105 protein-coding genes, 1 tRNA gene and 1 riboswitch (1 of these 107 cut by a window edge) are annotated in these 112,324 nt (G+C 63.5%); of the genes, 70 read left to right on the forward strand and 36 right to left on the reverse strand.

Annotation, left to right across the window (positions count from 1 at the left end):
• Positions 1–205: 205 nt before the first annotated feature.
• Positions 206–820, forward strand: coding sequence for a hypothetical protein (locus tag ACVNHC_RS03970; RefSeq protein WP_457166494.1), 615 nt, complete (start codon positions 206–208; stop codon positions 818–820).
• A 150-nt stretch (positions 821–970) separates the two neighbouring features.
• Here the strand turns inward: ACVNHC_RS03970 and ACVNHC_RS03975 are convergent, their stop codons facing one another.
• Positions 971–1,333, reverse strand: a complete 363-nt coding sequence (locus ACVNHC_RS03975) for a hypothetical protein (RefSeq protein WP_123194327.1) — start codon at positions 1,331–1,333, stop codon at positions 971–973.
• Positions 1,334–1,543: 210 nt separating this feature from the next.
• Positions 1,544–1,831 carry a hypothetical protein gene (locus tag ACVNHC_RS03980; RefSeq protein ID WP_152967457.1) on the reverse strand — a complete coding sequence of 96 codons (288 nt, stop codon included), beginning with the start codon at positions 1,829–1,831 and terminating at the stop codon, positions 1,544–1,546.
• Positions 1,832–2,019: 188 nt separating this feature from the next.
• On the opposite strand from ACVNHC_RS03980, the gene coaD reads away from it, so the two are divergent.
• The 6 genes from coaD (at position 2,020) to tgt (ending at position 6,369) form a co-directional block, all read left to right on the forward strand.
• Complete coding sequence (gene coaD, locus ACVNHC_RS03985) at positions 2,020–2,526, forward strand: pantetheine-phosphate adenylyltransferase (protein ID WP_186393408.1); 507 nt, start codon at positions 2,020–2,022, stop codon at positions 2,524–2,526.
• Positions 2,527–2,626: 100 nt separating this feature from the next.
• Positions 2,627–3,109, forward strand: a complete 483-nt coding sequence (locus ACVNHC_RS03990; RefSeq protein ID WP_050471842.1) for a peptidylprolyl isomerase — start codon at positions 2,627–2,629, stop codon at positions 3,107–3,109.
• Positions 3,110–3,204: 95 nt separating this feature from the next.
• On the forward strand, positions 3,205–3,639 hold the full coding sequence (locus tag ACVNHC_RS03995; protein WP_457166904.1) for a peptidylprolyl isomerase: 435 nt from the start codon (positions 3,205–3,207) through the stop codon (positions 3,637–3,639).
• A 1-nt stretch (position 3,640) separates the two neighbouring features.
• A complete protein-coding gene (locus tag ACVNHC_RS04000; RefSeq protein WP_197717615.1) occupies positions 3,641–4,051 on the forward strand; it encodes a VOC family protein in 411 nt (136 codons plus the stop codon).
• A 51-nt stretch (positions 4,052–4,102) separates the two neighbouring features.
• Entirely contained in the window at positions 4,103–5,221 is a 1,119-nt protein-coding gene (gene queA, locus ACVNHC_RS04005) for a tRNA preQ1(34) S-adenosylmethionine ribosyltransferase-isomerase QueA (protein ID WP_457166495.1), read from the forward strand.
• Positions 5,218–6,369 carry a tRNA guanosine(34) transglycosylase Tgt gene (gene tgt, locus ACVNHC_RS04010; RefSeq protein WP_457166496.1) on the forward strand — a complete coding sequence of 384 codons (1,152 nt, stop codon included), beginning with the start codon at positions 5,218–5,220 and terminating at the stop codon, positions 6,367–6,369. The genes queA and tgt overlap by 4 nt, the downstream gene beginning before the upstream one ends.
• A gap of 231 nt (positions 6,370–6,600) precedes the next feature.
• Here the strand turns inward: tgt and ACVNHC_RS04015 are convergent, their stop codons facing one another.
• Both ACVNHC_RS04015 and galU read right to left on the reverse strand, forming a co-directional pair.
• Positions 6,601–7,074, reverse strand: a complete 474-nt coding sequence (locus ACVNHC_RS04015) for a DUF4864 domain-containing protein (RefSeq protein ID WP_457166497.1) — start codon at positions 7,072–7,074, stop codon at positions 6,601–6,603.
• Between the two features lie 564 nt (positions 7,075–7,638).
• Positions 7,639–8,532: a UTP--glucose-1-phosphate uridylyltransferase GalU gene (gene galU, locus ACVNHC_RS04020; protein ID WP_050471457.1), complete on the reverse strand. Its 894-nt coding sequence runs from the start codon at positions 8,530–8,532 to the stop codon at positions 7,639–7,641.
• 221 nt (positions 8,533–8,753) lie between these two features.
• Between galU and kdsA the strand changes: the two genes are divergently transcribed.
• Positions 8,754–9,596 (forward strand): 3-deoxy-8-phosphooctulonate synthase, encoded by an 843-nt coding sequence (kdsA, locus tag ACVNHC_RS04025; protein ID WP_050471458.1) that lies wholly within the window; start codon positions 8,754–8,756, stop codon positions 9,594–9,596.
• Between the two features lie 120 nt (positions 9,597–9,716).
• On the forward strand, positions 9,717–10,991 hold the full coding sequence (gene eno, locus ACVNHC_RS04030; RefSeq protein WP_334249725.1) for a phosphopyruvate hydratase: 1,275 nt from the start codon (positions 9,717–9,719) through the stop codon (positions 10,989–10,991).
• A gap of 186 nt (positions 10,992–11,177) precedes the next feature.
• On the opposite strand, the gene rnd is transcribed toward eno, so the two are convergent.
• Complete coding sequence (gene rnd, locus ACVNHC_RS04035; protein ID WP_055455474.1) at positions 11,178–12,353, reverse strand: ribonuclease D; 1,176 nt, start codon at positions 12,351–12,353, stop codon at positions 11,178–11,180.
• A 129-nt stretch (positions 12,354–12,482) separates the two neighbouring features.
• Here rnd and ACVNHC_RS04040 point away from each other — a divergent pair, with 129 nt between their 5' ends.
• Positions 12,483–13,100 (forward strand): nucleotide-binding protein, encoded by a 618-nt coding sequence (locus ACVNHC_RS04040; RefSeq protein WP_457166498.1) that lies wholly within the window; start codon positions 12,483–12,485, stop codon positions 13,098–13,100.
• Positions 13,101–13,400: 300 nt separating this feature from the next.
• Here ACVNHC_RS04040 and ACVNHC_RS04045 read toward each other — a convergent pair whose 3' ends face one another.
• Positions 13,401–14,639: an MFS transporter gene (locus ACVNHC_RS04045; RefSeq protein ID WP_457166499.1), complete on the reverse strand. Its 1,239-nt coding sequence runs from the start codon at positions 14,637–14,639 to the stop codon at positions 13,401–13,403.
• Between the two features lie 372 nt (positions 14,640–15,011).
• Between ACVNHC_RS04045 and aspS the strand changes: the two genes are divergently transcribed.
• Both aspS and ACVNHC_RS04055 read left to right on the forward strand, forming a co-directional pair.
• The gene (aspS, locus tag ACVNHC_RS04050) at positions 15,012–16,793 is read left to right on the forward strand and encodes an aspartate--tRNA ligase (RefSeq protein ID WP_457166905.1); all 1,782 of its coding nucleotides are present in this window, start codon (positions 15,012–15,014) and stop codon (positions 16,791–16,793) included.
• A gap of 98 nt (positions 16,794–16,891) precedes the next feature.
• Positions 16,892–18,664, forward strand: coding sequence for an ABC transporter ATP-binding protein (locus tag ACVNHC_RS04055; RefSeq protein WP_457166500.1), 1,773 nt, complete (start codon positions 16,892–16,894; stop codon positions 18,662–18,664).
• A gap of 46 nt (positions 18,665–18,710) precedes the next feature.
• Here the strand turns inward: ACVNHC_RS04055 and ACVNHC_RS04060 are convergent, their stop codons facing one another.
• Positions 18,711–19,568 carry a hypothetical protein gene (locus tag ACVNHC_RS04060; RefSeq protein ID WP_457166501.1) on the reverse strand — a complete coding sequence of 286 codons (858 nt, stop codon included), beginning with the start codon at positions 19,566–19,568 and terminating at the stop codon, positions 18,711–18,713.
• A 158-nt stretch (positions 19,569–19,726) separates the two neighbouring features.
• Here ACVNHC_RS04060 and ACVNHC_RS04065 point away from each other — a divergent pair, with 158 nt between their 5' ends.
• Complete coding sequence (locus ACVNHC_RS04065; protein WP_457166502.1) at positions 19,727–20,113, forward strand: Ig-like domain-containing protein; 387 nt, start codon at positions 19,727–19,729, stop codon at positions 20,111–20,113.
• 169 nt (positions 20,114–20,282) lie between these two features.
• On the opposite strand, the gene ACVNHC_RS04070 is transcribed toward ACVNHC_RS04065, so the two are convergent.
• Positions 20,283–22,445, reverse strand: coding sequence for a hypothetical protein (locus ACVNHC_RS04070; RefSeq protein WP_457166503.1), 2,163 nt, complete (start codon positions 22,443–22,445; stop codon positions 20,283–20,285).
• Between the two features lie 139 nt (positions 22,446–22,584).
• A complete protein-coding gene (locus ACVNHC_RS04075; RefSeq protein WP_457166504.1) occupies positions 22,585–23,745 on the reverse strand; it encodes a hypothetical protein in 1,161 nt (386 codons plus the stop codon).
• A 271-nt stretch (positions 23,746–24,016) separates the two neighbouring features.
• Positions 24,017–24,236, forward strand: a riboswitch (cobalamin riboswitch).
• A 48-nt stretch (positions 24,237–24,284) separates the two neighbouring features.
• Here ACVNHC_RS04075 and ACVNHC_RS04080 point away from each other — a divergent pair.
• Entirely contained in the window at positions 24,285–24,965 is a 681-nt protein-coding gene (locus ACVNHC_RS04080; protein ID WP_122520120.1) for an energy-coupling factor ABC transporter permease, read from the forward strand.
• Positions 24,966–25,021: 56 nt separating this feature from the next.
• Here the strand turns inward: ACVNHC_RS04080 and ACVNHC_RS04085 are convergent, their stop codons facing one another.
• Genes ACVNHC_RS04085 through ACVNHC_RS04095 form a run of 3 tightly spaced genes read right to left on the reverse strand, consistent with a single transcriptional unit; the run spans position 25,022 to position 26,377 of the window.
• Complete coding sequence (locus ACVNHC_RS04085) at positions 25,022–25,363, reverse strand: NHLP leader peptide family natural product precursor (RefSeq protein ID WP_457166505.1); 342 nt, start codon at positions 25,361–25,363, stop codon at positions 25,022–25,024.
• A gap of 14 nt (positions 25,364–25,377) precedes the next feature.
• The gene (locus ACVNHC_RS04090) at positions 25,378–25,710 is read right to left on the reverse strand and encodes an NHLP leader peptide family natural product precursor (RefSeq protein ID WP_457166506.1); all 333 of its coding nucleotides are present in this window, start codon (positions 25,708–25,710) and stop codon (positions 25,378–25,380) included.
• 34 nt (positions 25,711–25,744) lie between these two features.
• On the reverse strand, positions 25,745–26,377 hold the full coding sequence (locus tag ACVNHC_RS04095) for an NHLP leader peptide family RiPP precursor (protein WP_457166507.1): 633 nt from the start codon (positions 26,375–26,377) through the stop codon (positions 25,745–25,747).
• Positions 26,378–26,463: 86 nt separating this feature from the next.
• Here ACVNHC_RS04095 and ACVNHC_RS04100 point away from each other — a divergent pair, with 86 nt between their 5' ends.
• On the forward strand, positions 26,464–27,888 hold the full coding sequence (locus ACVNHC_RS04100; protein ID WP_457166508.1) for an amidase: 1,425 nt from the start codon (positions 26,464–26,466) through the stop codon (positions 27,886–27,888).
• Positions 27,889–27,897: 9 nt separating this feature from the next.
• On the opposite strand, the gene purN is transcribed toward ACVNHC_RS04100, so the two are convergent.
• Both purN and purM read right to left on the reverse strand, forming a co-directional pair.
• Positions 27,898–28,560, reverse strand: a complete 663-nt coding sequence (gene purN / locus ACVNHC_RS04105; RefSeq protein WP_457166509.1) for a phosphoribosylglycinamide formyltransferase — start codon at positions 28,558–28,560, stop codon at positions 27,898–27,900.
• A complete protein-coding gene (gene purM, locus ACVNHC_RS04110; protein ID WP_457166510.1) occupies positions 28,557–29,645 on the reverse strand; it encodes a phosphoribosylformylglycinamidine cyclo-ligase in 1,089 nt (362 codons plus the stop codon). The genes purN and purM overlap by 4 nt, the downstream gene beginning before the upstream one ends.
• Before the next feature lie 231 nt (positions 29,646–29,876).
• Here purM and ACVNHC_RS04115 point away from each other — a divergent pair, with 231 nt between their 5' ends.
• From ACVNHC_RS04115 to ACVNHC_RS04130, 4 genes are all read left to right on the forward strand, one after another.
• Positions 29,877–30,968 carry an AI-2E family transporter gene (locus ACVNHC_RS04115; protein WP_050471472.1) on the forward strand — a complete coding sequence of 364 codons (1,092 nt, stop codon included), beginning with the start codon at positions 29,877–29,879 and terminating at the stop codon, positions 30,966–30,968.
• A gap of 20 nt (positions 30,969–30,988) precedes the next feature.
• The gene (locus ACVNHC_RS04120; protein ID WP_457166511.1) at positions 30,989–31,669 is read left to right on the forward strand and encodes a hypothetical protein; all 681 of its coding nucleotides are present in this window, start codon (positions 30,989–30,991) and stop codon (positions 31,667–31,669) included.
• A 133-nt stretch (positions 31,670–31,802) separates the two neighbouring features.
• Entirely contained in the window at positions 31,803–33,935 is a 2,133-nt protein-coding gene (locus ACVNHC_RS04125; RefSeq protein WP_050471849.1) for an RNA degradosome polyphosphate kinase, read from the forward strand.
• Positions 33,928–35,457 (forward strand): Ppx/GppA phosphatase family protein, encoded by a 1,530-nt coding sequence (locus tag ACVNHC_RS04130; RefSeq protein WP_050471474.1) that lies wholly within the window; start codon positions 33,928–33,930, stop codon positions 35,455–35,457. Before ACVNHC_RS04125 ends, ACVNHC_RS04130 begins: the two co-directional genes overlap by 8 nt.
• Before the next feature lie 34 nt (positions 35,458–35,491).
• Here the strand turns inward: ACVNHC_RS04130 and ACVNHC_RS04135 are convergent, their stop codons facing one another.
• The 4 genes from ACVNHC_RS04135 to ACVNHC_RS04150 all read right to left on the reverse strand — a co-directional run bounded on the left by ACVNHC_RS04135 (position 35,492) and on the right by ACVNHC_RS04150 (position 40,967).
• A complete protein-coding gene (locus ACVNHC_RS04135) occupies positions 35,492–36,166 on the reverse strand; it encodes a DsbA family oxidoreductase (RefSeq protein WP_457166512.1) in 675 nt (224 codons plus the stop codon).
• A gap of 93 nt (positions 36,167–36,259) precedes the next feature.
• Positions 36,260–37,432: a PleD family two-component system response regulator gene (locus tag ACVNHC_RS04140; RefSeq protein ID WP_058899796.1), complete on the reverse strand. Its 1,173-nt coding sequence runs from the start codon at positions 37,430–37,432 to the stop codon at positions 36,260–36,262.
• 3 nt (positions 37,433–37,435) lie between these two features.
• A complete protein-coding gene (locus tag ACVNHC_RS04145; RefSeq protein WP_457166513.1) occupies positions 37,436–39,067 on the reverse strand; it encodes an AMP-binding protein in 1,632 nt (543 codons plus the stop codon).
• Positions 39,068–39,089: 22 nt separating this feature from the next.
• Positions 39,090–40,967 (reverse strand): extracellular solute-binding protein, encoded by a 1,878-nt coding sequence (locus tag ACVNHC_RS04150; RefSeq protein WP_457166514.1) that lies wholly within the window; start codon positions 40,965–40,967, stop codon positions 39,090–39,092.
• 311 nt (positions 40,968–41,278) lie between these two features.
• Between ACVNHC_RS04150 and ACVNHC_RS04155 the strand changes: the two genes are divergently transcribed.
• The gene (locus tag ACVNHC_RS04155) at positions 41,279–41,902 is read left to right on the forward strand and encodes an invasion associated locus B family protein (protein ID WP_050471479.1); all 624 of its coding nucleotides are present in this window, start codon (positions 41,279–41,281) and stop codon (positions 41,900–41,902) included.
• Positions 41,903–42,009: 107 nt separating this feature from the next.
• Here the strand turns inward: ACVNHC_RS04155 and hspQ are convergent, their stop codons facing one another.
• The 3 genes from hspQ to ACVNHC_RS04170 all read right to left on the reverse strand — a co-directional run bounded on the left by hspQ (position 42,010) and on the right by ACVNHC_RS04170 (position 44,458).
• Positions 42,010–42,333, reverse strand: a complete 324-nt coding sequence (gene hspQ, locus ACVNHC_RS04160) for a heat shock protein HspQ (protein WP_050471480.1) — start codon at positions 42,331–42,333, stop codon at positions 42,010–42,012.
• Positions 42,334–42,436: 103 nt separating this feature from the next.
• Positions 42,437–43,483, reverse strand: a complete 1,047-nt coding sequence (locus ACVNHC_RS04165; protein WP_058899793.1) for an HpcH/HpaI aldolase/citrate lyase family protein — start codon at positions 43,481–43,483, stop codon at positions 42,437–42,439.
• A gap of 90 nt (positions 43,484–43,573) precedes the next feature.
• Positions 43,574–44,458 (reverse strand): lysophospholipid acyltransferase family protein, encoded by an 885-nt coding sequence (locus tag ACVNHC_RS04170; protein ID WP_457166515.1) that lies wholly within the window; start codon positions 44,456–44,458, stop codon positions 43,574–43,576.
• Between the two features lie 241 nt (positions 44,459–44,699).
• Here ACVNHC_RS04170 and ACVNHC_RS04175 point away from each other — a divergent pair, with 241 nt between their 5' ends.
• Complete coding sequence (locus ACVNHC_RS04175; protein ID WP_050471483.1) at positions 44,700–45,644, forward strand: AEC family transporter; 945 nt, start codon at positions 44,700–44,702, stop codon at positions 45,642–45,644.
• Between the two features lie 478 nt (positions 45,645–46,122).
• On the opposite strand, the gene ACVNHC_RS04180 is transcribed toward ACVNHC_RS04175, so the two are convergent.
• Positions 46,123–47,994: an ABC-F family ATP-binding cassette domain-containing protein gene (locus ACVNHC_RS04180; RefSeq protein ID WP_050471484.1), complete on the reverse strand. Its 1,872-nt coding sequence runs from the start codon at positions 47,992–47,994 to the stop codon at positions 46,123–46,125.
• A 249-nt stretch (positions 47,995–48,243) separates the two neighbouring features.
• Here ACVNHC_RS04180 and ndk point away from each other — a divergent pair, with 249 nt between their 5' ends.
• From ndk to ACVNHC_RS04195, 3 genes are all read left to right on the forward strand, one after another.
• A complete protein-coding gene (ndk, locus tag ACVNHC_RS04185) occupies positions 48,244–48,666 on the forward strand; it encodes a nucleoside-diphosphate kinase (protein ID WP_050471485.1) in 423 nt (140 codons plus the stop codon).
• A gap of 203 nt (positions 48,667–48,869) precedes the next feature.
• The gene (locus ACVNHC_RS04190) at positions 48,870–51,191 is read left to right on the forward strand and encodes a hypothetical protein (protein ID WP_457166516.1); all 2,322 of its coding nucleotides are present in this window, start codon (positions 48,870–48,872) and stop codon (positions 51,189–51,191) included.
• Between the two features lie 237 nt (positions 51,192–51,428).
• Positions 51,429–51,977, forward strand: coding sequence for a GNAT family N-acetyltransferase (locus ACVNHC_RS04195; protein WP_457166517.1), 549 nt, complete (start codon positions 51,429–51,431; stop codon positions 51,975–51,977).
• Here ACVNHC_RS04195 and ACVNHC_RS04200 read toward each other — a convergent pair.
• Complete coding sequence (locus tag ACVNHC_RS04200; RefSeq protein WP_457166518.1) at positions 51,958–52,836, reverse strand: LysR family transcriptional regulator; 879 nt, start codon at positions 52,834–52,836, stop codon at positions 51,958–51,960. The two genes, ACVNHC_RS04195 and ACVNHC_RS04200, sit on opposite strands and share 20 nt — an antisense overlap.
• A gap of 175 nt (positions 52,837–53,011) precedes the next feature.
• Here ACVNHC_RS04200 and ACVNHC_RS04205 point away from each other — a divergent pair, with 175 nt between their 5' ends.
• The 4 genes from ACVNHC_RS04205 to ACVNHC_RS04220 all read left to right on the forward strand — a co-directional run bounded on the left by ACVNHC_RS04205 (position 53,012) and on the right by ACVNHC_RS04220 (position 56,310).
• Positions 53,012–54,535 (forward strand): MFS transporter, encoded by a 1,524-nt coding sequence (locus ACVNHC_RS04205; protein WP_457166519.1) that lies wholly within the window; start codon positions 53,012–53,014, stop codon positions 54,533–54,535.
• Positions 54,536–54,674: 139 nt separating this feature from the next.
• Entirely contained in the window at positions 54,675–54,908 is a 234-nt protein-coding gene (locus ACVNHC_RS04210) for a type II toxin-antitoxin system HicB family antitoxin (RefSeq protein ID WP_162936271.1), read from the forward strand.
• Positions 54,848–55,006 carry a toxin-antitoxin system HicB family antitoxin gene (locus tag ACVNHC_RS04215; protein ID WP_094461754.1) on the forward strand — a complete coding sequence of 53 codons (159 nt, stop codon included), beginning with the start codon at positions 54,848–54,850 and terminating at the stop codon, positions 55,004–55,006. Before ACVNHC_RS04210 ends, ACVNHC_RS04215 begins: the two co-directional genes overlap by 61 nt.
• A gap of 167 nt (positions 55,007–55,173) precedes the next feature.
• Complete coding sequence (locus tag ACVNHC_RS04220) at positions 55,174–56,310, forward strand: hypothetical protein (RefSeq protein WP_457166520.1); 1,137 nt, start codon at positions 55,174–55,176, stop codon at positions 56,308–56,310.
• A gap of 245 nt (positions 56,311–56,555) precedes the next feature.
• On the opposite strand, the gene ACVNHC_RS04225 is transcribed toward ACVNHC_RS04220, so the two are convergent.
• Positions 56,556–57,710 carry an ROK family transcriptional regulator gene (locus ACVNHC_RS04225; protein ID WP_457166906.1) on the reverse strand — a complete coding sequence of 385 codons (1,155 nt, stop codon included), beginning with the start codon at positions 57,708–57,710 and terminating at the stop codon, positions 56,556–56,558.
• A 118-nt stretch (positions 57,711–57,828) separates the two neighbouring features.
• Between ACVNHC_RS04225 and ACVNHC_RS04230 the strand changes: the two genes are divergently transcribed.
• The 6 genes from ACVNHC_RS04230 to ACVNHC_RS04255 all read left to right on the forward strand — a co-directional run bounded on the left by ACVNHC_RS04230 (position 57,829) and on the right by ACVNHC_RS04255 (position 63,252).
• Positions 57,829–59,136 (forward strand): extracellular solute-binding protein, encoded by a 1,308-nt coding sequence (locus ACVNHC_RS04230; protein ID WP_457166521.1) that lies wholly within the window; start codon positions 57,829–57,831, stop codon positions 59,134–59,136.
• Positions 59,137–59,200: 64 nt separating this feature from the next.
• Positions 59,201–60,082: a carbohydrate ABC transporter permease gene (locus ACVNHC_RS04235; RefSeq protein WP_457166522.1), complete on the forward strand. Its 882-nt coding sequence runs from the start codon at positions 59,201–59,203 to the stop codon at positions 60,080–60,082.
• A 1-nt stretch (position 60,083) separates the two neighbouring features.
• Positions 60,084–60,971, forward strand: coding sequence for a carbohydrate ABC transporter permease (locus tag ACVNHC_RS04240; protein WP_457166523.1), 888 nt, complete (start codon positions 60,084–60,086; stop codon positions 60,969–60,971).
• 1 nt (position 60,972) lies between these two features.
• Complete coding sequence (locus tag ACVNHC_RS04245; RefSeq protein ID WP_457166524.1) at positions 60,973–62,022, forward strand: ABC transporter ATP-binding protein; 1,050 nt, start codon at positions 60,973–60,975, stop codon at positions 62,020–62,022.
• Between the two features lie 16 nt (positions 62,023–62,038).
• Positions 62,039–62,878 (forward strand): glycerophosphodiester phosphodiesterase family protein, encoded by an 840-nt coding sequence (locus ACVNHC_RS04250; protein ID WP_457166525.1) that lies wholly within the window; start codon positions 62,039–62,041, stop codon positions 62,876–62,878.
• A complete protein-coding gene (locus tag ACVNHC_RS04255; protein ID WP_457166526.1) occupies positions 62,875–63,252 on the forward strand; it encodes an inositol monophosphatase family protein in 378 nt (125 codons plus the stop codon). Before ACVNHC_RS04250 ends, ACVNHC_RS04255 begins: the two co-directional genes overlap by 4 nt.
• A gap of 257 nt (positions 63,253–63,509) precedes the next feature.
• On the opposite strand, the gene ACVNHC_RS04260 is transcribed toward ACVNHC_RS04255, so the two are convergent.
• A tRNA-Ser gene (locus ACVNHC_RS04260) sits at positions 63,510–63,599 on the reverse strand.
• Positions 63,600–64,890: 1,291 nt separating this feature from the next.
• Between ACVNHC_RS04260 and ACVNHC_RS04265 the strand changes: the two genes are divergently transcribed.
• The 7 genes from ACVNHC_RS04265 (at position 64,891) to ACVNHC_RS04295 (ending at position 72,708) form a co-directional block, all read left to right on the forward strand.
• Positions 64,891–66,243: a septal ring lytic transglycosylase RlpA family protein gene (locus ACVNHC_RS04265; RefSeq protein WP_374628206.1), complete on the forward strand. Its 1,353-nt coding sequence runs from the start codon at positions 64,891–64,893 to the stop codon at positions 66,241–66,243.
• Positions 66,244–66,313: 70 nt separating this feature from the next.
• Positions 66,314–67,525: a D-alanyl-D-alanine carboxypeptidase family protein gene (locus ACVNHC_RS04270; RefSeq protein ID WP_374628207.1), complete on the forward strand. Its 1,212-nt coding sequence runs from the start codon at positions 66,314–66,316 to the stop codon at positions 67,523–67,525.
• A gap of 38 nt (positions 67,526–67,563) precedes the next feature.
• Positions 67,564–68,241 carry a dTMP kinase gene (tmk, locus tag ACVNHC_RS04275; RefSeq protein WP_247648167.1) on the forward strand — a complete coding sequence of 226 codons (678 nt, stop codon included), beginning with the start codon at positions 67,564–67,566 and terminating at the stop codon, positions 68,239–68,241.
• On the forward strand, positions 68,231–69,301 hold the full coding sequence (locus tag ACVNHC_RS04280; protein ID WP_094461747.1) for a DNA polymerase III subunit delta': 1,071 nt from the start codon (positions 68,231–68,233) through the stop codon (positions 69,299–69,301). The genes tmk and ACVNHC_RS04280 overlap by 11 nt, the downstream gene beginning before the upstream one ends.
• Positions 69,302–69,399: 98 nt before the next feature.
• Positions 69,400–70,956, forward strand: coding sequence for a methionine--tRNA ligase (metG, locus tag ACVNHC_RS04285; protein ID WP_457166527.1), 1,557 nt, complete (start codon positions 69,400–69,402; stop codon positions 70,954–70,956).
• 133 nt (positions 70,957–71,089) lie between these two features.
• Positions 71,090–71,878 (forward strand): TatD family hydrolase, encoded by a 789-nt coding sequence (locus ACVNHC_RS04290; RefSeq protein WP_457166528.1) that lies wholly within the window; start codon positions 71,090–71,092, stop codon positions 71,876–71,878.
• Positions 71,875–72,708: an MBL fold metallo-hydrolase gene (locus tag ACVNHC_RS04295; protein WP_058899782.1), complete on the forward strand. Its 834-nt coding sequence runs from the start codon at positions 71,875–71,877 to the stop codon at positions 72,706–72,708. The genes ACVNHC_RS04290 and ACVNHC_RS04295 overlap by 4 nt, the downstream gene beginning before the upstream one ends.
• A 17-nt stretch (positions 72,709–72,725) precedes the next feature.
• Here the strand turns inward: ACVNHC_RS04295 and ACVNHC_RS04300 are convergent, their stop codons facing one another.
• The gene (locus tag ACVNHC_RS04300; RefSeq protein WP_058899781.1) at positions 72,726–73,373 is read right to left on the reverse strand and encodes a TetR/AcrR family transcriptional regulator; all 648 of its coding nucleotides are present in this window, start codon (positions 73,371–73,373) and stop codon (positions 72,726–72,728) included.
• A 203-nt stretch (positions 73,374–73,576) separates the two neighbouring features.
• On the opposite strand from ACVNHC_RS04300, the gene ACVNHC_RS04305 reads away from it, so the two are divergent.
• The 3 genes from ACVNHC_RS04305 (at position 73,577) to ACVNHC_RS04315 (ending at position 77,228) form a co-directional block, all read left to right on the forward strand.
• On the forward strand, positions 73,577–74,881 hold the full coding sequence (locus ACVNHC_RS04305) for an HlyD family secretion protein (protein ID WP_457166529.1): 1,305 nt from the start codon (positions 73,577–73,579) through the stop codon (positions 74,879–74,881).
• Positions 74,882–74,914: 33 nt separating this feature from the next.
• A complete protein-coding gene (locus ACVNHC_RS04310; protein WP_050471505.1) occupies positions 74,915–76,483 on the forward strand; it encodes a DHA2 family efflux MFS transporter permease subunit in 1,569 nt (522 codons plus the stop codon).
• Between the two features lie 91 nt (positions 76,484–76,574).
• Positions 76,575–77,228, forward strand: coding sequence for a regulatory protein RecX (locus ACVNHC_RS04315; protein WP_457166530.1), 654 nt, complete (start codon positions 76,575–76,577; stop codon positions 77,226–77,228).
• Between the two features lie 25 nt (positions 77,229–77,253).
• Here ACVNHC_RS04315 and ACVNHC_RS04320 read toward each other — a convergent pair whose 3' ends face one another.
• On the reverse strand, positions 77,254–77,763 hold the full coding sequence (locus ACVNHC_RS04320; RefSeq protein ID WP_457166531.1) for a GNAT family N-acetyltransferase: 510 nt from the start codon (positions 77,761–77,763) through the stop codon (positions 77,254–77,256).
• 253 nt (positions 77,764–78,016) lie between these two features.
• On the opposite strand from ACVNHC_RS04320, the gene ACVNHC_RS04325 reads away from it, so the two are divergent.
• The 13 genes from ACVNHC_RS04325 to ACVNHC_RS04385 all read left to right on the forward strand — a co-directional run bounded on the left by ACVNHC_RS04325 (position 78,017) and on the right by ACVNHC_RS04385 (position 88,100).
• Positions 78,017–78,595: a cysteine hydrolase family protein gene (locus ACVNHC_RS04325; protein WP_457166532.1), complete on the forward strand. Its 579-nt coding sequence runs from the start codon at positions 78,017–78,019 to the stop codon at positions 78,593–78,595.
• A 30-nt stretch (positions 78,596–78,625) separates the two neighbouring features.
• Positions 78,626–79,291, forward strand: a complete 666-nt coding sequence (locus ACVNHC_RS04330; RefSeq protein ID WP_457166533.1) for an NUDIX hydrolase — start codon at positions 78,626–78,628, stop codon at positions 79,289–79,291.
• 75 nt (positions 79,292–79,366) lie between these two features.
• A complete protein-coding gene (locus tag ACVNHC_RS04335; RefSeq protein ID WP_457166534.1) occupies positions 79,367–80,671 on the forward strand; it encodes a flavin-dependent oxidoreductase in 1,305 nt (434 codons plus the stop codon).
• Between the two features lie 21 nt (positions 80,672–80,692).
• The gene (locus ACVNHC_RS04340) at positions 80,693–81,211 is read left to right on the forward strand and encodes a DUF3237 domain-containing protein (protein ID WP_457166535.1); all 519 of its coding nucleotides are present in this window, start codon (positions 80,693–80,695) and stop codon (positions 81,209–81,211) included.
• Positions 81,212–81,419: 208 nt separating this feature from the next.
• Positions 81,420–81,746 (forward strand): hypothetical protein, encoded by a 327-nt coding sequence (locus ACVNHC_RS04345; RefSeq protein ID WP_457166536.1) that lies wholly within the window; start codon positions 81,420–81,422, stop codon positions 81,744–81,746.
• Between the two features lie 172 nt (positions 81,747–81,918).
• A complete protein-coding gene (locus ACVNHC_RS04350; RefSeq protein WP_457166537.1) occupies positions 81,919–82,242 on the forward strand; it encodes a hypothetical protein in 324 nt (107 codons plus the stop codon).
• A gap of 381 nt (positions 82,243–82,623) precedes the next feature.
• On the forward strand, positions 82,624–84,144 hold the full coding sequence (locus ACVNHC_RS04355; protein ID WP_457166538.1) for an amidase: 1,521 nt from the start codon (positions 82,624–82,626) through the stop codon (positions 84,142–84,144).
• Between the two features lie 7 nt (positions 84,145–84,151).
• Positions 84,152–84,910, forward strand: coding sequence for a TetR/AcrR family transcriptional regulator (locus ACVNHC_RS04360; RefSeq protein WP_457166539.1), 759 nt, complete (start codon positions 84,152–84,154; stop codon positions 84,908–84,910).
• A gap of 3 nt (positions 84,911–84,913) precedes the next feature.
• Positions 84,914–85,258: a RidA family protein gene (locus tag ACVNHC_RS04365; RefSeq protein ID WP_050471512.1), complete on the forward strand. Its 345-nt coding sequence runs from the start codon at positions 84,914–84,916 to the stop codon at positions 85,256–85,258.
• Between the two features lie 115 nt (positions 85,259–85,373).
• Positions 85,374–86,624 carry an NAD(P)/FAD-dependent oxidoreductase gene (locus ACVNHC_RS04370; protein WP_457166540.1) on the forward strand — a complete coding sequence of 417 codons (1,251 nt, stop codon included), beginning with the start codon at positions 85,374–85,376 and terminating at the stop codon, positions 86,622–86,624.
• Positions 86,625–86,644: 20 nt separating this feature from the next.
• Positions 86,645–87,241, forward strand: a complete 597-nt coding sequence (locus ACVNHC_RS04375) for a YitT family protein (RefSeq protein ID WP_457166541.1) — start codon at positions 86,645–86,647, stop codon at positions 87,239–87,241.
• A 56-nt stretch (positions 87,242–87,297) separates the two neighbouring features.
• A complete protein-coding gene (locus ACVNHC_RS04380; protein ID WP_094461733.1) occupies positions 87,298–87,576 on the forward strand; it encodes a type II toxin-antitoxin system TacA family antitoxin in 279 nt (92 codons plus the stop codon).
• Positions 87,573–88,100, forward strand: coding sequence for a GNAT family N-acetyltransferase (locus ACVNHC_RS04385; RefSeq protein WP_094461732.1), 528 nt, complete (start codon positions 87,573–87,575; stop codon positions 88,098–88,100). The genes ACVNHC_RS04380 and ACVNHC_RS04385 overlap by 4 nt, the downstream gene beginning before the upstream one ends.
• A 53-nt stretch (positions 88,101–88,153) precedes the next feature.
• Here ACVNHC_RS04385 and arfB read toward each other — a convergent pair whose 3' ends face one another.
• Complete coding sequence (gene arfB, locus ACVNHC_RS04390) at positions 88,154–88,606, reverse strand: alternative ribosome rescue aminoacyl-tRNA hydrolase ArfB (protein WP_457166542.1); 453 nt, start codon at positions 88,604–88,606, stop codon at positions 88,154–88,156.
• Positions 88,607–88,837: 231 nt separating this feature from the next.
• On the opposite strand from arfB, the gene ACVNHC_RS04395 reads away from it, so the two are divergent.
• A complete protein-coding gene (locus ACVNHC_RS04395) occupies positions 88,838–89,095 on the forward strand; it encodes a hypothetical protein (RefSeq protein ID WP_050471517.1) in 258 nt (85 codons plus the stop codon).
• Between the two features lie 133 nt (positions 89,096–89,228).
• Here ACVNHC_RS04395 and ACVNHC_RS04400 read toward each other — a convergent pair whose 3' ends face one another.
• Together ACVNHC_RS04400 and ACVNHC_RS04405 are read right to left on the reverse strand one after the other, a co-directional pair.
• Positions 89,229–89,951 carry a TetR family transcriptional regulator C-terminal domain-containing protein gene (locus ACVNHC_RS04400; protein WP_457166543.1) on the reverse strand — a complete coding sequence of 241 codons (723 nt, stop codon included), beginning with the start codon at positions 89,949–89,951 and terminating at the stop codon, positions 89,229–89,231.
• Positions 89,948–90,616 (reverse strand): TetR family transcriptional regulator C-terminal domain-containing protein, encoded by a 669-nt coding sequence (locus ACVNHC_RS04405; RefSeq protein WP_457166544.1) that lies wholly within the window; start codon positions 90,614–90,616, stop codon positions 89,948–89,950. The genes ACVNHC_RS04400 and ACVNHC_RS04405 overlap by 4 nt, the downstream gene beginning before the upstream one ends.
• A 419-nt stretch (positions 90,617–91,035) precedes the next feature.
• On the opposite strand from ACVNHC_RS04405, the gene ACVNHC_RS04410 reads away from it, so the two are divergent.
• The 10 genes from ACVNHC_RS04410 (at position 91,036) to mazG (ending at position 102,196) form a co-directional block, all read left to right on the forward strand.
• Positions 91,036–92,370: an aminotransferase class III-fold pyridoxal phosphate-dependent enzyme gene (locus tag ACVNHC_RS04410; protein WP_457166545.1), complete on the forward strand. Its 1,335-nt coding sequence runs from the start codon at positions 91,036–91,038 to the stop codon at positions 92,368–92,370.
• Positions 92,371–92,502: 132 nt separating this feature from the next.
• On the forward strand, positions 92,503–93,999 hold the full coding sequence (locus ACVNHC_RS04415; protein WP_123194272.1) for a CoA-acylating methylmalonate-semialdehyde dehydrogenase: 1,497 nt from the start codon (positions 92,503–92,505) through the stop codon (positions 93,997–93,999).
• 54 nt (positions 94,000–94,053) lie between these two features.
• The gene (locus ACVNHC_RS04420) at positions 94,054–95,304 is read left to right on the forward strand and encodes a Zn-dependent hydrolase (protein WP_457166546.1); all 1,251 of its coding nucleotides are present in this window, start codon (positions 94,054–94,056) and stop codon (positions 95,302–95,304) included.
• A 114-nt stretch (positions 95,305–95,418) separates the two neighbouring features.
• On the forward strand, positions 95,419–95,889 hold the full coding sequence (locus tag ACVNHC_RS04425) for a GNAT family N-acetyltransferase (RefSeq protein WP_457166547.1): 471 nt from the start codon (positions 95,419–95,421) through the stop codon (positions 95,887–95,889).
• 67 nt (positions 95,890–95,956) lie between these two features.
• Positions 95,957–97,414: a dihydropyrimidinase gene (gene hydA / locus ACVNHC_RS04430; protein ID WP_457166548.1), complete on the forward strand. Its 1,458-nt coding sequence runs from the start codon at positions 95,957–95,959 to the stop codon at positions 97,412–97,414.
• A 522-nt stretch (positions 97,415–97,936) separates the two neighbouring features.
• The gene (locus ACVNHC_RS04435; protein WP_162544602.1) at positions 97,937–98,314 is read left to right on the forward strand and encodes a DUF559 domain-containing protein; all 378 of its coding nucleotides are present in this window, start codon (positions 97,937–97,939) and stop codon (positions 98,312–98,314) included.
• 113 nt (positions 98,315–98,427) lie between these two features.
• Positions 98,428–99,240, forward strand: a complete 813-nt coding sequence (locus ACVNHC_RS04440) for an ABC transporter ATP-binding protein (protein WP_432643849.1) — start codon at positions 98,428–98,430, stop codon at positions 99,238–99,240.
• On the forward strand, positions 99,230–100,132 hold the full coding sequence (locus ACVNHC_RS04445) for an ABC transporter permease (protein WP_457166907.1): 903 nt from the start codon (positions 99,230–99,232) through the stop codon (positions 100,130–100,132). The genes ACVNHC_RS04440 and ACVNHC_RS04445 overlap by 11 nt, the downstream gene beginning before the upstream one ends.
• Positions 100,129–101,271 carry an ABC transporter permease gene (locus tag ACVNHC_RS04450; RefSeq protein WP_457166549.1) on the forward strand — a complete coding sequence of 381 codons (1,143 nt, stop codon included), beginning with the start codon at positions 100,129–100,131 and terminating at the stop codon, positions 101,269–101,271. The genes ACVNHC_RS04445 and ACVNHC_RS04450 overlap by 4 nt, the downstream gene beginning before the upstream one ends.
• Before the next feature lie 85 nt (positions 101,272–101,356).
• Complete coding sequence (mazG, locus tag ACVNHC_RS04455; protein ID WP_374628231.1) at positions 101,357–102,196, forward strand: nucleoside triphosphate pyrophosphohydrolase; 840 nt, start codon at positions 101,357–101,359, stop codon at positions 102,194–102,196.
• A 334-nt stretch (positions 102,197–102,530) separates the two neighbouring features.
• On the opposite strand, the gene hflX is transcribed toward mazG, so the two are convergent.
• The 6 genes from hflX to ACVNHC_RS04485 form a co-directional block, all read right to left on the reverse strand.
• Positions 102,531–103,988 (reverse strand): GTPase HflX, encoded by a 1,458-nt coding sequence (gene hflX / locus ACVNHC_RS04460; protein ID WP_082205792.1) that lies wholly within the window; start codon positions 103,986–103,988, stop codon positions 102,531–102,533.
• Positions 103,989–104,246 (reverse strand): RNA chaperone Hfq, encoded by a 258-nt coding sequence (hfq, locus tag ACVNHC_RS04465; RefSeq protein WP_019966324.1) that lies wholly within the window; start codon positions 104,244–104,246, stop codon positions 103,989–103,991.
• A gap of 175 nt (positions 104,247–104,421) precedes the next feature.
• Positions 104,422–105,288: a D-amino-acid transaminase gene (locus ACVNHC_RS04470; RefSeq protein ID WP_457166550.1), complete on the reverse strand. Its 867-nt coding sequence runs from the start codon at positions 105,286–105,288 to the stop codon at positions 104,422–104,424.
• 93 nt (positions 105,289–105,381) lie between these two features.
• A complete protein-coding gene (gene trkA / locus ACVNHC_RS04475; protein ID WP_050471531.1) occupies positions 105,382–106,758 on the reverse strand; it encodes a Trk system potassium transporter TrkA in 1,377 nt (458 codons plus the stop codon).
• Positions 106,759–106,800: 42 nt separating this feature from the next.
• The gene (gene ntrX, locus ACVNHC_RS04480) at positions 106,801–108,168 is read right to left on the reverse strand and encodes a nitrogen assimilation response regulator NtrX (RefSeq protein ID WP_050471532.1); all 1,368 of its coding nucleotides are present in this window, start codon (positions 108,166–108,168) and stop codon (positions 106,801–106,803) included.
• Complete coding sequence (locus ACVNHC_RS04485; protein ID WP_457166551.1) at positions 108,158–110,440, reverse strand: ATP-binding protein; 2,283 nt, start codon at positions 110,438–110,440, stop codon at positions 108,158–108,160. The genes ntrX and ACVNHC_RS04485 overlap by 11 nt, the downstream gene beginning before the upstream one ends.
• 247 nt (positions 110,441–110,687) lie before the next feature.
• Here ACVNHC_RS04485 and ACVNHC_RS04490 point away from each other — a divergent pair, with 247 nt between their 5' ends.
• Positions 110,688–111,671, forward strand: a complete 984-nt coding sequence (locus ACVNHC_RS04490; protein WP_050471534.1) for an HlyD family secretion protein — start codon at positions 110,688–110,690, stop codon at positions 111,669–111,671.
• Between the two features lie 7 nt (positions 111,672–111,678).
• On the forward strand, positions 111,679–112,324 hold the 5' end (the start) of the coding sequence (gene rbbA, locus ACVNHC_RS04495; protein WP_457166552.1) for a ribosome-associated ATPase/putative transporter RbbA. Its footprint extends 2,120 nt past the window's final position; only the first 646 of its 2,766 coding nucleotides appear in the window; its start codon is at positions 111,679–111,681; its stop codon lies beyond the right edge, outside the window.

Here is a 112,324-nt window from a genome sequence, read left to right on the forward strand (position 1 = left end):
CGGAAGCCTGCTCCGGCGCCTGAACTTAACCATCTGACAAAAATAGCCTTTCCTAGCTATCTATGTCAGCCCCAAAATTTTTTCCTGTGTCAAGAGTTGCTTGTTCTGGCGACCTGAGTCGGAAGGAGAGAAGAGTGGACGTCATCGATTTGCGTGGGTAGATGATGGGCGAGACCACGCCATAGGCCGTGAAATAGGTTACCTCTTGGCAAAGAATTTACTGCCTCGCTTGGATGCTAGCGATTTTCCGGAAGATATCATTAGATTGCTGAAATCTCCAGAAAAGCTGCCACACATAACATCTTTAGCCGCAACCGCATTTCAGGTGGTGCGCCTTTGGCCTGATCATCAGCCCATGGCTTTCAGGCAGATGCGCTATGCAATAGCCAGCCGAGAGCCATTAAGCGTGTATCCCGCTTTTGTTGCGTTGAGGCAGTTCATCGAAAACGCAACGGTAGCCACAAAATTCCCTAGTGAGATCAAAGAGCTTTTGCTTCATGCCTGTGAACAGCGGACCCAGCCGGGGTTGAGCTTCACTCTAAATCTGCTCGGCGACATGTTCGAACGTGGCCAACTGAATGGCGATGATATTGATCGCCTATCAAGCGCATTGCGACATGTACTCAATGAGTATCGCTACGACCAAAAAAATCTGGAAGTTCCTGCAATGGCCGATCTGCCGCGAGTGCGGAGAGAAGTACATCGACTTTCGGAAATGCTATCGAATTATTGTTCGGACTTAAAGGACCTCAAATCAGAGCTTGAAAAAGACCCACTTCCGGAAGTCCGTAACCTGAAATTGATGTACGATGCCGAGTAGTCCATGAACTTGTTTTGATAGTGCGCACAGCCCTCCTTGAGCTAATGCACGCCCCCCATCCCCAAACAAAAAAAGGCGGATGAGGCTGCTGCTCTCATCCGCCTTCAGTCGCGGGGGGAAGTTTGGGGGTAGGGAGGAGGTCAGGGGGGATCAGCCTTCAACCGGCATGCGGACGAGGACCGAGACACCGCCGCCGGGGCGCTGTTCCACCGTGGTGGTGGTGGAGATGGTGCGCACCGTGCGCTCGCCGTTGAGGGTGGCAAGGCAGGCGGCGGACCAGTTGCCCCAGCTCTGGCCGTCACAGGCGGAGGGAAGACTTGCTTCGATCCGGTTGCCCTTGGTGGCCTGAACGGTCTGGGTGGTTTCGAACTGGGCGAAGGCCAGCGCCACGGAGGCAAAGACGCCGAGGATGGCCAGCGCAAAAAGTCCGGCAACTCCGGCGAAGCTCAACTTGGCAATGTTGAAGCTGGCGGTATCGGAAACATGCGGTGTAAAGCTGTGCTGCGTCGTCATCTGGCTCTCTCCTGCCATCTGGTCAGGTTGTGAGAGCATAACACCTCAAAAACGGCTTTGGTTCCGTGATGGGTATCACAAGATGACACGAAATGAGCGGCTGGCCGCCACGATCATGCCAAAACTTACCTTTGGTCATGCCTGATGCGGCGGCCTGCTGTCTGGATCAGAGGACCAGAATAAGGGGGCCAGAATTCAGAGAGCCAGAATTCAGAGCGCAGGGCCGCCATTGCGCGGCTTGTCGTCGCGGGCGCGGTAGGAACAGGCCGGCTCTTCCTTCAGGAACCTCAGTTCGGCGCAGCCATGGGGATCCTTCACGGCCGGCTTGCCGGGTGTCAGCGCATGAGGGGGCAGAGGGGCTGCGATCGTGTCGATACGGGCAATGCCCGCGCCCATGAGGAGGACAAGTCCGGCCAGCGCCGCCAGCCAGAAAGCAACAGGAGTTGAGACGCGCGAAGAGAGCCCGTCTCTCAGGGAGGAGAGGAATGTGGTGTTCATGATGAGCCGGATATGGGCCTGTTGCCGGTCATTGTCCAGCCAAGCTGGCTAAACAAATTGTCAACGTTATGTGAACATGTTGAAACTGTGTTCAGTGATTACCGCTCCGGTTTCGCGGCCTTGAGCGGGACTGGCGCAGCTGTGCCGGAGCGCTTGCCCGGCCGCCGCAAGGGCGCTATCACTTTGCCATGACACGTACCGCCCTTTACGCCGGATCCTTCGATCCCATCACCAACGGCCATCTCGATGTGCTTGCCCAGGCGCTCAGCCTTGCGGACAAGGTGATCGTTGCCATTGGTGTCCACCCCGGCAAGACGCCGATGTTCTCCTTCGAGGAACGGGCGGATCTGATCCGCGCCTGTGTGGCAGACAGGCTCGGGGCAGGGGCCGGGGAGCGGGTGTCCGTGCTGTCCTTCAGCGGTCTGGTGGTGGAAACGGCGAAGGCCGAGGGCGCCTCCCTGCTCATTCGCGGCCTGCGTGACGGCACGGATTTCGACTACGAGATGCAGATGGCGGGCATGAACGGCACCATGGTGCCCGATGTTCATACCGTTTTTCTTCCCGCCTCACCGGGGGTGCGTCACATCACTGCCACGCTTGTGCGTCAGATCGCGCGCATGGGCGGTGATATCACTCCCTTTGTCCCGGCACCGGTCGCAGGCCCGCTTGCGGCCCGGGCTGCGGAAAAGGGCTGATCCGTCAGCCGTTCCAGCTTTTTTGTTGTATCAGGAGCATCGCGTGAAACGCCTTTTTGCTTGCCTTGCGGTCATCATGTCGCTCGTCCTCGCCCCCGCGATGCCGCAGGCGCAGACCCTCGACCCTCAGAACACCCTCTATCTGGACCTGAAGGATGGCCGCGTCGTCATCCGTCTGCGTCCGGACCTTGCGCCCAATCATGTGGAGCGAATCAAGAAGCTGACCCGCGCAGGCTTTTATGACGGCCACGTCTTCCACCGCGTCATCGACGGCTTCATGGCCCAGACGGGTGACCCCACCGGCACCGGCATGGGCGGTTCCGAGGAGCCGGATCTGGCGGCCGAGTTTTCCCGCACACCGTTCAAGCGCGGCACGCTCGGCATGGCCCGCGCCGCCTCGCCCAACAGTGCCAATTCGCAGTTCTTCATCATGTTCGCTGATGGCGACTGGCTGAACGGCCAGTATACGGTCTGGGGCGAAGTGGTCGAAGGCATGGAATTCGTCGACAAGATTGCCAAGGGCGAGCCGCCCGCCAACCCGGACAAGATCATCAAGATGACGGTTGCTGCCGACGCGGGTTGACCGCGGCGCTGCGCAGGCTAAAACCCGTTCATACACAAGCATCCGAACTGGAGATCCAAGTGGCAGACTACAAGGACAGCGAAAACACGCTCCTGATGGAAACGACCAAGGGAGCCGTGGTCATTGAAATGCGTCCGGACCTTGCGCCGAACCACGTGGCCCGCATCAAGGAACTGGTCCGCGAGGGCTTTTACAACGGCATCGTCTTCCACCGCGTGATCGAGGGCTTCATGGCCCAGACCGGCTGCCCGCACGGCACCGGCACCGGCGGCTCGGGCCAGAAGCTGAAGGCTGAGTTCTCCAAGGAGAAGCACAAGCGCGGCACCTGCTCCATGGCCCGCGCCATGGACCCGAACTCCGGCGACAGCCAGTTCTTCATCTGCTTCACCGACGCGCCCTGGCTCGACGGCCAGTACACCGTCTGGGGCGAGGTGATCTCCGGCATGGAAAACGTCGACCAGATCAAGCGCGGCGAGCCGGTCCGTGACCCGGACAGCATCGTGTCGCTGAAGGTTGCGGCGGACGCCTGACATGATCAGCGCACCGGCCTCTTCTTATCCGGTGCTGAGAGTTGCGAGGGCAGCAAGCAATCTTGCTGCCCTTGAGCATTTCTATTGCGATGCTGCCGGGCTTGCCGTGCTGACGCGGTTTGCCGGCAACGCGGGGTACAGCGGTTTCATTGCCGGAGCCGCGCATGCGCCCTGGCATCTCGCCCTGTTCATGCGCGAGGGGCTGACGGTGCCGCGTTGCACGGACAAGGAAAGCCTGCTGGTGCTCTACCTGCCGGACAAAGGCTTGTGGACCGCCAGCGTTGACCGGATGCAGGCAAGCGGTTATCAGCCTGTGCCGCCGGAAAATCCCTATTGGGCCGAAGCAGGCATGACATTCGAGGATCCGGACGGGCACCGGCTGGTGTTCCAGAACCGTGGCTGGGACCTCTGACTGTCACGCAGCCCCCGGCGGGATGCCGTTTGATCCCAGGACCCCGCACCCATGCGCGTTGACGATTTCGACTTCGACCTGCCGCCCGAGCGTATCGCCCTGAGGCCCGCCCGGCCGCGTGACATGGCGCGCATGCTTCTGGTGCGCCCGCAGGGCGGGCCTGTGCTGGAGGACCGGGGCGTTCTAGATCTGCCCGCGCTGCTGCAGCCCGGTGACGCGCTTGTCTTCAACAACACCAAGGTGATCCCGGCGCAGCTGGAAGGCACGCGCCAGCGCGGTGAGGCCATCGCCACCATCGGCGCCACGCTGCATCTGCGCGCCGGTGCCGACCGCTGGTGGGCCTTCGTCCGCCCGGCCAAGAAGCTGGTTCCGGGCGACCGGGTGCGCTTTGGCTCGCAAAGCGAAGGCATGGCCTGCATGGCAGGTGTGCTGGACGCGACCGTGGCGGAGAAGAAGGACACGGGCGAGGTGCTCTTCGTCTTCGATCTTTCGGGCCCCGATCTTGACGCGGCCATTCACGCCACCGGCCACATTCCGCTGCCGCCCTATATCGCGGCCAAGCGCGGCGAGGATGCGCAGGACCGGGAAGACTATCAGACCATCTATGCGGAAAAGGAAGGCGCCGTGGCCGCGCCGACCGCCGGCCTGCATTTCACGCCGCGCCTGTTCGAGATGCTGGATGCACGCGGCATCGAGCGCCACACGGTGACGCTGCATGTGGGCGCAGGCACCTTTCTGCCCGTGAAGGCCGATGACACGGACGCGCATGAGATGCACGCCGAGTGGGGCGAGATTTCCGGTGAAACCGCTGCGGCGCTGAAGGCGGTGCGGGCGCGGGGCAACAAGGTGGTTGCCGTCGGCACCACCTCGCTGCGCATTCTGGAGAGCGCCGCGCAAAGACCCGGCGGCCTTGCCGCCTTCCGGGGCGAGACCCGCATCTTCATCACGCCGGGCTACCGCTTCCGCGCCATTGATGCGCTGATGACCAATTTCCACCTGCCGCGCTCGACGCTGTTCATGCTGGTGTCCGCCCTCAGCGGCCTTGATACCATGCGCGCGGCCTATGCCCATGCGATTGCCGATGACTACCGGTTCTACAGCTATGGCGACAGCTCGCTGCTGTTTCCCGCTGCCGGAAGCATCGCCGCCCAGGATGAGATCGACCGATGACCGGTGACACCCAGCGCTTCTCCTTCCGCCTGCTTGCAACCGATGGCATGGCCCGGCGGGGAGAGATCACCACGCCGCATGGCCTCGTGCGCACGCCTGCCTTCATGCCCGTCGGCACGCAGGCGACCGTCAAGGCCATGTATACCGATCAGGTGCGCGCGCTTGGCGCCGATGTGGTGCTGGGCAACACCTATCACCTGATGCTGCGCCCCGGTGCCGAGCGTGTGGCCCGCCTTGGCGGTCTGCATCACTTCATGAAGTGGCCGCACACCATCCTGACCGACTCGGGCGGCTTCCAGGTCATGTCGCTGGCGCAGCTGCGCAAGCTGGACGAAACGGGCGTGAAGTTCCAGAGCCATATCGACGGCCAGCGTTATCACCTGACACCGGAACGCTCTGTCGAGATCCAGGGGCTGCTCGGGTCCGACATTCAGATGCAGCTGGACGAATGCATCGGCCTGCCGGCGCCTGAAAAGGAAGTGCAGCGAGCGATGGAGTTGTCGCTCCGCTGGGCCGAACGCTCGCGGGCCAAATTCGAGGCCATGGGCGGCGTTGAAAAGGGGCAGGGGCTCTACGGCATCGTGCAGGGCGGCGACGTGCCGCATCTGCGTATCCGCTCTGCGGAAAGCCTCGCTGCCATGCCCTTCGAGGGCTATTCGGTCGGCGGCCTTGCGGTAGGCGAGCCGCAGGAGGTGATGCTGCGCATGCTGGAAGTCACCACGCCGGTGATGCCGGTGGACAAGCCGCGCTACCTGATGGGCGTCGGCACGCCGGACGACATTCTGGAAAGCGTTGCGCGGGGCATCGACCAGTTCGACTGCGTGATGCCGACCCGCGCCGGCCGCCATGGCCTTGCCTTCACCCGACGCGGCAAGATCAACCTGAAGAATGCGCGCCACGCCGATGATCCGCGCCCGCTGGACGAGGAAAGCGACTGCCCGGCGGCGCGCGACTATTCACGCGCCTATCTGCATCATCTGGTGAAGGCGGGCGAGGGGCTGGCTGCCATGCTGCTGACGTGGAACAACCTTGCCTATTACCAGCAGCTCATGCAGGGCATGCGCGACGCCATCGAGGCTGGCCGCTTCGAGGATCACCGCCTCAGCGTCAAGGAAGGCTGGGCCAGGGGCGACCTGCCGCCGCTGTGATGGGTCCCGGACCGCACATCCCGCGCCGCCCCGGCCTTGTGCCGGGGCCTGTTAGGGTGGCACCACGTTCGCCCCATCGGACGTCAGGCCTGCGGCCCGCAGGTTCGACATGGAATGTCACTGCGTCCCTGACAGGTCCCGGCTCAGAGGCCGGGACGGCGCGTGAGGAGGGGATGCGGGCCGTGGTGTTTGCCCCATGCGCCGCAGGCCAGTTGACTTCCAGAGAAAACCTCAGGCCTGAAAGCCCTTGTCCTTGCGCAGGATGCAGCCGGAGATGCCCCAGGTGCCGTCTTCCCGCTGTGCGAAGGAATAAAGCGCCAGCCAGTCGTCACCATCGGGACCGGTGACGAAGACCTCCTGCACGGGGCCGCTTTTCGTCTGGCGCAGCTTGCCGAAGCTGACGCTCTTCGGCCGGTAGACCGGCATGTAGACCTCCTTCACCATGTTGATGAAGATGTCCGGCGTCATGAACTGCTGCTGCAATCCGGGCGTGGCAAATGAAAAGGCCCCCGCAGCGTCATTGCGCCGGAAGGCCTGCATCTGCTGCTGGATAAGCTGGCGAAACTCCTGGCCCGAGGCCTCTTCGGCCTGGACCGCCTGAGGCCCGAGCCTCAGCGCTGCCGGGTCCGGGGACAGCACAAGGCCCAGATTGCCGCATAGAACCCACATCACCCCCCACATCACCCTTCTGGCCACCTTGTTCATGGCGCGTCTCCTCGCGTGTGGAACATGAGAAGATTACGCCAGAAAACGGCAAAGAGATCTGCCTGTTTCGTCACGTTTTCGGGAGGAGAGCGGGGGTGGGACAGAGAAAAACGGCGGCGGGAAACTGTTTGCCGGGGAAGGGCCGTTGTTCCGGGCTCTGCGGTAAGCTCCACTCAGGCCAATTTGAGCTGCGGAAACAATTCTCACCGCTCTGCAAGCGAGTGGTCCCCGGATCTCCGCTTCGCTGCGTCCGGGGCGACGCTGAATGGGTGGGATATCTGTGCATCACTCTGCAGCATGCGGCATAGACCGAGAGTACTGCCCTGCCAGCAAACACTGGGAGTCACCCCGGCCAAGCGCAGCGCGAGCCGGGGACCACTCGTTTGCAGAGGGCTGCTGTTGTCTGCAGCCGCGCGGCAGTTTTTGCAGCAGAGCGTCAATCTCACAGCTTTCAGAGCGCATGTTTTCCGAAAAATATGCCCCCTAAAGCCTGAAAAGCAACGCGCTCACGCAAAAGGGGCGGATTGCTCCGCCCCTTGAATTGCTCTGCTTCCGGATAGCTGTTTATTCGGCGGCCTTGGCGCGGGTCAGGTCGGACATGATCGTCATCAGCTCGCCGGAAATGTCGGACTGTTCGAGGCCGAAGGCGATGTTGGCGGCGATGAAGCCGATCTTCGAGCCGCAGTCATAGGAGCGGCCCTCGAACTGAAGCGATGTGAAGGTCTGGTTCTCCATCAGCTTGATCATGCTGTCGGTCAGCTGGATCTCGCCGCCTGCGCCCTTCTCCTGTTCGGAGAGCAGCTTGAAGATTTCCGGCTGCAGGATGTAGCGGCCGGTGATCATCAGGTTGGACGGAGAGGTGCCCGGAGCCGGCTTTTCCACCATGCCTTCGATCGGCATGGCGCGGCCGCGCGGACCGCCGCTGGCCAGCTTGACGATGCCGTACTGGTGGGTCTGGTCTTCCGGCACTTCTTCAACGGCGATGACGTTGCCGCCGCGCTCGTTGTAGACGTCGACCATCTGGGCGAGGCAGCTCTTCTGCGACTTGACGATCACGTCCGGCAGCAGGATGGCGAAGGGCTCGTCGCCGATGATGTCACGGGCGCACCAGATGGCATGGCCCAGACCCAGCGGCTCCTGCTGGCGGGTGAAGCTGGTGCTGCCCGCATCCGGGCGGATCTTGTCGAGAAGTTCCAGCGCAGCGGCCTTGTTGCGGCGGCGCAGGGTGTCTTCCAGCTCGTAATTGATGTCGAAATGATCTTCGATGACGTGCTTGTTGCGGCCCGTCACGAAAACAATGTGCTCGATACCGGCGGCACGGGCTTCGTCCACCACGTGCTGGATGATCGGGCGGTCAACAATCGTGAGCATCTCTTTCGGAACGGCCTTGGTCGCGGGAAGAAAACGCGTACCGAGACCTGCCACCGGCAATACGGCCTTGCGGATCGGTCTGCTCATGGAAAATACTCCTGAAACACGTGGACTGTTTGTCCGGTCAATATGCTGTAGGTTGCTCACGCTGGCGCCGAAACATGGCAGGATTGCAGGCAACACCTCCTGAATATCAAATTTTTCGCAAATGCGAAACGGGGTTGCTTGGGGTTCTGCGGAGTTGCGGCAGGGGCAAAAGGCCTGTATGCAGACCCCGTTGGCCCCTACGCCCAAAGGATGATCTGCGCATGGTGACTCCGAACAAGGAAGTCGTTGTTGGCAACGTCACATTCTCCAATGACGCGCCTTTCTCCCTCATTGCCGGTCCCTGTCAGATGGAAAGCCGCGCCCACGCGCTGGAGATGGCAGCCGCAGTGAAGGAAATCGCCGGAAATCTCGGCATACCCGTTGTTTTCAAGAGCTCTTTCGACAAGGCAAACCGCACCTCGCTGACGGGCAAGCGCGGCATCGGCCTCAAGGAGGCTCTGCCGGTTTTCGCCGAAGTGCGCGAGACCTTCGGCATGCCGGTGATCACCGACATCCACAACGAGGCCCAGTGTGCGCCGGTTGCGGAAGTTGTTGATATCCTTCAGATCCCCGCCTTCCTCTGCCGCCAGACGGACCTTCTCGTCGCCGCTGCCCGCACGGGGCGGACGGTGAATGTGAAGAAGGGCCAGTTCCTGGCGCCCTGGGACATGGCCAATGTGCTGGCCAAGATCGTCGAGAGCGGCAATCCGAATGTGCTGCTCACCGAGCGCGGCGCGTCCTTCGGCTATAATACGCTTGTCACGGACATGCGCTCTCTTCCCATCATGGCGCGCACCGGTGCGCCGGTGGTGTTCGATGCCACCCACTCGGTTCAGCAGCCGGGCGGGCAGGGCGCTTCCACAGGCGGTGACCGCACCATGGTGCCGGTTCTCGCCCGTGCGGCTGCCGCTGCAGGCATCGCAGGGCTCTTCATCGAGACCCATGACGACCCGGACAATGCTCCGTCCGATGGTCCGAACATGGTGCCGCTGAAGGACCTGGGCGCGCTGCTTGCTCAGGTGCGCGACATTGACCGCGTGGTGAAGGCTGCCGCGCAGTCCTGACCTTTTGCCCTTGCCGTGGCCGCTGCCGGCTGCCGGGGGATGTGAATGCGCCGGACAATTGTCCGGTCCCTACCTTGCCCGTGCCGGAGGGCCGGCCGGGCTGATCTCGAGGAGATACGAATGACCGCCATTGTCGATATCACGGCGCGCGAAATTCTGGACAGCCGCGGCAATCCGACCGTTGAAGTGGACGTGCTGCTGGAAGACGGCGCCTTTGGCCGCGCCGGCGTGCCCTCCGGTGCTTCGACCGGTGCGCATGAGGCTGTCGAGCTGCGCGACGGCGGCTCCCGTTACCTGGGCAAGGGCGTGCTGAAGGCCGTCGATGCCGTCAACGGCGAGATCTTCGACACCATCGGTGGCCTCGACGCCGAAGACCAGATCCACATCGATCAGACCATGATCGAGCTGGACGGCACCCCGAACAAGGCCCGCCTTGGCGCCAACGCCATCCTCGGCGTGTCGCTGGCCGTTGCCAAGGCTGCTGCCCAGTCCTCCGGCCTGCCGCTCTACCGCTATGTCGGCGGCGCCTCCGCCCGCCTGCTGCCGGTGCCGATGATGAACATCATCAACGGCGGCGCCCATGCGGACAACCCGATCGACTTCCAGGAATTCATGATCATGCCGGTGGGCGCGGAGAACTTCTCCGAGGCGCTGCGCATGGGTGCGGAAGTGTTCCACACGCTGAAGAAGGCTCTGAAGGACGCCGGTCACAACACCAACGTGGGTGACGAAGGCGGCTTTGCGCCGAACCTCGAATCGACCGACGCTGCCATCGGCTTCGTCATGAAGGCCATCGAGAAGGCCGGTTACAAGCCGGGTGAGGACATCTACCTCGCGCTCGACGCCGCTTCCACCGAGTTCTACAAGGACGGCAAGTACGTTCTGGCCGGTGAAGGCAAGACGCTGGACTCGGACCAGATGGCCGCTTACCTCGCCGACCTCAGCGCCCGTTATCCGATCATCTCCATCGAAGACGGCATGGCCGAAGACGACTGGGCCGGCTGGAAGGCCGTGACCGAGCTGTGCGGCAACCGCGTGCAGCTGGTGGGCGACGACCTGTTCGTGACCAACACCAGCCGCCTGCGCCAGGGCATTGCCAGCGCCACCGCCAACTCGATCCTCGTCAAGGTGAACCAGATCGGCTCCCTGACCGAGACGCTGGACGCCGTGGAAACCGCCCACAAGGCCGGTTACACCGCCGTCATGTCGCACCGTTCGGGCGAGACCGAGGACGCAACCATTGCCGACCTCGCCGTTGCCACCAACTGCGGCCAGATCAAGACCGGCTCGCTGGCCCGTTCCGACCGGCTTGCCAAGTACAACCAGCTGCTGCGCATCGAGCAGGAACTGGGCTCCCAGGCCCGTTTCGCCGGCCGCTCCATCCTGAAAGCTTGATTGGCCTGAAGGCCTGATTGGCCTGACGGTTTGATCAGTCTGAAGGACAGCTGAGTTTGAAGCCCCCGGAACCGGAAGGTTCCGGGGGTTTTTGTTGCGGCGCCGGGTGGCGCGTTGGAGGAACAAAAAAAGCCCCCGGAACCTCGCGGCGCCGGGGGCTTTTCAATCTTTAGACTGCCTGCCGGATTACTCCGCAGCGGCCTTGGACTTGGCGGGCTGCTCCAGCGCCACGACCTGGCGGCCGTCGAAGGCGAGGGCGATTTCGCCGCGCTTGAGCTTCAGGGCCATCTCGCCGAACATTTCGCGGCGCCAGCCTTCCAGCGCAGGCACGCTGGCCTGATCATCGGCGGCGATCTGCTCCAGATCTTCGACCGTCGCGATCACCTTGGCGGCAACGCCCTGCTGTTCGCTGACGAGCTTCAGCAGCACCTTCAGAAGGTCCACCGCGGCGGCAGAGCCATCGGGCGCCTGACGGCCCTTGGGCAGCTTCGGCAGCTTCTCCTTGGGCAGGCTCATGGCGGCGTTGACGGCCTTGAGGATGTCCTCGGCCTGTTTGGAGCGTTCGAAGCCGCGCGGGATGGTGCGCAGGCGGCTGAGGGCGTCCGCATTGACCGGCTGCTGGGCGGCAATCTCGTAGATGGCATCATCCTTGAGCACGCGGGAGCGCGGCACGTCGCGGGACTGGGCCTCGCGCTCGCGCCAGGCGGCCACTTCCATCAGCACGGCGAGTTCGATGGGCTTGCGCACGCGCATCTTCAGGCGCTGCCAGGCGTCTTCCGGTTCGGTCCGGTAGGTGCCCTCCGACAGCAGCACCTGCATTTCGTCGCCCACCCAGCTGATGCGGTTCTGTTCGGCAAGGTTGGCCTTGAGGAACAGATAGACGTCGCGCAGGTAGGTGACGTCCGCCAGCGCATATTCCAGCTGCTTCTGCGTCAGGGGCCTGCGGGCCCAGTCGGTGAAGCGGGACGACTTGTCGATGCGCGCACCGGTGATGCGTTGCACCAGCTGGTCATAGGAGACCGAGTCGCCAAAGCCGCAGACCATTGCCGCGACCTGAGTGTCGAAAAGGGGCGTCGGGATCAGGCCGCCGAGATGATAGACGATCTCGATATCCTGCCGGGCGGCATGGAACACCTTGATGACGGACTGATCGCGCATCAGCTCGAAGAAGGGCGCAAGGTCAAGCCCGGTGGCCAGTGCGTCGACGATGAAGGCGTCATCCGGGCCAGCCAGCTGGATAACGCAGAGCTTCGGCCAGAATGTCGTCTCGCGCAGGAATTCCGTGTCCACAGTCACGTAATCATGGGCGGCAAGGCGCTTGCAGGCGTCGGCGAGGTCAGATGTGGTCGTGATCAGATTCATGGTAACTCTGGTCTATACCGCAGACTTGCCATCTTGTCGCCATGAAACCGTCAGCCTCTTGTAATGTGCGCCGGCGAGGTTGCATGAGGGAAACACCTGCGCAAAGCTCAGGTTCCGGAGGACAGCTTCATGCGCAGGATTCTCATCGTCAACAGCAAGGGCGGCTGTGGCAAGACCACGTTTGCCACCACGCTTGCGGCTGCCTTCGCCGTGCGGGGCGAGCGGGTGTTTCTCGCTGATGCCGACCGGCAGCGCTCGTCGCTGGGCTGGCTCAAGCGCCGGCCGCAAGGCCTGCCGGTGATCCATGGGCTCGACTGGAGCAAGGGAGAGCATGACATGCCGTCCTTCAGCCAGGGGGTCATCTTCATCGATGGCCCCGGCGGCCTGCGCGGTGAGCGGGCAAAGGATCTTGTGGGGGAGGCCGATGACATTGTCGTGCCGCTGATGCCGTCGGCCTTCGACTGGGACGCGACGGCAGCGTTCCTGAAACGGCTCGCGGAAATGAAACGCATCCGCAAGGGCAAGGCGGAAATTCTCGTCGTGGCCAACCGGGTCCGGCGCAGCCGGGCTGATCAGCTTCTGCTGCAGCAGCAGGCGCAGGAGGCAGGCTATCCGCTGCTGACCGAAATTGCCGACCGGGTGATCTATGCCCGCCATGCTGCCAGCGGAACCAGCGTCTTCGATCCGCCGGCAGCTCCCGCCGATGTTCTGGCGCAATGGCATCCGCTCATTCAGGCGCTGGATTGAAACGGGGTTTGTGCCGTTTCCGGCGCTGACGTCTTTATGGCTTCCAGGCTCCATCACGCCGCAGTATGAGCCGGAGATGTGTTGAGCCTTGCCACTCAATCCCGGCGTCGCCCCGGACGAAGCGAAGCGCAGATCCGGGGACCACTCATTCGCAGAGGGATGAGACTGTTTCGAAGAGTAAAGGCATGCGAGGGTTCATTTCCCAGCCTGACGGCTTCGGACGATGGCCTCTCTCTGCAAGCGAGTAGTCCCCGGCGCGCGCTGCGCTTGGCCGGGGCGACGCCGTGAGGATACACTCCCTCACGGCTTTTCCTTTGCGCCTCCCGATCCCGCCAGCTTGGCGAAGAAGGCGGAGGTGCGCAGGAGGGAGCGGAAGCGGCTGCGGCGGCCTTCGGCCGGAACGCCTTCGCGCTGCATCATCCGCATCACCGTGTAGACCATGAACAGCCCCTGCACGGCGGCGGTGTACCAGAAGAGGGAATGCGGCCCGTAACGGCCCATCAGCATCGAGGCAAAGAGCGGTCCGGCAATGGCCCCGACCGACCAGAAAAACAGGGTTCCGGCCGAAACAAGCGCATGCTGGCCGGGGGCTGCGTGGTCGTTGGCATGGGCCGAGCACAGGGAATAGAGCGGCATGGCGAAGGCACCGAAGGCGAAGATGCCCAGATAATTGAGCCAGACACTTTCGCCCGCCACCTGCGCCAGGAAAATGCCGGAGACGAAGGAGCCGAAAGTGGCGATGAGGATGATCAGCCGCCGGTCCAGTTTGTCCGAATAATGCCCCAGCGGATATTGCAGCACCACACCGGCAAAGATGCCCGCGCTCATGAAGGTGGCGATCGAGGTGACCGTCATGCCGATGCCGTCCGCATAGACGGGGCCAAGCGAGCGGAAGCTGGCGTTGGTGAAGCCCACAACGATACAGCCGATGGTCGCCAGGGGCGAGACACGCCACAGCACCCGCACATCGAAGCGCACATGTTCGGGCACCGCCGGGCTGGTGCGATCGGTGAGGGAGATCGGCACCAGCGAAAGTGTCAGCGTCATGGCGATGATGACGAACAGCTCGAAACCGCTGACCCCGACCGCCGGGATGATGTACTGGCCCAAGGTTACCGCGCCGAGATCGACAAAGCGGTAGATGGAAAGCGTGCGGGCGCGGTTGGCATTGGTGACGCGCGCATTGAGCCAGCTTTCCACGACGGCAAACAGTCCGGCGATGCAAAGCCCCTGAACGAGGCGCATCAGGAACCAGGGCAGGGGCGCGATATAGAGCAGCATCAGCATGGAGGCGGCGGCGGCGATCGCTGCCAGGGCGCAGAAGGCGCGGATGTGGCCGATGGCCCGGATGATCCGCGTGATATAGATGCAGCCGATGGCGAAGCCGATGTTGTAGCCCGTGCCGATGACGCCGATGGTCTGCGGCGAAAAGCCTTCCTCCAGCGCGCGCAGCGAGATGAAGGTTCCCTGCAGCCCGTTGCCGCCGATGAGAATGCCGGCGGTGGCAAGCAGGGGAATGAGCGGGCGGATCGTTGACATCGGTTTCTCTGGAAGGCGCGTTGCGATTGCGGGCCGGCGCTTTGCTGCTGCGCTCTTGGACCTCTGGTCAGTTCTGGGTGCGGCGGTGCCTGGCCCCGACTCAAAGGCCGCAGGCCGCCTGCAATTCCCTTGTATCCCGTTGTACTCTGCGTTTGCCGGTGAAAACAGTTCACGAGGTGAATGGACACTTCACGGAAAGTGATCGGTTGGCGCGCACGGCTCTGGCGCGGTATGCCCCGGAAGGGCTGGAACGGGGGAGGAAACCCGCCTGCGTCTTGACTTTGGCGGCACAACGTGGCTTGTCGCTCGCACGATTGCGTGCCCTTTTGCGGGGCGCGCTCCTTGTTCATTGCCGAGATTGTCGAGGACTGCATGCACCGCTACCGGAGCCACACTTGCGGCCAATTGCGCGCGAGCCACGTTGGGGAAACCGTTCGCCTGTCGGGCTGGGTTCACCGCGTGCGCGATCATGGCGGGCTTCTTTTCATCGACCTGCGTGACCATTACGGCATCACCCAGTGCGTGGTTGACCCGGACAGCGCCGCCTTCAAGCTGGCTGAAACCGTCCGCTCCGAATGGTGCATCCGCATCGACGGCGAGGTGAAGGCCCGCACGGCAGAGACGGTGAACACTGGCCTGCCGACCGGCGAGATCGAGCTGTTCATCCGCGACATGGAAGTGCTGGGCGCTGCCAAGGAACTGCCGCTGCCGGTGTTCGGCGAGCAGGAGTATCCGGAAGACGTCCGCCTGACCTACCGCTTCCTCGACCTGCGCCGCGACACGCTGCACAAGAACATCGTCAAGCGCACCCAGATCATCGCCGCCATGCGCCGCGAGATGACCAAGGGCGGCTTTACCGAATATTCGACGCCGATCCTCACCGCCTCCTCGCCGGAGGGGGCGCGTGACTTCCTGGTGCCGAGCCGCATTCATCCGGGCACCTTCTACGCGCTGCCCCAGGCGCCGCAGCAGTACAAGCAGCTTCTGATGATGGCGGGTTTCGACCGCTATTTCCAGATCGCTCCCTGCTTCCGCGACGAGGACCCGCGCGCCGACCGTCTGCCGGGCGAGTTCTACCAGCTCGACCTGGAGATGAGCTTCGTCACGCAGGAAGACGTGTGGACCACCATGGAACCGGTGATCCGCGGCATCTTCGAGGAATTTGCCGAAGGCAAGCCGGTGACGCAGACCTTCCGCCGCATCGCCTATGACGATTCGATCCGCATGTTCGGCTCCGACAAGCCGGATCTGCGCAACCCGATCGTCATGCAGGAGGTGTCCGACCACTTCCGCGGTTCGGGCTTCAAGATCTTCGCCCGCATGCTGGAAGACGAGCGCAACCAGGTCTGGGCCATTCCGGCCAAGACCGGCGGCAGCCGCGCCTTCTGTGACCGGATGAACTCCTGGGCGCAGGGGCAGGGCCAGCCGGGCCTCGGCTACATTTTCTGGCGCAAGGAAGGCGATGTGCTGGAAGGCGCAGGCCCCATTGCCAAGAACATCGGCGAGGAGCGCACCGAAGCGATCCGCCAGCAGCTCGGCCTTGAAGATGGCGATGCCGCCTTCTTCGTCGCCGGTGATCCGGCGAAGTTCTACAAGTTTGCCGGCGAAGCACGCACCCGCGCAGGCGAGGATCTGAACCTCGTCGACCGTGACCGGTTCGAGCTGTGCTGGATTGTCGACTTCCCGTTCTATGAGTGGAACGAGGACGAGAAGAAGCTCGATTTCGCCCACAATCCCTTCTCGATGCCGCAGGGCGGCATGGAGGCGCTGGAGAACCAGGACCCGCTGACCATCAAGGCCTATCAGTATGACATGGTCTGCAATGGCTTCGAGATTGCGTCCGGTTCGATCCGTAACCAGTCGCCGGAGCTGATGGTCAAGGCCTTCGAGAAGGTGGGCCTCAGCGCCTCGGACGTGGAAGAGCGCTTCGGCGGCCTCTACCGCGCCTTCCAGTATGGCGCACCGCCGCATGGCGGCATGGCCGCTGGCGTGGACCGCATCATCATGCTGCTGGTCGGGGCAAAGAACCTGCGCGAAGTGTCGCTGTTCCCGATGAACCAGCAGGCGCAGGATCTTCTGATGGGCGCGCCGACGCCGCCCAGCAACGAACAGCTGCGGGAGCTGCATCTGCGGCTTAACCTCCCGGCCAAGTGATCTGATGCTGCGCCCGCCGAAAAGCGGGCGCAGCCGTATTATCCGGCGGTGATCTTTGCGCTCAGAGCGCGGACCGCTGCAGACCAGAGGCGTGAAACGTGAGCGTCAAGACCTGGTTTCAGGACCCGGACGGCACCTATGAGGTGATCCGGCGTCTCGTTTCCGAAAATGCCCGCGCCCATGTGCCGGGCTATCTCCTGTCCTTCCTGTTCATGGGCCTCGTGGCCGGTTCGACCGCTGCCAGCGCCTGGATCATGCGCGACGTGATCAACGAGGTCTTCGTCAACCGTGACCAGTCCATGGTCCGGCTGATTGCCTTTACGGTGATGGCCATCTTCGCGGTGAAGGGGATCTCGACCTACGGCCAGCAGGTGACGATGAGCCGGATCGGCAATGCCATTGTCGCCGATTGCCAGCGCCGCCTGTTCCGCACCATCACCCGGCAGGACATGGCCTTCTTCGACCGCACGCCGTTGGGTGATCTGGCGACGCGGCTTTCGCACAATGCACAGGCCGCCCGCAGCGTGCTGGACATGGTGGTGCTGTCGCTCGGACGAGATCTGTTGAGCGTTGTCGGGCTCGTCGCCGTCATGGTCATTCAGGACCCCGGCCTCAGCGCCATCGCGCTGCTGATCATGCCGCCCGCCGTCTTCGGTGTGTCGCTGCTGGTCCGGCGGGTGCGCAAGCACGCCAAATCCCAGTTCGTGTCCACCACCAAGATCGTTTCCGCCGTGCAGGAAACCGCGATCGGCGTGCGCGTGGTCAAGGCCTTCCGTGTGGAGGACCGGATGCGCGCCGAGATGGACAAGGCCATCACCGATGTGGAGCGCCGGGCCAACCGCATTGCGGCGCTGACGGCCCGCACCTCGCCCTTGATGGAATCTCTCGGCGGCTTTGCCATTGCGCTGGTCATTCTCTATGGCGGCTTCAGCGTCATCGAGCAGGGCAAGGATCCGGGAGGGTTTTTCTCCTTCATCACCGCGCTGCTGCTCGCCTATGAACCGGTGAAACGCCTCGCCCGCCTGCATGTGAACCTCAGCTCCAATCTGGTCGGCGTGCGCCTCATGTTCGAGATGCTGGACCGCCCGCCCGCCTTCGAGGATGCGCCGGATGCCGTTGAGCTGAAGACCGGCAAGGGCGAGGTCCGGTTTGAGGGCGTGCATTTCACCTATGGCGACAAGCCGGTTCTGACCGGGCTCGACCTGGTGGCGCAGGCTGGCAAGGTAACGGCGCTGGTCGGCTCTTCGGGGGCCGGCAAGTCCACCACCTTCTCGCTGCTGGAGCGGTTCTACGACATCCGCACGGGCCGCATTCTGATCGACGGTCAGGACATCCGGCAGGTCACGCTCGCCTCCCTGCGCGACCAGATCGCGCTGGTGACGCAGGATACCTTCCTCTTCGACCTCTCCATCCGCGACAACATCGCCCTTGGCCGTCCCGGCGCCGGGGATGCGGATATCATCCGCGCGGCGGTGGATGCCAATGCGCATGAGTTCATCGAGGCAATGGAGCAGGGCTATGACACCTTCGTGGGCGAGGGCGGCGGACGGCTGTCCGGCGGCCAGCGCCAGCGCATCGCCATCGCCCGTGCCATGCTGCGCGACGCGCCGATCCTGCTGCTGGACGAGGCGACCTCGGCGCTGGATGCGGAATCGGAAGCCAAGGTGCAGGGTGCGCTGAAGCGCCTGATGCAGGGCCGCACCACGCTCGTCATCGCCCACCGGCTTTCCACCGTGCGCGATGCGGATTGCATTGCCGTGTTCGACCGGGGCCGCGTGGTGGAAACCGGCACGCACGAAGCGCTTCTGGCCCATGATGGCGTCTACCGGCGGCTTTACGATCTGCAGTTCCGCGACACGGCGAAGGGGTGATGCGTGATGGCAGGCAGCTGACGCCCTTTCGGGCCTGGCCAAACGGTCAAAGCGGTGCGTCCGTGACAGTGACCCGCATCACGTCGCCCAGCACCAGGAACTCCTCCACGCCGGTCCGGCGCGCCGTGAAGACGACGGCGCGTGCAGGTGTCTCGCCCTTGCAGAAATTGCTGTTGCGTCTGACGATCCCGCCGTCCGAGAAATCGCCGATGCGGCTGACGGGCAAGCGGGTCAGCACATACTCCCAGTCTGGTGGCAGCTTGCCACAGTCGCCGCGCTCGCCGTGAATGACGATGCTTTCGCCCACGGCCATGGACACATGCGGGCGCAGCACGATGAGAGGGTAAACCGGGCCGGAGTGAAACCAGAGCCATGGTTCCGCCCTGTAGAGCTCCGAGGCGCCGATTCCGCACAGGAACATCAGAAGACCAAAAGCGGCTCCACGCAGTTTTGCTGGCCGTAGAGAAATATCCGCCACCAGGGCCGGCGGTACCAGGCCCGGAGGCGGGGCCGGCTGCAACGGCCCAACCTCGAACGCCTCCTGGTCCTTCTCAAGCTCGTCTTCCGGGCCGTTGCCGGTGCTGCCGCCAGTTTTGTCCTCAAGCTCCCGCGCCTTGGCATAGAGAGCGTTCCACCGGGCGCGCAGGGCGGGGCTGCGCTGCACATTCATCAACTCGGAAAGAATCATGAAATTCCGCTGCCGGGGAATATGCCGGCCGGCGCGCCAGTTGCGCAGGTTCCTGACGGCCGTTTCGAAGTGCGTATCTTCTCTTTTGCCAAGGCGGCGGCAAAGCTCGCTACCCAGACGGGCATTGTCATAATCACCGGACTGGTTGCACAGCTCATCCAGCAAGAGGTGCCATCTGTCGATTTCAGGCCCGTTGTCAGCTTCCCCTTCGCCCATTCCTGCCCTCCAAGAAATAGCTCAAGTGTTTGAATTCAAAATCTAAACATCCGGAAATTTTCCGCTTTTACCGTTGCTATCAGGTTTTTCAATTGACTTGGGTGGGGCTAGAATAAACCAATGGTTCCTGTCAGTCATACTGAAAAGGAAATCATCTGATGAGCCCCGTTATCAGACTTTCAATCGCAGCATTCGCCCTTGTGGCAGTTACCGCTTCTGCTCACGCAGAATGTAGTGGTTCAAACGGCCGCGGGTGGGGAACGGGAAATGGCAAGGGAAGCTTCGAAATGACTTCCGCCGACAAGGTTTGTAAAATCAGCTTTCCCGGATTTATTGATGAGGCGAAGAAAACACGCGAACCTGCCACGGATGTAACCATCACCCGGCAGCCGAAAAACGGGAAGGTGTCGGTGGTGAAGGGGCAGGGGTTGATCTATACGCCTGCGCACAACTTCAAGGGTGAAGATCAGTTCTGCACCAAGAACACGACGCCCAAGGTGAAGGGCAAGAGCCTCTCCGGCTGTATCACCGTCATGGTGAAGTAAGGAGAACTGACCCTGTCAACGTGATGGCGGCGTGAGCTGATCCGGAGCTGCCGGATTGGCAATATGCGACCGGAAAACAGAAACGCCGGGCAGAGGGATCTGCCCGGCGTTCTTGTTTGCTGTGTCAGCTGTGCTGTTCCCGGTGCGTGAGGCGCGCCGGGAACGGGGGTTACTTGGCCGTGGCGCTTGCGCCCAGCAGATCCGGAAGGGTCTGCGGAGCGGTGGCGCCTGCACCCAGAAGCTGCGTGACCGGGACCGGTGCTTTCGGCGCCATTTCGATCACGATGTTCTTCGGGTCGGCGGCAAAGGTGCGGGCAGCCTCCAGCAGTTCCTCGCCGAAGCGGGTGCCGGTGAGCGGACCCATGTCCTGCGCCATCGCGTCGACGAGGCCGGCGGCGAGCTCTTCCTGGGTGAGGCCCGCCTCGTCCGCCTGAACGCCGATGAAGGCCGACAGGACAGCGAGATTTTCAGCTTCGATACGGCCAGACTTAATGCTGGCGGTTGCCAGGGCCAGCTGCGCCAGTTCCGGGTTCTCGAAGATGTCCTTCGGGATACCGCCGATGGTGAAGGTCATGTGGATCCTGCCGCCGTCCTTCATCTCAAGGCTCAGGTCCTTGAGCGTCAGGTCACCTGTTGCTTCATCCCAGTTCATTTCGAAGTTCTGGTCGATGACCACTTCGGTGATGTTGAGGCGCGCGGCCAGGTCCTGGAACTGCGGGTCGGGCACAATCGCCGCCGGGAAGCGCAGGCCCTTGATGACAAGGCCAGCCTCGGTCGGGATGCGGTTGATGTGGCCCTTCTCGGTCTGGCGGTAGGTGTCCAGAGCGATCTCCTGATCGCCGATGGCGGCCGCCTTGACCGAAACGCCCAGAACCTCGGCCAGACCGATGATCGGGCGGGCATCGAGAATGTCCTGCACGGAGGGCTCCATGCCGCTCATGCTGGCAATGGAGATCCGCACGAGGGAGTCCATCAGCGGGAAGTCGATCTCGCCCACCGCGATGCGGCCAAGATTGATCTCGACCTTTTCCTGCGGCTTCGTCACATCGACCTTGAGGCCGTCGAAGGCAACAATGCCGAGGCCGTTGCTGCTGATGTCCTTCATCTCGAACTTGTCGAGACCGCCGCTCACGTCCGGAGCGGTGAAGCTGACACCATTGACGGCCATGCCGTCGGCCTTGAAGAACTGCAGCGAGGCGAGGGCGGCCTTGCCGGCCTCGTCGCTGTCAACGGCATCTTCATCCAGCACCAGCTGGTCAAGATAAGGCCAAAGGGGCAGGGTTACCGCCTTGGTGATGCTCATGGGATCCGCGGTGAGGCTGTCGATCTTGACGTCGACGCTGGCGACGTTGACGGTCATCTCTTCAACGGTCTGGCTGCCCATGATGGTCAAGCGGCTCGGGTCGGAGCCCTGGCCGATCAGGGTCAGCAGCGGCATGAAGTCGATGTCCTTCACCACCTGCTTGCCGATCGTCATGGTCATCTGGGCCATCTGGCCGCCGGGTTCCAGGGGCATGAAGTCCTGGGTCTGGACCGTCTTGCCGACCGAATACTCGTCGATCCGGAAATCCTTGTACCCGGTCATCGCATAGTCTTCGTAGACGGTCTTCTGGTTCATGCCGTCCGGGCCGGTCATCTCCAGTGTCATCGTCTCGATGTGATAGCGGTCACCCTTGCCGTCCAGCAGCGTGCGGGCAATGTCGAAGTAACGGGTCACCGGGCGCTGCGGATCTTCCGGCACATCGGGGATGCGGCTCCAGGCCATGCCTTCGGCCACATAGCCGGTCTGGCTGAGGATGATCCTCACCGGTTCGGCAGGCTTTGCCTCCGGTGCGGCGGCCTCGGGAGCCTCGGCGCTTTCGCCAGCTTCGCCTTCGGCCGGTGCATCCGCAGTCTCGTCTTCCGGGTCCGGGATCTCCAGCGTGGTCTGCCGGTGTGAGGACGTGTCGAAGAACTTGCCGGGGATTTCAACGTCTGCCTGGGCTGTTCCCGGCACGGAAATCCTGGCGGCCTCGTAGCCCTTGTCCGTCTCGGTCATGCCCTCGAAGGAAACGGCGTCAATGCCCAGCTTCACGTCCACCTTGTCCTCGCCGCCGGGCAGCGGAATGGCGAACTCGATCTTGATGCCATGGATGGTGACGTCATTCCCGGTTGCACCGTCTTCGGCGCGTTCATAGCTGGCAACGGAAGCCCCCATGCTGGTGAAATCCGCCATCCAGCGGTCCACCAGCACGCTGGCCTGGTTGGCAAAAGCGTGCGAGGGCAGCGACATGACCAGCACCACCGTGGCGGTGCGGGCGCTGAAGCGGGTGAAGATCGGGTTCGGCAACAAGGCTTGGCCTCCTTTTGTGAAAATGCAAAGCGCGGCAGTTCAGTCAAACCGCCGCGCTGGCTGGTTCTGAATTCAGGCGTCCGGTCTATGGTTCCGTTGATGGGGAACCATCGCCGGATGCGGGACCGTCAAACGGCGCTTATTTCTTGTTGGCCGTTACGTCGATCCCGAGGATCTGCGGCAGGCCCTGCGGCGCCATGACGGCCGTTCCGAAGATCTGCGCGATGGAGACCGGTGCAGACGGCTTTGCATCAGCCTGCAGCGACACCGGGTTGTCCAGGAACTCGGCAGCGGCGGTTGCCACCTTGGCCTGGAACTCCGGGTTCTGGAGTAGGGCAAGCATCATCGGCAGGCCGGTCTTGAGCTGGCTTACGACTGCGGCGCGGTCCGAACCGGCGGTCTTGGCCTGCTGGTCCAGCAGACGGTCGACGATGGAGCCGTTGTCGAAGCGCAGGCGCATGGAGTTGACCGTCAGCCCCTGGAGAATGGCCATGGCTTCTTCGCTGTTGTCCTTGGCGGCAGACAGCTTTTCGGCCACTTCCTTGGTGAAACCGCCGATCTGGACAGCGAGGGAAACACCGCCAATGTCAGCGGCGGTGATGTCCAGCTTCTGCAGATCCAGAACCCCGGTCACCGGATCCCACTTGAAGTCGGTCGACAGATCAGCGCTGACGGTCTCGTAACCCAGATCTGTCAGCTGCTTTTCCGAGGAGGCATCCATTTCCGATACGGCCATGGTCAGGCCGGAAAGGGTCAGTTCGCCCGAGGTCGGCAGGTTGCCTTCGCGGCTGTTGATGGCGGCATAGGCCGATTCCAGGCGCGCCTTGGTGATGTCGCCTTCCGTAATCTCGATGCCTTCGGCCTCGATGCTCTTGTAATCGGCCACATCCTCGAAGGACTTGGAGCCGTCGGCCGGGGGCAGGACCACCTCGCTGGCAACGAAAGAGGCCACAGAAACGGCCGTGCCCGTCTTGTCTTCCAGATAGGCTTCCTCGAAGGCGAGGCCGTCCAGGGTCATGGTGCCGTCAGCCTGCACCACACCGTTGGTCAGCGTGATGATGCCGATGGAGCCCGAGCCGTCATCCGGCGTCTTGCCTTCGAGGGCGACGTCTTCAATGGTGACCTCGCTGCCATCCTCAGAGACGCCGCTGACCGACAGAACCTTCACTTCCCCGGCTTCAAGACGGGTCAGGAAGGCGTCGGCAATGTCATTGCCGGTCGCTTCGAAGGCCAGTGCGCCGTGGGCCAGCACCAGGGTCATGACAGAAGCGCTGACACCGCGCATCAGAAAGGATCGCATTTGAAGCTCCAGATTGAGAACTGAAATCTAAACCGCCGGAACCATGTCCCAACCTTGCCATCCGGGTCCGTGACTTGCGTCACACACAGGTCTTTGGCCGGAACATGACCGTCCGTAAGGCAGGTTAAACTACTCCGGCATAACGGCTTTGTGAAATGATCTGTCAAAGGGGGCGATTTCACGGCGCTTTGCCGCGGCAGGCTCATACTTTTTGCCGGTGTGTGGAGGCCTTGCGCGCCTGCACAAATGCTTTGGCATTGTTTCCGCGTGAGCTAGAGTGCCGCTGATGGGTTGCACAGACGAGGTCTGCTGCGGCAAAAATCAGGGAACGGGGTGAAGGGCTTGCACATGAGGCAAGGCCTGATTCCCCGGCTGCCCCCGCAACTGTAAACGGCGAGCGACGCCCCGATGCCACTGGCCCCAAAAGGCTGGGAAGGCAGGCGAAGCAGTGAACCGTGAGCCAGGATACCTGTCCATCACATGACCGGGCGCAAAGCCCCACCCAGTCCCATGCGCGGCGGGCGCAGAAAGGAACGAGCATGCATATCGAAGAAGGCGTCGTTGAAGGCGCGAAGATCATCCTGAGTTATGGCACGGCGGCAGCGGCTTTCGGGCTTGCGGCAAAACTCGCCGTTGACGACCTGCGGACCAATGGCGGCGCCATTCCGCTTCTCCTGCGCAGCATCATGACGACTGCGCTTGTGTTCTGCTTCTTCGAGGTGCTGCCGCATCACCCCGTGGGCGTGTCGGAGGTGCATCTGATTCTCGGCTCGACCCTGCTGCTGCTGTTCGGGGCAGGGGCGGCGGCCATCGGCCTTGCGGCCGGGTTGCTGATCCAGGGACTGTTCTTTGCGCCCTTCGATCTGCCGCAATACGGCATGAATGTCACCACGCTGCTGGTGCCGCTCTTTGGCATCAGCCTGCTGGCGAAGCGAATCATTGCGCCGTCAACGCCTTATGTGGACCTGAAATATTCGCAGGCGCTGGCGCTTTCCACCGCCTATCAGGGCGGCATCGTCGCCTGGGTGGCCTTCTGGGCCATCTATGGCCATGGCTTCTCAGCGGAGAACCTGGCGGATGTGGCCAGCTTCGGTGCGGCCTACATGACCGTGATCATTCTGGAGCCGCTGGTGGATCTTGGCGTGCTGGCCGGTGCAAAAGCCTTGAAGCAGCTGAGCCGCAGCCCGCTGTTCAACGCAAGGCTTCATGTGGCGGGCTGAACCTTTGGCATGAGAAAGAGGCCGGGGGACTCCCGGCCTCCATGCACATGATCTGATCAAAAAGGATCGATGCCGATGCGGCCCAGCTTGTCCTGGGTCCAGCCGTCGCCCTTGCAGCCCTTGTAGGCGCCGCCGGAGGCGTAATCGAGCAGCTCGTCCGGCAGTTCATCAGCTTCGATGCGGCGCGGCAGAACCAGCACGATCTCTCCGGCGGCCTCTTCCAGAACGCGGATCGCAAGGCTGGGCACCGGATCCGTGCCGAGCAGATCCACGAGCGCTGCGTGCGGATCGCTCAGAAGCGCAGCGCGGAAGGCCGTGTCAGACTGTGCCTTACTGCGCAGTTCGGCTTCCAGCAGGGCGCGGGCTTTCTCGAACGGATAGGCGATGATCTCGCTCATGGTCGTCTCCTTGATTACCAGAGGCCGCGGCCCTCGATCGGTTTGAAGAACCCGATATCCCGCAGGCATTTGTCGAGGCTGCCGCCCGAGGCATAATCGAGCAGTTCATCCGGCAGCTCGTCTTCGGCGATGGAGCGCGGCAGCACGAGAAGCACCTCACCGGCCTGTTCCTCGACGACGCTGATCTTCATCGACGGGATCGGATCATTGCCGAACATCTCGCGGATGGCGGCATGCGGATTGCTCTTCAGCAGCTCGCGGAAGGCTGTGTCGGAAGTTGCCCTGGCAACGAGCGCAGCCTCGATGTGGGCACGGGCGCCGGCAACGGCATCTGTCATGGACGTCATGAATTTGGCCTCTGTTGTTAAATTGGCGTTCTGTTCATTTCTTGCAAAGCGCAGCGAAAATAGGATCTCCCTTGACTATGTAATCGGCATCTGGAGGCGAAAAGGGGCTCATGAAACCTCCACCAGAGGCATAATCAAGCAGCTCGTCCGGCAGCTCGTCCTGAGCGATCTTGCGGGGCAGAACGAGGGTGACCTCGCCGGCCTGTTCCTCGATGACGCGGATCTTGAGCGAGGGGATCGGGTCCACGCCAAGCAGCTGCTTCAGGGCAGCGCGCGGATCGCTCAGCAGCAGGGTGCGGAAGGCGGCATCTTCGCCGGCCTTCGCCAGCAGCGCTTCCTCGACATGCTGGCGGACGCGAGCCATCGGGTCTGTTGAACTGATCATGTGAATGGCCTTTTCCGTTTTGCTTGCTGCTTGTGGCGGCCAGCGCCGCCGCAAAATCCAAGCATTGACCTTTGAAATATCGTATTGTTCTGCCGTTGATCTGCGGGCTTCGCAGAGACGCCGGGAGGTGAAAAGCAACTCCGGAAAATCGAGCCGCGCATTACTCGGTGCGTGCCCGCTTTCTGATGTTTCTTTTCTATTGCATGGCTCACGGCTGATGGTGATTGGACCTGAAAAATTCCAAATCCTGCCACAGTTCGCTTGCCGGGATTTTTGCCGCAATCATGGCCTCGACAAGTGCCGCCGGAATGGAGGACGATTGCAACGCCCGCGAAGCCGCGCAAAGGATCAGGAGTCGCCGAACCATCATGCAGACCGGCATTACAACGCTTTCCGCCGTCCAGCTGTCCGCTGCCATCCATCAACGGCAGATTTCCTGTGTCTCCGTGATGGAGGCCTATCTGGAGCGGATCGGGCGGATCAATCCGCTGATCAACGCGCTCATCTATCTGCGCCCTGCAAGGGAATTGCTGGAAGAGGCGCGCCTGTGCGACCGGGAACTGGCGGATGGGCATTCGCGCGGCTGGATGCACGGGATGCCGCAGGCGGTGAAGGATCTGGCGGAGATGAAGGGGTTGCCGTGCTCATGGGGCTCGCCCCTGTTCCCCGGCTATGTGTCCCCGGCTGATTCCATTCACGTGGCGCGGGTGCGGGCGGCAGGGGCCATCTTCATCGGCAAGTCCAATACGCCCGAATTCGGGCTCGGCTCCCACACCCGCAATCCGGTCCATGGGGCAACCCGCAATCCGCATGATCCGGCGCGCAGTGCCGGGGGCTCCAGCGGCGGCGCGGCCGCGGCCCTGACGGCAAGGCTGCTGCCGGTGGCCGATGGCTCGGACATGATGGGCTCGCTGCGCAATCCGGCCGGGTTCAACAATGTCTACGGCTTCCGCCCCAGCTTCGGCCGGGTGCCGAACGGCAAGAGCCCGGATCTGTTCTTCAGCCAGCTTGGAGTCAACGGCCCCATGGGGCGCACGGTGGCCGACATGGCGCGGCTGCTGGAAACGCAGGCCGGATATGATCCGGTTGACCCGCTGTCGCTTGCCGATGAAGACCTTGCCTTGCGCGGAGCTGCCAATCTCACGGGCCGAAAGGTGGCCTGGCTGGGGGATCTGGGCGGCTATCTGCCGTTTGAGCCGGGCGTGCTGGAGGTCTGCCGCAAGGCGCTGGATGTGCTGTCCGCGATGGGTTGCGAGGTGGTGGAAGTGACGCCGCCGTTCGACTTTGCAAAGCTGTGGGAGTGCTGGCTCACCTTGCGCAGCTTCTCCGTCGCCAATGGCCTGCGCGGGTTCTACGACAAGCCGGAGGCTCGGGCGAAACTGAATGCGCAGATGCATTACGAGTTCGAGCTGGCCCTGGGCAAGAGCGCGGAAGACATTCACACCGCTTCCGTGGTGCGCACCAGCTGGCATGCCGCGATGCGGCGCATGTTCGAGACCTACGACTTCCTGATCCTGCCGTCGGCGCAGGTGTTTCCCTTCGATGTCAATCTGCCCTGGCCCAGTGAGATCGGAGGGCGGACGATGGACACCTATCACCGCTGGATGGAAGTGGTCATCGGCCCGACGCTGGCAGGCCTTCCCGTGGCTGCCGTTCCCGCCGGTTTTGGGACAGGCGGACTGCCGGCCGGTGTGCAGCTCATCGGCCCGCCAAGGGCGGACCGGCAGACGCTGGAATTTGCGCTGGCCTATGAGGAAGCGGCGGGGATCGGGACAGGCGGGCTGGAGTTGTGAGAACTACAATTACCAGCGCGGCGCGGTAAGGCGGCCTTCGGCATCCTCAGCCGCAGCGCGGCAGATGGCCTTGCCATCTTCCAGCTGCACCTGACCGGAGGCAACCAGCGCCAGCGCCTGCGGATAGATCTGGTGCTCGACACTCAGCACCCTTGCGCCCAGCGCCTCGGGCGTGTCGCCGGACAGCACAGGCACGGCGCCCTGCGCAATGATCGCGCCTTCGTCCATGCCGGGCGAGACGAAATGCACGGTCGCGCCATGCAGGCGCACGCCCGCTTCCAGAGCGCGCTCATGGGTGTGCAGGCCCTTGAAGGAGGGCAGCAGGGCAGGGTGGATGTTGATCATCCGCCCGTTCCAGCGTTCCACGAACCAGGGCGTCATCAGCCGCATGAAGCCCGCAAGCACCACCAGTTCGATGCCCTCCGCCACAAGCATGGCGTCCAGCTCACGCTCGAAGGATTCCCGGTCGCGGCCAAAGGTCTTGTGATCGAGAACCTTGGCCGGAATGCCAAAGCTTTCCGCCCGGGCAATGCCGCCCGCATCCGGCCGGTTCGAGACAACAAGGACGATCTCTGCCGGATAGGCAGGGTCCTTCGCAGCCTCGATCAGCGACAGCATGTTGCTGCCCCGGCCCGAAATCAAAACGGCGGTGCGCTTGCGGCTGACGGTCATGCGAAAATGCTGAGGTGATTGTCGAAGATGACTTCGCTTTCGCCTTCGGCACCGGCTTCCATGCGGCCGATCACGGCAACGGTCTCGCCTTCGGCTTCAAGGGCTGCCTTGACGGCTTCCACGCTGTCAGCGGAAACGGCCACGACCATGCCCGCGCCGCAATTGAAGGTGCGCAGCATTTCCTTTTCGGCAACGTTGCCGGTGTTGGCAAGCCAGCCGAAGACCGGGGGAACGGAAACGGCGGACAGATCGATACGCGCATTGATGCCTTTCGGCAGCACGCGCGGCAGGTTTTCGGGCAGGCCGCCGCCGGTGATATGCGCCAGCGCCTTGATGCCGGAGGTGGCCTTGAGGGCGGCCAGCAGTGGCTTCACATAGATGCGCGTCGGCGTCATCAGGGCTTCGCCCAGCTTACGGCCTTCCGCGAAGGGGGCGGCATCCTCATAGGTAAGGCCCGAAATTTCGACGATCTTGCGTACCAGCGAATAGCCGTTGGAATGGACGCCGGAGGAGGCGAGGGCAAGCAGAACGTCGCCTTCCTGCACATCAGGGCGAGGCAGCAGGCCATCGCGCTCGACAGCGCCAACCGCGAAGCCGGCAAGGTCATAATCGCCCTTGCCATACATGCCCGGCATTTCCGCCGTTTCACCGCCGATCAGCGCGCAACCGGCGATCTTGCAGCCCTCGGCAATGCCGCCGACGACGGCGGTTGCCGTGTCCACATCCAGCGCCCCGGTGGCGTAATAGTCGAGAAAGAACAGCGGCTCGGCGCCCTGGACGACCAGATCGTTGACGCACATGGCAACAAGATCGATGCCCACGGTGTCATGGCAGCCGGTGTCGATGGCGACCTTCAGCTTGGTGCCGACGCCGTCATTGGCGGCAACCAGCAGCGGATCGGAGAAGCCTGCAGCCTTCAGGTCGAAGATGCCGCCGAAGCCGCCGATGGCGCTGTCCGCGCCGGAACGGGCGGTGGCCTTGACCAGCGGCGCGATGCGCTTGACCAGAGCGTTGCCTGCGTCAATATCAACGCCTGACTGGGAATAGGTGAGGCCGTTCTTCCCCTGGCTGTCCTGCGCGCTCATGGGTCAAGTCTCCGTGCCGGTTGCGGTTTGCCAGCGCAATGCCCGATTTTCGGCCGCCTTGCAACGGCTGAGAAGGTGCACATCACGAAAAACCGCCGATTGCGCCCGCATGAGCCGTGGACGGCGGCGGCCAAGGGAGCAGGCGGGCAGCTTCCGGCTTGACCTTGCGGCCCGAAACTGCCCCTATCGCGCTCATATGCCCTGTGTTGCGGTGCATAACGGAGTTGCTTCATGACGTTACGCCGGCAGGTCCAGTTCTGGCTTCTGTCTCTCGCGGCCTTCATCCTGTTCATGATGGTCTTCAGCGCGGTTCTGCTGCCCTTCGTGGCCGGCATGGCATTGGCCTATCTGCTGGATCCGGTGGCAGACTGGTTCGAGCGCCGGGGCTTCAGCCGGCTTGCCGCCACGCTGATGATTTTGCTGCTGTTCGTCATTCTTCTCATTGTGGTTCTGGTGCTGCTCGTGCCGGTTCTGGGCAACCAGATGCTGGGATTTGTCGACCGGCTTCCCTCGCTGGTCCGCTCGCTGCAGGACCTCCTGACCGAGCAACTGGGCGACCGCCTCACCAAGTTCAGCGGCCTGAAGGTCGAGGACATGCAGTCGTCCCTTGGCGACATCATGGGCAAGGCCGCAACATGGATCGGCGGCGTGCTGAAATCGGTCTGGAGCGGCGGACAGGCGCTGATGTCGATCCTGTCGCTCTTCGTGGTGACGCCTGTGGTTGCCTTCTACATGCTGCTCGACTGGGACAACATGATCGAGCGCATCGACAGCTGGCTGCCGCGCCAGCATGCGGAAACCATCCGCGAACTGGCGCGCGAGATGGACAATGCCGTCGCCGGCTTCGTGCGCGGGCAGGTGTCCGTCTGCCTGCTGCTGGGCCTCTTCTATGCCGTGTCGCTGGTGATGCTGGGGCTGAATTTCGGCCTGCTGATCGGCATTGGTGCGGGGCTTGTCAGTTTCATTCCCTTTGTCGGCGCGGCGCTCGGGTTCATCGCCTCCATGTCGGTCGCGTTGGTGCAGTTCTGGCCCGACTGGCACTGGATTGCAGCGGTGGCAGCCGTGTTTGCCGTGGGGCAGTTTCTGGAAGGCAACATCCTGCAGCCGAAGCTTGTGGGCAGCAGCGTCGGCCTGCATCCGGTCTGGCTGATGTTTGCCCTGTTTGCCTTTGGATATCTCTTTGGATTTGTTGGTATGCTTGTGGCTGTTCCGGCGGCTGCCATGGTGGGCGTGCTTGCGCGTTTCGCGCTGAGGCAGTACCTAGCCAGTGCCCTGTACAAGGGCACGGGCGTTCCGGAACAGTCCGGAGCTTCTGACGAGTAGAGTTCAAAGCCCAAGAGACCATGGCTGACACACCGCGCCAGCTGCCCCTGATCCTGCCGCATGAGCAGGCCCTGAGCCGGGATGACTTCCTGGAAGGCGAGGCCAATCATGCCGCGCTGGAGATGATCGAGTCCTGGCCTGACTGGCCGGCCCCCGTCACCGTGCTGGCGGGGCCCGTGGGCAGCGGCAAGACGCATCTGGTGGAAATCTGGCGGGCGCTATCGGGGGCGGTGGTGATCCAGGCCCGTGACCTCACCTCTGAAAAGATGGCGGATCTGGTGGCGGCCGGGGCTGTTGCCGTCGAAGATGCCCATCGGGGCTTTGACGAGACGGCGCTGTTCCACCTCATCAATGCGGCGCGGCAGGCGGGAGCAAGCCTTCTCATCACCAGCCGCACGTGGCCGTCGAGCTGGCCGCTGACGCTGCCGGATCTGGTCTCGCGCCTCAGGGCTGCGACACCTGTGGAAATTCTGGAGCCGGATGACGGGCTTTTGCGCTGTGTCCTTGTGAAGCTCTTTGCCGACCGGCAGGTTGCCATTGACCAAGGGGTGGTGGACTATCTTGTCGTGCGCATGGAACGCTCGCTGGGCGTCGCGGGCCGTCTGGTGGCCGCGCTGGACGCAGAAGCACTGGCCGCCGGCAGCCGCATCACCCGCAGCCTTGCGGGCAAGGTGCTGGAGCGGCAGTCCGGCAAGGCCTGACGTCATTTGAAACGGGAGCAGCATTTTGGTTGACAGGGAAGAGACACCGGCAGCACCGCAAGCGGAGGGCGCCCAGCCTGTACCTCAGGCCAGGACAGCGCCGAATGGTGTTGATCCTGCGGCGGTGGAGCAGATGATGCAGTCGCCGGCCCGGTTCATGAACCGGGAACTCTCCTGGCTGCAGTTCAATCACCGGGTGCTTGAGGAATCCATCAACAAGGATCACCCGCTGCTGGAGCGCCTGCGCTTCCTGTCGATCTCGGCGAACAATCTCGATGAGTTTTTCATGGTGCGCGTCGCAGGCCTCAGGGGGCAGCTGCGCGCCGATGTGAGCCTGCGCTCCGACGATGGCCTGACACCGGCCGAACAGCTGGAGAAGATCGGCGCGGCCTGCCAGCGCCTGCAGAGCGAGCAGCAGCGCCTGTGGCGGCAGATCCGTTCGGAGCTGGTCGGCGCCGGCATCCGCATTCTGCTGGCGACAGACCTCACTGAGGCGGAACGCGACTGGCTGGAAGGCCATTTCCTTGCGCATATCTTCCCGGTGCTGACGCCGCTGGCGATCGATCCGGCGCATCCGTTCCCCTTCATTCCCAATCTCGGCTTCTCGCTGGTGTTCGAGCTGGTGCCGGTGAAGGGTGGACGCGGCATGACGGCGCTGATCCGCCTGCCGGCCCATATCGACCGCTTCGTCCGCCTGCCGGATCTGGGGCAGGGCGAGGGTGAGGTCCGTTACATCACCATCGAGAAGGTGATCGGGCTCTTCATTGGCCGCCTGTTCCCCGGCTACGAGATTCGCGGCAAGGGCACCTTCCGTGTCATCCGTGACAGCGATCTTGAAATTGAGGAAGAGGCGGAGGATCTGGTCCGCCTGTTCGAATCCGCCCTCAAGCGCCGCCGCCGCGGCTCGGTGATCCGGCTGGAGATCGATGCCAATGCCCCGGCCTCGCTCAGGGCCTTCGTCGCCAATGCGCTTGGCGTGACGGATAACGAGATTTTCCTGGTGGATGGCCTGCTGGCGCTGGACAACCTGTCCCAGCTGGTCGCCATGGACCGGGACGACCTGAAGTTCACGCCCTATACGCCACGCTTCCCCGAGCGCATCCGCGAGCATGGCGGTGATTGCCTTGCCTCCATCGTGCAGAAGGACATCATCGTTCACCACCCATACGAATCCTTCGATGTGGTGGTGCAGTATCTGCGCCAGGCGGCGCAGGACCCGGATGTGGTGGCCATCAAGCAGACGCTCTATCGCACCTCGAAGGACTCGCCCATCGTCAAGGCTCTGGCGGAAGCTGCCGAGGCCGGAAAGTCGGTCACGGCGCTGGTGGAGCTGAAGGCACGGTTCGACGAGGAAGCCAACATCCGCTGGGCCCGCGATCTGGAGCGGGCGGGCGTGCAGGTGGTGTTCGGCTTCATCGAGCTGAAGACCCACGCCAAGCTTTCCATGGTGGTCCGCCGCGAGAATGGCGAGCTGAAGACCTATGTGCACATCGGCACGGGCAACTATCACCCGATCACGGCACGCATCTACACGGACCTGTCCTATTTCACCGACGATCCGGAAATCGGTCAGGATGCGGCGCGCGTCTTCAACTACATCACCGGCTATGCGGAACCCGCCGAACTGAAGCGGCTCGCCGTTTCGCCCGTGACCATGCGCAAGCGCATCATGGAGCTGACGGAAGCCGAGATCGAACATGCGCGGGCAGGGCGGCCGGCGCAGATCTGGATGAAGATGAACTCGCTGGTGGATGCCGGCATCATCGATGCGCTCTACCGGGCAAGTCAGGCAGGCGTGCAGATCGATCTGGTGGTGCGCGGCATCTGCTGCCTCAGGCCCGGCATTCCGGGCCTTTCGGAGAATATCCGGGCCAAGTCCATCGTCGGGCGGTTCCTGGAGCACAGCCGCATCTTCTGCTTCGGCAATGGCCATGGCCTGCCTTCGCCGCAGGCGCATGTCTACATCGGTTCGGCCGACATGATGCCCCGCAACATCGACCGGCGCGTGGAGATCCTTGCGCCCATGCTGACGCCGACGGTGCATGAACAGGTGCTGGACCAGATCATGGTCGCCAACCTGCGTGACAATCAGCAGAGCTGGCGCATTCTGGCCGATGGCACCCACGAGCGCATCATTCCGGGACCGGGCGAGGAACCTTTCAACGCCCACCGGTATTTCATGACAAACCCTTCACTCTCGGGCCGTGGCAAATCGCTCAATGCTGACAGACCTAAACCCTTCATGGAGCGGCCAAAGCGTGGCTGATTCAAGCGAAAAGCATCCTCCGGCCCGCGGCCGTTTCAATGGCAGCGGGCCGGTCGCAGTGATCGACATCGGATCGAATTCGGTCCGCCTTGTCGTCTATGAACGGGAAGCGCGCTCCCCGACGATCCTGTTCAACGAAAAGGTGCTGGCAGGCCTTGGCCGCGGCATTGCCACCACCGGGGAACTTGCCGAAGAATCGACCGCTTCGGCCCTGGCGGCGCTGAGCCGGTTCCGGTTCCTGTGCAGCCACCTGGACGTAAAGGCGGTCTATGTGCTGGCAACGGCAGCCGCTCGTGATGCCAGCAATGGCGCGGCTTTCGTTGCCGAAGTGGAACGTGTGACCGGCCAGACGGTGCGCATTCTCAATGGCGCTGAAGAAGCCTATTACTCGGCTCTGGGCATCATGGCCGGCTTCTGGAAGCCGCATGGCGTCGTCGGCGATCTGGGCGGCGGCAGCCTCGAGCTGGTCAGCATCGGCGCCCGCGGCCCGGGCGAGGGGGAAACCTTCCCGCTGGGCGGATTGCGCCTGCAGGAAGCCTCGGGCGGGCGTATTCCGCGCGCCCAGAAGATCGTGGATGATGCGCTGGCGAAAGCCAACTGGCCTGCCCGCGCGGCGCGCCATACGTTCTATGCGGTCGGCGGAACCTGGCGCTCGCTGGCCCGGCTGCATCTCTTCCAGGCGGGCTATCCGCTGCATGTGATGCACAATTATGCCATTCCGGCCGAAGAGGCGATCGAGTTCTGCCGGGTGGTCTCCACCCGGGATGTGAACACGCTGGACTTCATCGACGTCATCTCCCGCCAGCGCCGCGCCCTCCTGCCCTTTGGCGCCATCGTCATGGAACGGGTGCTCAGGGCGATGAAGGCCGACCGGGTGGTCATGTCGGCCACCGGTGTGCGCGAGGGGCTGCTCTATGAGCATTTGCCGCCTGCCATCCGCCGTCAGGATCCGCTGCTGGAATCGGCCCGTGAGCTGGCGCATCTGCGCGCCCGTTCGCCGCAATATGCGGAGGAACTGATCACATGGACCGATCAGCTCATGCCGGTGATCGGGGTGGATGAAACCGAGGAAGAGCTGCGCCTGCGCCATGCGGCCTGTCTTCTGTCCGATATCGGCTGGCGCGCGCACCCCGATTATCGCGGCGAGCAGAGCCTCAACATCATTTCCAACGCAGCCTTTGCCGGTATCGACCATGCGGGCCGCGCCTATCTGGCGATGACGGTGTTCTTCCGCCATCAGGGGCTGATTGACGACGCCCTGTCGCCGCGTCTGCGCGAGCTGGCCCCGACCCGGCTGAAGGAGCGGGCGCGCATTCTGGGTGCAGCGCTGCGTGTGGCATCGCTGATCTCCGCCTCCATGCCCGGCACGCTGCTGAAGACCCTGATCCAGCGCGACGAGGACAGCCTGACGCTGACCTTGCCCGGCGAACTGGCGATGCTGGATGGCGAGCGCCTGCGCAAGCGTATGGTGCAATTCGCCAAGCTGGTGGGCGCCAAGGGTGAAGTTCTGCCGCTGCCGTGAGTGACTGAACTGACTGCGGCAGGATCGCTCGCAGTCAGTTGACGGTGACGGGCTCGTCGGCCGTGCGTGTCGCATCGGCGTGCAGGAGGGCCGCAGAGATGGTTTCCGGGCTTTCCGCTCCGGCAATCGCAAAGCGGCCGTCGATGATGAAGAAGGGCACGCCGGTAACGCCCATGCCGCCGGCCTGCTCGATCTGGCTGCGCAGCTTGGCAAGGTCGCTGTCCGTTTCCAGAAGCTGGGCAACAAGATCGGATTCCATGCCCGCTTCTGCCGAGATATCGACCAGCGTCGAGGCCTTGGACAGATCGCGTCCTTCGATGAAATAGGCCCGGAACAGCCGCTCCACCACGTCATCCTGCAGCCCGTCCGCCCGGGACCAGAGGATCAGGCGGTGGCTGTCGAGCGTGTTGGGGGACACGCGGATCCTGTCGAAGGCGAAGGCAATGCCTTCTTCCGTCCCTGCCGCGCTCACCTTCTGGTAGATGGCGGCTGCCTTGGCCGGGCCTCCGAATTTCTCGTTCAGATAGGTTTCCCGGTCCTTGCCTTCACGCGGAAGCGACGGATCGAGCTGGAAGGGATGCCAGCGCACTTCGATGTTGAGGTCCGGCACTTGCCGGATGGCTTTTTCGAGCCTGCGCTTGCCAATGTAGCACCAGGGGCACATGACATCTGAGATGACATCGACGGTAAGGGGCGGTTGTTCCGCCATGGCTGCCTCCTGGCTGCGGGCTCATGTAGGGTCAGGCTAGACAGACTTGTTGAGCCACGCAAGGGCAACCAGAACGGATATCCGCTGCACTGCTTACAAAAGGGTTGAGCCGAGAATGGCGTTGATGCGCCGCTTCAGGCTCGGTCCGGCCTGATCATGTTTCAGCACCGCCACAGGTCCCCGGCCCGCCACATAGCAGATGAGGTCCTCCTCCCGGCTGGTGGCATCGGCAATGGAGAGGATCGTGCCGGACAGATCGCCTGCGAGCTGGGTGACGGGGATATTGGCCGCGTCTGCTTCCGGGGACAGCCGCACCTCATCCAGCATCAGCCCGCGCAAGGCCGCCTGATCGGCGCTACGATGCAGATAAGCCTGATAGAGGGGCATGGGCAGGCCTTCCTCGCCCGCCTGCCGCAGCAGCCAGACACGGCTTTCCGCGAGCAGGCGGTCGGCGAGCCGGCGGCGCTTGCCCATGCGGATGGCGCTGGCAATCCTGGCTGACAGCATGGCCCGCGTCAGGTCACCATGCAGCACATCATTGGCGCCCATCTCGAACAGGGCCGCCACTTCCTGCCGGTCTTCGGCAAAGGCCAGCACGGGGATCTGGGAGAAGCGGGCATCGCGGCGGATGCGCTCGACCAGATCGAGGCTGTCGTCGATTCCGGCCTCGATGATCACCGCGTCGAACGCGCGCTGGGAGAGGTAGTTTTCCGCCATGTCGGCGGACAAGGCACCGATCAGATCCACATTTCTTGCGCGGGCGTCGAAGAGCTCGATGAAACGGCGGCCAAGGCCCGCGACCAGAAGGCTGGAGCCGCCCTGCTGATGCGGCGCAGAGCCATAGCTCGGCACGCGGCCAAAAACGAGCCGGCGGATGCGCGCCTCGTCACTGCGCAGGATGGCACGCTGGCGCGCACAGATCATGCGGAACAGGCTTGCTTCGGGGATATCCGCGTCAACAAGGCCATGGGAGCGGCGCAGCGGCAGGCCGACAGCACTTCCGGCGCCGCACAGGAGCAGGGCAGGAACCTCCACCGGCAGCTTGCTCTCGGCCCTCGCAAGCCGGGCGAGCGGCGCAAGCGTCTGGTCCAGCCGCACCACAACAGCTGCCGGCAGCTCTGTCAGCTCGTCATCGCTTGCCGTCAGAAGGTCGAGCTCACGCGGCCAGCCGGGAGCGCCAGCGCCAAACACCGGCTCCGGACCAATGCGCCAGACGGGCCCCTGCCAGACGAGGGCACTGTCGCCATCTCCGTCAAAGGCCGCCATTGATCATGCCACCTGCCGGTCCTGGCGCTGAAGCCGTGCCGCCAGCCGGTGCCGGTCGACGGTGCCATCCTCCTGCCTGGGGAGCGCCTGCAGCATCAGCACACGTGTGGGCACCTTGGCGAGGTCAACCCGTTCGGTGTCGAGCCAGGCAAAGAAGGCACGGGCATCGGGCGAGCAGCCGGGGCGCATGACAAGGGCCGCATGGAGCTTTGCGCCCAGGATCGGATCATCCACCAAAAAAGCGGCAGCCTCCGTCACCTCGTCATAGGCGGCGTAGATCTGATCGATCCCTTCCAGCGCGCCGGCGCCGGGGGCCAGTTCGCCCGGAATGCCGAAACCGGCAAGTCCGCCTTCAACGGGGATCACGGAAACGCCTGTCCGGAGAAAACCGGCCGCGTCAGTCAGTGGACCCGGCCCGGCCTTGCGGCCGGCCTTCCAGCCGGCATCGGCAACCATCGGGCCGCGGGCCAGCAGCTTGTGCGGGCTGCCATTCTCGCCGCCTTCCGTCTTGATCTCCAGGACGCCGGCGGAAATATCGGTTCCGGCCGGGGCGCCGAAGCTGCCAAGCGGAATGGGGTGGATGCGGGCCGACTTGCCGCGCAGCCTTGCGACCAGCGCATATTCATCCGCCACGTGCAGGTCCACCAGCTGGTGGCGCGGCACGAAGGTGGTGGCCTGCGGCGAGGAAATGCTCCAGCATGCAACGATGCTGGTGGACTTGCGGCCCAGCCGCACATCCAGCGCCTCGGCCAGCGGGCCGGGCGTCAGCACATAATCGGCTTCCACGGCCTCGGCATGGGCCGCAAGGCGCTGCAGCGAGGTGGGATGATGCAGGTGCATGGTGCCGCCGGACAGGAGCCATGGCACCAGCCCGGCGCCGACACCGGTCATGCCGCTGAAGGCATAAGGCACAACGATGCTGGCCCCATCCGGCAGGCGCGTTTCGAGATAGGGCATGAAGCCGGCCGCGATCCACTGATTGTGGCTGCGGGTCACGGGCATCGGCTCGGCGCCATTGCGCGACCAGGTGACCGTTGCCGTATGTTCCGCCGAATTGGGCCGTGACAGCTGCGGGGCGGGCATGTCGTCGCCCATCTCGGCAAGCACGGGCCCCAGTTCGATCAGCCCGTCCGGAATGTCCTTGCCCAGGCCAAAGACGAAGCGCAGGCTGAACAGCTCGGCTGCCACATCGCGGGCGGCATGGGCCACCTGCCTTGTCTCCAACCTGTCTGCTGCCACAAGGCCCTTGGCGCCGAGGCTGTTGAGCGCTTCCAGCACGTCCTTCTGCCGCCAGTGCAGGGGCAGGGGCGAGACGATCAGCCCGGCCCTCAGCGCGGCGAGAAAGGCAATCACCGTGTCCACGGTGTTCGGCGCCTGAATGCCGATCACATGGTCGGTGGACAGGCCGACGGCGGCATAGAAGGAGGCGAGCTTCTGGATCTCGCGCTCTGCTTCGGCATAGGTCAGCTGGCGGGCTTCACCGCCGGTCCAGGAGGAACGGTCGGGCGCGTCCACAAGGGCGAGCCGGTCCGGATTGGCGGCGGCCGTCTTGCGGAAGATCTCGTCGAGCGTCACGCGGCCCCAGAAAGCGCTGAGGCGGTTGCGTTCGATGGAGTCTGCAGGCGTTGTAATCATGATCCTGGTCCCTTGCCGGGTCTCAGTTGGCGCCTTCGGTTTTCCACCACGTCGTGGTTTCGAAACCGTAAATCGGGTCTATCTGAGGTGACGTGATTCTGGTCCAATGTCCAAGCCATTCCGCAGGCGGATGGAACAAGGGCACGGCGTAACGGCCTGAAATCAGAACACGGTCGAGCGCCCGGACGGCCGATATGAAGTCTTCCTTGCTGTGTGATGCGACCATCGCGGCGATCATAGCGTCAATCGCCGGCTCCTTTGCGCCGGTGATGTTGAACGAGCCGGGTGTATCGGCTGCGGCGATCGACCAGCGCCCCATCTGCTCGCCGCCGGGGGAGAGAGACGAGCTCCACATGTGGAACACCATGTCGAAGTCGAACTTGATGCGGCGGTCCTCGAACTGGGACGGGTCCACCGTGCGCACGTTTGCCTTGATGCCGATAACATCCAGATTGCGCGCATAGGCGAGGGCGATCTTCTCCTCGTCCTCGTTCTTGGTCATGATCTCGAAACTGACCGGCTGGCCATCAGGAGCTTTGAGGACACGCCCGTCGAGGGTGTAACCGGCCTCCTTGAGCACGGCCATGGCATCGCGCAGCACGGCCCGGTCACGTCCGGAGCCGTCGGTTTCGGCAGGGCGCCAGGTGCCATCCATCACATCCGGATCCACGACGCCGGGGAAGGGGGCCAGAAGCTCCTTCTCCCGCTCGCTGGCCGGATGGCCGATGGACGACAGCTCCGACTTGTCCCAGTAGCCGGCGGTGCGGTCATAGAGGCCCGCATAGAGATTGCGGTTGATCCATTCGAAATCGAACAGCATCGACAGGGCCTTGCGCAGGCGCTTGTCGGCGAAGACCGGGCGGCGCGTGTTGAAGGCAAGGCCCTGGATCACGGGCGGGATGCCCTTGACGATCTCCTTGCGCACCACCTTGCCTTCCTTCGCCGCCGGGAAGTCGAAGCCATTGGCCCAGCGGGAGGGATTGTTGAAGGGCAGCACATCGATCAGCCCCTTGCGGAAGGCTTCCTGCAAGGTGGTCTCGTCGCGGTAATATTCGATGCGGATCTCGTCGAAATTGTCCATGCCGCGCTTGGATGGCAGATCCTTGCCCCAGTAATCCGGATTGCGCCGGTACACGGCGCGGCGGCCGGGGACGATCTCGGCAAAGACATAGGGGCCGGTGCCAAGCGGCGGCTTCAGGCTGGACTTGTCGAATGTGTCCGGGTTCGTGGCGGCCTTGGAGAACATCGGCGCCAGCGCGATGAGCAGCGGCAGCTCGCGATTCTCGTTGTTCTTGAAGGTGAAGCGGACGGTTCTTTCACCGGTGACTTCACTCTTCTCGATCTCGGCATACCAGTTGCGGAAGGGCGGGCGGCCCTTCTCGCGCATGATATCGAGCGAGAAGATCACATCGTCGACCGTGAAGGGGCTGCCGTCCGAGAACCTGGCCTTCGGGTTCAGGCGGAATTCGATCCAGGACCGGTCTTCGGCCATGCGCACGGCCTCGGCGAGGTGGCCGTAAAGTGAGAAAGCCTCGGCGTTGGAGCGCACCATCAGGCTTTCGATGATGTTTTCGCCGAATTGCCGCTCCTTCATGCCGCGCGCGCTGGTGAAGCCGCCCTGCACCACGAAGGAATTGAGGCTGTCGAACGTGCCCTGCACCCCCAGCGTCAAAGTGCCGCCCTTGGGCGCATTGGGATTCGCATAAGGAAAATGTGAGTAGTCCGCAGGCAGGGCCGGATCGCCATGCATTGCGATTCCATGGACCCAGGGAGCCGGGTTTTCCTCACCCGCGGCAGCTGTTTCCGGGGTCTGAGCGCGGCAATCCTGCGTGAAGGTTAAACCGCCCGCTGCCAGCACAAAGACCGGAAAAGCCAGCGCAAACCGGCGGAAAGCCGTCATGCGTCCGGTCTTTCCAGAAACAGTTTTCAGGGAAAAAGCCATTGTGTGATGCATGTCCATCTTGATTCTGTCGCTGGAATGGTAACACACCAGTGGCTACCCGCGCATTCCGCGCCCGGAGATGCTGGAAATCCGCTCACGATGCGGTTAAACATGGGCCCGCGCAGGTGAAGGGTCACCCTGTTGCCGCAATCTTCCGGCATCGGGGCTGGTGATGTCGGCCAGCGTGGCGGCGGCAGTTCCGCTGGACGCGCGGGGCCGTGGGGAACGCAAGGCCTGGACGAGCGAACGCACAATCGAGGATGTTTCGAATGAAGAGTTTTCTGATGAGGGGGATGGCGGGCTGTGCGGTCGCTGCGCTTGCCATGCTTGGTGGCACGGCCGCCGTTTCGGCGCAGCAGGCCGAGGCAGATTCCCCCTGGGTCAAGGTGTGCAATACCGATCCGAACGTGAACAAGGAAATCTGCCTTGTGACGCAGGAGCTGCGGACTGCCACGGGCCAGTTCCTGTCGTCGGTTGCGATTCGCGAGATCGCCGGCGAAGCGCGCAAGACGCTGCTCATCGCCGTGCCGACCGGCATGCTGATCCAGCCGGGCATGCGCGTGCAGGTCGATGCCGGCAAGCAGACGGAAGCCAAGTACGGCATCTGCTTCCCGAATGCGTGCTATTCGGAGCTCGTCATTGATGATGCCTTCGTCGCCCAGCTGAAGAAGGGCTCCAAGCTCGTCATCACCGCCCTGAACCAGCAGGCAAAGCCGGTTCCGCTGGAACTGACGCTCGCAGGCTTCACCAAGGTCTATGACGGCGCCGCCATGGATGTGGGCGAGATCCAGAAGAAGCAGGAACAGCTTCAGAGCGAGCTGCAGCGCCGCGCTGACGAAGCCCGCCAGAAGCTGATCGACAAGCAGAAGGAACAGACCCAGTCGGGCAACTGATCGGCTGGTCTTTCCTTACATGAACACGAAACGCCGCGCGGGAAACCGGGCGGCGTTTTCATTTGGGCCTTGCAGATGCCGCAAGCGAGCCGCGCACGCCAGCCTGCCTAGTGCAGGCCGGTCGAGCGCGGCAGATAGGAGCCGTCATCCTGCTCTTCGAAGATTTCCTCGATCTGCGGATGGCGCACCGGTTCGCCCGTGTTGTCCGGCACGAGGTTCTGCTCGGACACATAGGCGACATATTCGGTTTCCTCGTTTTCCGCGAGGAGATGATAGAAGGGCTGATCGCGGCTCGGGCGGACATCCTCGGGGATGGCGTTCCACCATTCCTCGGTGTTGGAAAAGGTCGGATCGACATCGAAGATCACGCCCCGGAAGGGATAGACCTTGTGCCGGACGACCTGTCCGATCTTGAATTTTGCCGTACGCATGACTGTCACCGTGGCTTGAACCGGCGGAGACGCCCCATGGTGTGGAGGGGCACGATGCGGCGTCAGCGCGCGGTGAAGACTTTCCCTTATAATAGGGAACCGTCTAGAGTCCGTAAACCTCTGCAAACTTGGTGTCGCGCGCCGCAACAAGGCGTGCAAGGTCAACAATCACCTTGGCCTGTTTCCAGGTGGCATCATCCTGCATCTTGCCGTCGATCATCACGGCGCCGCTGCCGTCGGGCATGGCGTCCAGAATCCGGCGCGCAAAGGCGACTTCCGCCGGGTCCGGGCTGAACACGGTCTTGGCGATGTCCACCTGAGACGGATGCAGCGACCAGGCCCCAAGGCAGCCCATCAGGAATGCATTGCGGAACTGGGCCTCACAGGCCGCCGGATCGGAAAAGTCGCCGAAGGGGCCATAAAAAGCCTTGAGGCCGGCGGACATGCAGGCATCGACCATGCGGGCCACCGTGTAGTGCCATGGGTCCTGCTGCATGCGGGCGCGGGGCGCGCCGCTGCCGTCCTCATCCGCCAGCACCGCATAGCCGGGATGGCCGCCGCCGACGCGGGTCGTTTTCATGCCGCGCGAGGCGGCAAGGTCCGCCGGTCCGAGGCTCATGCCGTGCATGCGCGGAGAGGCCGTGGCAATGGCCTCCACATTCTTCACCCCCTCAGCCGTTTCCAGAATGGCATGAATGAGGATCGGCTTCGTCAGGCCCGCGCGGGCTTCAAGCTGGGCCAGCAGCTGATCGAGATAATGGATGTCCCAGGGGCCTTCGACCTTCGGCAGCATCACCACATCGAGCTTGTGCCCCACCGCCGGAATGATCTCCAGCATGTCGTCGAGAAACCACGGGCTGTTGAGGCAGTTGACGCGGGTCCAGAGCCCCGTGCTGCCGAAGTCATTCGCCCTGGCCATTTCGATGAAGCCATGCCGGGCTGCCGTCTTGGCATCGGCGGGGATGGCGTCTTCCAGATTGCCGAGGATCACATCCACCTGGGAAATGAGATCCGGGATCTTGGCACGGATCTTTTCCAGATGCGGCGGCACGAAATGGATCATGCGCTCCAGCCGCACCGGCAGGTCGCGGAAGGGCGCCGGCGCGCCAATGGCAAGCGGGGCATAAAAGGCGCGTGGTGTCTTCGTCATGCTGCGGCTCCTCCGGTCCTCATGACCCACAGCTATAGCATCATGGTGCGGAGCAGCAATTCACCGAAAGACGGAAGCGCAAGCAGCGGATCAGTCCGCCCACTTGCGGTGGATCCACATCCATTGCTCCGGCACTTCGCGGATCCAGGCCTCGAACTGGGCATGGATGGCGGCGGTCGTCGCCAGAATATCGGCCTCCTTGTCTCCATCGGAGGCCGGATCGATGCAGATGCCCTCGATGCGGAAGCGGGCGCCTTCCAGACGCACCACGCGGCCAATGACGATCGGCACGCCGCAGGCGCGGGCGAGGGTGGCCGGCACCGGCGTCGCATAGGCCTCCCGCCCGAAGAACGGCACTTTGACGCCGCGCCGCTCGCGCAGGTCCGCCATCAGCGCAAAGACGCCGCCGGAACGCAGAATGGACAGCAGCTTGCGCGCCGTCTGGTGCCCCTTGGAATAGAGACCGAGCGGATAGAGCGTGCCGCGCAGGCTGCGCAGCAAGGCATCGGAATAGGGGTTCTTCAGCGCCTGGTAGACGCCGGCCATCGGCAGGCCGCGCTGGAAGGCGGGCGTCACGCAAAGCTCCCAGCAGGCCGAATGCATCGACACGAAAACGCAAGGGCCTGCGCCATTGAGGATGGCATCGGTGCGCGCGTCCACCTGCAGCTCGAAACGGCTTTCATCGCGGATCATCCGGTCGATCTGGAAGGTTTCGGCGGTCACCCGGCCGAGATTGTCCCACATGCCGTCGATGATCTGGCGGCGCTCTGAAGCCGTCAGCTCCGGCATGGCCAGTTCCAGATGCTTCAGCGCCCGCTTGTGGCGCTTGTTGAGCGGGGCAAGCTTGCGCCACAGAAAGCCCATGGCAGCCGACGCCCGGTCCACCGGCACGAGGCGGAACAGGAACACAACAGCCGCCAGCACGGCCCATTCAGCCTTCAGTGCGAGAGTGCGGAACGGAGAGCGCGGGGGCATGGGCAGCGGTCGGATCCGGATCATGGCCGGCAGGGCATGCACGTATGGCACATGTGTCCGGCCGGCGCGTCACATAGCCAGAGGGTTCATTGACCGTCTGGCGCGAACAGGTTAGGCGTGGATTACCCAAGCCACATGCCGGTTGCAAGCGGCAGATCCTCTGACGCTGCGCATTCCTCACCCTGTCTTGGCCCCTCACGTCTTGGCCCCGAAGTCTTGGCCAAAGGTCCCGGATCCTGCCATGCAAGATGTCATCGCGCTCGCCTTTCCCTTCTTCGGCCTGATTTTTCTGGGCTTCGGAGCGGGCAAGCTCAGCAAGATTCCGCCGTCCGGCATGGCGTGGATGAATTTCTTCATCATCTATATCGCGCTGCCCGCTCTGTTCTTCCGCCTCCTGTCGGAGACGCCGGTGGAACAGCTGACCGACCTCAGCTATGTGGCCGCGACCACCTTCGTCACCTACACGGTCTTTGCCATCTGCTTCTGCATCGGCGTGCTGGCGACCAAGGGCAGCATCCCCGAATCCACCATCATGGCCATCGGCGGCTCCTATTCCAACGTGGGCTACATGGGGCCGGGCCTGACCATGGCGGTGCTGGGGCCTGCCGCCACCGTGCCGACCGCTTTCGTCCTGTGCTTCGACAACACGCTGATGTTCATTCTGGCGCCGCTGATGATGGCCATGGCCGGAACGGAAAAGGAGCATCTGTCGCAGACCATGAAGAAGGTGGCGGTGCGTGTCTTCACCCATCCCTTCATTCTGGCGACGATCGCGGGTGTCGGCGCCGCCTTCATCGGCTTCAAGCCGCCGCAGGGGCTTGATACCATGCTGAAATTCCTCAGCGGTGCGGCAGCCCCTTGCGCGCTCTTTGCCATGGGCGTGACGGTGGCGCAGCGTCCGATTGAAAGGGTGCCGCTGGAACTGCCGGTCATTCTGGCGGTGAAGCTGATCCTGCACCCGGTGCTGGTCTATCTGATGCTCACCTGGGTCGGCGGCTTTGATCCGGTCTGGATCGCCACCGCCGTGCTGATGGCCTGCCTGCCGCCCGCGACCAACGTTTTCGTCATCGCGCAGCAGTATCAGGTCTACGTCAACCGCGCCTCCAGCCTCGTCATGATCGGCACCATGGCATCCGTGGTGACGGTGACGGGCGTGATCTGGGCCATCCAGCACGGGTGGCTTTAGGGGGATTTGCCTCTCCACCGTCATTCAGGACGCGCCTGCGCAATCCAGGGCCGTTGAGGCAAAACCTGTAGCCCAACCGGTTGAGCTTGATCCCCGCCTTTCGCGGGGATGACAAGGTGAGAAGCTGTAGAACGATTGACGGCGCTGACTGTGAGGGATGCTCTGCCTCGCCCTTCACCGCAGCGTCGCCCCGGCCTTCGAGCCGGGGCCCACTCATTTGCAGAGGGATGCCGAAACTCTTCGCAAGTGAGACATAGATGGCCTGATGTGCCCGCTATGCCTTCGGCGTTTCAACGCGCCGCTCTGCAAGCGAGTAGACCCCGGGTCTGCGCTCCGCTCCGCCCGGGGTGACACCGGATTTGCGGCCCGCCTGTGCTTCCCTGTGAGCAGTTGCAGCCGCCGATCCGCCCCAGCCTCAAATCTTAACAATGGGCCGGAGCCTGTGCGGCGGGCATGGTGCCTGCCGCAGGACGGCGACTTACCCTTCTTCCAGCTCCGCTGACAGCAGCAGCCATTCCTCTTCCGTGGTGACGAGCTTCTTTTCGATATAGGCCCGTTCCTTGGCGAATTTCGCCGCCCGCTCGGGATCACGGGTGAAGAAGTCCGGCTCGGACATGGTGGCGTCCAGCATGACGATCTTGTCGGAAAGCCGCGCCATTTCCTTTTCCGCCGCCTCGATCTTCTTGCGCAAGGGTGCCTCGCGGGCGCGCCGTTCGGCGGCCTCGCGCCGCTTGTCCGTGGCGGAGGCCGCCTTGGCTTCGTCCTCGCGGGCCTTCTTCACCGCATCCGGCCCTTGCAGGATGTAGCGGCGGTAGTCTTCCATGTCGCCGTCGAAGGTGCTGACCTTGCCATCGGCCACCAGCCACAGCCGGTCGGCGCAGGCTTCCACCAGATGCCGGTCGTGCGAGATCAGCACCACGGCGCCCTGAAACTCGTTCAGCGCCAGAACCAGCGCCTCGCGGCTGTCGATGTCGAGATGGTTGGTCGGCTCGTCGAGGATGATCAGGTTCGGCCCGTCGAAAGTGGCAAGGCCGAGCAGCAGCCGCGCCTTTTCACCGCCCGAGAGATCCTTGGCCGGCGTTTCCATCCGGTCGGTCGGCAGGCCGAAGCGGGCCACGCGGGCGCGCACCTGCGCTTCAGCCGCCTGCGGCATCAGCATGCGCACATGCTGGACGGCGCTTTCGTTCGGGCGCAGCTCATCCAGCTGATGCTGGGCGAAGAAGGCGATCTTCAGCTTGGTGGCGCTGGTCACCTCGCCGGACAGCGCTGCCAGACGGCCGGAAATCAGCTTGGCGAAGGTGGACTTGCCGTTGCCGTTGGAGCCGAGCAGGGCGATGCGGTCATCGGTGTCGATGTTGAGCGTCAGGCGCGACAGCACCGGCTTGCCGTCATAGCCCACCGAGACATTTTCCAGTTTCAGGATTGGCGGCGACAGGCGCCCCTGCGGATCGGGGAAATGGATCGGCCGGCCGCTTTCCTCGGTCAGCGCGGCGATGGGCTCCATCTTCTCCAGCATCTTCAGGCGGGACTGGGCCTGCCGGGCCTTGGTGGCCTTGGCGCGGAACCGGTCGACAAAGGCCTGCATGTGCTTGCGCTGCGCGTCCTGCTTTTCCTTGGCCTTCTGCTGCAGCATCATGGTCTCACGCCGCTGCCGGTCGAAGCTGTCATAGCCGCCGCGGTAGAAGGTCAGCTTGCCCCGGTCCAGATGCACGATGGAATCAACCGCCTTGTTGAGGAGGTCGCGGTCGTGCGAGATCAGCAGCACCTGATGCGGATAGCGCGCCACATAGCTTTCCAGCCACAGCGTGCCTTCCAGATCGAGATAGTTGGTCGGCTCGTCGAGCAGCAGCAGATCCGGCTCGGAGAAGAGCACCGCTGCCAGCGCCACGCGCATGCGCCAGCCGCCGGAAAAGGCCGAGCAGGGCCGCTTCTGTGCTTCTGCATCAAAGCCAAGGCCGTGTAGAATGGCGGAAGCACGGGCCTCTGCCGTGTGAGCGGAAATATCGGCAAGGCGGGTGTGGATGGCGGCGATCCGGTCCGGATCCTTCGCCGTTTCCGCTTCTGCCATCAGGGAGGCGCGCTCCGTGTCGGCGGCCAGCACCACTTCAATCAGGCTTTCCTCCGTACCCGGTGCTTCCTGCGCCACCTGGCCGATGCGGGCAAGGCGCGGCACGCTGACGGAGCCGCCTTCACTCGTCAGATCGCCGGTGATCAGCTTGAACAGGGTGGATTTGCCCGCGCCATTGCGGCCCACAAGGCCGGTCTTGCTGCGGGCGGGCAGGGTGACGCTGGCATTGTCGATGAGGAGACGGCCGCCGATGCGATAGGTGAGGTCTGAAATCTGCAACATGGGCGGATCTTTGGGGGAGCTTGGCCCGCATTGCAAGAGGGCAACGTGCGGCCAGCGTGTTTGCGCAGGGGCCCCATGTCTTTCGCGCCGCCCCCCTTGCGGGGCGCGCGAGGCAAAGCTATAGGAACGGCCAAGTTTCCGCGCCCGTCAGCCGATGGGGCGCAGCGCAACGCGGCCGCTCCCAAAGGGCGGCCTTCACACACTTCACCGCCGCATGCGCGGCACCCGTATTTTTAAAGGATGAGACCAATGGCCATCGAACGCACTTTCTCCATGATCAAGCCGGACGCCACCAAGCGCAACCTGACCGGCGCCATCACCGCCAAGCTCGAAGAAGCCGGCCTGCGCGTCGTTGCTTCCAAGCGCGTGTGGATGAGCCAGCGTCAGGCTGAAGCCTTCTACGCCGTCCACAAGGACCGTCCGTTCTTCGGCGAACTGACCGAGTTCATGTCCTCCGGCCCGACCGTCGTCCAGGTTCTGGAAGGCGAGAACGCCATTGCCAAGAACCGCGAAGTGATGGGCGCCACCAACCCGGCCAATGCTGACGAAGGCACCATCCGCAAGCTCTTCGCCCTGTCCATCGGCGAAAACTCCGTGCACGGCTCCGACGCTCCGGAAACCGCTGCCGAAGAAATCGCCTTCTGGTTCGCCGGTCACGAAATCGTCGGCTGATCTGCCTGACATTTCCGGAAACGCGGAAAGGCCGGCCTCGCAAGAGGCTGGCCTTTTTGCTTGCCGGCAGACCGTCCGTCCCGTGAAAAACGGAGCTTCAAAACATCGCGGTACGGGCCGTTTTCACGCAAGGCCCCGATTGATAGTGCGCCCCTCATATGCTCAACTCCTGCGTGAGCATGACAGCAGGCAGGGGGCGCCGCATGGTAGTGTTCGAATGTCTGGCACAGGTGTGGGCCATTCTGGCTCGTGAAGTCGGGGCAGGCCTGATCGCCGCCCTTGCCGTTTATGCTGTCACTTTTCTGGTCATGCGCGGCACGCTGGCCAGCGGCTTTGGCCTGATGCAGCTCTTCTGCGACCAGCGCGCCCATGAAGAGGCGATCCGCAGGCGCGGGTTCTGGCGGCTGTATCTGAGCCCTGCCTTCACCGCGACGCTGCTGCTGTTCATCTGGATTGGCGTGGCGCTCTATCTGACCCGGATCCTGCCCGTTGCGCTGGAGCGGGATGTGGGCACCTCTGTCCGTGCGGCCTTGCATGCCGGGCAAATGCCCTATGGTGTCCTCATCTGGCTGGTGTCTGGCACCATCGCAGCCGTCTGGGCGCGCCCGCCGGACACTCCCTGGCAGCCGGGAGAGCCGTTCCGCCGGTTCGCCGGGGCGGCCATTGGTTTTGCGGTCACGCTCGCGGTTCTCTACCTCTATCTTCCGGCCTTGGACCCGTTGTTTGCCAGCCGTGAGGCGGGACCTCAGCTGGCCCTTGCCGTGCTGGTGCTGGTGGCCTTCGTCGGAGCGGAGAGCCTGAGGCTGCAGACCTGCGCGGCCTGGTTCCTGCTGCTGCTTCTGGTGACGGCGCTGGTGGCGCTGGCCTCCGCCTTTGATGCGCTGGTCCTGACCCTCGGCCTTGCCGCTGGGATCGGGGTTCTGGCGTGGCGCATGCCCGTATTCCGCTTGCGCATTCCCGGTCTTGACTACTCCGGCGAGCTGCCGGATCCCTCAAATCCCGGACAGGACGGCTCTGTCTGGGCTGACCGCCCTGAACCGCCAGCATTGCTGGCGCCGGAAGCCGTTCTGGCTGCCTGGGCCGCGCGGCTCGGAGCAGAAAATCCGGCAAGCCAGGATGGAGATGCGGGGCAGAAGACGGATGATCCGGAACCCCTGAAGCCCAAGCTCGTGCTGCTGGCAACGTCAGGCGGCGCCTACCGGGCTGGCTTCTGGACAGCGGCCGTGCTCGACGGCCTCAGCCGTCATGACCCTTTGTTTCCGGGGGCGGCCGCGGAGGCTGGCAAGGGGCAGGGGACGCAGAGCAATGTGCAACTGCCCGGTTTCATGAATGCCATCCGCTTCATCACCGGGGCTTCGGGCGGCATGGTGGCGGGTGCTTACCTGACCGAACAGACCTCGAAGGCGGCACAGGGGCTGCCCGTCCGCCCGGTGGCCCGGATGATCGAGGACGACATTGCCGCCTGGCAGCAGCAACAGCCGCCGCAGGCACCTCCCGGCATGCGCTATCCCGCAAGGGAAGGCGTGATCGTGCCGCGTGACAGCATTTCACCGGTGGCGCGGCAGATGGTGCGGGACGTGGGCGCAGGCCTGCTGCCGCGCGTGCGGCGGGCCGACAGGGGGCGTGTGCTGGAGGCCCAGTGGGGCACGCTGCGCCTTCCCTTCAACGGCTGGAGGGAGGAGGAGCGGCAAGGCCTCAGGCCCTCCGTCGTCTTCTCGCCCATGCTGGTGGAAACCGGCGCGCCGCTGTTCATTTCCAATCTCGACCTTCTGGAAATGCGCAAGCATTTCGCGGCGGAGGATCCGGATGTGCATTCGGCGGAGATGTTCCGCGTCTACCCATATGCACAGGCGGGCGGATCCGGGGAGGAGGGACATGCCGTCCGCACGGGCAAGCGGGGCAAGGATGAGTTCACCGTTGCCACGGCTGTGCGTCTCAGCGCCACCTTTCCCTATGTCTCGCCGGCCGTATCCCTACCCGCGATGCCGCAGCGGCGGGTGGTGGACGCAGGCTATTACGACAATTATGGCGTGATGGCCGCCACGGGCCTCATCAATGCACGAGCCGTGCGCAACTGGGTGGTGCGCAACACGTCCGGCGTGCTGATCGTCAATGTCAGGGCCTTTCCCGATCAGGATCGGGCGAAGCCGGCCAGCGCCCTTGCGCGCCTGTTCTGGTGGCTGACCAGCCCGCTGGAAGGCGTGTTCAATGCGCGCGGCTCATCCCAGACCATCCGTAACCGGGACATGCTGCGCATGACCCGCGACCTTTATGGCCTTGCCCTGCAAGAGGCCAATCCGGGCGTCACGCCGCCAAAGCCCTGGCGGGAGATCAGTCAGGATTTCGTCACCATCGCCAACTTTACCTTTGATGATCCAACCACCATGTCCTGGTTCCTCATCGACAGCGACTACACCCGCCTGCAGGCAGAGGCCGAACGCGATACAGCCGCCACAAACCCCACCGTGCAGCGCATAGCCGAATTCTGGCAGCGCAACCCTCTGGCTTTCCTGAAGGGAGCATAACTTGAAAGATGGGACGGCGAGACCCAGGACGATGTGGGTTTGCCAAGCTTGGTGCCGTTTGATGAAAGGTCTGACAAGGGATCTGATCATCTAACTGCCTGCCCGGACGTGCGGCTGCAGGCGCTGGCGGCATTCTTATCATTGAACTTCAGGGACAAAGCCCCACCTGCGGGGCGGTGCTGCAGTGGCCCGGCCGGGCAGAGCGGCACCGGACAGACGTTTGACCATGGAGTTTTCATGCAGCCGATTGAAACGGCCCGGTTGATCATCCGCAATTTCCGCCGCAGCGATGGCGAAGGGCTCTATGCCTATCTGCGCGAGCCGGTGGCAAGCTGCTTCCTGTCGATGCGGCTGGAGAGCCTTGAGGCCGCCGAAGCGGAGGCCGGAAAGCGCGGCTCGGATGACGAGTATCTCGCGGTTATCCTCAAGGAGACCGGCGCACTGATCGGCGATGTCTTCGCCATGCAGGAAGAGGACACCTGGTCCGTGGGCTGGAACTTCAACCCCGCCTATGGCGGCGCAGGCTATGCGCTGGAGGCGGCGCGGGCGCTCTTCACCCATCTCTTCACCACCTGCAAGGCCCGCCGGGTCTATGCCTATGTGGAAGACCACAACATGGCCTCGCAGCGCCTGTGCGAAAAGCTGGGCATGCGCAAGGAAGGCCTGTTTCTGGATTACATCAGCTTCCGCAAGGATGCAGCGGGCAATCCGGTCTATGAGAACACGTTCCAGTTCGCCCTGCTGCACAAGGAATGGGTGAGAGGCCTCACGCTGCCGGAAGGCTGATCTGCCGGTTGCTGTTGCGGCGGTGTTCGCTGAACACCGCCGTGATGGCGCGCAGGGTTTCGCGGGTTCTGGCATCTGTCAGCGACGAATGCAGCACGATGGACTGCGAGGGGATCGGCGGCAGGTTCAGGGCTTCGCTGACTTCCACCATGTCAGCCGTCGCCAGGCGGCACGGGAAGGCGGCCACCGCCAGCCCGGCGGACAGCGCCGCAATGACGGCCGTGGTGCCGCCGACAAAGACCTCCACCCAGGGAATGCCCGCCCCGTCGAGCAGATGCACCGCCACTTCGCGGACCGTGCAGACCGAGGGGTGGCTGGCAATCCGCAAGGGCTCGCCCGCGTGATGCTCGAAGCTGGGGGAGGCAAACCAGCCGAAATGCTCGGGCCCCAGCACCTCTCCATCGCGGCGGCCATCATCGCTGCGGGCGATCACAGCATCCAGCGCACCATTTTCGAAGGATTCGATCAGCACCCGGGAATTGTCGACGATCACCTCCACCGTCAGGCAGAGATCGAGCGATTTGAGCCGGGCCAGCAGCGCCGGCACCTCCGGCCCCATGACATGTGCGGCGATGCCCAGCCGGAAGCGGCGGCGCTCGGCCGAAAGAGCCGCGAGCGCCCGTTCATGGGCCGCCAGAAACTCCCTTGCAGGCGCCAGAAAGGTTTCCCCCTGTGCCGACAGGCGCACCTGCCGGGGCGTGCGCTCGATCAGCTTCTTGCCGAGCCGCTCCTCCAGCCGCTTCAGCTTCACGCTGACTGCCCCTTGTGTGGAGCCGAGCGCCACCGCCGCACGGGTGAAGCTCTGAAGATCGGCGATCATCACGAAGGCCCGCACGGCCTCGACCTCAAGCGCGCTCATCTATCCATCCAATTTCGTTATCTCTGATATGCCCTGCCATGCGATTGCCAAATGATCATAGGTCCGGCATTCCTGCAAGTGAACCTTACCGCCGCACAAAGTGGATCAGCCGGGCAGCGCATGCTGCCAGCGGCAACGAACCGGCTTGCGCGGCATTCAACTGCAGGGTCAGATAATGAAATCAGCCACCTCCTCCGGAAACAGCTTCGCGCTGGCCGCCGTGTGTCTTTCGGCGCTCATGCTGGGGCTGGAAATAACCAGCATTCCCTCCATTCTTCCCACGCTCGAGCATGTTTTGCCGGCGGATTTCCGCCAGCTGCAATGGATCATGAACGGCTACACCATCGCCATGTGCGCGGTTTTGATGGCCATGGGCGCCCTGGGCGACCGGTTCGGCCGCAAGCGCATCTTCATCGCAGGTGTCGCCGTTTTCGGCGTGGCCTCACTCATCTGCGGGCTTGCCACCAGCGCGCCCCTGCTTATAGCGGCGCGGTTCCTGCAAGGCGTCGCCGCCGCCGCCATGCTCGCCTGTCAGGTGGCGGTGCTGTCGCATCAGTTCCCGGACGGCGCGGGCCGGGGCAGGGCCTTTGGCTGGTGGGGCATCATCTTCGGAATCGGCCTCGGCTTTGGCCCCATCGCCGGGGGCGGCATCATCACGCTGGCCAGCTGGGAATGGGTGTTTCTCATCCATGTGGGCCTTGCCGCTCTCACCGTGCTGTTTGCCCTCAAGGGCGTTGAGGAATCACGCGATCCCCACGCGGTGCAGATCGACCTTGGCGGCATGATCACCCTGTCGCTGGCGGTGCTTGGCATCGTCTATCTGATCACGCAAGGGGAGCAGCCGGGGCTGGACAATCCGGAGGGCCTTGCCATCCTGTCGGCCTGCATCGTTAGCCTTGGTCTCTTCGTCCTGATCGAGACGCGCATCGCCCGGCCGATGTTCGACTTTGCCGCCCTGCGGATCCGCAGCTTCTCCGGCGCGCTGCTCGGCTCCTGCGGCATGAATTTCAGCTTCTGGCCCTTCGTCATCTATCTGCCGATCTATCTGCAGGCCGTGCTGGGATATGATGCCATCGGCGCCGGGCTGACCGTGCTGGCCTATACCGTGCCGACGATCCTGGTGCCGCCGCTGGCCGAAAAGCTGCTGCTGCGCCGCGGCCCCGGCATGGTCATCCCCCTTGGGCTTTTCCTGACCGGCGCCGGGTTCCTGCTGCTGCATCTGGCAGTCGTGAGCGGGGAGGGGGGCTGGCTGACGCTGCTGCCCGGCTGCGTCATGGCCGGGATCGGCCTTGGCTTCACCAACACGCCCGTCACCAACACCGCAACCGCCGCCGTGCCGCCGGAGCGGGCCGGCATGGCTTCGGGCATGGACATGAGCGCAAGGTTCATTTCGCTCGCCGTCAACATCGCGGTCATGGGGCTGATCCTGTGGAGCGGCGTCCACGCCCATCTGGCCAATGTCTTCACCGGGGCGCCCGCTGACGGCGTGCTGGCCGGTCTTGCCGACGCCGTATCCGCCGGAAATCTCGCCGCCGCCAGCGGTCACGGCCTCTCCCTTGCGGAGGCCCGGGGTGCCCTGACGCAGGGCACCGGCTGGGTCACGCTCTACGGCGCCATCGCCGCCTGGTGCTTCGCTGCCCTCTCACTCCTCACCTTCGCCAGCCGCAAGCCAATCCCGGCAGATGCCTGTCTGAGGTAACAGGGACGAGAAAAGCCGCTGGCGGGTTTCCGCCGGCGGCTGTTTCATGCAGAAGGGCGTCATGTGACCGGCTGCTGGCGCGGCTGCCAGTCTTCGAAAATAGCTGGCATAAATGGCTGGACGAGCACGGAGCAAGACCATGAACAATGTCATCGAGATCAATGGCGAGAAAGCGGTGATCACTTTTGATCCGGAGATTCAGATGCTGCGCGGGGAGTTCGTGGGCCTGAGTGGCGGGGCAGACTTCTATGCTGAAAGCGTCCACGAACTGATTGAGGAGGGCCGCAAGTCTCTGGCCGTCTGTCTTGAAATGTGCCGGGAAAAGGCATCGAGCCGAGGCGGAAGTTCTCCGGAAAATTCAATGTCCGCTTGAGCCCGGACGACCACGCCGCCGCCGTCACCGCCGCAGCTGCAGCTGGCAAAAGCCTGAACGAATGGATTGCGGCGGCGATCCGTGAGGCTGCGGAGTAGGGGGGCGGGCAGTCTACCTCTGGCGGCACAAAGGTGCAGGCGAACTTGCCTGGAAAAACGGTTCCGCTTCTCCCCACCCATGACAGATAGCGTGATGATCTGTACCAGGGGCTTGCAGAGCCATATCACCCGGTTGAAGTTGAGCCGTTTCCAGAAGTGGGTGGATTATGAGCGAGTATCAGTTTTATGATTTTCTGGCCGTCGACAAGCTGCTTACCAGGACAGATCTGGAGGCTCTGAGGTCCTTGTCCACGCGTGCCCGGATTTCCTCCACCAGCTTCACGAACTCCTATGAATGGGGCTCCTTCCGGGGGGATCCGGATAGCATGATGGAGCGCTGGTTCGACTTGCATCTCTATCTGGCGAACTGGGGAGCCCGCCGGCTGATGATGCGTTTGCCTGCCGATCTGGCCGGCCGCGCCCGGCTCGATCAGTTGGCCGGAAGCCTCCATTGTGTAGAGCTGCGTGCCGCTGGCCAAAACCTCATTCTGGATATTTCCATTGATGAGATGGAATTGGATGGCTGGGAGGATGGCACGGGATGGCTGGCAGCACTTGCGCCGTTGCGTGCTGACGTGCTCGCCGGTGATCTGCGGCTTTTCTATCTTATGTGGCTGATGGAGGTTGATCTGGGGCTTGCGGAGGCGGACCAGATGGAGCCAATGCCCGGTATCGGACCAATATCGGATGCGCTGGAAGCTTTCGCAGATTTCTTTGGAATTGACTGCGATCTCGTGGTTGCCGCCGCCGAACGGGAAGACGACGCTTATACGAGCGTGGACGCATCTTCGGAGACCGCAGCGCAGGTTATTGCCGGGCTGCCTGATGCGGACAAGTCCGGTTTTCTTGTCCGCCTTGTCAGTGGCGATGCGCATGTTGCCAGCGAATTGCGTGCCCTTGTCCGCAACAGCCTTAAGTCTGCCAATGCAGTCTCTCCCGTTGCCGTGCGAACGGCAGGTGACCTTTGTACCCGCGCCAAGGTGATCCGCCAGGAACGTGAGGCAGAACAGGCCGAGCAGGCGGCGGCCGAGAGCAGGCGGCGCGAGGAAGAACAGCTGCAGTTTTTCCGGACCAGGGCCGATCAATTGATGCGGCACGGGTACAACGTCTGGGATGAAATCAACTCAGAGGCCGAACGGCGCAATGCGTCAGGCTATGACACAGCCGCCAATCTGATCCGAGCACTCAGGTCCATTTATGAAGAAAACGGATCGCTTGACGAATTCAGGCTGCGCCTTCAGGAAATTCGCGATCTTCACGCAAGAAAAGAGCGGTTTCTGGAGAGATTTTCGGATTTGGGGTGAATGACGCCCCGTCGTACCGGAAGCTCTCCTGAAACTTCAAAGTTCGGCGCAGCTAGGCTGTCTTCACATAGGCAGGCCCCCGCCACTTCAGGACCTGTCTGGTATGGGCACGATGGACCGGAACCGGCTGCCAGCGTTCGAGACGGCTTTTCTTCGGCGCGAATACTGCCAGTACCGCCAAGCTGTTTGCCGCCGGTGTCAGTGCGGCACGCGCTGCGGCGCTGCCCGGGCTGCATGGCCTGACGTCAGAAGATGCAGGTCTTGAAGGGCAGGGCGGCGGCGCCGACGGCGGAGGGTTCGCCTTCGAGGTCCGAGACGATGAGCTTGGGCGTCCGGCGGCGGTTGCCGTAGCGCGGGCTGTTGTTGAAGGTGACGCGCTCAATCAGCATGTCGGCGAGCTTGCGCGGGACTTCGCCGCCAAACACGATGGCCTGCGGATCGATCACCGACCAGATGGCGTTGAGCAGCGTGTTGGTGAAGGGAGTCACGTCCTCGACCCAGGCCTCGACGCCAGGCCAGTCGGGGCGAAAGTTGCGCCTCAGCCATTCCAGGCTCGGAACATGCATGCCTTCAGCCTCGAGGCGGGCGATGAGCAGCTGCAGGGCCGGGCGCCGCTTGCCGCCCTCCACATCGGCCAGGCCACTGAACTCGCCCGCATTGCCGTTCGAGCCGGCATAGAGCTCGCCGTTCAGGATCAGCCCGCCGCCGAAGCCGTAGTTGAACGACAGATAGGCAAAGCTCTGGATATGGCGGCCAACGCCCAGCATCGCCTCGCCGACGGCGGCGGTGCTGGCGCCGTTTTCCACCCAGACCGGCAGGTTGAAGCGCCGCGCGAGCAGCGGCCCCAGCTCGATCAGCGACCAGTCATGCAAGGGCAGCGGCGCGTTGTAGGTGGTGCCATCGATGCGGTAGCCGGCAATGCCGAGGCTGAGCCCCAGAATCTTTTCGGCGGCGACACCGCGCTGGTCGAGGAGTTGTGCCAGCCGCTCCTGAATGCGGTCAAGGCTGTCCGAAAGGCTCTGGCCGCCGATGTCGACGGAGACGGTCTCGGCCGGGCCGGCGAAGGGCATAAGGCAGAGGCCGGCGCGGTCCGTGTTCACCGACAGGCCGACTGTCCAGGCGAATTCCGGGTTGAGCGACACGGTCGGGCTCGGCTGACCGCGGCCGGTGCCGGGCCTTGGGCTGCCGAGCAGAATGAGGCCGCGTTCAGCGAGGGCATCAATGATCCGGTGCACGGACTGCTGCGCCAGCGGCAGGCGCGCTGCGATCTCGGAGCGGGAATGGCCCGGATAGGCCCGCGCCAGGCGCAGCAAGGCGCGCTCATTCTCAGATACGACCTCACAGGGATCACTGGAGCGTAGGAACCGGGGCGAGATCAGGGCAACGGGATCATAGGTCATGGCCGGAGTTAAAGCACAGGGCGAGCCGGCTGCAAAGGCGTTCCACGTCATGGCATTGTCACACTTAAAGTGTAGTAATCCGCCTGCCTTCACCACTGCCCCATGAGGAGCCTTCATCATGATCCGATCCACTGCCGCAGCCCTGTGCGCGCTGGCTTGCACTGCCCTTTCAAGTCCCGCCTCAGCGACCGATTTCGAGTTCTGGTATGGCAACACCGGCAAGATCGAAGAGGCGATTCAGGCCAACTGCGCCGGCTTCAATGCCGCCCAGAGCGAGCACAAGGTCACCTGCGTCGGGCAGGGCGGCTATGAGGTTGCCATGCAGAAGGCAATCGCCGCCTATCGCTCCGGCACCCATCCGGTGCTGATCCAGTTCTTCGACGCCGGCACGCTCGACCTCCTGCTGTCGAACGCCGTGGTTCCCGTCTCGGACGTGCTGCCCGGCGTCGACTGGAACAGCTACATCGGCGGCGCGCGCTCCTATTACGAGACGTCGAAGGGCGCGCTCTGGTCGCAGCCCTACAATGCCTCGACGTTGATTTTCTACGGCAACCGCGAGGCGCTCGCCTCCGTTGGCGTCAGCGAGCTTCCGGCCACTTGGGAAGGCGTGATCGAGGTCGCGACCAAGCTGCGCGATGCCGGTCATGCCTGCCCCTTCGCCACCGACGGCCATCCCTGGCGCGTGCTGGAACAGTTTGCGGCCCGTCACGGCGCACCGGTTGCTACCCAGGGTAACGGCTTTGCCAGTCTCGATGCGGAGTACGCCTTCAACGCCGGCCTGCCGGCCAAGCATCTGGAAAACCTTGCGGGCTGGCGCAAGGACGGCCTCGTCCGCCTGGCAGCCGACACGCGCGCTGGCAAGTTCGTCGACGCCTTCAACTCTGGCGAATGCGCCATGATCGAAAACTCTACGGGTGGATACTCCAGCCATCTTGCCGCGCTCGGCGACAAGCTGATGGTGGGCCTCGCACCGATGTACGAGGGTGCCGAACGGCGCAACACGCTGGTTGGCGGGGCCTCGATCTATGTCATGAAGGGACATGGCGCCGAGCAGACCGCAGCAGCGAAGGCGTTCCTTGACTACCTGCGCGAACCGGCTCCGCAGCTCGAGTTCGTCAAGGCGACCGGTTATGTGCCGGTGACGCAGGCCGCCCTTGACCTGATCAAGACGACCGGCCGGGCCTCGGATCCGGCCTTTGCAGTGGCAGAGCTGGGCGTCAGGTCGATGGACGTGGCCGGCAACGAATACAGCCGCGGCATCCGGCTCGGCTTCTTTGTCCAGTTCCGGGACATCTTCATGGAAGAGACGCAGAAGGCCTTCAACGGCGAGAAGCCGATGCAGGCAGCCCTCGACAGCGCCAAGACCCGTGGCGACGAGTTGCTGCGCCGCTTCCAGGCAACCTATGCCGGCGTGACCCTGCCGTAAGCAAGACGGCCCAGCCCCTGGCCGTGAGCGTCAGGGGCTGGTCTTTTTCCCGGAAGGATCCCTGATGCTCGCCCTGTTTCCCCAGCGCTGGCTGGCCTTTGCCCTCGTCTTGCCGCAGACGCTGCTGATTGCGCTGTTCTTCTATCTGCCGGTTTATCTCGCGTTCTACTGGTCGTTCACGCTGGAGCGTCCGTTCGGCGGTGGATCGGAGTTCGTTGGCCTGCAGAACTACGCAAGAGTGCTGGCTGATCCGGAGTTCTGGGGATCGCTGCGCCTGACCTTTATCTTCATGGTGATCGGCTCGACGCTGGCCATCGTCATCCCGTTGATCCTTGCGCTCGCCGCCGACCGGCACATCCGGCTGAGTCAGCCGGCGCGCAACATCCTGGTCTGGCCGAAGGGCGTCGCCGGGGCCTCGATCGGTCTTGTGTTTGTATTCATTTTCAACCCGTTTCTGGGCCTGCTGGCGCCGCTCAACGGCCTGTTTCCGGGGATCTGGAACCCGCGCATCGACGGAACTGACGCCTTCACGAAGATTGTCGTGGCCCATGTCTGGGGCGGAATCCCGTTCAACTTCGTCGTTCTGCTCTCCGGCCTTCAGGCCGTGCCGCAGGTGCTGCACAGGGCGGCGGCGCTGGATGGGGCAGGGCCCTGGCGCCGGGTGCGCGACGTCCAGTTGCCGCTGATCGCGCCGCAGCTGTTCCTGACCTTTGCCCTCGAATTCACCGAAAGCGTCACCGGCGCCTTTGGCCTGATCGACTCGATGACAGAAGGTGGTCCGGGCGGATCTACTACACTTCTAGTGTATAAAATCTACTCGGACGGCTTTCGTGGGTATGACCTGTCGGGTGCTGCGACTCAGACGGCTCTTCTGATGATCTTTGTCCTGATGCTGACGGCCTTCCAGTTCCTCGTTCTGGAACGCCGCGTGAGATACGAGCGCTGACATGGTCGAGAACACCAAGAGCATCGACCGCGTCGCCGGTCTCATTCTGACCCTTGGCATGGGGTTCGTGCTGCTGCCCCTCGTCGTCGCGGTCATCACGGCCACGCAGGCCTATGAAACGGTACTGACCGGTGGCCTGAGCTGGATGCCGGGCGACCAGCTCCTCGCCAACATCGCCCGCGTGTTCGAGGAAACGGCACTCCCCGGCCAGCTGGTCAATTCCTTCGTCGCGGCCATGCTGGTCGCGACGCTGAAGTGCCTCTTCGCTTTCATGACCGCATTGGCGATCGTGTTCTTCCAGATCCGCTGGGGCGGGGCGCTGTTTGCCCTGACGCTGGTCACCATCATGCTGCCGCTCGACCTCCGGGTGATCACCACCTATCAGGTCGCCGCCGATGTCGGCATGCCGGTTAACATCCTGCTGGAACTGTTCGGCATCGGGCCGCTGATGCGCCTTTCGGTGCTGGACACCTGGTTCGGGCTGGCGGCGCCGCTGGTGGCGCATGGCACCGGCACTTTCCTGTTCCGTCAGGCGTTTCTGGCGATGCCGCGCGATCTGCCCCGGGCGGTCGTGATGGATGGGGCGGGGCCGGTCCGCTTTGCCCTCGACATCCTGCTGCCGCTGTCCCGGGCGCCGCTCATCGCCCTGTTCATCATGATGTTCCTCGGCGGCTGGACCCAGTACCTGTGGCCGCTGGTGGCCGCCTCGCGGCCCGACATGCAGACGGCCGTTGTCGGCCTGTCCCGGCTGGCCAACGACATGCCGGGGGCGGTGCCGGACTATCCGCTGATCATGGCCGGCGCGCTCGTCGTCTCGGCCATCCCGCTGGCCATGGTTGCCCTGCTGCAACGCTTCATCGTGCGCGGCTATGCCCTCTCGGAGAAATGACATGACACAAGCCGCTGAAATTGCGCTGAAAGGCGTAGCCAAGCGCTTCGGCGCAACCGAGGTGCTGCCACCGCTCGACCTGACCTTCAGCGCCGGTGCCTTTACCGTGATCCTGGGGCCGTCCGGCTGTGGCAAGTCCACGCTGCTCAACCTTATTGCCGGACTGGAAGCGGTCTCTGGCGGGGAGATCGAGATCGGCGGACGGAAAGTGCAGGACCTGCCGCCGCGCGAGCGTGGCTGCGCCATGGTGTTCCAGTCCTATGCGCTCTATCCGCACATGACCGCGGGCGACAACATCGGCTATCCGCTGAAGGTCGCCGGGGTGCCGCGCCGCGAACGCATGACCCGGATTGCGGAAGCCGCCCGCGTGGTGGGACTTGGCGATCTGCTTGCCCGGCGCCCTTCGGAGCTGTCGGGCGGTCAAAGGCAGCGGGTGGCGATTGCCCGCGCCATAGTGCGTGCGCCGCAGGTGATGCTGTTTGACGAGCCCCTGTCGAACCTCGACGCGCTGCTGCGTCATGAAACCCGTGCGGAACTCGCCGGCCTGCACCGCCGCATCGGTGCGACGACGGTCTTCGTCACCCATGACCAGGCCGAAGCGCTGACGCTGGCCGACCAGATTGTCGTCATGAACGCTGGCCGGGTCGAACAGATCGGAACTCCGGCTGACATCTACCACCGCCCGGCCACGCGCTTCGTTGCCAGCTTCATCGGCCATCCGCCGATGAGCCTCATCACGGCCATGGGCGACGGCACCTGGCTTAGGCTTGGTGACGGCACGCCGCTGGCCGCCTCCACGCACCGAGGTGCCGTTCTGGCCGGTGTCCGGCCGGAAGCTGTGGTTCTGGACGCGGGAGGGGCATCATTTGTCCCGCTTCACCGGGAAGATCTTGGCTCGCATGTCGTCCAGTTCTTCCGTCTGCCCGATGGTCAGACGGTGGCCGTGCAGTCTCCGGCCGGGCGTCCGGTGCCAGCCGATGCTGGTCTCGGCATTCCCGAGCACGCCCTGCATCTCTTCGACGCCGAAACCGGCGCTCGTCTTGTCTCCTGACCGAAAGGACATTTCGTTGTTGAACTACCGTGACTTCGTCGCCCGCAAGAACCGCCAGCCGTTGATTGTTGCCCATCGCGGGGCCTGGACCACCGGTCCCGAGAACAGCCTTCTCGCCATCCGCGGCGCCTTTGACGCCGGGCATCAGATTGTCGAGATAGATATCCAGGAGAGCGCTGACGGGATCCTGTTTCTGATGCATGATGACACGCTGGAGCGGATGACCGGCGAAACCGGCGCGGCCTCGGACAGAACCATGGCCGAGTTGGCGAGCTTCAGGCTGCGCGAGCGCGATGGCGGCAGCGATTCAGCCGCGTCGGATGAGCCGGTTCCGGCCCTCGCCCAGGTTTTGGCACAGGCGGAAGGCCGCGGCTTTCTCGATCTCGATGTGAAGCATCCGCACCTGATCGAAAAGGTCGCTGAAACGGCGGTCGAGCTGGGTGCCGCAGCCCGGGTGAACGTCAAGTTCCCGCTTCGTACGGCCGAGGACCTTGCCCGGCTGCGCCACATCGAGGCCACGACGGGCGTCATGGTCATGCCGATGCTGCGGCTGACGGTTGAAACCTGGGCCGATGATGTCGCGCGCGTGCTGGAAAGCGGTGCGGTGATGACCGAAATGAAGTTCGACAGCCTCGACACCCTTCGTGCTGCCGCCGGCCAGCTCAATGCGGGCGGCACCTCGGTCTGGGTCAACACGCTCGATCCCGTCTGCTCGGCCGGGCTCAGCGACAGCCGCGCGGCGCATGAACCGGATGCGATCTGGGGTGTTCTGGTCGAGGCCGGGGTCTCTGTCTTCCAGACCGACATTCCCGATCTGCTTTCTGCCTGGATCAAACGGCGGGGGGTGGCAGCTTGACGGCACCTTCGTCCAAAATCTGGGACTGGTTGATCGACGAGGTGCGCGCGGGTGTGGCAGAAGAAATCCTGCCGCGCTTCCGCCGGCTGTCCTCTGACATGGTCAGCGCCAAATCCGCGCCGGATGATCTGGTGACCGAAGCGGACCGGCAAATGGAGCAGCGCCTTCACGGGGCCTGCACGCGCCTGATGCCGCAGGCCCTGTTCCTGGGCGAGGAGGCGGTTTCCCCCCGCCGGCGTCTGCTGGAGGATTTGCCGCAGGCGGAACTGGCGATTGTCTGCGATCCGGCCGGCGGCACCTGGAACTTCGCCGGCCTGTCGCTCCTCACCTTCGCCAGCCGCAAGGCACTTCCGGCAGATGCCTGCCTGAGGTGACAGGGACGAGAAAAGCCGCTGGCGGATTTCCGCCGGCGGCTGTTTTCTGCAGAAGGGCGTCATGTGACCGGCTGCAGGTAAAAGCCTGAATGAGCGGATCGCGCCGCCATCCTCTGTGCCCACATTTGTCCTGTATCGCGCCCAGATTTGTTCTGGCTGGGTGCGGATTACGATGGGCGGGCACGGACAACAAAGCCGCCGAAAATGGCGGCTTGCAAGGGAAAATGGACGCTGGCGGATGATTGCGGAGGGGCTGGTGGCGGAAGAGGTGGGATTCGAACCCACGGTAGGCTCTCACCTACGCCGGTTTTCAAGACCGGTGCCTTAAACCACTCGGCCACTCTTCCGTTCTGCAAACCGTTTCGGGGCTTTGGGGGGGAATGTCAAGCGGGGCGGTGTGAATTTGTGAGGACTGCCCGGAACTTGCCAGAAAACGTGCCAGAAAACGTGCCGGAAACCTGCCAGAAAACCTCGCAGAAACCTTGGCTGAAAACGCTCGGGGACGGGGCGGGCGGCACCTTGGGGCGCATCCCCGGAACAGCAGGATTGACGCGGAAAGGCGGCCTCAGCCTTGCCATATCCTCCGGCGGTCATCCGGGGCGGAGCGGAGCGCAGACCCGGGAACCACTCGCTTGCAGAGCGGCTCATGGGATGTGTGGCGGTGTGGTGCGGATTGCCTTGGTCCCGCAGCCTTTCAGCTTGTCATCCCCACGAAGGTGGGGATCCAGTAGCCCCGGTGTCAGCCATCTCCTGCTCCGGGCGCACTGGATCCCGGTCTTGCCGCTTCGCGCCAAACCGGGATGACATGATGAAAGGCTGTGCCGCCTCACAGAACGCCGCAAAGGCCGGGGGCGCAGCGAGGACGCCGGCGTCCGCGCCGCGCATACAATGTCTTGTCAGGAAAAGTTGCCCGCCGTGTATCCCCCGGAAGGGGGCCGCTGATCCGGCGTGTCGTGGGCAGGGGTGCAGGATCAGCGGCCGGTGCCGGGAAGGCCCCAGCCTGCGCAGGGCGGGGCGGCCCGTTGCAGTGACATCACCTTAGGCGCTGCCGCCGCTGCGGTTTGTGATGGCGATCACAAAGTGATGCAATGATCGGCCCGCGTCTTGATGGATCCGGGCCTTGATGGGTCTGAGCCTTTTCAGGGCAGGCACGTCAGCGCCGCAAAGCCTGTACTGACCGGCAGGGGGATCTGCCTGTGCATCGAACTGCGTGCAGGAGTGCCGGCTGTGGATCTGCCAGAGGCAGGCAGGGCCGGGCCGGGTGCAGATTCGGGGCATGAGCCCTCTGCCATGTTGCAGGATGGTAAATTATTTCAAGAAGGCGGCGGCGCTTCCGGCCCTGCCGGAACGGCGGAAAACAGCCGCCCCGGGACTATACGGTGTACCGGATACGGTTTGATGGCCTCTGCGGCGCTTTGGGACTTGGCGAAGCGGTAAGGATCAGGTAACCACTATGCGATTAACTGCGGCTGTTGCATTTCTGCGGGGGCGGAATGCACTTGCGCGCAAGGGGCCTAACGGTCAGTTTGCGCAACCGCGAGACAGCGCCGGGAAACCGGCTTCATGGAGCGCGTGTGCTGGGGCCGCCAGACGCGTTGTGAGTGGGACGGCAGGATGCAAGGTTTGGGGAAACGCCCGATGGCAGCTATGGCTGAGAAGGCCGTATGCGCCAGCAAGGACGCTCAGGAGGCAGGCGGTGTGAAACTCCGCAAGCCCGCCCTGAAACTGATGATCGCGCTGACTGCAGCGCTCGCACTGGCAGCCTGCGAAAGCGCGCCGACCAAGAAACGCTCCTCCGAATATTTCCCTGAATCCAAATACGGCGTGAAGGCCAGCCCCCGCGTGGTCGCCGATGGTCAGCCGGTGCCCAAAGGCGGTGGCCGCGCCATCGTCGGCAAGCCCTACAAGGTGGCCGGGCGCTGGTATCATCCGAAGGAAGAGCCGGGCTACACCAAGGTCGGATTTGCGTCCTGGTATGGTGAGGCCTTCCACGGCCGCAAGACCGCCAATGGCGAGATCTATGACCGTCACTCGCTGACGGCTGCCCACACCACCATGCCGCTGCCGTCCTATGCCCGCGTGACCAACGTGGAGAACGGCCGCTCGATGATCGTGCGCGTCAATGACCGCGGGCCGTTCCATGGCAACCGCGAGATCGATCTGTCGCAGCGCGTCGCCAAGATGCTGGGCACCAAGCAGGCCGGTATCGGCAAGGTGAAGGTGGAATATATCGGCCCGGCCCGCATGGACGGCAATGACGAGGCCTTCCTGATGGCGAGCTATGACGGGCCGGGTGCCGTGACGCCGGGCGGCACGATGCCGGGCACCATGCTGGCACAGGCCCCTGCTGCGCCTGCACCTGCAGCAGGACCCGTCCGCGCACCTGCCGCTTCTGTGATGGTTGCCTCTGCCGAGCCGCTGGCGCAGGGCGCAGGCAGCATGAATTATGTGCCGAGCTTCGCGCCGCGCCCGCGTCCTCTGACACTGCCGCAGCCGGTGACGGTGGCTTCCACTTCCGGCACCACTCATCCGCAGCTTGATCCGTCCTACATGATCGCCTTCGATCCGGCGGTTGCCTATGAAAGTGCGGCGCAGATCATGGTCGCCTCGGCAAGCCCGGCGGCATCTGCGGTCAATGCATCGGCGGCTGCCGCTGAGGCCCAGGCCATCATGAGCCCGGCCGCTGCCACCGCTACCGAGGTTCCCGCTGCCGCTCCCGCCGTCCAGACGCTGGGTGAACAGCCGCAGACCCTTGGCACCATCCGCGTGCCTGCGGCATCGCCGGTAAATGCGGCGCCTGCGGCCTATCAGGATCCGTCAGCCGCCGGTCAGCCGCAGATGATCTGGCAGCCGGGGCTGAACGCTCCGCGCAACCTGCTGCGCGGCGGGGCCGTGTCGTCCTATGCCGCCAACGACCGTATCAATGGTGTTTTCGGCGCGTTCGAAACGTTCGAGAACAGCGCAACGTCCCTTCAGAAGCTGAACCGCTGATCTGGCGGCAGGCGCAGGCTGGATTCCGGCTGTTTGGGGCGGTTTTGAGCGGTTTTCGGCCGGGTGGAACATGATCGGGCAGGGTGAAACGGCCGCACGGCCGCTGCAGACAAGGTTCAAGCGCTTCAGCCTTGCGGCCCTTGCCGCAGGGCTTCTGCTTTCCGGCCTGTGCATGCCGCACCCCGCCGCGGCGCAGGATGTGCTGGCGACCCGTGCCACGACCGCCATTCTTCTCGACCAGTCCAGTGACACGCTGCTTTATGCCAAGGCGCCGGACCAGCCGTTTGAGCCGGGCTCCCTTGCCAAGGTGATGACGGCGGCGATCGTCTTCGATGCGCTGAAGGCGGGGGAAACGTCCGAAGACACGCTTTACACAGTCAGCGAACATGCCTGGCGCACAGGCGGAGCGCCGTCACGCGGGGCGACGATGTTTGCGGCCGTGAAGTCGCAGATCGCGGTGTCCGACCTGCTGCAGGGGCTCCTCGTTCACAATGCCAATGATGCGGCCATCGTTCTGGCTGAAGGACTTGCAGGCAGCGAGGAGGCCTTTGCCGGGCGCATGAACGCTCTTGCTGAAAAGCTCGGCATGAAGAACACGCATTTTGCCAATCCGACCGGCTATCCGGCGCCGGGTGTGAAAGTGACGGCGCGCGATCTCAGTCTGCTGGCCGGCTATATCCTGAGTGAGCACAAGGACCGCTACGGCCTGTTCAGCCAGCCGGAGTTCACCTGGAACAACATTTTCCAGCGGGCGAAGAACCCGTTTCTGGGCAATGTCACCGGGCTCGACGGGCTGGGGGCAGGTCAGACCGAAAAGGATGGGTTCAGCGGTCTTGTTTCGGTGGAGCGGAACGGGCGGCGGGTGATTGCGGCCCTTTCCGGCCTTCCCACGGACAAGGCACGGCTGGCGGCGCTGAAGGATCTTGTCGAGGGGGCATGGGATGCCTTCACCCTCAACCGCCTGTTTGATGCCGGGGCACAGGTGGCCAGCGCGCGCGTGTTCGGCGGCACGGCAGGCGAGGTGCCGCTGGTGGCGGCGCGCACTGTCGAGGTTCTGTTGCCCACGGGCGGCACGATGAACTACCGTCTGCGCGCCGTTTATGACGGGCCGCTGCTTGCGCCGGTTGAAAAGGGCACCGTGGTGGGCGAAATCAGGGTGCTGGGGCCGGATGATGCCGTCGTTTACCGCGCACCGCTTCTGACGGGCGGTGACGTCAGCGAGGGCACGCTGAGCCAGCGGGCGATGAATGGTGTGCGCCAGCTGCTGTTTGGCTGGCTGTGATGCAGCGCCCTGCGGGGCGGATGAGTTGGAGAGTTTCGTTGGCGCTGGGGCGGTTCATCACATTTGAAGGCGGAGAGGGGGCGGGCAAGTCCACCCAGATCCGCCGCCTGCGCGAGCGCCTGCTGCAACAGGGGCTGGGGGTGACGCTGACGCGTGAGCCGGGCGGATCGCCGGGGGCGGAGATGATCCGCGAGGTGCTGCTGTCGGGTGCGGCGCGCAAGCTGGGCCCGCGCGGTGAGGCGATGCTGTTTGCCGCAGCCCGTGCCGACCATGTGGATGTGACCATCCGCCCGGCGCTGGAGCGCGGGGAGTGGGTGCTGTGCGACCGCTATGCCGATTCGACCCGCGTCTATCAGGGCGAGGCGGGGGTGGAGCCGCAGGTGCTGGATGTGCTGGAAGTGACGGCCACAAACGGGCTGAGGCCTGACCTGACGGTGCTGATCGACGTTCCGGCTGCCATCGGCCTGAAGCGGGTGGACACGCGGGCGCAGAATGCCAGCGGCAACAGCCCGGACCGGTTCGAGACCGATGCCATGGAAACCCACGAGCGGCGGCGGCAGCTGTTCCTGGAGCTTGCGGACGCCGAGCCGGACCGCATTGTGGTCATTGACGGCGCGCAGGATGCAGGCGGCGTGGAAGCGGCCATCTGGCAGGTGGTGTCCTCCCGTTTCGGCCTGAAGAACAGGGAAGGCGCAGGATCCGGCCATGGCGCGTAACACGGACATCGAAGCCACCCCGGAGGTCGACGCCATCGACGGCGTGCCGCTGCCGCGCGAGCAGTTTGCCCTCGTGGGGCAGGAGGCAGCCGAGCGCGAGCTGATCGAGGCCTACCGTTCGCCGCGCTTCCATCATGCCTGGCTCGTCGGCGGGCAGAAGGGCATCGGCAAGGCGACGCTTGCCTTCCGCTTTGCGCGTTTCGCGCTGGCCCATCCGGACAGGTTTTCACCCGAGGTTGCCGCAGCCAGCAGCCTTGCCGTGCCGGAGGGGCATATCGTCAGCCGCCAGATCGCGGCGGGTGCGAGCCCCAATGTGCTGCATCTGCGCAGGCCCTATAACGACAAGACCAAGCGCTTCAAGACCGATCTGCCGGTGGACGAGGTGCGCCGCACCGTGTCCTTTTACGGCACCACGGCATCGGGTCAGGGGCTGCGGATCTGCATTGTCGATGCGGCGGATGACATGAACGCCAGTTCCGCCAACGCGCTGCTGAAAATTCTGGAAGAGCCGCCCGCCAACTCTCTGTTCTTCGTGCTGTCGCACGCGCCGGGGCGCCTGCTGCCGACCATCCGCTCGCGCTGCCGCAGGCTGGACCTGCAGCCGCTGGACGACCGCGCCATGACCCAGGCGCTTTCCGGCCTGGGCGGCAGTGCTGACCCTTCCTCCATGGCGGATGTGGCGCGCTTTGCCGGCGGCAGCCTGCGCTCGGCCCTGCTGCTGCTGGCCGGTGAGGGGCTGGCGGTGACGCAGGGCTTCCACAATCTCGCCGCCCGCCTGCCGCGCATTGATCCGGTGGCGCTGCATGCCTTTGCCGATCTCGTTTCGGCACGCGGCGAAACCGACAACTGGGAAGCCTTCCTGTCGGTGGCGCGGGACTGGATGCACGCCCAGTTGCGCGGTCCGGACGCGGGGCATGCCTCACGGCTTGTCAGGTGGACCGAGGTATGGGAAAAGATGGGCCGCGCGGCGGCGGATGCCGAGGCGCTCAATCTTGACAAGAAACAGGTAGTCATCGACGTGTTCCGGTCCCTCTCCGAGGCCATGCGAATGCCCGCATGAAGCCTTGCCGCCCGCAAGGCACCTGCTGATGACCGGACACCTGTCCGGCTGTTTCTCCCGTTTGTAGCCAGTTCTCGCCCGAAAGCATCCGAAGCGTCATGACCGACAAGCCCCGCTACTACATCACCACGGCCATTTCCTATCCCAACGGTGTGCCGCACATCGGCCATGCCTATGAGGCGATTGCCACGGATGCGATGGCCCGTTTCCAGCGGCTGGACGGCAAGGATGTGTTCTTCCTGACGGGCACGGACGAGCACGGCCAGAAGATGCTGCAGACGGCGCGCAAGGAAGGCATCTCCGCGCAGGAACTGGCCGACCGCAACTCCGCCCGCTTCCGCGCCATGGTGGAGGCCCTCGGCTGCACCAACAACGACTTCATCCGCACCAGCGAGGAGCGCCACCACAAGTCGAGCCAGGAAATCTGGAAGCGGATGGCGGCGAATGGCGACATCTACAAGGACAGCTATTCCGGCTGGTACTCCGTGCGTGACGAGGCCTTCTATCAGGAGGGCGAGACCGAAGTGCGCGCCGATGGCGTGCGCTACGGCCCGCAGGGCACGCCGGTGGAGTGGGTGGAGGAGGAGAGCTACTTCTTCCGCCTGTCCGCCTATCAGGACAAGCTTCTGGCCCATTACGAGGCCAATCCTGATTTCATCGGCCCGTCCGAGCGCCGCAACGAGATCGTCAGCTTCGTCAGCCGCGGGCTGAAGGACCTGTCCGTTTCGCGCACCACCTTCGACTGGGGCATTCCGGTGCCGGGCGACGAGCGGCATGTGATGTATGTGTGGGTGGATGCGCTCACCAACTACATCACCGGCGCTGGCTTCCCGGATGAGGGGGATGCGCGCTGGTCCTACTGGCCGGCGGATGCCCATATCATCGGCAAGGACATCATCCGCTTCCACGCGGTCTACTGGCCTGCCTTCCTGATGTCGGCCGGTATCCCGCTGCCCAAGCGCGTCTATGCCCACGGCTTCCTGTTCAACCGCGGGGAGAAGATGTCGAAGTCGGTCGGCAACGTCATCGACCCCTTCAGCCTGATCGAGCATTACGGCCTCGACCAGACCCGCTACTTCTTCCTGCGCGAGGTGCCCTTCGGACAGGACGGCAACTACAGCCACGAGGCGATCGTCAACCGCATCAACGCCGATCTGGCCAATGACCTTGGCAATCTGGCGTCGCGTTCCCTGTCGATGATCTCCAAGAACTGCGACGGCAAGCTGCCGCAGCCGGGTGCGCTTCATCCGGCCGACGAGGCCATTCTGGCGCAGGCCGACGCCATGCTGGACACCTGCCGCGCGGCCTTCTCCAAGCAGGAAATCCATGCGGGCCTTGCCTGCATCTGGGCCTGCGTGGCCGAAGCCAACCGCTACTTCGCCGCACAGGAGCCCTGGGCACTGAAGAAGACCGATCCGGAGCGCATGAACACGGTGCTCTATGTCACGGCCGAAGTGATCCGCCAGATCGCCATTCTGGCCCAGCCGGTGACCCCGGCGGCGGCGGCCAAGCTGCTCGACAACCTGTCGGTTCCGGCCGGCGCCCGCAGCTTTGCAACGCTTGGCGCAGCCGGGCGGCTTGCCGCCGGCGTGGAAATCCCCAAGCCCGAGCCGGCTTTCCCGCGCTATGTGGAGCCGGAACAGGCGGACGCATAAGCTGCGAAAATGCGAAAGAGCGGGAAAGTCCCCGCTCTTTCAAAGAGTTCCGAGGTTGGTCCACAGGGGAGGGCACCGGTTCTCCACATGGATTGCCCGCATGTTATCCACAAGGTACCCCCAAGGCTTTCCCATGCTTGTCGACAGCCACTGCCATCTCGATTTTCCCGACTTCGAGGCCGAACGGGACGAGGTGATTGCACGCGCCCATGCGGCTGGCGTGAAGCTGATGGTCACGATCTCCACGCGGGTGCGCAAGTTCCCGCAGGTGCTGGCCATCGCGGAAGCCTATGACAGCGTCTATTGCTCGGTCGGCACCCATCCGCACAATGCCCAGGAGGAACTGGACGTGACGGCGGACGAACTCGTGCAGCTCGCCCAGCATCCCAAGGTCGTTGCCATCGGGGAAGCAGGGCTCGATTACTTCTACGACAAGGCGCCGCGTGCCTCGCAGGCGCAGGGGCTCCGCACCCATATTGAGGCTGCCCGGCGCACCCAGCTGCCGCTCGTCATCCATTCGCGCGATGCGGATGAGGACATGATGGCGATCCTGACCGAGGAAATGGGGAAGGGGGCCTTCCCGGCGCTGCTGCACTGCTTCTCTTCCGGTCCGGAGTTGGCCCGGCGCGGCGTGGACCTGGGGCTTTATGTGTCCTTCTCCGGCATTCTGACGTTCAAGCGCTCGGAGGAGATCCGCGAGATTGCCGCCAGCGTGCCACGTGACCGGCTGCTGGTCGAAACCGATGCACCTTATCTCGCCCCGCAGCCCTGGCGCGGCAAGCGCAACGAGCCGGCCTATACGGCCTTCACCGCCAGGATCCTTGCCGAAGTGCATGGTGTGAGCGCGGAGGACATGGCCCGGCAGACGACGGACAACTTCTTCCGTCTCTTCACCAAGGCGAAACGGCCGGAGGCAGAATGAGCGCAGAGCTGGAGATCACCATCCTCGGCTGCGGATCATCAGGGGGCGTGCCGCGCCTTGGTGACGACTGGGGACGCTGTGATCCGGCCGAGCCGCGCAACCGCCGCCGCCGCTGCGCCCTGCTGGTGCGCCAGAAAGGCGAGGGGGGCGAGACAACGGTTCTCATCGACACCGGGCCGGACATGCGCGCCCAATTGCTCGACGCCGGGGCAGGGTATCTGGATGCGGTGATCTATACCCACGCCCATGCCGATCACCTGCATGGCATCGATGACCTGAGGATGCTGGCGCTGCGCAACCGCATGAAGGTGCCCGTCTACATGGATGAGCCCACCTCGGCCCGCGCGCATGAGGCCTTCGACTACTGTTTCACCACACCGCCCGGCTCCTCCTATCCGCCGATCCTGGACGAGCAGCGGCTGGCGGCAGGAGAGGAAACCGTGATCGACGGAGCAGGCGGACCGATCGCCTTCCAGCCCATCCGGGTGCATCACGGGGAAATCGATTCCCTCGCGTTCCGCTTTCAGGACGTGGTCTATCTACCTGATGTATCAGAGATTCCCGAAAGCGAAGTGGCGCGGTTTGCCGGTCTGCGGCTGTTCATCATCGATGCCCTGCGCCGCACGCCGCATCCCAGCCATTTCTCGCTGGACGATGCGCTGCACTGGATCGCCAGCCTGAAGCCGGCACGGGCGATCCTCACCAACATGCACAACGACATGGACTATGCCACGCTCTGCCGTGAGCTTCCGCCGCATGTGGAACCTGCCTATGACGGCATGGTGATCAAGCTGGCAGGCGGGGGAGTGGCGCCCGGCTCTTCGGACTGACCGGCCTCAAGCTCCTGTCAGGCGTTACTCACCGCATAGGACTTCATGAACACGCGCACGGCTGAGGCGACGATTGCCTGCTGCTCGGCCTGAGAGGGCGCCGAGCCTGAGGTCAGCAGCATGCGGCGCATGGTGCCGGAAATGCAAAGATCCAGAAACTGGCTCGCAGCCAGTTCCAGATCGCAGTCCGTGATCTGGCCGATTTCGTGCCGGTGCAGCAGGAACTGCTTCAGGTGGCGGATGCCCTTCTTCGGGCCTTCCTCATAGAGCAGGGCGCCAAATTCGGGGAACTTCTCCGATGCCCCCATCACCATGCGCAGGGTCGAGATGGTTTCGGGCAGGATCATCCGTGAAAGATAGACGATGCCAAGCCGCATGAGCGCGTCCTCAAGCGGCGCGCTGTCATCCAGATCCGTGATGCAATGCTCGGGCTGCAGCTGCCGGTCCTTCAGGATCAGCGCCTTGAACAGGGCTTCCTTGCTGTCGAAATAGACATAGAGCGTGCCCTTCGACACCCCGGCCTCACGGGCGATGGTTTCCATGCTGGCCCCGTCAAAGCCATTGGCGCGGAACACACGGCGTGCGCCGTCCAGAATCTGGTGGCGTTTGGCATTGGCGGGCTGGCCGGACTTGTCTCCGTCCACCTGGGCATCCTGTGCAGTCATGATCCGTTTCAGCTCTGTTGCAGCGGCGTTGCCCCTACGTAGGTTCGTGAGGGGCCCTCTGTCAAATTCCACCCGGAAGATGCCGTGATTTCAGCGGGGAAGGAACCCTGTTCCGGAGGGCCGTCTCTTCAAATCATCTATTGACCGAACCGTTCAGTCAAACTATTTATGTGCGAAAGGCACACAACGAAGGCTCCCCCGCCGTGACCAGCACTGCCACACTTCTCAAGACTGAAACCCAATCTCCCGCTTCCGGTACCCCCACCGGCAGCGGAGAGGAACGCCGCGCGGCTGCACCCGCGGCGGATGGCAGCGGGTCTCCCGCTGGCAGCCCGGAAGCACCATCCCCCACCCGTGCCCGGAATGCCCAGGGAGACCCGCAGCCTGCCACTGGCCAGCAGGCCGGCGAGGGTGGCGGCACGCCGAAGAAGAAGGGCAAGGCGGGCAAGGTCATGCGGGTCATCCTGCTTCTTGCCGCCGCGGCCGGTGCCTATGAGGGCTATGGCTGGTGGACCCATGGCCGCTTCATGGCCTCGACGGATGATGCCTATGTGTCGGCCGACATCACCACGGTTCTGTCCAAGGTGTCGGGCTATGTCGCCAGCATCGAGGTGGCCGACAACCAGCATGTGGACGCAGGGCAGGTGATCGCCCGCATTGATGACGGCGATTACCGGCTGGCCGTGCAGTCCGCAAAGGACAATGTGGCCAGCGCCGAAGCGACGGTGGAGCGTATCGCCCGCCAGATCATCGCCAGCCAAGCCTCCGTCGAGCAGGCGAGGGCCTCTGTTGAAGCGGCTGAAGCCCGCGACATCGAGGCAAAGGCAAGTTACGAGCGGCAGGTGAAACTGACCGCGGGCAAGGTGTCGAGCCAGGCCTCTCTGGACACGGCTCTTGCCAACATGCGCGATGCCTCCGCCACAGTTGCGAGCAGCAAGGCGGCCGTCTCAGTCGCCGAAGCCAACGTGGCGGTGCTGGAGAGCCAGAAGAAGGAAGCCGAACAGGCCGTAGCTTCCGCCCGCACGGCACTGGAAAAGGCCGAACGGGATCTGGACTTCACCGTGGTGCGGGCGCCGGTTTCCGGTGTCGTCGGCAACCGGGCGGCGCAGGTGGGCTCGCTGCTGCAGACCGGCAGCCGCGTCGCCTCCATCGTGCCGCTGGCCGATGCCCGTATCGACGCCAATTTCAAGGAAACCCAGCTGGATGCCATCCAGCCCGGCGCTTCGGTGAAGGTGACCGTCGATGCCTATCCGGAGCTGGAGCTGCACGGCACGGTGAAGAGCCTGTCCCCGGCGACCGGCTCCGTCTTCAGCCTGCTGCCGTCCGAAAATGCCACGGGCAACTTCACCAAGGTGGTGCAGCGTGTGCCGGTGCGCATTTCCGTTCCGGTAAGCGAGGAGGGCGCTTCCGTGCTGCGCCCCGGCATGTCGGTGGTCGTGGAAGTCGATACCCGCACCGGCACGCGGATCACGGGCCTTCCCGGCAGCAAGACCGCGAGCGCCCGCTGACAGCGGGCGCCCCAGAAGGGCGGCGGACGCAACATGACAGACGCAACGATGGCCGTTCCGGCCCAACCCGTCGTGACCACGCGCAGGATGCTGACCTTCCTGTGCATGGTTTTCGGCATGTTCATGGCGATCCTGGACATCCAGATCGTCTCGGCCTCCCTGTCCGAGATCCAGGCCGGGCTTGGCGCCTCCAGCGATGAAATTCCGTGGGTGCAGACCAGCTATCTGATCGCCGAAGTGATCATGATTCCGCTGTCCGGCTATCTGTCGCGCATGCTCTCGACCCGCTGGATGTTTGCCATTTCCGCCGGCGGCTTCACCGCCATGAGCTTCATGTGCGCCACGGCCACGACGATCAACGAAATGATCCTCTGGCGCACGCTGCAGGGCTTTCTCGGCGGCGGCATGATCCCCACCGTTTTTGCGACGGCCTATCTGATCTTCCCGCGTGAGAAATTCAGCATCGTGTCGCCGATCATCGGCCTCGTCGCAACGCTGGCCCCGACCATCGGCCCGACCCTGGGCGGCTATCTCACCGACTTCATGTCCTGGCACTGGCTGTTCCTGATCAACGTCATTCCCGGCATCTTCGTGACGATTGCCGCCATTTCGCTGATCGACTTCGACGAGCCGGACATGAGCCTTCTCGACAAGTTCGACTGGACCGGCTTTGCCGCCATGGCGGTGTTCCTTGGCTCGCTCGAATATGTGCTGGAGGAGGGGACCAACGACGACTGGTTCCAGAGCGAGCACATCGTCCTGTTCTCCGTGCTCTCGGGTGCCGCCGCGCTGCTGTTCTTCTACCGGGCTTTCACTGTGGATGAGCCGGTGGCGGACCTGCGCGCCTTTGGCAACAAGAACTTCGCCATGGGCAGCCTGTTCAGCTTCGTCATGGGCATCGGGCTTTATGGCCTGACCTATCTTTATCCGGTCTATCTCTCCGGCATCCGCGGCTATACCGCGCTGCAGATCGGCGAGACCATGTTCGTCAGCGGCCTTGCCATGTTCCTGACCGCGCCCATCGCAGGACGGTTGATGAGCGTGCTCGATCCGCGCGTGATGATGGGCATCGGCTTTGGCGGCTTTGCGCTCGGTACCTATCTTGTCACCGGTCTGACGCAGGACTGGGATTTCTACGAGCTGCTGCTGCCGCAGATCCTGCGCGGCTGCTCCTTGATGCTGTGCATGGTGCCGATCAACAACATCGCCCTTGGCATGCTGCCGCCGCAGATGATCAAGAACGCCTCCGGCCTGTTCAACCTGACGCGGAACCTCGGCGGTGCCGTGGGCCTTGCGCTGATCAACTCCTTCCTGACCGAGCGGCGCGCCTTCCACTACGAGCGCCTGGCCGAAAGCGTCAATGGCGCCCGTGAGCCGGTACAGGAAACCATGTCCATGCTCAATCAGGCCTATGCGCCGCTGGGCGATGCCGCCCCCACAGCGGCCCTCAATGCAGTGAAGGGCATGGTCACCCAGCAGGCCTTCATCATGTCCTTCATCGACATGTTCATGCTGCTGACCCTGCTGTTCATCTGCCTGCTGGCCGCCATCTTCTTTGTCGAGAAGCCGAAACTGAACTCTGGCGGCGGAGGAGGGCACTGATGCCCTCCTGTCAGACTTGGCCATTTTACCCTTGAAAAATCCAATATTTCCAATATCTTGATTGGTATGGAACGGATTTTCGGAGGGCTTCATGGCCGATGACGGCGCGCAGGACCATCCTGCCAGCGCCCGGACAGCCGGCCGCAGTGACGAAAGGCAGGGGTCTGCAAGGCCCTTGTCTACAAGGTCCGCTGGCGGCAAGGCACAACGCCGGGCGCCGCGCATCCCGACGGAGGAGCGCCTCACGCGGCAGGCCTTGGCCTATCTGGAGCGCTATGCCACGTCGCTGGCCAATCTGCGGCTTGTGCTGGAGCGCAAGGTGGCCCGCGCCGCCCGCCACCATGGTACGGATGCAAGCGTCTATGCGCCGATGATCGAGGCGGTGCTGGACAAATGCAGCCGCAGCGGCCTGGTGAACGATCAGACCTTTGCCGAAACCAAACTCGCCAGCCTGCGCCGCAAGGGAGCCTCCACGCGCAAGATCGCCGCGCAACTGGGGGCCAAAGGTGTGGCACGGCAGATGATCGATGCGGTGCTGGATCAGGACGAAACCTCGGACGCCAGCGCCGCCCGCCGCTTTGCGCAGCGCCGCAGGCTCGGGCCGTGGCGCAAGGGCCACCAGGACGAGAGCCCGGAAACCCGCCGCGACAAGGACCGCAAGGACATGGCCGCCATGTGCCGCGCCGGCCACTCCATCTCCGCCGCCCGCGCTGCCTTGCAGGACGTGGAGGGAATGGAAGAGTGAGCGGCAGGAACGGCGAAATCGACGATCAAAACCGGTTCTGGCCCGGCAGGGTCTTCGTCAGGTCGCAAACATTCAGATCGAGGCCGCCACGAGAACTGGCAGAGCGCCGTTGCTGAATGATATATCCATGATACAAGTAAAAATCGAGGGCAGATAGCGCAGCATCAATGCGAATTGATCTTTCACCCTTTTTCTCAATTGCTTTTTCTGCATGCCGCAGAAGAAGAGATCCAATTCCTGACCGCCCGGTCTCCGGATCAACATAAAGACCAATTATTTCATCATCTTTGAATGAACAGAAGCCGCATATTTTATTGCTTGTTTCAGCAACCAAAAAAGTCTGTCCTTTGATGGTCATCGCCTCAACGTAGTTTTCAGGCTTGAGCCCGGTCGCCCAACTCTCGCATTCATCCTGAGAATAGGCGGTGCGGCCAGAGATCAAAATGGCGCTTTCGTGGATCTGGATCAAGCGAGCACAATCGTCTATCGCGGCCAGCCGAACTTTGATCTTTGAACCATCAGCGGCTTTTTTCATTTGGGGTGATCCCAGCTCGAAGCTGCGGCTTCGCGTTCGTCCATCTCACCAGCGCTCCGTTTCGAATGGCACGTTTCCCAATACCAGTTCCAGATAAGTTTGACTCATAGGAAGCTTGCCAAAAAAGGCTGGGGAACTCAGCTCACGCACACAAATGTCGGATAAGATATATTATGGAACTTATCTATATGCGATGAGATTGGTGCCGAAATGACGCCGCCAGTCACATGCCTCCCGTCACATGGATGACACGGTGCTGCGGTTGTTTCGCGCCATGGCCTCACATTGCCTCATCATCATCGATCTGCTCAACGACTTTCTCGACAGCTGGGACGCCGGGCGAACGGCGGAGCTGATTGCGCAGACCAACCGGCTGGCCGCTGCCTTCCGGATGGCCGGGCTTCCCGTCGTCTGGGTGCGTCAGGAGTTCGAGCCCGGCCTCAGCGATGCCTTTGCCGAAATGCGTGAGCGCAACATCAAGGCCACCATCATGGGCACGCGCGGCGCGCAGCTTCATGCGGATCTCGACTGGCGGCCCGGAGATGCGGTCATCGTCAAGAAGCGCTACAGCGCCTTCTTCCGGACAGACCTTGAAGACCGGCTGGCGTATATGGGCGCCGGGCATGTGGTTCTGTGCGGCATCAACACCCATGCCTGCGTCCGCATGACTGCCATCGATGCCTATCAGCGCGATCTGCGCGTCACCATTGCACGGGACTGCACGGCCTCCTATGACGAGGAACATGCCCGTGTCTCGCTGGCCTATATGGACGGCAAAATCGCGACAGTTGCGCCGGCTCCTGCCATTCTAAAGGCCATCGCGGCCCGCTGAATGACCCGTCCGGACTGTGGAGCCAGAGCCTTGTTTTCAAAACATAATACCGAAATCAAAGACCTGATCAGCGCCTTCTGCGCGGCCCATCCGGCGCGTCTGGAAGAGCTTTCCGTCATTGACCGCCTCTGGCGCAGCGATGCGGATATGACTGCCCGATCGACGGTTCCGGCGCATGTCACCGCAAGTGCCGTGCTGCTGCAGGATGGCAAAGTCCTGATGGTGGAACATCTCACGCTCGGAAAACGGCTGTTTCCCGGCGGCCACATCGATGCCGGAGAAATGCCCCATGAAGCTGCCGCCCGGGAACTCGCCGAAGAAACCGGTCTCACCGCGCAGCTGCAGGATAGGCTTCCCATCGATATCGATGTCCACGGCATCCCTGAAAACAGGAAGAAGAACGAGCCGGCGCATATCCATATCGATCTGCGCTATCTCTTTGCGAACCCGTCCGGCGCGCTTCTTGCCAATCCTGACGAGGTATCAGCCCTCAGCTGGGTCTCACCAAGCGCCCTTCCCCCGGCGATGCGAAGGGGGCTGGATTGCTTGGGGCAGTCAACCGGCACGCCCGTTCATGAATTGAGCCCGGAGGAAACAGCGTCCTTGGCCATCTCCCGGTCACAGGCGGCCCGTGGTGAGTTTGCGTCTGACGAGGATGTGCGCGCCGTCTGGGCAACGCATGGGGTGACGGGCTGATCCCTCCCCGCCAAATCCATTCCCATTTCGCCCGGCTCCCGCTATACCCCTTGCCAAAAGCAATCTCGGGGAGGAATGCGGGTGACGGAACCTCTGGTCCTGATCGCAGGCGGCGGAATTGGCGGCATGGCGCTGGCCTTGACGCTTCATCAGATCGGCGTGCGCTGCAAGGTGTTTGAATCCGTGCGCGAGCTGAAGCCGCTGGGCGTCGGCATCAACATCCAGCCCAATGCTGTGCGCGAGCTGTTCGATCTCGGCATCACGGCAGACATGCTGGACAAGGTGGGGGTTCCGGCGCGCGAATGGGCGCTTGTCGGCCGCAACGGCCAGGAAATCTACGCCGAGCCGCGCGGGCTGGAGGCCGGTTACAACTGGCCGCAATATGCCGTGCACCGGGGCGAGCTGCATATGCTGCTCTATGAGATCTTCCGTGCCCGCGCCGGTGAGGAAGCCGTTGTTCTGGGGGCGAAGGTCACCGGCTACCGCAAGAACCCGGATGGAACCGTCACCGCCCTGCTCCGCCATGCGGATGGCTCTTCCGGCGAGGAAACCGGCACGCTGCTGATCGGTGCTGACGGCATCCATTCGGCCGTGCGCGCGCAGATGCACCCGGACCAGCCGCCGATCCACTGGGGCGGCGCCGTCATGTGGCGCGGCACGGCCATGGCAAAGCCGGTGCGCACGGGCTCATCCTTCATCGGCCTCGGCTCGCACCGGCACCGCATGGTCATCTATCCGATTTCGCCCGTTGATCCGCAGACCGGCCTTGCCCGCATCAACTGGATCGCCGAAGTCACCTATGACGACATCAGCAAGCGCGATGCCACCGGCTGGTTCCGTCAGGTTGAGGTGGAGGATTTCTTCCATCACTTCGCCGACTGGACCTATGACTGGATGGATGTTCCGGCCCTGCTGCGCGGTGCGGATGTGGCCTATGAAAACCCGATGATCGACCGGGACCCGGTGGACACATGGGTGGATGGCCCGGTGGCGCTGATGGGCGATGCGGCCCACGCCATGTATCCGACCGGCTCCAATGGCGCGAGCCAGGCCATCATCGATGCGCGCACGCTCGGCGTCATGATGCTGGCCCATGGCGTCACGCCGGAGGCGCTTGCCGCCTTTGACGAAAAGCTCTGCGGCCCCGTCTCGCAGCTCATCCTGCGCAACCGGGGCGCCGGTCCCTTCGGGCTGCTCAACATGGTGGACGAGCGCTGTGGCGGCGATTTTGACAACATCGACGACGTGATCCCGCCGGAAGAGCGCGCCAGCTTCATGGGCGCCTACAAGACCGCCGCAGGCTTTGCCAAGGACGCGCTCAACGCCGCCCCGCGCATGATCGCTGAAGGTGCAAGGGTGCCCGCCCCTGCGCCTGTGTGAACCTCTGGAAGGAAGCCGCCAATGACCAGCCGCACGCCGGAAGACATGAGCCGGGAAACCCCTGCCCCGGACTCCCCTGCCCTGGCGGCGCCCCGCCTTGTGCATGTCTGCGACCTCCGCGTCGAGGTCGCGCCGCCCCGTGCCATGGGGCAAGGCAGAGGCGGTGAGCGCAAGATCATGCAGATCACCGGCGGCACGGTGTCCGGCCCCCGCCTCAACGGCCGCATTCTCAATCTGGGCGCGGACTGGCTGACGCTGCATGAAGGCGGGCTGGCGGTGCTCGATGCCCGCTATGCCTTTGAGACCGAGGACGGCGCCCTCATCGAAATGCGTGACAGCGGCTTCCGCCATGGCCCGGCGGATGTGATGGCAGAGCTTGCCAAAGGCGGCGATGTCTCCCCCGACGCCTATTACATGCGCTCCTCCGCCCGGCTCGAAACCGGCGATCCACGCTATCAATGGGTCAACCGCACCATCTTCGTCAGCCGCGGCGCCAGGCTCGGCAAGGGCGTGGTGATCAGCCTGTTCGCGGTGGAGTGAGGGCAAAGACCCTTTGGAAAAAACTTCATAAAATCAAATACTGGAACGCTTCATTGGTTTGAGCCTTGTGCCAGCCTTGCCTGACATCCCGGCAGTGCCACACAATCCGGGACATGCCTTCATTTTTTGATTACACCTCCTGCAGATTGTACTCGTGATAGAACACACACCTGCCACTCAAATGTCAGGTGTTACGGGGCGGTTGAACTTGGAGGATATTGTGATTGTATTTGAAGCTGGGTTTCTTGTTTTCCATTTGCTCCATGCCATTCATCATGCCTCGGGAGCGTCGTCAGAGAAGCCGGTTGCATATCCGCCGGTGGACGGAGGCTGGACAATGTATCCTCCCATCACTTTGTCAGAATCAAAAACCAATCCCTGCTATCCCTTCATTCTTGAATTTCTGGAGTTCCCTCCCCAGCATCGGGGAAAATGCGTCGAGCTCATATTTGAGGGGGAGAGTGCTGTCGTCACGTTGGAAAATGGAATGACAATGGAGCTTACCCCGCCAAGAGGCTGGACCTTAAAAAGGTGATCTCCGAAGACGCTCCACCGCCCGGCTCCCACCTGTCGGCCTGCGCTATCACTTGAAGTTATCCTGGAGATAAATCTCTTAGATCACCTTGTGCGATGATTTCCTCTCATTCGCTCAAAAACTGGACATTTTCTTTCTCTCGAGAAATAAAATACAAATTAGGAGAATGATAGTGAATATTTTTAATATATCTCTTTTTGTGGCGCTCGCATTTCTTGCGTTATCTCCGAGCGCGCGTGCGGAAGAAGAAAAGCCCGATGTGCCTTGGACGCTTTATCCATCTGATCCTGACGCTAATCCGAACTGCTATGAAACAATCATGCTTTTGCTTGGGTTTCCTGACCACTATTACAAAGAATGCATTGAACTTGTCATAAGCGTTACCTTGCGCCTTAAAGATGGTACAGTTATCGAAATTTCAAAATCAGGAGGTGACCTGCCCTACTACGACAGAAAACTTTATGAGAGTAATTTTCCGCTGCACTATAAAAAATAGAAGGCGGAGAATTTGTAGAAGCAGCGTCTCAGCATCCGTACGGCGTCGCCCCGGGCGGAGCGCAGACCCGGGGGCTACTCGCTTGCAGAGCGGTGAGATGAACCGCGAAGGTGCGGCAGGCGCATGAGACCATCCGTTTCTCACCTCCATTGGATTTCGTCACCTCTCTGCAAGCGAGTGGTCCCCGGCTCAATGGCCGGGGCGACGGCCTAGGTGGGCTGCACGTTCGTGCTCCACTTAAAGGCCTCGGCTCATTCTTGAAATTTGGGGCTGGCGCCGCACAGGACCTGTCCCGGCCTCTCCTCACCTCAAATCAATTGAACATCGTGCAATTGTGCGCTAGCGATAGAGGCAGATGCCACTTCCGCTGGAGTCTTGCCGATGTCCGCAGCCGCCCGTCCCCATTCTCAAGCCACGGACCCCGCTGATCTTGGAGCGCTGGAGGCGCGGCAGATGATGGCGCGCCGGCAATTGTCGGCGGTAGAGCTTGCACAGGCCTGCATCCGCCGGGTGGAGGCGGTGGATCATGCGGTCAATGCACTGGTCGCGCGGGATTTCGATGCTCTTCTGAAGGACGCGAAGGCCGCCGATGACGCGCTGGCGCGCGGCGATGCGCTTGGCCCGCTGCATGGCCTGCCCTTTGGCGTCAAGGACATGATCGACGTGAAGGGCCTGCCGACCACCTTCGGCTCGGAACTCTTTGCAAAGAACATCGCCGCAAAGGATGACGCCATCGTCGCGGCGATGCGGGCGGCGGGCGCCATTCCGCTGGGAAAGACCAACAATCCGGAATGGAGCGCGGGCGGCAACACCCGCAACCGGGTCTATGGCGTCACCGCCAACCCACATGACGTGACCCGCAGCTGCGCCGGCTCGTCCGGGGGCTCCGCCGTGGCGCTGGCCTGCGGATATGCACCGCTTGCGACGGGCTCGGACACGGGGGGCTCCTTACGCAATCCGGCGGCCTTTTGCGGCACCGTTGGCTTCCGCCCCAGCCCCGGCGTGGTGCCGGGCGATACGCGTTCCATCGGCCTCATCCCCATGTCCACCTCCGGCCCCATGGCGCGTTCCGTCGCCGATGCGGGGCTGATGCTGTCGGTTCTGGCCCGCGCTGACCGCAAGGACCCCTACACCACGGTCATCAACGGCCGCACGCCCTGGGATGCGCAGAGTTTCGCCGCCCTGCCCCGGCGCGATCTCTCCAGCCTGAAGGTGGCCGTCACCGAAGATTACGGCTTTGCGCCGGTCGAAGGGCTGGTGCGTGATCATTTCCGCAAGGCCGTGAAAACCCTCCTGCCCTTCTTCGGCAGGGCGGATGAGGTAGCGCCGGACTGCGCAAACGCGGACCGGATCTTCTCCGTCCTGCGCGGCGTGCTCTTCGTCAGCACCCATGGCAAGCGGGTGGACGAGTTCCCCGATCTGGTCGGCCCCAATGTCACCGAGAACGTCCGCGAAGGCCGGTCCTTCAGCGGTGAGGATGTGGCGGATGCGCTGACGCAGCAGGGCGCCTATTACCAGCGCTGGCAGGCCTTCTTCGAAGATTGGGACGTGCTGATCTCCCCCGCCGTCTGCATCAGCCCGCGTGACTGGCACGAGCTTTATCCCACTGAGATCGATGGCAAGCCGACGCTCAGCTATTACCACTGGCTTGCCATGGCCTACGCCTCGACCATTGCAGGCCATCCCTCCATCACCATTCCTTGCGGTTTTGATGCCAATGGCATGCCGTTCGGGCTGCAGATCGTTGGCAAGCGCCATGACGACCTTGGTGTGCTGACTGTTGCGGCAGAGCTTGAAGCCGTCATTACCGGTATCCCGGACCTTGCTCCGCACGGGCCAGACCTTGCGGCGCTGAAGGCAGCTCCTCGTCTGTCCGAAGCCGATGGCTTCCTGAGCCTTTGAGGGAAAAATGGCAGCTGACACGGACACAGGACAAACCAAACCGCCGCGCGGGCGGGCGGCTTCCATTGGTCTGACGCGGGAGCAGATCGTGGCGGCTGCAATTGCGCAGATCGATGAGAAGGGCCTTGCCGGGTTCTCCCTGCGCGAGCTGGCAAGGGCGCTGCAGGTCTCGCCCAATGTCATTTACTGGCATGTGGGCGGCACCAAGGAAGACCTGTTTGCCGCCATTTCCGGCGCGATCACCAGCGCGCTGCCTGCCGGTTTTGACCGCTCGGCGGACTGGCGCCTGCGGCTGCGGCAGGTGTTTCTCGGCTACCGGGCGCTGGTGCATGAGCACCCCAACCTCGCGCCACTGCTGGGCGCGGAAATGCAGTCGAACGGCGTTGCCAATCTCGGCTGGGTGGAAACGGTGCTCGCTGCCCTGCGTGATGGCGGGTTTCGCGGGGATGAGTTGACCCGCGCCTTCAATGCCCTGATCGGCGGGCTCGGCGGCTTCGTCACCATGGAACTTGCCCCCGGACCGCAAGGCGGCAGCGGCTGGGAGAGCCATTTCCAGCAGCAGGTGGCCGCCATCGACCCGGCCCTCTACCCGCTGACCCATGACGCCCTGCCGGAGATTGCCAACCGCATCTTCGTGCTGCGCTGGCAGAACGGCACGCAGGTGCCTTACGGCGCCAGCTATGAGTTCCTGCTCGATCTCCTGATCAATGGCCTGTCCGCGCTTGGCGAAGGCCGCAAATGCTCTTCAACCCAGAAAGAGGACTAACCGATGACCGCACCTGCAAAACTTCCCTTCTCCAAGGTCCGCCGCGCCGGCTCCACTGTTTATCTCGCCGGTGAAATCGGCTTTGCGGCGGACGGCACCGTTCCCGAAGGCATCGAGGCCCAGACCCGCAACTGCCTGTCGCGCATCAAGGCGACGCTGGAAGGCGAGGGCCTGACCATGGCCCATGTGGTCTCCTGCACCTGTTATCTCACGGATCCCAAGGACTTCGCCGCCTTCAACGCCGTCTATGCGGAATTCTTCGCCGATCCCCTGCCCGTGCGCACCACGGTCCAGTCCGGCCTGATGATCGATGCGAAGCTGGAAATCACCGTCATCGCGCAGGCGTAAGATCATTCAAACTCCGCGCCGTCCCGGATCTTCGCTTCGCTGCGTCCGGGACGGCGCGGTGGACAGTTCATTGCCCTGGCATCGATTTGCCGGCCTCCTTCAAGGAACCTCGTCAATGCAGGACATTCTCGTGCTGGGCGCCGGCATGGTTGGCGTTTCGACCGCGCTGGCGCTGCAGGGGCGCGGGCACCGGGTTGTGCTGGCGGACCGGAAGGCTCCGGGCGAGGAAACCAGCTATGGCAATGCCGGTGTCATTCAGGCAGAGGCCGCTGAGCCCTATGCCATGCCGCGTGATCTGCCGACGCTGCTGCGCTACGCGCTCGGGCAGAGCAATGATCTTGTCTGGTCCCCTGCCGGTATTGCCTCGATGGCCCCTGCCCTGTGGCGCTATTTCCGGGCGTCGTCCCCGGCCCGGCACCGTGCGGTCTCTGCCGTTTACAGCCAGCTGACGGCGCAGGCCTGTGCCGCTCATGCGCCGCTGATCGAAGCCTCCGGCAGCGGCAACCTGATTGCCCGCGAGGGGCTGGCCATTCTCCACCGGGACCTGAAGGCATTTGAAACGGAGGCCGGTGAGGCCCGGCGTTTGCAGGAGGCCTATGGCGTGCCGTTCCGGGCAGTGGCCGGTGCGGCATGGATGCGTGAAGAACCCTCCTTGCTGAAGGCTCCTGCAGGCGTCATCCACTACACGGGCAGCTGGAGCTGTTCCGATCCCGGCGGCCTCACCAAGGCCTATGCCGCGCTCTTTGAAAGCCGTGGCGGCACAATCACCGCCGCCGATGCCACAACGCTGCAGCGGACCTCATCCGGCTGGCAGGTGGCTGGCGCGGAGGGGCCGGTCAGTGCGCAGACCGTGGTGCTCTGCCTCGGCCCCTGGACTGGGCAGTTGCTGGCGCGCTTCGGCCTGTCCGTGCCAATGGTACTGAAGCGCGGCTATCACGCCCACTATCAGGCCCCGCAGATGCCCCGCCGCCCCTTCCTGGATGCCGCCAATGGCATTGTCGTGGCGGGCATGCGCAAGGGCCTGCGCCTCTCATCAGGGGCCGCGCTGGTGACGCATGGTGCCAAGGCCGATCCGCGCCAGCTGCGCCGGGCCGAGGCCAGTGTTGGCGGGCTGATCGAACTGGGGCCGCGCATCGAGGAGCCGCAATGGTCCGGCACCCGCCCCTGCCTTCCGGGCATGCTGCCCATGGTGGGCCCGGTGCTGCGCGAAACAGGCCTGTGGGTGAACTTTGGCCATGGCCATCAGGGCTTTACATTGGGGCCTGTCACCGCGGATATCCTCGCCCGTGCGCTGGACGGGGAGCTGAAGCAGGATGCCCCCGGCACTTTGCCCCATGCCCTTTCCCCGGCCAGCCAGCTGTCCTGATCCTTCGGAGCCCTCCGGCCATGTCCAGAGCCAAAGACATTTTCGATGACGTGCAGGGCCTGGCCTTCGGCATCATCATGACCAGCCTTGGTGTCGTCTTCCTCAAGGCGGCCGGGCTGGTGACGGGACAACTGGCGGGCCTCTCGGTTCTTGTCTCCATGGCAACGCCCCTGCCCTTCGGTCTGGTGTTCTTCTGCGTCAACCTGCCCTTCTATGTGCTGGCCTGGCGGCGGCGCGGGGCGGGATTCACCCTGCGCACGCTGATATCCGTTGCAGGTATCTCGCTTCTCTCGCCGCTGCTGGGGAACCTGATCACCTTCCATCAGCTGCCCGTGCCGCTGGCAGGCGTTCTTGCAGGCTGCTGCTGCTCCATCGGCCTCATTGCCCTGTTCCGCCACAAGGCCAGCGCCGGCGGCATCGGCATTCTCGGCCTCTATCTGCAGGAAACCCGCGGCATCCCGGCCGGCTGGGTGCAGATGGCGCTGGATCTGCTCATCTTCACCGGTGCGCTTTTTGTCATTGCGCCGGACAAGCTAATCTGGTCGCTCCTGGGCGCGCTGATCATGAACCTGCTGATCGCCTGGAACTTCCGCCTGCCGAAGCCTCAGGAGGCGTGAGTTTGACGGCAGGGCTCCTTTTCTGTACTCTTTGAAGACATACGGAGATGAGTGCGATGCCCAGGGCCGCTGTTGAAGACAATGAACGCATGAACCTGCGCATCCCGGCGGAGGTGAAGGCAAAGCTTGTCCGTGCGGCAGCCCTGAAGCACACGGACCTTACCAGCTTCGTCACGCAAACGGCTTTGCGTGAAGCCGAAGCCGTGATTGAAGAGGCTGAATCCCTCAAGGCCTCCAGCCGGGATTTCACAAGGATCATGACGCTTCTTGAAAATCCGCCCAAGGCAAATGACCGTCTGGCTGCGGCCATCCACGCTCTGCCTGAATCATTGTGAACCTGCCCGGCTGGCATGAGGAGCCTGTGGCGAAGGCTCATGACCGCGACGCCTTTGATTGCGGGGATGCAGACCTCAATGTTTTCCTGCGGCGTTATGCACGCCAAAGCCATGAGATGAACGCCTCCAAGACCTTCTGTGCAATTTCCGATGCGCAGCCCAACCGCGTTCTCGGTTTCTACACACTCGCTCCTGCCAGTGTCGACTATGCCGAGGTTCCCTCTCACATGACACGGCGGATTGCCCGGCATGAAGTGCCCGGCTTCCGTCTGGCCCGGCTGGCCGTCGATGTTTCCATGGCGGGCAAGGGTCTTGGCGGCCAGTTGCTGGCGGCTGCCGCCCTCAGATGCCTGCGCCTTGCAAATGACGGTGGTGGTCTTTTGCTGATCATCGATGCCAAATCGGACCGGGCAGCGTCCTGGTACCGGAGCTTTGGCGCCGAGCCCTTGCAGGACAGCCCACTGACGCTGGTCATTCCACTGGCAACCTTTGCCCCGGGCCTCAAAACCAAAGGCCTTCTATAGCTCACAAACCGCGCCCTTCATGAGTTATAGAACACCAGTCTATAGCCCATCCCCTACTCCACCGGCCCACTGCCGCGCATCTTCTTGATCGTGCCGCGGTGCTTCTTGCCTTCGACGCGGCGGCGTTTGGAGGCGAGCGTCGGCCGGGTCGCCTTGCGGGGCTTGTCGCGGTGGGCAGCGCGCGCCAGCAACTCAATCAGCCGGGCCAGTGCGTCGTCCCGGTTCATCTGCTGGGTGCGGAACCGGTCGGCCTGAATGATGATCTCGCCGCTGCGCGTCAGCCGGCTGCCAGCGAGCTCTGCTGCACGTGCCTTCACATCCTCCGGCAGGCTGGTGTTGCCGGCAAGATCAAAGCGCAGCTGTACGGCCGTCGACACCTTGTTGACGTTCTGCCCGCCCGGACCGGAGGCGCGGATGAAATCCTCGCGCAGGTCCGCTACTTCGATGAAGAGCCGCCCGGTCACAGGAATGCGGCCGCGCGGCGGCATGCCGTTCTCTTCCGCCATAGTCCCGCCTCCTTTGCTCCCGTCCGCCTGCATTGCGGCGGATTTGCGCCGACCAGTCTTAAAAAGATTTAACAAAACAATGGCTTGGCAGAATGCCCGGAAAGGCGGATGCTGATCTTGCCTTCCGGAGCGGCCAGCCAAGCCCTCCCCCACAGCGCTCCACGCGCCGCTCCGGGCAAGGCGGATGCTTCCTGCAGGTCCTTATGGCCTGATAACCCAGGAGTTGGTGAAATGAAACTGCAGAAGATGATTGCCCCGGTCCTTGCCGCTTCCTTCCTTGCCACCATGGCAGGCGGCGCATTCGCAGCCACCACGATGAAGCGGGCGGACACCGGTGCACCTGCACAGCACCAGACGCAGCTGCTGACGAAGACTTCGGCCACCAAACCGGCCGCAGCCGCCCAGACGGGCAAGACACAGCAGAAGTCCGCAAGCAGCGGCACGGCCTCCAGTGCCTCTGGCACGGCGCTTCACAAGAAGAAGGGCTGAGCCTTGACCGCCCACCCCGTCAGGAAATCCCCGCCCTGACGCTCCCTGCGGTCTCTCAAGACATCTGACCTCCCGCAAGGGCTGCGGCGCTGCCACTGGCGCCGCAGCCTTTCGCGTTTCAGCCCTATCCCTTTCAGGCCGGTTTCAGCCCCAGAGAAGACAGCACCAGTCCGCAGACAGTCTCTGCCGCCCCTTCCCGGAACTCCGGGTCCTCAAGCGACTTGCCCGTCACCATGCGGATCTGGGTTTCGAAATCGGCATAGTGCTGTGTCATGGCCCAGATCATGAAGATGAGATGCACCGGATCGGCGGGCCGGATCAGCCCCTTGTCCATCCAGAGCCGGATGACACCGGCCTTCTCGCGAACCAGCTCCTTCAGATCCTCCTCCAGAACCTTGCGGATGCGCGGGGCGCCCTGCAACACTTCGTTGGCAAAGAGGCGCGAGGCTTCCGGCAGATCCGCGGACATTTGCAGCTTCTGGCGGATATAGGCGGTCAGTTCCGAGGCCGGATCGCCCTCCGGATCAAGACGGCGCAAAGGGGCAAGCCAGACCTCGAGAATATAGGCCAGAACCGCCTCGTAAATCTCTGTCTTGGAGCGGAAGTAATAGAGCAGGTTCGACTTGGACATGCCCGCCCCGCCGGCAATTGCTTCCAGCGTCGCACCGGAAAAGCCAAGGCGGGAGAACTCGGCCAGCGCCGCATCCAGCAGGCGGCTGCGGTTCAGTTCCTGAATGCGGCTGAGATTGCCATCCTCGTTCTGCGCCGCAGCGCCCGTGCTGCGCGCCGTGCGGGTGCGAGGGCGCGGCGTGCGGGTGCGCACCGGAGGATGGCCGGAAGAAGTCTGATCCGTCATGCCGCACTGTCTCCACCCTGAGCCCCGGCGCAAGCCTTGGGCCTTATGCCGACGCCCGATAGCACGATTCGCACCACGTTCTCCCGGGCCAAGGCGAACTGTGCGTCCGACAGGGGCGCTCCGCCGTTCAACGTCTCGATCTGATGGATAAAGTCGGCATAATGCTGGGTCGTCGCCCAGATCATGTAGAGCAGCGTGCGCGGGTCGACCGGGTCCATCCGCCCTTCCGCCACCCAGCGGTCGATGATGGCAATGCGGCTCGCGGTCCAGTCGCGCAGCGTGGTTTCGAGATAGTCCTGGATGACGGGCGCCCGGTGCAGGATCTCGTTGGCCCAGACCTTGGATCCCATCGGATGCTGCCGGGAAATGTCCATCTTGGTGGTGATGTAGCGGGTCAGCGCCTCTTCCGGGTCCTCGCAGTCATCGAAGGAATTGGCCGCTTCCAGCCAGATCGTGAAGATGTTTTCCACCACCTGCCGGTACAGCGCTTCCTTGGTGGCAAAGTAGTAGTGCAGGTTCGCCTTGGGGATGCCGGCCCGGGCCGCGATCATGCCCGTGGTGGCGCCCCGGTATCCGTGTTCGGCGAACACTGTTTCGGCGGCCTCAAGGATCGCCCGTTCGGTTTCCGCCCGCGCTGTGCTCCGGCTGGATGGCTTGCGCTCCATTGCCCCCCGCTTCCTGTCCCCGCTGCTGGCCAGCCTATTGCGGCGCAGCACATCTGTGGTCAGATTTTCATCCTGCCGATGAAATTATCATCTTGACCGTCTGGTCAAGGATTCATACGCTCCTTGACCAATTGGTCAGGTTTCTTTCGAGCCCTCTCGAAGGCTCCTGGCCGCCAAACACAAGACCCCGAACGGGGCATATCCAGAGATCGACCGGCCCGCACGCGGCAACAAGACTGCGGCAGGCCATGAAGGGAACAGCGCAGGTGCAAAATCGCAAGACGATGACGGACAACCGTGCCCGGCACTGCTAGGCTCAGGCTACCCGTGTTCGCCTGAAGCCGAACCCGTGTGCAAGTTTGCTGCAGCCACGACCGTGTTTCCGCGCCGCTGAGGGCCGGAACCGGCAAGGAGGAACTATGTCTGACAAGGCCGCGTCCGCTGCCATTCCCAACAATCTGGAAGCCTTCTGGATGCCGTTCACCTCGAACCGCCAGTTCAAGAAGGCGCCGCGCATGTTCGTCGCGGCCAAGGACATGCATTACACCACGGCCGAGGGCAACAAGGTGCTGGACGGCACGGCCGGCCTGTGGTGCTGCAACGCGGGCCACTCGCGCCCCCGCATCGTGGAAGCGGTGCAGAAGCAGATCGCCGAGCTGGATTATGCCCCGGCCTTCCAGATGGGCCACCCCAAGGCCTTCGAGCTGGCGGCCCGCCTTGCCGCAATGCTGCCCTCGCCGATGGACCACGTGTTCTTCACCAACTCGGGTTCGGAAAGCGTCGATACGGCGCTGAAGATCGCGCTCGCCTATCAGCGCGCCATCGGCCAGGGCACCCGCACCCGCCTCATTGGCCGCGAGCGTGGCTATCACGGCGTCGGATTTGGCGGCATTTCCGTTGGCGGCATTGTCAACAACCGCAAGCATTTCGGCACCATGCTGACCGGCGTCGATCACATCCGCCACACTCATGATCCTGTCCGCAACGCGTTTTCGCGCGGTGAGCCGGAGCATGGCGCGGAGTTTGCCGATGACCTGATCAAGGTCATTCAGCTGCATGATCCCTCAACCATCGCCGCCGTCATCGTCGAGCCGGTGGCCGGGTCCACGGGCGTTCTGATCCCGCCGAAGGGATACCTCAAGCGCCTGCGCGAGCTTTGCGCCCAGCATGGCATCCTGCTGATCTTCGACGAAGTGATCACCGGTTTCGGCCGCATCGGCACGCCGTTCGCCACCGATTATTTCGACGTGATGCCGGACATGATCACCACGGCCAAGGGCATCACCTCGGGCGTCATTCCGATGGGCGCCGTGTTCTGCACCAGGCAGATCTACGAGACCTTCATGACCGGCCCGGAGCACATGATCGAGCTGTTCCACGGCTATACTTACTCGGCCCATCCGGTCGCCTGCGCCGCAGCGCTTGCCACCCTCGACACTTACGAGGAAGAGGGCCTGCTGACCCGCGCCGCCGATCTTGCCTCCTACTGGGAGGCGGCGGTGCATTCGCTGAAGGACTGCCCGCATGTGATCGACATCCGCAACCTCGGCCTCATCGGCGCCATCGAGCTGGAATCGATCCCCGGCGAGACGACGAAGCGCGCCTTCTCGGCCTTCCTGAAGGCCTATGAGGACGGCATCCTCATCCGCACCACGGGCGACATCATCGCCCTGTCGCCGCCGCTGATCATCTCGAAGGAGCAGATCGACGAGCTGTTCGGCAAGCTGCGCAAGGTGCTGGAAAACAACATCTGACGAAGCCGTGCGTCAGGGCGGGACCGCCCGCCCTGACGCAGCACCAAAGCCCCGCACACACAACAAGATGATGCCAGACCGCCGCCAGGCCCCCGCTTGCGCGCTCCAAGGCAGAACCCGGAAACGCGACCCATGAAGACCATTCACAACATTATCGCCGGCAAGGAAACGCCCGTCACCTCCGGCAAGGTTTCGCCCGTGTTCAACCCGGCAACCGGCGAGCAGGTGGCCGAGCTTGGCCTCTCCAATGCCGCCGATGTGGCCGGTGCCATCGCTGCGGCCAAGGCGGCCTTCCCGGCCTGGCGCGACACGCCGCCGCTGAAGCGCGCGCGGTTCATGTTCCGCTTCAAGGAACTTCTGACAGCCAACGCGGACAATATCGCGCGGGCGATTTCCGCCGAACATGGCAAGACCCATGACGATGCCCTTGGCGAAGTCGCGCGCGGCATCGAAGTCGTTGAATTTGCCTGCGGCATTCCGCATCTGCTGAAGGGCGACTTCGCCCGCAACGTGGGACCAGCCATCGACAGCTATTGCGACCGCCAGCCGCTGGGTGTTGTCGCCGGCATCACGCCGTTCAATTTCCCGGCCATGGTGCCGCTGTGGATGTATCCGATCTCCGTTGCCTGCGGAAACACCTTCATCCTGAAGCCGTCCGAACGGGACCCTTCCGCCGTCATGGTGGTCTATGAGCTGTTCCGCGAGGCCGGATTCCCGGAAGGCGTGCTCAACGTGGTGCATGGCGGCAAGGAAGCCGTGGATGTGCTGCTCACCCACCCGGATGTGAAGGCCGTGTCCTTCGTCGGCTCCACCCCGATTGCCGAATATGTCTATGCCACCGGCACTGCCCATGGAAAGCGCGTGCAGGCGCTTGGCGGGGCGAAGAACCACATGATCATCATGCCCGATGCGGACATGGATCAGGCCGCCGACGCGCTGATGGGCGCAGGCTACGGCTCTGCCGGTGAGCGCTGCATGGCCATTTCCGTCGCCGTGCCGATTGGCGAGAAGACCGCCGATGCCTTGATCGAAAGGCTGGTGCCGCGTGTGCAGGCCCTCAAGATCGGCCCGGCCACCGACAAGGACGCAGAGATGGGCCCGGTCATCACCGAGGCGCACAAGCGCAAGGTGCTGGGTTACATCGACCAGGGCGTCAAGGAAGGCGCAGAGCTGCTGGTTGATGGCCGCGGCTTCTCGCTGCAGGGCTATGAGAACGGCTATTTCGTCGGCGGCACCCTGTTCGACCGGGTCACCCCGGACATGACCATCTACAAGGAAGAGATCTTCGGCCCGGTGCTCTCCGTGGTGCGGGCCAAGGGCTATGACGAGGCGCTCGATCTCATCAACACGCATGAATATGGCAACGGCACCGCCATTTTCACCCGCGACGGTGACGCCGCCCGCGCCTTTGCCGACCGGATCGAGGTGGGCATGGTTGGCATCAACGTGCCGATCCCGGTGCCGGTCGCCTATTTCTCCTTCGGCGGCTGGAAGCGCTCGCTCTTCGGCGATCATTCCATCTACGGCCCGGAAGGCGTGCGCTTCAACACCCGCCTCAAGACGGTGACCACCCGCTGGCCGGCCGGCATCAAGGACGGCGCAGTCTTCACCTTCCCCAGCCTCGACTGAGGCTGGCCAGAGGACCAGATCCCACCAGCGGCGCAATTTTCAAGGCAGAGCACGATGACAGCACTCGGACAGAACCTGAAGATCAACCCGGACAGGCTGTGGGACAGCCTGATGGACATGGCCAAGGTCGGTCCGGGCATCGCGGGCGGCAACAACCGCCAGACCCTGACGGATGCCGATGCCGAAGGGCGCAGGCTGTTCCAGTCCTGGTGCGAAGACGCAGGCCTGACCATGGGTGTCGACAAGATGGGCACCATGTTCATGACCCGGCCGGGCACCGATCCGGACGCCCTGCCCGTCTATGTGGGCTCGCATCTCGACACCCAGCCGACCGGCGGCAAATATGACGGCGTGCTCGGCGTTCTGGCCGGGCTGGAGCTGGTGCGCACGCTGAATGATCTCAGCATCAAGACGAAGCATCCCATCGTTGTCACCAACTGGGCCAACGAGGAAGGCGCCCGCTTTGCTCCTGCGATGCTCGCCTCCGGCGTTTTCGCCGGGGTTCACAGCCTTGACTATGCCTATGGCCGCAAGGACCCGGAGGGCAAGACCTATGGCGATGAGCTGAAGCGCATCGGCTGGGCCGGCGAGGAAGAGGTGGGCGCCCGCAAGATGCACGCCTATTACGAGCTGCACATCGAGCAGGGGCCGATTCTGGAGGCCGAAGGCAAGCAGATCGGCGTCGTCACCCATTGCCAGGGCCTGTGGTGGCTGGAATTCACCCTGACGGGCCGCGAGGCGCACACCGGCTCCACGCCGATGAACCTGCGTGTCAACGCTGGGCTTGCCATGTCGCGCATTCTGGAAATGGTCCAGAGCGTTGCCATGGACCACCAGCCGGGCGCTGTCGGCGGTGTCGGTCAGGTGTTCTTCTCGCCCAACTCCCGCAACGTGCTGCCCGGTCAGGTGGTCTTCACCGTCGACATCCGCACGCCGGACCTTGCCAAACTCACCGCCATGCGCGCCCGCATCGAAGCGGAAGCGGCCACCATCTGCGAGGCGCTCGGCGTCGGCTGTTCGGTGGAGGCGGTCGGCCATTTCGATCCGGTCACTTTCGATCCGAAGCTCGTCTCCAGCGTGCGCTCCGCCGCCGAACGGCTCGGCTACAGCCACATGAACATCATCTCTGGCGCCGGCCACGACGCTTGCTGGGCGGCCAAGGTCGCCCCCGCCACCATGATCATGTGCCCCTGCGTGGGCGGGCTCTCGCATAACGAGGCGGAAGAGATTTCCAAGGAATGGGCGGGCGCGGGCTGTGATGTTCTGCTGCATGCCGTGCTGGAGACGGCGGAGGTCGTGGGGTGAGAGAGGGCACTCTCGACCCGCTCCTCTCCATCGTCATCCCGGATCTGCGCTGCGCTTGTCCGGGATGACGATCGAGAGGGGGAAGACCATTACTCGAACCACAGAAAGCACCGCATGACATCGCTGCGCATCGCCATCGAAACACCTGACCAGCCCGAGGTTCTGGAGCTTCTGGCGCAGTCGGATGCCTATGCGGACAGTCTCTATCCGCCGGAGGGCAATTTCGGCTCGCCGCTTGAGGATTTGATGCGGGTCGACGTGGATTTCATCGTTGTGCGCAAGGCGGATGGTGAGGCGATCGGCTGCGGGGCGGTGAAGTGGTTCGAAAAAGGCAGCGGCGAGCTGAAGCGCATTTTCGTTGATCCGGCCGCACGCGGCATGGGCGCCGGACGGGCGCTGATGGAAAAGCTGGAGCATCTGGCGCGGGAGCGCGGTGTCCGGCAGCTTTATCTGGAAACGGGCGAGCTCAATGTGGAGGCGGTGCGCATGTACAAGGCTTTCGGTTATGCGCCCTGCGGGCCTTTCGGGCCCTATGAGGACAATCCCTACAGCCTGTTCATGAGCAGAAGCCTCAGCGGAAACTGACACCAAGACAGCCGCGCGATGCCCCGCAAAGGCGCAACAGCGCGGAAACGGAAAAAGGGGAACAGACATGGCAAGCACTGTGATCAAGGGCGGAACCGTGGTGACCGCCGACCTCACCTACGAGGCCGATGTGAAGGTCGAGGGCGGCAGGATCATCGAGATCGGCAAGAACCTCTCCGGCGATACCGTCCTGGATGCTACGGGCTGCTATGTCATGCCGGGCGGCATTGATCCGCATACCCACCTGGAAATGCCCTTCATGGGCACCTATTCCGCCGATGACTTCGACAGCGGCACCCGCGCAGCGCTGGCCGGCGGCACCACGATGGTGGTGGATTTCGCCCTGCCCTCGCCCGGCCAATCGCTGCTGGAGGCGCTGTCCATGTGGGACAACAAGTCCACCCGCGCCCATTGCGACTATTCCTTCCACATGGCGATCACCTGGTGGGGCGAGACGGTCTTCAACGAGATGGAGACCATTGTCCGCGAGAAGGGCATCAACACCTTCAAGCATTTCATGGCCTACAAGGGCGCGCTGATGGTGAATGACGACGAGATGTTCGCCTCGTTCCAGCGCTGCGCCGAGCTGGGCGCCCTGCCGCTCGTCCATGCGGAAAACGGCGATGTGGTCGCCTCGCTGCAGCAGAAGCTGCTGGCCGAGGGCAACAACGGGCCGGAGGCGCATGCCTATTCCCGCCCGCCGGAAGTGGAAGGCGAGGCCACCAACCGCGCCATCATGATTGCCGACATGGCCGGCGTGCCGGTCTATATCGTCCACACTTCGTCCGAACAGGCGCATGAGGCGATCCGCCGGGCGCGGCAGAACGGCATCCGCGCCTATGGCGAGCCGCTGATTCAGCATCTGACGCTGGATGACAGCGAATACCGCCACCCCGACTGGGACCACGCCGCCCGCCGGGTGATGAGCCCGCCGTTCCGTGACAGGAAGCATCAGGACAGCCTCTGGGCCGGCCTTGCCTCCGGCTCGCTGCAGGTGGTGGCGACGGACCATTGCGCCTTTACCACGGATCAGAAGCGCTTCGGCCTTGGCGACTTCACCAAGATCCCGAACGGCACCGGCGGCCTGGAAGACCGTATGCCCATGCTTTGGACTTACGGCGTTGCAACGGGCCGGCTGACGATGAACGAATTCGTCGCCGTTACCTCCACCAACATCGCCAAGATCATGAACATGTATCCCAAGAAGGGCGCCATTCTCGTGGGCGCGGATGCGGATATCGTGGTCTGGGACCCGGCGAAGGAAAAGACCATTTCCGCCGCCAGCCAGCAGTCGGCCATCGACTACAACGTCTTCGAAGGCAAGACGGTGAAGGGCCTGCCCCGCTTCACCCTCACCCGTGGCCGTGTGGCCGTGGAAGACGGCACGGTGCGCCCGCAGGAAGGCCACGGCCAGTTCGTCAAGCGTGAGCCCTATCAGGCGGTCAACAAGGCGCTTTCCACCTGGAAGGAACTCACCGCCCCCCGCAAGGTGGAGCGCACCGGCATCCCGGCGAGCGGAGTGTGAGTGATGAAGCGTCCCAAAGCCCTCAGCGAATGTCCGGCCAACGACTGTCGAGGTGGAAATGGCAGACAAATGTCATTCGAGCCAACTCCTAATTCCGAAGTGCCTCAGCAGATCCTGCAAGTGACCGGAGGGCTGAATATCTGTGGCTACTGTGGCTGCGTCTACAATAGCAACTCAAAAGCAATATACGGCCATTTGCACAATGGAGTTTTAGGTGCCGGATGGCACGGAAAAACAGAGCCTTGAAAGCTCAATTTGTGTCTTTGTAGTGTTGTCTATCTGAGGAATCTCAGTCCCCCTCCCCCTTGAGGGGAGGGGTTAGGGGTGGGGGTAAAGGGATTTCAACACGGGGTATTTTCATGGCAGGTTCGCTGCGCAGTTTCGAGTTGCAGGTGTACTGCGTCCCTGCGTGAAGACCCCCACCCCTTCCCCCTCCCCTCAAGGGGGAGGGGATCGGAAACGCCTTGCCCTGATCTGTCCGTGAATGATGTGAAGGGCCCGAGGAGACGAGAGGGCTGGGAGATGTCCCCAACGCTGGTTGGCAAGTCTGCTATTTCACGCGCCCGGCGTCTGCGGCGGGACATGACGGCCGGAGAAAAGCGTCTCTGGGTGGAGCTTCGCAGCTTCCGGTCACTATACGGGTATCACCTGCGCAAGCAGGTACCAATCGGCCCTTACATTGCGGATTTCGCGTGTCATGGTGCAAAACTGATCATTGAGCTGGATGGCGAGCACCATCAGCACGCAGAGAGGAGTTTCAAGGACCAGATCAGGGACGAGTGGTTTGCAGAAGCCGGATACAGAGTCTTGAGGCTGCCGACGGGAGAGCTGGCCTCATCGTTCGAAGGCTGCCTTGAGAAGATACTCATGGCATTGAATGAAAGCCGTACAGCCGTTTAACGGCGCATGTCCGCACGGGAAACACTGGTATTCTACAGACAGGCAAAAAAACACTCTGCGTGACACGGAAAAATCCGGCGGCGGAGAGGTAGCAACAGCGGGGAACGATGAACGTGACGAGTGGAGCAGTTGAGCGGCCAGCCGCCTCCCAGCCGGTGATTTCGGCGAAGGATCTGTGCCTGACCTTCGAGACGAATGACGGGCCGGTCCATGCCCTGTCGAACATCAATCTTGACATTGCCAAGGGCGACTTCGTCTCCTTCATCGGCCCTTCGGGCTGCGGCAAGACCACGCTGCTGCGCGTCATCGCCGATCTGGAGCAGAAGACCTCGGGCGAGATCAGCGTCAACGGCACCACGCCGGAAAATGCCCGCCTCGACCGCTCCTATGGCTATGTGTTTCAGGCCGCCGCGCTCTATCCCTGGCGCACCATCGAGAAGAACATCGCTCTCCCGCTGGAAATCATGGGCCTTGCCAGGGCGGAGCAGCGCAGGCGCATTGCCGAGGTGCTGGAGCTGGTGGAACTCGGCGGCTTTGCCCGCAAATACCCCTGGCAGCTCTCCGGCGGCATGCAGCAGCGCGCGTCCATTGCCCGCGCCCTTGCCGTTCAGCCCGATCTCCTGCTGATGGACGAGCCCTTCGGCGCGCTGGACGAAATCGTGCGCGATCACCTCAATGACCAGCTGCACCAGCTCTGGGCCAAGACGAACAAGACGGTCGTCTTCGTCACCCACTCCATTCCGGAAGCGGTCTATCTCTCCACCAAGATCGTCGTTCTGTGCCCGCGCCCGGGCCGGATCTATGACATCATCGAAAGCGACCTGCCGCGCAAGCGGACGCTGGACATGCGCGAGAGCCCGGAATTCCTGAGGATCGCCCACCGCGTGCGTGAAGGGCTGAAGGCGGGGCATGCCTATGATGACTGACAAGGGCAAAACCGCACGGCTTCTTTCGGGCTCCACCCTGCCCGTCCTCACTCTGCTATTGGCGATCATCGGCCTCTGGTATGTGGCAACGGTCGCCCTCAATGCTCCGTTCCAGCGCGACATCTATGCCCGCGCCGGCCAGACGGATGTGCCCTTCACCCAGCTTGTGGCCGATACCATGATGCAGGAACGGCCCGTCATGCCTTCGCCGCAGCAGGTGGCGGTGGAAATCTGGGACACGACGGTCAACAGGCGCATCACCTCCAACCGCAGCCTGTTCTACCACACCGGCATCACCCTCTCCTCGACGCTGACCGGCTTTGCCATGGGAACGCTGCTCGGCATTCTTCTGGCCGTCGGGATTGTGCACAGCCGCGTTCTGGACAAGTCGCTCATGCCCTGGGTGATCACCTCCCAGACCATTCCGATCCTGGCGATTGCGCCCATGATCATCGTCGTCCTCAATGCCGTGGGGATTTCGGGGCTTCTGCCCAAGGCCATGATCTCGACCTACCTGTCCTTCTTTCCTGTGACCGTAGGCATGGTGAAGGGGTTGCGTTCGCCGGAAATCATCCACATGGACCTGATGCACACCTATTCGGCGACGAAGCTTGAAACCTTCTGGAAGCTGCGCCTGCCCTATGCGGTGCCCTATCTCTTTACCTCCATGAAGGTCGGGATTGCCGCAAGCCTTGTTGGCGCCATCGTTGGCGAGCTGCCGACCGGGGCCGTCGCAGGCCTGGGGGCGCGGCTGCTGGCCGGGTCTTATTACGGCCAGACGGTGCAGATCTGGTCGGCGCTGATCATGGCCGCCGTTCTCGCCGGGCTTCTGGTTTCCCTCATCGGCCTTGCCGAAAAAATCACCCTTCGCCGCATGGGGATGAGCCGATGATCCAGTCCCGGCACAGCACCTCCTTCAGCAGCACGGCGTTCATTGCCGGTGCCAGTCTGCTTCTCACCGTCATTGGCCTCACCAGCCTCATCTTCACGCCGGATCTCGGCGTGGTCGAAATGCCGCGGGTTGCCATCGCAGTCAGCCTCATGGCCATCATGGGCGTGCGCATCATGCTCGGCTTCCAGCAGAACCGCATCGGTGATGTGGCCATCGGCATCGTCACCGCCATATCCGCCCTGCTGCTGATCGGCGTTGCGCATCATCACCGCGGGCAGGCCGCTCCCGGCTTCTGGGCGCTGGTGGCGGCCATCTGGCTGTCCGCCTGGCTTCTGGCAAGCCGTCTGTCGGCCTGGCGGGGGCTTGGCAAGACGGCAGCACGCGTGGTCAATCTGGCCATTCCGCTCGTCTTCGGCCTAACGCTGCTTGCCCTGTGGGAGCTGATCACCGTTGGCGCCGGCGTGCCGCAGGTGCTGCTGCCTGCCCCCTCCGCCATCGGCTTGCGCATTGCCGGATCCCTGCCCATACTCTGGGCCGATTTCCAGCAGACATTTCTGAAGGCGGTAATCTTCGGCTATGTGGCGGGCTGCGGCTCGGGCTTTCTCGTGGCCCTCATCGCCGACCGGGTGCCCTTCCTGAAACGCGGCCTTTTGCCCATCGGCAATCTGGTCTCGGCCCTGCCGATCATCGGCGTCGCACCCATCATGGTCATGTGGTTTGGCTTTGACTGGCCGTCGAAGGCAGCCGTTGTCATCATCATGACCTTCTTCCCCATGCTGGTGAACACGGTGGCGGGCCTTGCCGCGGCCGATGCCATGCAGAAGGACCTGATGCGCACCTACGCGGCCAGCCACGGCCAGACGCTGGTGAAGCTGCGCCTGCCCATGGCGTTGCCCTTCATCTTCAACGCGCTGAAGATCAACTCCACCCTCGCCCTTATCGGCGCCATCGTGGCCGAGTTCTTCGGCACCCCCATCGTCGGCATGGGCTTCCGCATCTCGACGGAAGTGGGGCGGATGAACCTCGACATGGTCTGGGCGGAAATTGCCGTAGCGGCGCTGGCTGGCTCGCTGTTCTATGCAGGTGTTTCGGCGGTGGAGCGCTGGGCCACCTTCTGGCACCCGTCCCAGAGAGGGTGAGCGAAAACAGGCCCCGCAGCTTCACGCGGGGCCTGCAAGCCGGTAAGGTCCGGGTCCCGACATTCCCTCCCTACCGGATTCTCCCATGAAACCTGGCCGCGATATCTCCGTTCTCATCGACATCATGGCGGCGCTGCGCACGCCGGTGACCGGTTGCCCCTGGGACCTGGAGCAGGACTTCGGAACCATCGCGCCCTACACGGTGGAAGAAGCCTATGAGGTGGCCGAAGCCATCAGCCGCAATGATCTGGATGATCTGCGCGAGGAACTGGGCGATCTGCTGCTGCAGGTGGTCTATCACGCCCGCATGGCCGAGGAAGACGGCGTCTTCAGCTTTCCCGATGTGGTCGAGGCGATCACGAAGAAGATGATCCGCCGTCATCCGCATGTCTTCGGCAGCGAGGAAGCCCGCTCCTCCGGCATGGCCAAGGGCATGTGGGACAGGATCAAGGCCGAGGAGAAGGCCGAGCGCAAGGCCCGCCGGGCAGCCATGGGCCTGCCGGACACAGAGCCCGGCTATCTCGACGCGGTGCCTTCCGCCTTCCCTGCCCTGATGGAAGCGGAGAAGATCCAGCGCCGCGCCGCGAAGGTGGGTTTCGACTGGGACACGCTCGCCCCGGTCTTTGCCAAGATCCGCGAGGAACTGGACGAACTGGAAGCGGAACTCACGGACCATACACCGCCAGCAGTCACCGGTTCCGTGCCCGATGCGGTGAAGGACGAGCTGGGCGACGTGCTCTTTGCCGTTGCCAATCTCGCCCGTCATCTCGAAGTGGAGCCGGAGGCAGCCCTGAAGCGGACCAACGCCAAGTTCCGCCGCCGCTTCGCCGCCATCGAAGCCGAAGCTGCCCGGCGCGGCACCACGCTGGAAGCGCTCACTCTGGACGAAATGGAAGAGATCTGGCAGGCCGCGAAGGGAAAGTAAGGCGGCTAATCACCCTAGCGTCGTCCCGGCCAAGCGCAGCGCGAGCCGGGAAGCACTCGTTCTCAGAGCGGTGAATGTCTTGCCGAAACAGTCAGGCAAACTGGCTTGAGAGCCTCTCAAGCGCTCTGCAAGCGAGTGGATCCCGGGTCCTCACTGCGTTCGGCCCGGGATGACCGCTGTTCGTGTGGCAATGCCAATCCCGATAAGCTTGACTCATCGGGATTTGGTCAAGCCCGTGCGGCGTTTGAGCCTTTTCAAGGCGTGATGCGTCAGCATCTCAGAGCCTTGGTATAAAGGCGCCAGCCGTTTCCCGCCGCCCCTATTGCTCTGCGTCTCAATCCGCCCCGGAGATATAGGCGCCGTAGCGGCTGCGGAAGGGGCCTTTCTGCTTGTCGGAAATGCGCACCGTCAGCTCGATGACCTCTTCGCCATCCACCCGCTCCAGCACCTCCCCCATCTGGTAGAGGCCCGCCAGCAGTTCGCCCTCCGTTACCGGGAGCGCAAGCTCGAAGCGGTCGTCGCCCACGGCCATGAAGGCCTCAATGCGGGACAGCAGCGCCGGGATGCCGTCTCCCGTCAAGGCCGAGAGCGCGATGGCGCCTTCCGGACCGTTGGCCTCCAGCAGCTTTGCACGGCGCTCGGGATCGAGGTTGTCGATCTTGTTCCACACTTCCACCACCGGCGCACCGGTCTGCGGATTGACGCCAAGGTCGGCCAGCGTGCGGCCCACATCCACCGACTGGGCGTCGCTGTCCTCGTGCGAGATGTCGCGCACATGCAGGATGAGATCGGCTTCCAGCACCTCCTCCAGCGTGGCGCGGAAGGCGGCGACCAGATGGGTCGGCAGTTCGGAGATGAAGCCCACCGTGTCGGACAGGATCACCTCGCGCCCATGCGGCAGGCGGATGCGGCGCAGCGTCGGGTCCAGCGTGGCGAACAGCAGGTCCTTGGCGAACACATCCGACTGGGTCAGCCGGTTGAACAGCGTCGACTTTCCGGCGTTGGTGTAGCCGACCAGCGCGATGACCGGCTGCGGGATCTTCTTGCGCTTCTTGCGGTGCAGGTCACGGGTGCGGCGCACCTGCTCCAGCTCCCGCTCCAGCCGCATGATCTTGTCCTGGATCTGGCGCCTGTCCGCCTCGATCTGGGTTTCGCCGGGGCCACCCATGAAGCCGACACCGCCGCGCTGGCGCTCAAGGTGGGTCCAGGAGCGGACAAGGCGGCTCTTCTGCCAGGTCAGATGGGCAAGGTCCACCTGCAGGCGGCCTTCCTTGGTGCGGGCGCGGGCGCCGAAGATCTCCAGGATCAGACCGGTCCGGTCGATCACCTTGGTCTTCATCGCCTTTTCGAGATTTCGCTGCTGGATTGGCGTCAGCGCATGGTCGATCACGACCACGTCCACATCGCCTTCTTCCGCCGCCCGCGCGATTTCTTCCACCTTGCCGGGGCCCAGCAGGGTTGCCGGGCGCGGCGTGTGGATGCGCGCGATGGAGGCGGAAACGATCTCAAGCTCAATGGCAGCACACAGGCCGACGGCCTCTTCCAGCCGCGCCTCGGGCGTGCGCGTCGGAGGCGGCGTGCCTTCAAAGCCCTTGGGAAGCCGTTCCGGCAGAACCGGCTCGATCACCAGCGCCCGGGAAGACGGTCCCTTGAAGACAAGTTCACCGCCGTGGGCGGCGGGCTCACCATGGCCACCGTCCCTGCCCCGGCTGTCTTCCCCGTCCAGCCAGTCCTGATCTTCAAATTCGTTGCCGGAGCTGCCCTCTCCGGCCTGTCTGTTCTTGCGAGCCAATCAGGCGCCTGCTTTTTCGGCGCCTTCTTCACCGCCTTCGAACAGCTGCACGGGGCCGTTCGGCATGATGGTCGAAATGGCATGCTTGTAGACAAGCTGGGAATGACCATCCCGGCGCAAAAGAACGCAGAAATTATCAAACCACGTCACCACGCCCTGCAGCTTCACGCCGTTGATGAGGAAGATCGTCAGCGGAACTTTCTGCTTGCGAAGGTAATTGAGGAAGGTGTCCTGCAGATTCTGTGCACGCTCAGCCATGAGTCTTCTTATCCTGTTTCTGTCGTCCGCGGCCGGGGCATCTGACATGTTCTTGTTGTGCGACCGGCAAGCGAGGCAAAAAACACAAACGTAAGCGCCTCTCCCGGATGAACCGGGCGCCGGTGTTCAAGTTTACAACAAGTTTCGCCCGTTACCCCAGCACTATTTCATATCATCAATATATTTCATCAAGATGGGTCGCCGTGTGGAACTGCTTGCGCAGCTCCGTCGCAACAGTTCCCGGATGGCCGTTGCCGATCGAAGCCCCATCGAGACTGACCACCGGCATGCAGATGGTGGAGGCGGCCGTCACGAAAGCCTCACGCGCGGTCTTGGCCTCTTCCAGCGAGAACGGCCGCTCCTCAAAGCGCAGGCCCTCGCGCTCAACCAGATCCAGAACCACGCTGCGGGTGATGCCGCGCAGAATGCCGCTTTCGGCCGGGCGCGTCACCAGCACGCCGTCCCTGGTCACGATCCAGGCGTTGGTCGAACCGCCTTCGGTGACATTGCCATCCTGATCGACATACCAGACTTCCTTGGCGCCCTGCTCGCGGGCGTATTGCTTGGCCAGCACGTTCGGCAGCAGGCCAACGGTCTTGATGTCCACGCGCGGCCAGCGGTTTTCCGGGTGGCTGACGACGGCAATACCGGTTTCGGCCTGCTTGTCGGAGGCTGCCGGGTTCGTCGGCTTGGCCGTGATCACCAGCGTCGGTGCGATGGGCGTCAGCGGGAAGAAGTGATCGCGCCGGGCCACACCGCGCGTCACCTGCATGTAGACAATGCCGTTGCGCACCTTGTTGCGGCGGATCACTTCCTTCAGAACCAGCGTCAGCGGCTTATGTTCCATCGGCATGGGGATGCGCAGCTCGCTGCAGGAGCGCTCCAGACGCGCCAGATGGCGCGGACCATCGACCAGATTGCCCTGCCAGACCTCGCAGACCTCATAGACACCATCGGCAAACTGATAGCCACGGTCTTCCACATGCACGGCGGCCGAAGAGTGCGGCAGGTACTGTCCATTCACATAGGCAATGCGGCTCATGAGAACTCCTTACGGCAAAGGCCGGAGCGTTGGGCGGGCAAGGCGGGAGGCGGGTACGGGAGGGGACCCTTTCGGCACATCCTGACCGGCGGTTCAGAAGAATTCAAGGCTGACGCGGAACATCTGCTCCACCTGGCGCACCCGGTTGGCCATGGCAAACATGACGATCCGGTCGCGCGCCTGGATCTGCACGTCGCCATTGGGGGTCAGCACCTTGCCATTGCGGAACACCGCACCAATGCGGATACCGTCCTGCAGGTCAACTTCCCGCAAGGGACGGCCGACCAGCGGCGAAGTTTCCAGCGCTTCGGCCTCGATGATCTCCGCCGCGCCATTGTGCAGCGACTGGACGCCGCGGATGCGGCCCCGGCGCACATGCTGGAGAATGCGGGAAATCGTCACCGCACGCGGATTGATGAAGGCATCGATCCCCAGCGCATTGGCAAAGGCCGGATAACTCGGGTTGTTGAGCAGAGACAGGTTGCGCTTGCAGCCGAGTTTCTTGGCCATGACGCAGGAAAGGATGTTCACCTCGTCATCATTGGTCAGCGTGATCATGGTATCGGCGGTTTCCACATCCGCTTCTTCCAAGATCCCCTGATCCAGCGCGCTGCCGTGAAGAATCACGGTGCGTTTCAGCTCATTGGCGATGCCGACAGCGCGCTCGCGGGACGATTCGATGATCTTCACACGGGTGGATGTCTGGCGCTGCTCAAGGGCGCGGGCCACATAAAGGCCAATGTTGCCGCCGCCGGCAATGACGACACGGGTGGCCTCCGGTTCCTCGTGACCGAAGATGCCGAGGGTTCGGCGCACCTGATCGCGGCGGGCCACCACATAGGCAAGGTCGCCCACCAGCATGCTGTCGGAGCTTTTGGGTGCAAACAGTTTGCCGCCCCGGTTGATGCCGACGACCACGGAGCCAAGATCGGGGAACAGATCGGTCAGCTGGCGCAGCGGCGTGTCGACAACCGGGCAGTCTTCCTCGCAATTGACGCCGATGACCACGACCTGATCATCAGCAAAGCGCATGGTCTCCACCGCGCCGGGGAGCGACAGGCGGCGCAGCACCATGTCCCCCACCTCGATCTCGGGCGAGATGATCACGTCGATGGGCAGGTTTTCGCGGGCGAAGAGATTGCGCCAGCGGCCCTGGAGATAGCTCTGGGCGCGCACGCGCGCGACCTTGGTCGGCACATTGAAGAGGGAATGGGCCACCTGGCAGGCGACCATGTTCACCTCGTCATAGAGCGTGACGGCGATGATCATGTCCGCTTCGTCGGCACCGGCCTGCGCCAGCACATCCGGATGGGCGCCGTTGCCGACGAAACCGCGCACGTCGAGCTGATCACCGATGGCAGCAATCAGCTTGGACGACGAATCGATCACCGACACATCGTTCTGTTCCGCAGCCAGACGTTCGGCGATGCCGTAACCGACCTGCCCTGCCCCGCAAATGACGACCTTCATCGGTCACATGTCCCCGTTTGAAGCGCTTTCACGGCGCTTGTCTCACGATAGACCTAACGACTTCAGCTTGCGATGCAAGGCCGAACGTTCCATGCCCACGAATTCTGCGGTGCGCGAGATGTTGCCGCCAAAGCGCTTGATCTGCGCCTGAAGATATTCGCGCTCGAACACTTCGCGTGCATCGCGCAGCGGCATGGACATCAGATGCTCGCCGCCGCCATTGGCCGGAAGGCTCGGCACCATGGAGCCGACTTCCGAAGGCAGGAGATCCGCCGTGATCACGGCCTCGGGATCTGCCCGGGTGAGGATCATCAGCCGCTCCACATTGTTGCGCAGCTGGCGGATGTTGCCGGGCCAGTCGTGGGTCTGCAGAACGGCCATGGCGTCATCGCCGATGCGGCGCATGGGAAGGCCTGCGGAGGCGGAGATCTGCTCCATGAAGTGACGCACCAGGATCGGCACATCCTCGCGCCGCTCCGCCAGACCCGGCACGCGCAGCGGCACCACGCCGAGACGGTGATAAAGATCCTCGCGGAAGGCGCCGCTGGCGATTTCCTCTTCGAGATTGCGGGCGGTCGAGGAGAGAATGCGCACGTCCACCTGCACGCGGGTGGAGCCGCCAAGGCGGGTGAAGGTCTGGTCCACCAGCACCCGCAGGATCTTGCCCTGCGTCTCGCGCGGCATGTCGGCCACTTCATCGAGATAGAGCGTGCCGCCATGCGCCTCTTCCAGGGCGCCAACCTTGCGCAGGTTGCCACCTTCGTCCTCGATGCCGAAGAGCTCCTCTTCCATGCGGTCGGGGGTGATGGTTGCGGCGTTGATGGCGACGAACGGCCCCTTGGCGCGCGGCGACAGCTCATGCACCTGCCGCGCCGCCAGTTCCTTGCCTGCGCCCGATGGGCCGGAAATCAGAATGCGGCTGTTGGTGCCGGCGATCCGCTCGATGGTCTGGCGCAGCTGGTTGATGGCCGACGATTCGCCGATGAAGCGGGACGCATCGCCGCTGCGCTGTTTCAGGTCCCGGATCTCGCGCTTCAGCATGGAGGCTTCCAGCGCGCGCTCCGTGATCAGCAGCAGCCGGTCGGCCTTGAACGGCTTCTCGATATAGTCATAGGCGCCGCGCTTGATGGCGGAAACGGCGGTTTCCACATTGCCGTGGCCGGAAATGATGACGACCGGCAGATCCTTGTCCTGCGCCTTGATCTCGTCCAGCAGCGCCAGCCCGTCGAGGCGGCTGCCCTGAAGCCAGATGTCCAGCACCACGAGGGACGGCCGCCGCTCCTTGATGGCGGCAAGCGCCGTGTCACTGTCGCTGGCCGTGCGCGTGCCATAACCCTCGTCATCAAGGATGCCGGCGATCATCTCACGGATATCGGTCTCGTCATCGACGATCAGGATGTCATAGGCCATGGCTCGTCACTTGTTCTCTGGTCTCTGATTGGGATCCGGACTGCGCTCTTCCGGCATGCGCCGTGCTGTCTTCTGCAGCGGGCGGTCCAATGATGAGGCGCACCATGGCGCCGGTTTCGTCCGGGGCAAGGTCCGGCGCGTCCAGCAACTCGATGCTGCCATTGTGGTCTTCCATGATCTTGCGCACGATGGCGAGGCCAAGGCCGGTGCCTTTCTCGCGCGTCGTCATGTAGGGCTCCAGCAGCTTCTGCCGCTCCTGCTTCGGCAGGCCGATGCCATTATCGATAACATCGATCAAAGCCTTGCCGTTTTCATGGCTCAGCCGGATGCGGATGCGGCCCTTGGGCAAATTGTCTCCGCTGCGGCCGGAAATCGCCTCGGCGGCATTCTTGATCACGTTGGTGAGTGCCTGACCGATCAGGCGGCTGTCGAAACAGGCTTCGATGCTCTCTTCCGGCAGTTCGGTCTTCACCTCGATTTCCGGATTGCCGACGCTCTGCATGAAAGCGGCTTCCCGCACCGTGTTGCGCAGGTCCGCCATGGACTTGGCGGGCTTGCGCATGCGGGCAAAGGAGGAGAACTCGTCCACCATCTGGCCGATATCGCCAACCTGCCGGATGATCGTGTCGATGCACTGGTCAAAGACCGAACGGTCGTCTTCCACCTTCTTGCCATAACGGCGGCGGATGCGCTCGGCTGACAGCTGGATCGGGGTCAGCGGGTTCTTGATCTCATGGGCGATGCGCCTTGCCACATCCGCCCAGGCCGAATTGCGCTGCGCGGATACAAGGTCGGTGATGTCATCCAGCGTCACCACATAACCATGCTCGCGCCGGGTGGAGAGTTCGGTGGTGATGCGCGCATTCACCGTCCGCTCGCGCCCGCCGATCCGCAGGGAAATCTGCGTCTGCTTGATACGGTCGCTTTCCTTCGCCAGGGCTTCGCGGACGAAGGCCTCCAGCTCCGGAATGACATCGGCCAGCGGACGGTCGAGGATTTCGCTCTCCTCCACTCTCAGCAGATCCCGCGCCGACCGGTTGACGAGCGTGATGGCCCCGTCATCATCGATGCCGATCACACCGGTGGTGACGCCGGAGAGAACGGCCTCGGTGAAGCGTCGGCGGCGGTCGATCTGCTCGTTGGCCGCCAGCAGTGCATCGCGCTGGCCGCGCAACTGGCCGGTCATGTTGTTGAAGGTGGTGCCGAGATTGGCGAGATCGCCTTCCGATTTCTCGGTCATCACTTCCACATAAAGATTGCCCTTGGACACCTGGTCCGCCGCCGAAATCAGACGCCGGATGGGCGACACCAGCCGGTTGGCGAAGCCGAAGCCGATCCAGATGGCGGACAGCAGCAGCACCAGCGCCACGCCCAGATAGACGAGCGCGAAGGCGATCTGCACGCCAAAGCGGCTGCGCTCCAGCTGGCTGTATTCACTCGCCCCCTCTTCGGCGAGGCGCTGGTAATCCAGCACACGCTGATCCACCGTCCGGGCGACATAAAGATACATGCCGTCATAGGCATCCAGTTTGACGATGCCCCCGACCAGATTGGACCGGCCCGGCGCGATCAGCACCGCCTCTCCCTGATCCGCCTTGGCATAGACGTCGTTCGGCGGCAGCAGGATGTTGACATCGGGCACCAGGATGACGCGGGTGACGACCGTGCCATCAGCCTTCAGCAGGAACGCCGCCACGATGCCGCGCAGCTGCGCCTGACCGGCGAAGAAGGCATCAAAGCGCGTGGGCTCGAATTCATAGACGGCCTTGGCCTGATCCACATCCTGCGACATGGCGATCAGATCGCCGCGCAGCACGCGCGCATGTTCCTGCAGATAGGCCTGCGCCACGGTCAGGGCATTGTCGATGATCTGGCGCGTGCGCTGCTCGAACCAGCGGTCAAGGCCCTGATCGAGCGTAATTGCCGCAACGATCGCCATCAGGATGGCGGGAACGGCGGCAATCAGAGAGAACATGGCGACAATGCGCACATGAAGCCGCGCGGCCGCCCTGCCCCGTCGCCGCGCCTGCATCAGCTTGAAGATTTCCCGGCCGATCATACCGACCAGAGCAGCGCCAAGCCCGCCATTGACCATCATCGCGACCCAGACGACTTCCGGCGTCGGCGCAATCGGGGTCAGACCCGTCAGGACGGCAAAGGTGACAGAAATCGCCAGGAGAGCGGCCAGCATGACGGCCAGCCCGGCTCGGCGGCCAGCGCGGCCGCGCGACCCCTGGTCCAAATCCGCGGGCGGGTCACGTTCCAGTATCATCAGTCCTCAAGGCAAGGCGGAGGGAAGAATCAGAAATGCAACGCCGGCACAAATGCGCGGCTTTGTTACCACACACTGTTGCCTAAATGCGACAAGAATGCGGCCAGCCCTTTTCCAGGTCCGCGTCACTACGGACTTCTTCGCCGTTGCATATGCATAGGGGGCATGCCCATAAATCAGCTGGACGGACGTGAAGCTGCAATAATACGCTGAACAGTGATCTGCTTTCATAGGGGCTGAAGCAAAGATGACGAAGAAAATCCTTTTGATCGTTGCAACGGTTGTTGCCGTCATTGCAGGGGCTGTCTTTGCCTGGTTTGCAACGCGCCCCACACTTCCGCCGGAAATCGCTACGGCGAATGGCCGCATCGAAGCCGAAACCGTTCAGATCGCCGCCAAGACCGGCGGGCGGGTGCTGGAAGTGACTGTCCGGGAAGGTGATCTGGTGCAAGCCGGCACGGTTCTCGCCCGGATTGACACGGATGAGCTGGATGCCCGCAAGGCTGGCGCCGTGGCCCAGGTCAGCGCCGCCGAGGATGCGGCCAATACGGCAGAGGCGCTGATCGCACAGCGTGAAAGCGAACTGAAGCTGGCGGATCAGTCCCTTCAGCGCGCGATAACCCTGCGGGAAAACGGCCATGTCTCGCAGCAGGAGCTGGATCAGCGCCAGACCGCCCGCGAAACCGCCGAAGCCGCACTCAGAGCAGCCCGGGCACAGCTCGCCAATGCCCGCAATACAGTGACGGCGGCGCAGGCCGAGGTGGCCCGGATCGAATCCCTGATCCGCGACAGCGTCCTGACCGCGCCGATCACCGGCCGCGTGCAGTACCGGCTGGCGGAGCCCGGCGAAGTGGTGGCAGCCGGCGGCCGTGTGCTGACGCTGCTCAATCTCACCGACGTCTACATGACCGTCTATCTGCCGACCGCCAGCGTCGGCCGTGTGTTCATCAATGCCGAGGCGCGGATCGTGCTGGATGCGGCTCCCGATCTTGTGATTCCGGCCAGTGTCTCCTTTGTCGCCGCCGATGCCCAGTTCACCCCGCGCGAGGTGGAGACCCGCTCCGAGCGGGACAAGCTGATGTTCCGTGTCAAGCTGCGCATCGATCCGGCCCTGCTGACGGAATATCTCGAGATGGTCCGCACCGGCTTGCCCGGAGAGGCCTATGTGATGATGGCGCCGCCCGTGGCATGGCCGGATTCCCTGGCGGTGCGTCTGCCGGCACCCCGGTGAGGCGGTCATGACACAGGCCCCCTTGCAGGCTTCGCCCGCTTCCACCGTGGCACGTCTGACCGGCGTGTCGCACCTCTACGGCAAGACACGGGCGCTGGACGGGGTGACGCTCGCCCTGCCCGCAGGCGGCATGATCGGCCTCATCGGGCCGGACGGCGTCGGCAAGTCCACCCTGCTGGCCCTGCTGTCCGGCGCCCGCAAGATCCAGACGGGCACGGTGGAGGCGCTCGGCGGCGACATGGCCAATGCCCGCCACCGCCGCGCCGTGCTGCCGCGCATCGCCTACATGCCGCAGGGGCTTGGCAAGAACCTCTACATGGACCTGACGGTTGCGGAGAACCTGGAGTTCTTCGGCCGCCTTTTCGGTCAGGACGGGCGGGAACGCCAGCGCCGCATTGCGGAGCTGACCGTTGCGACCGGCCTTGATCCCTTCCTTGACCGCCCGGCGGGGAAACTCTCCGGCGGCATGAAGCAGAAACTCGGGCTGTGCTGCTCGCTCATTCACGATCCGGACCTGCTCATTCTGGATGAGCCGACCACGGGCGTTGATCCCCTGTCCCGCCGCCAGTTCTGGACGCTGATCGACACCATCCGCACCTCGCGCCCCGGCATGACCGTGGTGGTGGCCACCGCCTATATGGACGAGGCGGAGC

This window comes from Pannonibacter sp. Q-1, assembly GCF_054073275.1.

What these genes read in the sequence shown, in the direction of transcription:
- ACVNHC_RS03975 (WP_123194327.1), bottom strand. Translation starts at nt 1,333, where the DNA reads ATGACGACGCAGCACAGCTTTACACCGCATGTTTCCGATACCGCCAGC.
- ACVNHC_RS03980 (WP_152967457.1), bottom strand. Translation starts at nt 1,831, where the DNA reads ATGAACACCACATTCCTCTCCTCCCTGAGAGACGGGCTCTCTTCGCGC.
- coaD (WP_186393408.1), top strand. Translation starts at nt 2,020, where the DNA reads ATGACACGTACCGCCCTTTACGCCGGATCCTTCGATCCCATCACCAAC.
- ACVNHC_RS03990 (WP_050471842.1), top strand. Translation starts at nt 2,627, where the DNA reads ATGCCGCAGGCGCAGACCCTCGACCCTCAGAACACCCTCTATCTGGAC.
- ACVNHC_RS03995 (WP_457166904.1), top strand. Translation starts at nt 3,205, where the DNA reads ATGGAAACGACCAAGGGAGCCGTGGTCATTGAAATGCGTCCGGACCTT.
- ACVNHC_RS04000 (WP_197717615.1), top strand. Translation starts at nt 3,641, where the DNA reads ATGATCAGCGCACCGGCCTCTTCTTATCCGGTGCTGAGAGTTGCGAGG.
- queA (WP_457166495.1), top strand. Translation starts at nt 4,103, where the DNA reads ATGCGCGTTGACGATTTCGACTTCGACCTGCCGCCCGAGCGTATCGCC.
- tgt (WP_457166496.1), top strand. Translation starts at nt 5,218, where the DNA reads ATGACCGGTGACACCCAGCGCTTCTCCTTCCGCCTGCTTGCAACCGAT.
- ACVNHC_RS04015 (WP_457166497.1), bottom strand. Translation starts at nt 7,074, where the DNA reads ATGAACAAGGTGGCCAGAAGGGTGATGTGGGGGGTGATGTGGGTTCTA.
- galU (WP_050471457.1), bottom strand. Translation starts at nt 8,532, where the DNA reads ATGAGCAGACCGATCCGCAAGGCCGTATTGCCGGTGGCAGGTCTCGGT.
- kdsA (WP_050471458.1), top strand. Translation starts at nt 8,754, where the DNA reads ATGGTGACTCCGAACAAGGAAGTCGTTGTTGGCAACGTCACATTCTCC.
- eno (WP_334249725.1), top strand. Translation starts at nt 9,717, where the DNA reads ATGACCGCCATTGTCGATATCACGGCGCGCGAAATTCTGGACAGCCGC.
- rnd (WP_055455474.1), bottom strand. Translation starts at nt 12,353, where the DNA reads ATGAATCTGATCACGACCACATCTGACCTCGCCGACGCCTGCAAGCGC.
- ACVNHC_RS04040 (WP_457166498.1), top strand. Translation starts at nt 12,483, where the DNA reads ATGCGCAGGATTCTCATCGTCAACAGCAAGGGCGGCTGTGGCAAGACC.
- ACVNHC_RS04045 (WP_457166499.1), bottom strand. Translation starts at nt 14,639, where the DNA reads ATGTCAACGATCCGCCCGCTCATTCCCCTGCTTGCCACCGCCGGCATT.
- aspS (WP_457166905.1), top strand. Translation starts at nt 15,012, where the DNA reads ATGCACCGCTACCGGAGCCACACTTGCGGCCAATTGCGCGCGAGCCAC.
- ACVNHC_RS04060 (WP_457166501.1), bottom strand. Translation starts at nt 19,568, where the DNA reads ATGGGCGAAGGGGAAGCTGACAACGGGCCTGAAATCGACAGATGGCAC.
- ACVNHC_RS04065 (WP_457166502.1), top strand. Translation starts at nt 19,727, where the DNA reads ATGAGCCCCGTTATCAGACTTTCAATCGCAGCATTCGCCCTTGTGGCA.
- ACVNHC_RS04075 (WP_457166504.1), bottom strand. Translation starts at nt 23,745, where the DNA reads ATGCGATCCTTTCTGATGCGCGGTGTCAGCGCTTCTGTCATGACCCTG.
- ACVNHC_RS04080 (WP_122520120.1), top strand. Translation starts at nt 24,285, where the DNA reads ATGCATATCGAAGAAGGCGTCGTTGAAGGCGCGAAGATCATCCTGAGT.
- ACVNHC_RS04085 (WP_457166505.1), bottom strand. Translation starts at nt 25,363, where the DNA reads ATGAGCGAGATCATCGCCTATCCGTTCGAGAAAGCCCGCGCCCTGCTG.
- ACVNHC_RS04090 (WP_457166506.1), bottom strand. Translation starts at nt 25,710, where the DNA reads ATGACGTCCATGACAGATGCCGTTGCCGGCGCCCGTGCCCACATCGAG.
- ACVNHC_RS04100 (WP_457166508.1), top strand. Translation starts at nt 26,464, where the DNA reads ATGCAGACCGGCATTACAACGCTTTCCGCCGTCCAGCTGTCCGCTGCC.
- purN (WP_457166509.1), bottom strand. Translation starts at nt 28,560, where the DNA reads ATGACCGTCAGCCGCAAGCGCACCGCCGTTTTGATTTCGGGCCGGGGC.
- purM (WP_457166510.1), bottom strand. Translation starts at nt 29,645, where the DNA reads ATGAGCGCGCAGGACAGCCAGGGGAAGAACGGCCTCACCTATTCCCAG.
- ACVNHC_RS04115 (WP_050471472.1), top strand. Translation starts at nt 29,877, where the DNA reads ATGACGTTACGCCGGCAGGTCCAGTTCTGGCTTCTGTCTCTCGCGGCC.
- ACVNHC_RS04120 (WP_457166511.1), top strand. Translation starts at nt 30,989, where the DNA reads ATGGCTGACACACCGCGCCAGCTGCCCCTGATCCTGCCGCATGAGCAG.
- ACVNHC_RS04125 (WP_050471849.1), top strand. Translation starts at nt 31,803, where the DNA reads ATGATGCAGTCGCCGGCCCGGTTCATGAACCGGGAACTCTCCTGGCTG.
- ACVNHC_RS04135 (WP_457166512.1), bottom strand. Translation starts at nt 36,166, where the DNA reads ATGGCGGAACAACCGCCCCTTACCGTCGATGTCATCTCAGATGTCATG.
- ACVNHC_RS04140 (WP_058899796.1), bottom strand. Translation starts at nt 37,432, where the DNA reads ATGGCGGCCTTTGACGGAGATGGCGACAGTGCCCTCGTCTGGCAGGGG.
- ACVNHC_RS04145 (WP_457166513.1), bottom strand. Translation starts at nt 39,067, where the DNA reads ATGATTACAACGCCTGCAGACTCCATCGAACGCAACCGCCTCAGCGCT.
- ACVNHC_RS04150 (WP_457166514.1), bottom strand. Translation starts at nt 40,967, where the DNA reads ATGACGGCTTTCCGCCGGTTTGCGCTGGCTTTTCCGGTCTTTGTGCTG.
- ACVNHC_RS04155 (WP_050471479.1), top strand. Translation starts at nt 41,279, where the DNA reads ATGAAGAGTTTTCTGATGAGGGGGATGGCGGGCTGTGCGGTCGCTGCG.
- hspQ (WP_050471480.1), bottom strand. Translation starts at nt 42,333, where the DNA reads ATGCGTACGGCAAAATTCAAGATCGGACAGGTCGTCCGGCACAAGGTC.
- ACVNHC_RS04165 (WP_058899793.1), bottom strand. Translation starts at nt 43,483, where the DNA reads ATGACGAAGACACCACGCGCCTTTTATGCCCCGCTTGCCATTGGCGCG.
- ACVNHC_RS04170 (WP_457166515.1), bottom strand. Translation starts at nt 44,458, where the DNA reads ATGCCCCCGCGCTCTCCGTTCCGCACTCTCGCACTGAAGGCTGAATGG.
- ACVNHC_RS04175 (WP_050471483.1), top strand. Translation starts at nt 44,700, where the DNA reads ATGCAAGATGTCATCGCGCTCGCCTTTCCCTTCTTCGGCCTGATTTTT.
- ACVNHC_RS04180 (WP_050471484.1), bottom strand. Translation starts at nt 47,994, where the DNA reads ATGTTGCAGATTTCAGACCTCACCTATCGCATCGGCGGCCGTCTCCTC.
- ndk (WP_050471485.1), top strand. Translation starts at nt 48,244, where the DNA reads ATGGCCATCGAACGCACTTTCTCCATGATCAAGCCGGACGCCACCAAG.
- ACVNHC_RS04190 (WP_457166516.1), top strand. Translation starts at nt 48,870, where the DNA reads ATGGTAGTGTTCGAATGTCTGGCACAGGTGTGGGCCATTCTGGCTCGT.
- ACVNHC_RS04195 (WP_457166517.1), top strand. Translation starts at nt 51,429, where the DNA reads ATGCAGCCGATTGAAACGGCCCGGTTGATCATCCGCAATTTCCGCCGC.
- ACVNHC_RS04200 (WP_457166518.1), bottom strand. Translation starts at nt 52,836, where the DNA reads ATGAGCGCGCTTGAGGTCGAGGCCGTGCGGGCCTTCGTGATGATCGCC.
- ACVNHC_RS04205 (WP_457166519.1), top strand. Translation starts at nt 53,012, where the DNA reads ATGAAATCAGCCACCTCCTCCGGAAACAGCTTCGCGCTGGCCGCCGTG.
- ACVNHC_RS04210 (WP_162936271.1), top strand. Translation starts at nt 54,675, where the DNA reads ATGAACAATGTCATCGAGATCAATGGCGAGAAAGCGGTGATCACTTTT.
- ACVNHC_RS04220 (WP_457166520.1), top strand. Translation starts at nt 55,174, where the DNA reads ATGAGCGAGTATCAGTTTTATGATTTTCTGGCCGTCGACAAGCTGCTT.
- ACVNHC_RS04225 (WP_457166906.1), bottom strand. Translation starts at nt 57,710, where the DNA reads ATGACCTATGATCCCGTTGCCCTGATCTCGCCCCGGTTCCTACGCTCC.
- ACVNHC_RS04230 (WP_457166521.1), top strand. Translation starts at nt 57,829, where the DNA reads ATGATCCGATCCACTGCCGCAGCCCTGTGCGCGCTGGCTTGCACTGCC.
- ACVNHC_RS04235 (WP_457166522.1), top strand. Translation starts at nt 59,201, where the DNA reads ATGCTCGCCCTGTTTCCCCAGCGCTGGCTGGCCTTTGCCCTCGTCTTG.
- ACVNHC_RS04240 (WP_457166523.1), top strand. Translation starts at nt 60,084, where the DNA reads ATGGTCGAGAACACCAAGAGCATCGACCGCGTCGCCGGTCTCATTCTG.
- ACVNHC_RS04245 (WP_457166524.1), top strand. Translation starts at nt 60,973, where the DNA reads ATGACACAAGCCGCTGAAATTGCGCTGAAAGGCGTAGCCAAGCGCTTC.
- ACVNHC_RS04265 (WP_374628206.1), top strand. Translation starts at nt 64,891, where the DNA reads ATGGCAGCTATGGCTGAGAAGGCCGTATGCGCCAGCAAGGACGCTCAG.
- ACVNHC_RS04270 (WP_374628207.1), top strand. Translation starts at nt 66,314, where the DNA reads ATGATCGGGCAGGGTGAAACGGCCGCACGGCCGCTGCAGACAAGGTTC.
- ACVNHC_RS04280 (WP_094461747.1), top strand. Translation starts at nt 68,231, where the DNA reads ATGGCGCGTAACACGGACATCGAAGCCACCCCGGAGGTCGACGCCATC.
- metG (WP_457166527.1), top strand. Translation starts at nt 69,400, where the DNA reads ATGACCGACAAGCCCCGCTACTACATCACCACGGCCATTTCCTATCCC.
- ACVNHC_RS04290 (WP_457166528.1), top strand. Translation starts at nt 71,090, where the DNA reads ATGCTTGTCGACAGCCACTGCCATCTCGATTTTCCCGACTTCGAGGCC.
- ACVNHC_RS04295 (WP_058899782.1), top strand. Translation starts at nt 71,875, where the DNA reads ATGAGCGCAGAGCTGGAGATCACCATCCTCGGCTGCGGATCATCAGGG.
- ACVNHC_RS04300 (WP_058899781.1), bottom strand. Translation starts at nt 73,373, where the DNA reads ATGACTGCACAGGATGCCCAGGTGGACGGAGACAAGTCCGGCCAGCCC.
- ACVNHC_RS04310 (WP_050471505.1), top strand. Translation starts at nt 74,915, where the DNA reads ATGACAGACGCAACGATGGCCGTTCCGGCCCAACCCGTCGTGACCACG.
- ACVNHC_RS04315 (WP_457166530.1), top strand. Translation starts at nt 76,575, where the DNA reads ATGGCCGATGACGGCGCGCAGGACCATCCTGCCAGCGCCCGGACAGCC.
- ACVNHC_RS04320 (WP_457166531.1), bottom strand. Translation starts at nt 77,763, where the DNA reads ATGAAAAAAGCCGCTGATGGTTCAAAGATCAAAGTTCGGCTGGCCGCG.
- ACVNHC_RS04335 (WP_457166534.1), top strand. Translation starts at nt 79,367, where the DNA reads ATGCGGGTGACGGAACCTCTGGTCCTGATCGCAGGCGGCGGAATTGGC.
- ACVNHC_RS04340 (WP_457166535.1), top strand. Translation starts at nt 80,693, where the DNA reads ATGACCAGCCGCACGCCGGAAGACATGAGCCGGGAAACCCCTGCCCCG.
- ACVNHC_RS04355 (WP_457166538.1), top strand. Translation starts at nt 82,624, where the DNA reads ATGTCCGCAGCCGCCCGTCCCCATTCTCAAGCCACGGACCCCGCTGAT.
- ACVNHC_RS04360 (WP_457166539.1), top strand. Translation starts at nt 84,152, where the DNA reads ATGGCAGCTGACACGGACACAGGACAAACCAAACCGCCGCGCGGGCGG.
- ACVNHC_RS04365 (WP_050471512.1), top strand. Translation starts at nt 84,914, where the DNA reads ATGACCGCACCTGCAAAACTTCCCTTCTCCAAGGTCCGCCGCGCCGGC.
- ACVNHC_RS04370 (WP_457166540.1), top strand. Translation starts at nt 85,374, where the DNA reads ATGCAGGACATTCTCGTGCTGGGCGCCGGCATGGTTGGCGTTTCGACC.
- ACVNHC_RS04375 (WP_457166541.1), top strand. Translation starts at nt 86,645, where the DNA reads ATGTCCAGAGCCAAAGACATTTTCGATGACGTGCAGGGCCTGGCCTTC.
- ACVNHC_RS04380 (WP_094461733.1), top strand. Translation starts at nt 87,298, where the DNA reads ATGCCCAGGGCCGCTGTTGAAGACAATGAACGCATGAACCTGCGCATC.
- arfB (WP_457166542.1), bottom strand. Translation starts at nt 88,606, where the DNA reads ATGGCGGAAGAGAACGGCATGCCGCCGCGCGGCCGCATTCCTGTGACC.
- ACVNHC_RS04395 (WP_050471517.1), top strand. Translation starts at nt 88,838, where the DNA reads ATGAAACTGCAGAAGATGATTGCCCCGGTCCTTGCCGCTTCCTTCCTT.
- ACVNHC_RS04400 (WP_457166543.1), bottom strand. Translation starts at nt 89,951, where the DNA reads ATGACGGATCAGACTTCTTCCGGCCATCCTCCGGTGCGCACCCGCACG.
- ACVNHC_RS04405 (WP_457166544.1), bottom strand. Translation starts at nt 90,616, where the DNA reads ATGGAGCGCAAGCCATCCAGCCGGAGCACAGCGCGGGCGGAAACCGAA.
- ACVNHC_RS04410 (WP_457166545.1), top strand. Translation starts at nt 91,036, where the DNA reads ATGTCTGACAAGGCCGCGTCCGCTGCCATTCCCAACAATCTGGAAGCC.
- ACVNHC_RS04415 (WP_123194272.1), top strand. Translation starts at nt 92,503, where the DNA reads ATGAAGACCATTCACAACATTATCGCCGGCAAGGAAACGCCCGTCACC.
- ACVNHC_RS04420 (WP_457166546.1), top strand. Translation starts at nt 94,054, where the DNA reads ATGACAGCACTCGGACAGAACCTGAAGATCAACCCGGACAGGCTGTGG.
- ACVNHC_RS04425 (WP_457166547.1), top strand. Translation starts at nt 95,419, where the DNA reads ATGACATCGCTGCGCATCGCCATCGAAACACCTGACCAGCCCGAGGTT.
- hydA (WP_457166548.1), top strand. Translation starts at nt 95,957, where the DNA reads ATGGCAAGCACTGTGATCAAGGGCGGAACCGTGGTGACCGCCGACCTC.
- ACVNHC_RS04435 (WP_162544602.1), top strand. Translation starts at nt 97,937, where the DNA reads ATGTCCCCAACGCTGGTTGGCAAGTCTGCTATTTCACGCGCCCGGCGT.
- ACVNHC_RS04445 (WP_457166907.1), top strand. Translation starts at nt 99,230, where the DNA reads ATGATGACTGACAAGGGCAAAACCGCACGGCTTCTTTCGGGCTCCACC.
- ACVNHC_RS04450 (WP_457166549.1), top strand. Translation starts at nt 100,129, where the DNA reads ATGATCCAGTCCCGGCACAGCACCTCCTTCAGCAGCACGGCGTTCATT.
- mazG (WP_374628231.1), top strand. Translation starts at nt 101,357, where the DNA reads ATGAAACCTGGCCGCGATATCTCCGTTCTCATCGACATCATGGCGGCG.
- hfq (WP_019966324.1), bottom strand. Translation starts at nt 104,246, where the DNA reads ATGGCTGAGCGTGCACAGAATCTGCAGGACACCTTCCTCAATTACCTT.
- ACVNHC_RS04470 (WP_457166550.1), bottom strand. Translation starts at nt 105,288, where the DNA reads ATGAGCCGCATTGCCTATGTGAATGGACAGTACCTGCCGCACTCTTCG.
- trkA (WP_050471531.1), bottom strand. Translation starts at nt 106,758, where the DNA reads ATGAAGGTCGTCATTTGCGGGGCAGGGCAGGTCGGTTACGGCATCGCC.
- ntrX (WP_050471532.1), bottom strand. Translation starts at nt 108,168, where the DNA reads ATGGCCTATGACATCCTGATCGTCGATGACGAGACCGATATCCGTGAG.
- ACVNHC_RS04485 (WP_457166551.1), bottom strand. Translation starts at nt 110,440, where the DNA reads ATGATACTGGAACGTGACCCGCCCGCGGATTTGGACCAGGGGTCGCGC.
- ACVNHC_RS04490 (WP_050471534.1), top strand. Translation starts at nt 110,688, where the DNA reads ATGACGAAGAAAATCCTTTTGATCGTTGCAACGGTTGTTGCCGTCATT.